At 33.0% G+C, this 115,343-nt stretch carries 101 protein-coding genes and 2 pseudogenes (2 of these 103 running past the window's edge); 68 read left to right on the top strand and 35 right to left on the bottom strand.

Annotation, left to right across the window (positions count from 1 at the left end; genetic code table 11):
* The 10 genes and pseudogenes from AOB58_RS10815 to AOB58_RS10860 all read left to right on the top strand — a co-directional run.
* Nucleotides 1–886, top strand: the final stretch of a protein-coding gene (locus tag AOB58_RS10815; RefSeq protein WP_064783420.1) for a heavy metal translocating P-type ATPase. 1,289 nt of this gene lie to the left of the window's left edge; 886 of the gene's 2,175 nt are visible here — the last part of the coding sequence; its start codon lies off the left edge, out of view; it ends in the stop codon at nt 884–886.
* Nucleotides 887–1,223: 337 nt separating this feature from the next.
* On the top strand, nt 1,224–2,618 hold the full coding sequence (locus tag AOB58_RS10820) for a YfcC family protein (RefSeq protein ID WP_021338619.1): 1,395 nt from the start codon (nt 1,224–1,226) through the stop codon (nt 2,616–2,618).
* A gap of 227 nt (nt 2,619–2,845) precedes the next feature.
* The gene (gene ptsG, locus AOB58_RS10825) at nt 2,846–4,879 is read left to right on the top strand and encodes a glucose-specific PTS transporter subunit IIBC (RefSeq protein WP_064783421.1); all 2,034 of its coding nucleotides are present in this window, start codon (nt 2,846–2,848) and stop codon (nt 4,877–4,879) included.
* 143 nt (nt 4,880–5,022) lie between these two features.
* Entirely contained in the window at nt 5,023–5,571 is a 549-nt protein-coding gene (locus AOB58_RS10830) for a GNAT family N-acetyltransferase (RefSeq protein WP_021338617.1), read from the top strand.
* Nucleotides 5,572–5,612: 41 nt separating this feature from the next.
* A complete protein-coding gene (locus AOB58_RS10835; protein WP_021338616.1) occupies nt 5,613–6,134 on the top strand; it encodes a VOC family protein in 522 nt (173 codons plus the stop codon).
* A gap of 30 nt (nt 6,135–6,164) precedes the next feature.
* Complete coding sequence (locus tag AOB58_RS10840) at nt 6,165–7,148, top strand: D-cysteine desulfhydrase family protein (protein WP_064783422.1); 984 nt, start codon at nt 6,165–6,167, stop codon at nt 7,146–7,148.
* A 164-nt stretch (nt 7,149–7,312) separates the two neighbouring features.
* A complete protein-coding gene (locus AOB58_RS10845) occupies nt 7,313–7,639 on the top strand; it encodes a thioredoxin family protein (protein ID WP_021338614.1) in 327 nt (108 codons plus the stop codon).
* A gap of 91 nt (nt 7,640–7,730) precedes the next feature.
* Nucleotides 7,731–8,026, top strand: a pseudogene (locus tag AOB58_RS13475) (transposase); the annotation flags it as partial.
* Nucleotides 8,027–8,190: 164 nt separating this feature from the next.
* Nucleotides 8,191–8,676 carry a GNAT family N-acetyltransferase gene (locus tag AOB58_RS10855; RefSeq protein WP_021338612.1) on the top strand — a complete coding sequence of 162 codons (486 nt, stop codon included), beginning with the start codon at nt 8,191–8,193 and terminating at the stop codon, nt 8,674–8,676.
* A gap of 180 nt (nt 8,677–8,856) precedes the next feature.
* On the top strand, nt 8,857–9,831 hold the full coding sequence (locus AOB58_RS10860) for an alpha/beta hydrolase fold domain-containing protein (protein ID WP_064783423.1): 975 nt from the start codon (nt 8,857–8,859) through the stop codon (nt 9,829–9,831).
* Between the two features lie 321 nt (nt 9,832–10,152).
* On the opposite strand, the gene AOB58_RS10865 is transcribed toward AOB58_RS10860, so the two are convergent.
* Together AOB58_RS10865 and AOB58_RS10870 are read right to left on the bottom strand one after the other, a co-directional pair.
* Nucleotides 10,153–11,307 carry an ArgE/DapE family deacylase gene (locus AOB58_RS10865; protein WP_021338610.1) on the bottom strand — a complete coding sequence of 385 codons (1,155 nt, stop codon included), beginning with the start codon at nt 11,305–11,307 and terminating at the stop codon, nt 10,153–10,155.
* 167 nt (nt 11,308–11,474) lie between these two features.
* Nucleotides 11,475–11,801: a hypothetical protein gene (locus AOB58_RS10870; protein WP_021338609.1), complete on the bottom strand. Its 327-nt coding sequence runs from the start codon at nt 11,799–11,801 to the stop codon at nt 11,475–11,477.
* A gap of 440 nt (nt 11,802–12,241) precedes the next feature.
* Between AOB58_RS10870 and pgsB the strand changes: the two genes are divergently transcribed.
* From pgsB to AOB58_RS10910, 9 genes are all read left to right on the top strand, one after another.
* Nucleotides 12,242–13,399: a poly-gamma-glutamate synthase PgsB gene (gene pgsB / locus AOB58_RS10875; protein ID WP_002506666.1), complete on the top strand. Its 1,158-nt coding sequence runs from the start codon at nt 12,242–12,244 to the stop codon at nt 13,397–13,399.
* 1 nt (nt 13,400) lies between these two features.
* The gene (gene pgsC / locus AOB58_RS10880; protein WP_002506667.1) at nt 13,401–13,853 is read left to right on the top strand and encodes a poly-gamma-glutamate biosynthesis protein PgsC; all 453 of its coding nucleotides are present in this window, start codon (nt 13,401–13,403) and stop codon (nt 13,851–13,853) included.
* 14 nt (nt 13,854–13,867) lie between these two features.
* Nucleotides 13,868–14,938, top strand: a complete 1,071-nt coding sequence (locus AOB58_RS10885; RefSeq protein ID WP_002506668.1) for a CapA family protein — start codon at nt 13,868–13,870, stop codon at nt 14,936–14,938.
* Complete coding sequence (locus tag AOB58_RS13680; RefSeq protein WP_021338608.1) at nt 14,928–15,086, top strand: hypothetical protein; 159 nt, start codon at nt 14,928–14,930, stop codon at nt 15,084–15,086. Before AOB58_RS10885 ends, AOB58_RS13680 begins: the two co-directional genes overlap by 11 nt.
* 2 nt (nt 15,087–15,088) lie before the next feature.
* A complete protein-coding gene (locus AOB58_RS10890; protein WP_064783424.1) occupies nt 15,089–16,738 on the top strand; it encodes a gamma-glutamyltransferase in 1,650 nt (549 codons plus the stop codon).
* A gap of 405 nt (nt 16,739–17,143) precedes the next feature.
* A complete protein-coding gene (locus tag AOB58_RS10895; RefSeq protein ID WP_064783425.1) occupies nt 17,144–17,860 on the top strand; it encodes a D-ribitol-5-phosphate cytidylyltransferase in 717 nt (238 codons plus the stop codon).
* On the top strand, nt 17,853–18,881 hold the full coding sequence (locus tag AOB58_RS10900; protein WP_064783426.1) for an alcohol dehydrogenase catalytic domain-containing protein: 1,029 nt from the start codon (nt 17,853–17,855) through the stop codon (nt 18,879–18,881). The genes AOB58_RS10895 and AOB58_RS10900 overlap by 8 nt, the downstream gene beginning before the upstream one ends.
* A 122-nt stretch (nt 18,882–19,003) precedes the next feature.
* Nucleotides 19,004–20,692: a teichoic acid ribitol-phosphate polymerase TarL gene (gene tarL, locus AOB58_RS10905; RefSeq protein ID WP_064783427.1), complete on the top strand. Its 1,689-nt coding sequence runs from the start codon at nt 19,004–19,006 to the stop codon at nt 20,690–20,692.
* Between the two features lie 150 nt (nt 20,693–20,842).
* Nucleotides 20,843–22,567: a glycosyltransferase family 2 protein gene (locus tag AOB58_RS10910; RefSeq protein WP_064783428.1), complete on the top strand. Its 1,725-nt coding sequence runs from the start codon at nt 20,843–20,845 to the stop codon at nt 22,565–22,567.
* Between the two features lie 106 nt (nt 22,568–22,673).
* On the opposite strand, the gene AOB58_RS10915 is transcribed toward AOB58_RS10910, so the two are convergent.
* The gene (locus tag AOB58_RS10915) at nt 22,674–24,764 is read right to left on the bottom strand and encodes a helix-turn-helix domain-containing protein (protein WP_064783429.1); all 2,091 of its coding nucleotides are present in this window, start codon (nt 24,762–24,764) and stop codon (nt 22,674–22,676) included.
* Nucleotides 24,765–26,082: 1,318 nt separating this feature from the next.
* Here AOB58_RS10915 and AOB58_RS10920 point away from each other — a divergent pair.
* Entirely contained in the window at nt 26,083–26,757 is a 675-nt protein-coding gene (locus AOB58_RS10920) for a haloacid dehalogenase type II (protein WP_021338602.1), read from the top strand.
* Between the two features lie 223 nt (nt 26,758–26,980).
* Here AOB58_RS10920 and AOB58_RS10925 read toward each other — a convergent pair whose 3' ends face one another.
* On the bottom strand, nt 26,981–27,484 hold the full coding sequence (locus tag AOB58_RS10925) for a GNAT family N-acetyltransferase (RefSeq protein WP_021338601.1): 504 nt from the start codon (nt 27,482–27,484) through the stop codon (nt 26,981–26,983).
* A gap of 236 nt (nt 27,485–27,720) precedes the next feature.
* Here AOB58_RS10925 and srtA point away from each other — a divergent pair, with 236 nt between their 5' ends.
* Nucleotides 27,721–28,320 carry a class A sortase SrtA gene (gene srtA / locus AOB58_RS10930; RefSeq protein WP_021338600.1) on the top strand — a complete coding sequence of 200 codons (600 nt, stop codon included), beginning with the start codon at nt 27,721–27,723 and terminating at the stop codon, nt 28,318–28,320.
* 124 nt (nt 28,321–28,444) lie between these two features.
* On the opposite strand, the gene AOB58_RS10935 is transcribed toward srtA, so the two are convergent.
* Entirely contained in the window at nt 28,445–29,113 is a 669-nt protein-coding gene (locus AOB58_RS10935; protein WP_021338599.1) for an N-acetylmannosamine-6-phosphate 2-epimerase, read from the bottom strand.
* A gap of 165 nt (nt 29,114–29,278) precedes the next feature.
* Here AOB58_RS10935 and AOB58_RS10940 point away from each other — a divergent pair, with 165 nt between their 5' ends.
* Nucleotides 29,279–30,076: a MurR/RpiR family transcriptional regulator gene (locus AOB58_RS10940; RefSeq protein ID WP_002506682.1), complete on the top strand. Its 798-nt coding sequence runs from the start codon at nt 29,279–29,281 to the stop codon at nt 30,074–30,076.
* A gap of 104 nt (nt 30,077–30,180) precedes the next feature.
* On the opposite strand, the gene AOB58_RS10945 is transcribed toward AOB58_RS10940, so the two are convergent.
* Nucleotides 30,181–31,053 carry an ROK family protein gene (locus AOB58_RS10945; RefSeq protein WP_064783430.1) on the bottom strand — a complete coding sequence of 291 codons (873 nt, stop codon included), beginning with the start codon at nt 31,051–31,053 and terminating at the stop codon, nt 30,181–30,183.
* A 262-nt stretch (nt 31,054–31,315) separates the two neighbouring features.
* Here AOB58_RS10945 and AOB58_RS10950 point away from each other — a divergent pair, with 262 nt between their 5' ends.
* From AOB58_RS10950 to AOB58_RS10965, 4 genes are all read left to right on the top strand, one after another.
* Complete coding sequence (locus AOB58_RS10950) at nt 31,316–32,197, top strand: N-acetylneuraminate lyase (RefSeq protein WP_002506684.1); 882 nt, start codon at nt 31,316–31,318, stop codon at nt 32,195–32,197.
* Nucleotides 32,198–32,222: 25 nt separating this feature from the next.
* Nucleotides 32,223–33,761, top strand: a complete 1,539-nt coding sequence (locus AOB58_RS10955) for a sodium:solute symporter family protein (protein ID WP_064783431.1) — start codon at nt 32,223–32,225, stop codon at nt 33,759–33,761.
* Nucleotides 33,762–34,088: 327 nt separating this feature from the next.
* The gene (locus tag AOB58_RS10960; protein ID WP_021338596.1) at nt 34,089–34,895 is read left to right on the top strand and encodes a Cof-type HAD-IIB family hydrolase; all 807 of its coding nucleotides are present in this window, start codon (nt 34,089–34,091) and stop codon (nt 34,893–34,895) included.
* A 281-nt stretch (nt 34,896–35,176) separates the two neighbouring features.
* The gene (locus AOB58_RS10965; protein ID WP_002511530.1) at nt 35,177–35,833 is read left to right on the top strand and encodes an NAD(P)H-dependent oxidoreductase; all 657 of its coding nucleotides are present in this window, start codon (nt 35,177–35,179) and stop codon (nt 35,831–35,833) included.
* Between the two features lie 103 nt (nt 35,834–35,936).
* Here AOB58_RS10965 and AOB58_RS10970 read toward each other — a convergent pair whose 3' ends face one another.
* Nucleotides 35,937–36,749 carry a VOC family protein gene (locus AOB58_RS10970; RefSeq protein WP_021338595.1) on the bottom strand — a complete coding sequence of 271 codons (813 nt, stop codon included), beginning with the start codon at nt 36,747–36,749 and terminating at the stop codon, nt 35,937–35,939.
* A 187-nt stretch (nt 36,750–36,936) separates the two neighbouring features.
* On the opposite strand from AOB58_RS10970, the gene AOB58_RS10975 reads away from it, so the two are divergent.
* The 3 genes from AOB58_RS10975 to AOB58_RS10985 all read left to right on the top strand — a co-directional run bounded on the left by AOB58_RS10975 (nt 36,937) and on the right by AOB58_RS10985 (nt 41,175).
* The gene (locus AOB58_RS10975) at nt 36,937–37,482 is read left to right on the top strand and encodes a tubby C-terminal domain-like protein (RefSeq protein WP_021338594.1); all 546 of its coding nucleotides are present in this window, start codon (nt 36,937–36,939) and stop codon (nt 37,480–37,482) included.
* A 155-nt stretch (nt 37,483–37,637) separates the two neighbouring features.
* The gene (locus tag AOB58_RS10980; RefSeq protein WP_064783432.1) at nt 37,638–39,419 is read left to right on the top strand and encodes an ABC transporter ATP-binding protein; all 1,782 of its coding nucleotides are present in this window, start codon (nt 37,638–37,640) and stop codon (nt 39,417–39,419) included.
* The gene (locus tag AOB58_RS10985; protein WP_064783433.1) at nt 39,412–41,175 is read left to right on the top strand and encodes an ABC transporter ATP-binding protein; all 1,764 of its coding nucleotides are present in this window, start codon (nt 39,412–39,414) and stop codon (nt 41,173–41,175) included. The genes AOB58_RS10980 and AOB58_RS10985 overlap by 8 nt, the downstream gene beginning before the upstream one ends.
* Nucleotides 41,176–41,376: 201 nt before the next feature.
* On the opposite strand, the gene AOB58_RS10990 is transcribed toward AOB58_RS10985, so the two are convergent.
* The gene (locus AOB58_RS10990) at nt 41,377–41,655 is read right to left on the bottom strand and encodes a GNAT family N-acetyltransferase (RefSeq protein ID WP_002506693.1); all 279 of its coding nucleotides are present in this window, start codon (nt 41,653–41,655) and stop codon (nt 41,377–41,379) included.
* A gap of 198 nt (nt 41,656–41,853) precedes the next feature.
* Here AOB58_RS10990 and AOB58_RS10995 point away from each other — a divergent pair, with 198 nt between their 5' ends.
* A complete protein-coding gene (locus AOB58_RS10995; protein ID WP_064783434.1) occupies nt 41,854–42,870 on the top strand; it encodes a metal ABC transporter solute-binding protein, Zn/Mn family in 1,017 nt (338 codons plus the stop codon).
* A 93-nt stretch (nt 42,871–42,963) separates the two neighbouring features.
* On the opposite strand, the gene aldA is transcribed toward AOB58_RS10995, so the two are convergent.
* Nucleotides 42,964–44,388 (bottom strand): aldehyde dehydrogenase, encoded by a 1,425-nt coding sequence (gene aldA, locus AOB58_RS11000; RefSeq protein WP_064783435.1) that lies wholly within the window; start codon nt 44,386–44,388, stop codon nt 42,964–42,966.
* 273 nt (nt 44,389–44,661) lie between these two features.
* Between aldA and AOB58_RS11005 the strand changes: the two genes are divergently transcribed.
* The 4 genes from AOB58_RS11005 to mhqD all read left to right on the top strand — a co-directional run bounded on the left by AOB58_RS11005 (nt 44,662) and on the right by mhqD (nt 47,743).
* Nucleotides 44,662–45,096: a MarR family winged helix-turn-helix transcriptional regulator gene (locus AOB58_RS11005; RefSeq protein ID WP_064783594.1), complete on the top strand. Its 435-nt coding sequence runs from the start codon at nt 44,662–44,664 to the stop codon at nt 45,094–45,096.
* A gap of 68 nt (nt 45,097–45,164) precedes the next feature.
* Complete coding sequence (gene mhqE, locus AOB58_RS11010) at nt 45,165–46,121, top strand: ring-cleaving dioxygenase MhqE (RefSeq protein WP_021338588.1); 957 nt, start codon at nt 45,165–45,167, stop codon at nt 46,119–46,121.
* A 52-nt stretch (nt 46,122–46,173) separates the two neighbouring features.
* Nucleotides 46,174–47,073 (top strand): VOC family protein, encoded by a 900-nt coding sequence (locus AOB58_RS11015; protein WP_064783436.1) that lies wholly within the window; start codon nt 46,174–46,176, stop codon nt 47,071–47,073.
* Between the two features lie 76 nt (nt 47,074–47,149).
* Nucleotides 47,150–47,743, top strand: coding sequence for a methylhydroquinone degradation carboxylesterase MhqD (gene mhqD, locus AOB58_RS11020; protein WP_002506699.1), 594 nt, complete (start codon nt 47,150–47,152; stop codon nt 47,741–47,743).
* Nucleotides 47,744–47,997: 254 nt separating this feature from the next.
* Here mhqD and AOB58_RS11025 read toward each other — a convergent pair whose 3' ends face one another.
* Nucleotides 47,998–49,056, bottom strand: coding sequence for a YkvI family membrane protein (locus tag AOB58_RS11025; protein WP_021338586.1), 1,059 nt, complete (start codon nt 49,054–49,056; stop codon nt 47,998–48,000).
* Between the two features lie 348 nt (nt 49,057–49,404).
* Here AOB58_RS11025 and AOB58_RS11030 point away from each other — a divergent pair, with 348 nt between their 5' ends.
* Nucleotides 49,405–51,180, top strand: a complete 1,776-nt coding sequence (locus AOB58_RS11030; RefSeq protein ID WP_203226410.1) for a cation:proton antiporter — start codon at nt 49,405–49,407, stop codon at nt 51,178–51,180.
* 66 nt (nt 51,181–51,246) lie between these two features.
* Here AOB58_RS11030 and AOB58_RS11035 read toward each other — a convergent pair whose 3' ends face one another.
* On the bottom strand, nt 51,247–53,199 hold the full coding sequence (locus AOB58_RS11035) for a fructose-bisphosphatase class III (protein WP_021338584.1): 1,953 nt from the start codon (nt 53,197–53,199) through the stop codon (nt 51,247–51,249).
* 517 nt (nt 53,200–53,716) lie between these two features.
* Here AOB58_RS11035 and putP point away from each other — a divergent pair.
* The 4 genes and pseudogenes from putP (at nt 53,717) to AOB58_RS11055 (ending at nt 59,171) form a co-directional block, all read left to right on the top strand.
* Nucleotides 53,717–55,267 carry a sodium/proline symporter PutP gene (putP, locus tag AOB58_RS11040; protein ID WP_064783438.1) on the top strand — a complete coding sequence of 517 codons (1,551 nt, stop codon included), beginning with the start codon at nt 53,717–53,719 and terminating at the stop codon, nt 55,265–55,267.
* 302 nt (nt 55,268–55,569) lie between these two features.
* On the top strand, nt 55,570–55,854 hold the full coding sequence (locus tag AOB58_RS11045; RefSeq protein ID WP_021338582.1) for a putative quinol monooxygenase: 285 nt from the start codon (nt 55,570–55,572) through the stop codon (nt 55,852–55,854).
* Between the two features lie 198 nt (nt 55,855–56,052).
* Entirely contained in the window at nt 56,053–56,751 is a 699-nt protein-coding gene (budA, locus tag AOB58_RS11050; RefSeq protein ID WP_021338581.1) for an acetolactate decarboxylase, read from the top strand.
* A 504-nt stretch (nt 56,752–57,255) separates the two neighbouring features.
* Nucleotides 57,256–59,171 (top strand): annotated as a pseudogene (locus AOB58_RS11055) (FUSC family protein).
* Between the two features lie 129 nt (nt 59,172–59,300).
* Here AOB58_RS11055 and AOB58_RS11060 read toward each other — a convergent pair.
* The 3 genes from AOB58_RS11060 to AOB58_RS13850 all read right to left on the bottom strand — a co-directional run bounded on the left by AOB58_RS11060 (nt 59,301) and on the right by AOB58_RS13850 (nt 61,690).
* Entirely contained in the window at nt 59,301–60,530 is a 1,230-nt protein-coding gene (locus tag AOB58_RS11060; RefSeq protein WP_021338579.1) for an MFS transporter, read from the bottom strand.
* Nucleotides 60,520–61,281 (bottom strand): hypothetical protein, encoded by a 762-nt coding sequence (locus AOB58_RS11065; RefSeq protein WP_237283154.1) that lies wholly within the window; start codon nt 61,279–61,281, stop codon nt 60,520–60,522. Before AOB58_RS11065 ends, AOB58_RS11060 begins: the two co-directional genes overlap by 11 nt.
* A gap of 139 nt (nt 61,282–61,420) precedes the next feature.
* Nucleotides 61,421–61,690, bottom strand: coding sequence for a hypothetical protein (locus AOB58_RS13850; protein ID WP_237283155.1), 270 nt, complete (start codon nt 61,688–61,690; stop codon nt 61,421–61,423).
* A 194-nt stretch (nt 61,691–61,884) separates the two neighbouring features.
* On the opposite strand from AOB58_RS13850, the gene AOB58_RS11070 reads away from it, so the two are divergent.
* The 9 genes from AOB58_RS11070 (at nt 61,885) to uidA (ending at nt 74,130) form a co-directional block, all read left to right on the top strand.
* Complete coding sequence (locus tag AOB58_RS11070; RefSeq protein WP_002506709.1) at nt 61,885–62,298, top strand: DUF2188 domain-containing protein; 414 nt, start codon at nt 61,885–61,887, stop codon at nt 62,296–62,298.
* Between the two features lie 253 nt (nt 62,299–62,551).
* Nucleotides 62,552–63,247: a GTP pyrophosphokinase gene (locus AOB58_RS11075; protein ID WP_021338576.1), complete on the top strand. Its 696-nt coding sequence runs from the start codon at nt 62,552–62,554 to the stop codon at nt 63,245–63,247.
* Nucleotides 63,248–63,510: 263 nt separating this feature from the next.
* On the top strand, nt 63,511–64,191 hold the full coding sequence (locus AOB58_RS11080; protein WP_021338575.1) for a GntR family transcriptional regulator: 681 nt from the start codon (nt 63,511–63,513) through the stop codon (nt 64,189–64,191).
* A gap of 36 nt (nt 64,192–64,227) precedes the next feature.
* Nucleotides 64,228–65,778 carry a gluconokinase gene (gene gntK / locus AOB58_RS11085; protein WP_064783439.1) on the top strand — a complete coding sequence of 517 codons (1,551 nt, stop codon included), beginning with the start codon at nt 64,228–64,230 and terminating at the stop codon, nt 65,776–65,778.
* Nucleotides 65,779–65,962: 184 nt separating this feature from the next.
* On the top strand, nt 65,963–67,321 hold the full coding sequence (locus tag AOB58_RS11090) for a gluconate:H+ symporter (RefSeq protein ID WP_002506713.1): 1,359 nt from the start codon (nt 65,963–65,965) through the stop codon (nt 67,319–67,321).
* A 556-nt stretch (nt 67,322–67,877) separates the two neighbouring features.
* The gene (locus tag AOB58_RS11095) at nt 67,878–68,957 is read left to right on the top strand and encodes a YkvI family membrane protein (protein WP_002506714.1); all 1,080 of its coding nucleotides are present in this window, start codon (nt 67,878–67,880) and stop codon (nt 68,955–68,957) included.
* Between the two features lie 188 nt (nt 68,958–69,145).
* Nucleotides 69,146–70,360 carry a helix-turn-helix domain-containing protein gene (locus AOB58_RS11100; RefSeq protein ID WP_064783440.1) on the top strand — a complete coding sequence of 405 codons (1,215 nt, stop codon included), beginning with the start codon at nt 69,146–69,148 and terminating at the stop codon, nt 70,358–70,360.
* 529 nt (nt 70,361–70,889) lie between these two features.
* Entirely contained in the window at nt 70,890–72,293 is a 1,404-nt protein-coding gene (locus AOB58_RS11105) for an MFS transporter (protein WP_021338572.1), read from the top strand.
* Nucleotides 72,294–72,336: 43 nt separating this feature from the next.
* Nucleotides 72,337–74,130 (top strand): beta-glucuronidase, encoded by a 1,794-nt coding sequence (gene uidA, locus AOB58_RS11110; RefSeq protein ID WP_021338571.1) that lies wholly within the window; start codon nt 72,337–72,339, stop codon nt 74,128–74,130.
* Between the two features lie 475 nt (nt 74,131–74,605).
* On the opposite strand, the gene AOB58_RS11115 is transcribed toward uidA, so the two are convergent.
* On the bottom strand, nt 74,606–76,330 hold the full coding sequence (locus AOB58_RS11115; protein ID WP_021338570.1) for a glycoside hydrolase family 3 protein: 1,725 nt from the start codon (nt 76,328–76,330) through the stop codon (nt 74,606–74,608).
* 4 nt (nt 76,331–76,334) lie between these two features.
* Complete coding sequence (locus tag AOB58_RS11120; RefSeq protein ID WP_021338569.1) at nt 76,335–77,180, bottom strand: HAD hydrolase-like protein; 846 nt, start codon at nt 77,178–77,180, stop codon at nt 76,335–76,337.
* Nucleotides 77,181–77,694: 514 nt separating this feature from the next.
* On the opposite strand from AOB58_RS11120, the gene AOB58_RS11125 reads away from it, so the two are divergent.
* Nucleotides 77,695–77,880 (top strand): hypothetical protein, encoded by a 186-nt coding sequence (locus tag AOB58_RS11125; RefSeq protein WP_002506720.1) that lies wholly within the window; start codon nt 77,695–77,697, stop codon nt 77,878–77,880.
* Nucleotides 77,881–78,122: 242 nt separating this feature from the next.
* On the opposite strand, the gene AOB58_RS11130 is transcribed toward AOB58_RS11125, so the two are convergent.
* Entirely contained in the window at nt 78,123–78,392 is a 270-nt protein-coding gene (locus tag AOB58_RS11130; RefSeq protein WP_002506721.1) for a DUF1413 domain-containing protein, read from the bottom strand.
* A gap of 187 nt (nt 78,393–78,579) precedes the next feature.
* On the opposite strand from AOB58_RS11130, the gene AOB58_RS11135 reads away from it, so the two are divergent.
* Nucleotides 78,580–79,284, top strand: coding sequence for an SDR family oxidoreductase (locus AOB58_RS11135; protein WP_064783441.1), 705 nt, complete (start codon nt 78,580–78,582; stop codon nt 79,282–79,284).
* Between the two features lie 86 nt (nt 79,285–79,370).
* A complete protein-coding gene (locus AOB58_RS11140) occupies nt 79,371–79,871 on the top strand; it encodes a GNAT family N-acetyltransferase (protein WP_064783442.1) in 501 nt (166 codons plus the stop codon).
* Nucleotides 79,872–80,191: 320 nt separating this feature from the next.
* On the opposite strand, the gene AOB58_RS11145 is transcribed toward AOB58_RS11140, so the two are convergent.
* Entirely contained in the window at nt 80,192–80,560 is a 369-nt protein-coding gene (locus AOB58_RS11145) for a VOC family protein (RefSeq protein ID WP_021338567.1), read from the bottom strand.
* 198 nt (nt 80,561–80,758) lie between these two features.
* Here AOB58_RS11145 and AOB58_RS11150 point away from each other — a divergent pair, with 198 nt between their 5' ends.
* Entirely contained in the window at nt 80,759–81,655 is an 897-nt protein-coding gene (locus AOB58_RS11150; protein WP_159319060.1) for an ABC transporter substrate-binding protein, read from the top strand.
* 139 nt (nt 81,656–81,794) lie between these two features.
* Here AOB58_RS11150 and hisIE read toward each other — a convergent pair whose 3' ends face one another.
* The 10 genes from hisIE to AOB58_RS11200 form a co-directional block, all read right to left on the bottom strand.
* The gene (gene hisIE / locus AOB58_RS11155) at nt 81,795–82,424 is read right to left on the bottom strand and encodes a bifunctional phosphoribosyl-AMP cyclohydrolase/phosphoribosyl-ATP diphosphatase HisIE (protein ID WP_021338565.1); all 630 of its coding nucleotides are present in this window, start codon (nt 82,422–82,424) and stop codon (nt 81,795–81,797) included.
* Nucleotides 82,421–83,179 carry an imidazole glycerol phosphate synthase subunit HisF gene (hisF, locus tag AOB58_RS11160; protein WP_021338564.1) on the bottom strand — a complete coding sequence of 253 codons (759 nt, stop codon included), beginning with the start codon at nt 83,177–83,179 and terminating at the stop codon, nt 82,421–82,423. Before hisF ends, hisIE begins: the two co-directional genes overlap by 4 nt.
* Entirely contained in the window at nt 83,176–83,880 is a 705-nt protein-coding gene (hisA, locus tag AOB58_RS11165) for a 1-(5-phosphoribosyl)-5-((5-phosphoribosylamino)methylideneamino)imidazole-4-carboxamide isomerase (protein ID WP_002511518.1), read from the bottom strand. The genes hisF and hisA overlap by 4 nt, the downstream gene beginning before the upstream one ends.
* Entirely contained in the window at nt 83,877–84,452 is a 576-nt protein-coding gene (gene hisH / locus AOB58_RS11170) for an imidazole glycerol phosphate synthase subunit HisH (RefSeq protein WP_064783443.1), read from the bottom strand. The genes hisA and hisH overlap by 4 nt, the downstream gene beginning before the upstream one ends.
* Entirely contained in the window at nt 84,449–85,027 is a 579-nt protein-coding gene (hisB, locus tag AOB58_RS11175; protein WP_021338562.1) for an imidazoleglycerol-phosphate dehydratase HisB, read from the bottom strand. The genes hisH and hisB overlap by 4 nt, the downstream gene beginning before the upstream one ends.
* Complete coding sequence (locus AOB58_RS11180) at nt 85,005–86,009, bottom strand: pyridoxal phosphate-dependent aminotransferase (RefSeq protein WP_021338561.1); 1,005 nt, start codon at nt 86,007–86,009, stop codon at nt 85,005–85,007. The genes hisB and AOB58_RS11180 overlap by 23 nt, the downstream gene beginning before the upstream one ends.
* Nucleotides 86,002–87,264, bottom strand: a complete 1,263-nt coding sequence (gene hisD / locus AOB58_RS11185) for a histidinol dehydrogenase (protein ID WP_371988347.1) — start codon at nt 87,262–87,264, stop codon at nt 86,002–86,004. Before hisD ends, AOB58_RS11180 begins: the two co-directional genes overlap by 8 nt.
* Entirely contained in the window at nt 87,254–87,871 is a 618-nt protein-coding gene (gene hisG, locus AOB58_RS11190; RefSeq protein ID WP_002506734.1) for an ATP phosphoribosyltransferase, read from the bottom strand. The genes hisD and hisG overlap by 11 nt, the downstream gene beginning before the upstream one ends.
* 20 nt (nt 87,872–87,891) lie before the next feature.
* Nucleotides 87,892–88,707: an ATP phosphoribosyltransferase regulatory subunit gene (locus tag AOB58_RS11195; protein ID WP_002506735.1), complete on the bottom strand. Its 816-nt coding sequence runs from the start codon at nt 88,705–88,707 to the stop codon at nt 87,892–87,894.
* 272 nt (nt 88,708–88,979) lie between these two features.
* Nucleotides 88,980–90,281, bottom strand: a complete 1,302-nt coding sequence (locus AOB58_RS11200; protein WP_021338559.1) for a D-serine ammonia-lyase — start codon at nt 90,279–90,281, stop codon at nt 88,980–88,982.
* Nucleotides 90,282–90,432: 151 nt separating this feature from the next.
* Here AOB58_RS11200 and AOB58_RS11205 point away from each other — a divergent pair, with 151 nt between their 5' ends.
* Nucleotides 90,433–91,296: a hypothetical protein gene (locus AOB58_RS11205; RefSeq protein ID WP_021338558.1), complete on the top strand. Its 864-nt coding sequence runs from the start codon at nt 90,433–90,435 to the stop codon at nt 91,294–91,296.
* Nucleotides 91,297–91,395: 99 nt separating this feature from the next.
* Here AOB58_RS11205 and AOB58_RS11210 read toward each other — a convergent pair whose 3' ends face one another.
* The 4 genes from AOB58_RS11210 to AOB58_RS11225 form a co-directional block, all read right to left on the bottom strand.
* Nucleotides 91,396–93,561 carry an RNA degradosome polyphosphate kinase gene (locus AOB58_RS11210; RefSeq protein WP_021338557.1) on the bottom strand — a complete coding sequence of 722 codons (2,166 nt, stop codon included), beginning with the start codon at nt 93,559–93,561 and terminating at the stop codon, nt 91,396–91,398.
* A 67-nt stretch (nt 93,562–93,628) separates the two neighbouring features.
* Complete coding sequence (gene ppx, locus AOB58_RS11215) at nt 93,629–95,158, bottom strand: exopolyphosphatase (RefSeq protein WP_064783445.1); 1,530 nt, start codon at nt 95,156–95,158, stop codon at nt 93,629–93,631.
* 219 nt (nt 95,159–95,377) lie between these two features.
* On the bottom strand, nt 95,378–96,916 hold the full coding sequence (locus tag AOB58_RS11220) for an AbgT family transporter (protein ID WP_064783446.1): 1,539 nt from the start codon (nt 96,914–96,916) through the stop codon (nt 95,378–95,380).
* A gap of 285 nt (nt 96,917–97,201) precedes the next feature.
* Complete coding sequence (locus AOB58_RS11225) at nt 97,202–98,278, bottom strand: M42 family metallopeptidase (RefSeq protein ID WP_021338555.1); 1,077 nt, start codon at nt 98,276–98,278, stop codon at nt 97,202–97,204.
* A gap of 208 nt (nt 98,279–98,486) precedes the next feature.
* Between AOB58_RS11225 and AOB58_RS11230 the strand changes: the two genes are divergently transcribed.
* Nucleotides 98,487–99,005: a thioredoxin domain-containing protein gene (locus AOB58_RS11230; protein ID WP_002506743.1), complete on the top strand. Its 519-nt coding sequence runs from the start codon at nt 98,487–98,489 to the stop codon at nt 99,003–99,005.
* Nucleotides 99,006–99,068: 63 nt separating this feature from the next.
* On the opposite strand, the gene AOB58_RS11235 is transcribed toward AOB58_RS11230, so the two are convergent.
* Nucleotides 99,069–100,655, bottom strand: a complete 1,587-nt coding sequence (locus tag AOB58_RS11235; protein ID WP_064783447.1) for an FMN-binding glutamate synthase family protein — start codon at nt 100,653–100,655, stop codon at nt 99,069–99,071.
* 190 nt (nt 100,656–100,845) lie between these two features.
* Here AOB58_RS11235 and AOB58_RS11240 point away from each other — a divergent pair, with 190 nt between their 5' ends.
* The 4 genes from AOB58_RS11240 to AOB58_RS11255 all read left to right on the top strand — a co-directional run bounded on the left by AOB58_RS11240 (nt 100,846) and on the right by AOB58_RS11255 (nt 104,601).
* Entirely contained in the window at nt 100,846–101,628 is a 783-nt protein-coding gene (locus AOB58_RS11240) for a CPBP family intramembrane glutamic endopeptidase (protein WP_021338553.1), read from the top strand.
* A gap of 141 nt (nt 101,629–101,769) precedes the next feature.
* Nucleotides 101,770–102,420, top strand: a complete 651-nt coding sequence (locus AOB58_RS11245; RefSeq protein ID WP_031265854.1) for an ABC transporter ATP-binding protein — start codon at nt 101,770–101,772, stop codon at nt 102,418–102,420.
* On the top strand, nt 102,420–103,193 hold the full coding sequence (locus AOB58_RS11250; RefSeq protein WP_064783448.1) for an ABC transporter permease: 774 nt from the start codon (nt 102,420–102,422) through the stop codon (nt 103,191–103,193). Before AOB58_RS11245 ends, AOB58_RS11250 begins: the two co-directional genes overlap by 1 nt.
* A 235-nt stretch (nt 103,194–103,428) precedes the next feature.
* Nucleotides 103,429–104,601, top strand: coding sequence for an MFS transporter (locus AOB58_RS11255; protein WP_021338552.1), 1,173 nt, complete (start codon nt 103,429–103,431; stop codon nt 104,599–104,601).
* Nucleotides 104,602–104,793: 192 nt separating this feature from the next.
* Here AOB58_RS11255 and AOB58_RS11260 read toward each other — a convergent pair whose 3' ends face one another.
* Nucleotides 104,794–106,167, bottom strand: a complete 1,374-nt coding sequence (locus tag AOB58_RS11260) for an APC family permease (protein WP_064783449.1) — start codon at nt 106,165–106,167, stop codon at nt 104,794–104,796.
* 187 nt (nt 106,168–106,354) lie between these two features.
* Between AOB58_RS11260 and AOB58_RS11265 the strand changes: the two genes are divergently transcribed.
* The 10 genes from AOB58_RS11265 (at nt 106,355) to AOB58_RS11310 (ending at nt 114,864) form a co-directional block, all read left to right on the top strand.
* Nucleotides 106,355–106,954, top strand: coding sequence for a YdeI/OmpD-associated family protein (locus AOB58_RS11265; RefSeq protein ID WP_021338550.1), 600 nt, complete (start codon nt 106,355–106,357; stop codon nt 106,952–106,954).
* A gap of 288 nt (nt 106,955–107,242) precedes the next feature.
* On the top strand, nt 107,243–107,791 hold the full coding sequence (locus AOB58_RS11270) for a TetR/AcrR family transcriptional regulator (RefSeq protein WP_021338549.1): 549 nt from the start codon (nt 107,243–107,245) through the stop codon (nt 107,789–107,791).
* A gap of 192 nt (nt 107,792–107,983) precedes the next feature.
* Nucleotides 107,984–108,874, top strand: coding sequence for a beta-keto acid cleavage family enzyme (locus AOB58_RS11275; protein ID WP_021338548.1), 891 nt, complete (start codon nt 107,984–107,986; stop codon nt 108,872–108,874).
* Nucleotides 108,871–109,836, top strand: a complete 966-nt coding sequence (locus AOB58_RS11280) for a 3-hydroxyacyl-CoA dehydrogenase NAD-binding domain-containing protein (RefSeq protein ID WP_021338547.1) — start codon at nt 108,871–108,873, stop codon at nt 109,834–109,836. Before AOB58_RS11275 ends, AOB58_RS11280 begins: the two co-directional genes overlap by 4 nt.
* A 1-nt stretch (nt 109,837) precedes the next feature.
* Entirely contained in the window at nt 109,838–110,311 is a 474-nt protein-coding gene (locus AOB58_RS11285) for a thioesterase family protein (RefSeq protein WP_064783450.1), read from the top strand.
* A 303-nt stretch (nt 110,312–110,614) separates the two neighbouring features.
* Nucleotides 110,615–111,799, top strand: a complete 1,185-nt coding sequence (locus tag AOB58_RS11290; RefSeq protein WP_021338545.1) for a betaine/proline/choline family ABC transporter ATP-binding protein — start codon at nt 110,615–110,617, stop codon at nt 111,797–111,799.
* The gene (locus tag AOB58_RS11295; RefSeq protein ID WP_064783451.1) at nt 111,799–112,434 is read left to right on the top strand and encodes an ABC transporter permease; all 636 of its coding nucleotides are present in this window, start codon (nt 111,799–111,801) and stop codon (nt 112,432–112,434) included. Before AOB58_RS11290 ends, AOB58_RS11295 begins: the two co-directional genes overlap by 1 nt.
* A gap of 15 nt (nt 112,435–112,449) precedes the next feature.
* Entirely contained in the window at nt 112,450–113,394 is a 945-nt protein-coding gene (locus AOB58_RS11300) for an osmoprotectant ABC transporter substrate-binding protein (RefSeq protein WP_021338544.1), read from the top strand.
* Nucleotides 113,394–114,083, top strand: a complete 690-nt coding sequence (locus AOB58_RS11305) for an ABC transporter permease (protein ID WP_021338543.1) — start codon at nt 113,394–113,396, stop codon at nt 114,081–114,083. The genes AOB58_RS11300 and AOB58_RS11305 overlap by 1 nt, the downstream gene beginning before the upstream one ends.
* A gap of 19 nt (nt 114,084–114,102) precedes the next feature.
* Nucleotides 114,103–114,864 carry an alpha/beta hydrolase gene (locus AOB58_RS11310; RefSeq protein WP_021338542.1) on the top strand — a complete coding sequence of 254 codons (762 nt, stop codon included), beginning with the start codon at nt 114,103–114,105 and terminating at the stop codon, nt 114,862–114,864.
* A gap of 246 nt (nt 114,865–115,110) precedes the next feature.
* On the opposite strand, the gene AOB58_RS11315 is transcribed toward AOB58_RS11310, so the two are convergent.
* On the bottom strand, nt 115,111–115,343 hold the 3' portion of the coding sequence (locus AOB58_RS11315) for an acyl-CoA dehydrogenase family protein (RefSeq protein WP_021338541.1). The gene runs 814 nt beyond the window's last position; the window shows 233 of its 1,047 coding nt (coding positions 815–1,047); the start codon falls outside the window, past its right edge; the stop codon is at nt 115,111–115,113.

Below are 115,343 nucleotides of genomic sequence, written 5' to 3' on the forward strand. Positions count from 1 at the left end.
TCGAGTGGATGAACGTGAAATAATGTCCATTATTACTGCATTAGAATATCGATCCCAACATCCATTGGCTTCTGCAATTATGAGTAAAGCGAATGCTGAACACATATCTTATTCAGATCTTATTGTAGAAGATTTCTCTTCTATTACAGGTAAAGGTATAAAAGGTAGAATAGATGGTCGTATGACTTACGTTGGGAATTCAAAAATGTTTTCAGAGTTATTAACTGCAAATAACTCTGAAAATAAACTTAGAAATTTAATTTCTTCTCTTCAAGAGCAAGGTAAAACAGTGATGCTAGCAGGAACGGATAAAGGTGTTGAAGCCATAATTGCTGTTGCTGATGAAGTGCGAGAAACGAGCCAACAAGCACTGCACAAACTACATCAGGTAAGTATTGAAAACACTGTCATGTTAACAGGTGATAACCAGAATACTGCGGGGGCGATTGGTAATCAAGTTGGTGTTACAGATATAAAAGCAGAACTTCTACCTGAAGATAAACTTAAAGTGATTAAACAATTAAAATCCAAATATAAACGCGTGGCTATGGTTGGAGATGGTGTCAATGATGCGCCAGCTTTAGCAGCTTCGACAGTCGGTGTCGCTATGGGCGGAGCAAGCACGGATGTAGCACTTGAGACGGCAGATGTAGTATTGATGGGAGATGATTTGAATAAGCTGCCATTTACGATTAAACTGAGCCGTAAAACGCTGAATATCATAAAAGCGAATATTACTTTTGCAATAATAATAAAAATTATTGCATTGCTTTTAGTTATTCCAGGATGGTTAACACTTTGGATCGCGATACTTTCAGATATGGGTGCAACGCTACTTGTGGCATTGAATGGTATGAGACTAATGCGAGTTAAAGAAGATGAGTAACATTTAAATAGATAATTTTTTCGTCAAACAATAAAAGCGAGTATTATCGAACAGTTTCGAGAAAGCACAATTCTTGGCTGAAACGTCCTTCTTCCATAATATAAGTTAAAAGTTTAATTTCTCAAAATTGATATTGAGAGATTAAGCTTTTTTGTATACAATTACAGCGTAAAATATGAATAGAAGTGAGTACACTGTTCTCTGTTACTAGTCTATATATTAGGAGCTTTGTATAAAAAATTAACATGAGTGCTTATTTCGCATAAAATAGGCTATATAAGTATATAAATAGCAAATAGCGACGAATGCAAGTTTGAGAGAAGAAAGGAAGAACGTGATGTTTAAATCATTTTTTAAATCAAATCGTTTTAAAACACCACATACATATGCATTATTATTAATAATAATTGCTTTTTCAAGCTTACTTACATACATAATTCCGGCGGGGGAGTTTGCACGTGAGAAAAAAGATGGACAAACTCTAGTTGTTTCAGGATCTTATCAAGAAGTAGAACAGCATGGTGTATCATTTTTCGATATATTTCGTGCGATACCTGAAGGATTAATTAGTGGTGGAGAAATTGTATTTTACATCTTTTTAGTAGGTGGCGCCTTCGGTATCGTACATAAGACGGGTGCATTTGAAAATGGTGTCAATAAAGCGATGCAAGCATTAGGAACGTATAAAGGGCTTATGATTCCTTTAACAATGACTATCTTTTCTATTCTAGGATTTTCTATTGGGCTAGCAGAAGAAACGATTATTTTCGTGCCAATTGGTATCATTATTGCCCGAACATTAGGCTATGATGCGCTTACAGGTGCTGCTATGGTAATACTTGGGGCAGCTAGTGGATTTATAGGTGGTATGCTCAATCCATTTACAGTCGGTGTAGCGCAATCTGTAGCTGAATTACCCATGTTTTCAGGTTGGGGGCTACGGACAATCATCTATCTGTTTATTTTAAGCGCCGCGATAATGACAGTAATGCTTTATGCTCGAAAAGTTAAGAAGGATAAAACTAAAAGTCTTGTTTATGAATTGGAAGAAGCAGAAAGTAATCTAGAAACCCAAATGTCCACACCACGCTTTACAAAAAGACAGGCAATAGGTTTAGGTTTAATCGTTGCAGCGATTGTATTAAACGTATATGGTATTTTTACTTATGGTTGGTCATTTAATGAAATGAGTGCGAACTTTTTACTAGCAGGTTTATTAGCAGGTTTCATTGGTGGTCTAGGGATGAATGGCACTTTCGATGCAATGATTGAAGGTATGAAAGATATACTATTTGGAGCAATGATTGTCGGCTTTGCTAAAGGTATTATTGTGATTTTAGAGAATGGTCAAGTCATCGATACAATTGTATATGGCATGACAACTTTATTAGCAGATATACCTTCTTCAATGGTAATCATAGCAATGTTTATATTACAATTTTGCTTGAATTTCTTTATACCATCAGGTTCAGGCCAAGCATTAACAACAATGCCCTTAATGGTACCTATATCTGACTTATTAAATATTAATAGACAAGTTACTGTGCTTGCCTTCCAATATGGAGATGCGATTAGTAATGTTTTATTCCCAACGTCGGCAATACTCATGGGCGCGTTAGCTGTTGGGAAAATTACTTACACACAATGGCTGAAATTTGCGTGGAAATTAATCGTGATATGGGTAGTGATTTGTAGTATCGGGATGTCTATTGCATTAATAATCGGCTACTGATTGCACATCATAGTGAAAAGAAGTTATAACATTTTGAAAAATAGAATGCGAATGGATATTGTATAAATTTTTGAAATAGTATATACTAAATTAAAACAAATCGTCATATTGCGTGTTACTGGTTAGGCAGGCATGAGCAAACAAAGCGACTATCGGGAATAGTCTGTTTGCTCATGCCTTTTTGTGTGCGTTTTGGCGAAAAAGATAGAGAAGGGATGTTTTTGTGTATGTTTAAAAAGTTTTTTGGACAATTGCAACGTATTGGTAAAGCGTTAATGTTACCAGTCGCAATTTTACCAGCTGCTGGTTTATTACTAGCAATTGGGACAGCAATTCAAGGGGAGTCCTTACAACAATACCTTCCATTTATACAAAATGGAGGAATTCAAAGTATCGGTGAGATGATGGCTGGCGCAGGTGGTATTATATTCGATAACTTGCCAATCATATTTGCGATGGGTGTTGCAATCGGGTTAGCTGGTGGTGACGGCGTTGCAGCTATTGCTGCGTTTGTCGGCTATATCATTATGAATAAAACGATGGGCGCATTTTTACATGTGTCACCAGATAATGTAAATGATGCAGCGAGTGGTTATGCGAGTGTATTAGGTATACCAACATTACAAACAGGGGTGTTTGGCGGTATTATCATTGGGGCGCTTGCTGCTTGGTGTTATAACAAATTCTTTAATATTTCATTACCATCATATTTAGGGTTCTTTGCTGGTAAACGTTTTGTGCCAATTATGATGGCACTGACTTCTTTTGTATTAGCATTCCCGATGGCTTTAATATGGCCAACTATTCAAACAGGATTAAATGGATTTAGTGAAGGGTTACTTGATGCCAATACAGGTTTATCTGTATTCTTATTCGGTTTTATCAAACGTTTATTAATACCGTTTGGTTTACATCACATTTTCCACGCACCGTTTTGGTTTGAATTTGGTTCATGGACAAACGCAGCAGGAGATATTATTCGTGGTGACCAACGTATCTTTATAGAACAAATTCGTGAAGGAAGTCATTTAACAGCTGGTAAATTTATGCAGGGTGAATTCCCGGTAATGATGTTTGGCTTACCTGCAGCAGCTTTGGCTATTTATCATACAGCGAAACCTGGAAGTAAGAAAGTTGTGGCTGGTTTGATGGGTTCTGCAGCTTTAACTTCGTTCTTAACAGGGATTACGGAACCATTAGAATTCTCATTCTTATTCGTAGCGCCATTATTATTCTTTATTCATGCAATACTGGATGGTTTAGCGTTCTTAACTATGTATCTATTAGACGTGCATTTAGGATATACATTCTCAGGTGGTTTTATAGACTTTGTATTATTAGGCGTGTTACCGAACCAAACAAATTGGTGGCTTGTGATTCCAGTAGGACTGGTATACGCAGTAATTTACTACTTTGTATTCCGATTCTTAATCACAAAATTCAATTATAAAACGCCTGGTCGTGAAGACAAGCAAGTTGAAGCTTCTACAGCAACAGCGAGTGAATTACCATTTGAAGTATTAGATGCAATGGGTGGCCAAGAGAATATTAAACATCTTGATGCTTGTATCACACGCCTACGTGTTGAAGTGAAAGAGAAGAGTAAGGTCGATGTTGCTGGATTGAAAGAATTGGGTGCTTCTGGCGTGCTTGAAGTAGGTAATAATATGCAAGCAATATTCGGTCCTAAATCCGATCAAATCAAGCATGATATGGCTATGATTATGAAAGGTGAAATTACAAAACCAACTGAAACAACAGTACCAGTTGAAGACGATAATAAAGTTACACATATGGATGATTTGGATGAAGTGGAAATTTACTCACCAGGTAAAGGTCAAATCATACCTTTATCAGAAGTACCTGACCAAGTGTTCGCTCAAAAAATGATGGGTGATGGTGTAGGATTTGTTCCTGAAGATGGAGAAATTGTGGCACCATTTGACGGTACAGTAAAAACAATATTCCCTACAAAACATGCGATTGGTATAGAGTCAGATGAAGGTATAGAATTACTTATTCATATTGGTATTGATACTGTTAAATTAGATGGTTCTGGCTTTGAAAGAATGGTGAGTACAGGAGACACAATTAAAAAAGGTCAAAAGCTAATGCAAGTTGATTTAGACTATATTAAAGCAAATGCACCTAGTATTGTGACACCATTGATATTAACAAACTTAGAAAATCGTACACTTGAAATAACTGATGTATCAGAAGTGAAATCACAACAATTGATTATGACAGTTAAACAAGACTAAATAATCATATTATATAGCATCTCAAACAGTTCGAATTGATAAGAATTCGAACTGTTTTTTATTTTACAAAATAAAATGTTGAAATATTCTGAAATTATAAATATCATAGGAGTTATGATTATATTAAAAATGAGGGTGAAATTATGAACTATAGACCATCAATGCAAGTGATGCCCAAAGTAACACTTGTGCCACCAGAGTCAAATATGGCTGAAGCATTATATCAAACAATTAAAGAAAATTTTTCACACTTAGAACCATTTCTAGAATTTATTACAGAAGATGTCACAGTACAAGACGAAAGTGCATATTTGACAATGATGATTCAACAACATGCAGACAATACAGGTCGTTTATTTCTTATTTATTATGAAGATGATCTTATAGGTACCATAGATTTACATAAAATAGATACGAAGAATCGCAAAGCAGAAATTGGTTATTGGATTGCTGAAGATTATACAGGTAAGCAAATTACAACGACGTGCGTGAAGTATATGTGCCATTATGCATTTGAAACGTTAAGCTTAAATAAATTGACTATTTTAGCCGATGTTCGAAATATACCAAGCAATAAAGTTGCTGAAAAAGTTGGCTTTTCTTTTGTTGCTACAGATTATCAAGATGTATTCGATGGAGAAATATTTAGAGATATGAACCGTTATATATTATTAAAAGAACAGTTCCACTAGAATAAATTGAACACTTTAACTGCAATTGAAAGGGGATGGATATGGATATCACAAGAGGGATAAACCATATTGGATTGACGGTACCAGATATTGAAGTTGCAACTACATTTTTCAAAGAAGCTTTGGATGGCAAGATAGCCTATGATAGTCAAACCAAAGCTGATGATTCGCGATCAGGTTCATTTGTAGAACATGTCTTAGATATAGAACAAGGAGCAAAAATTATAAAAAAACGCATGATGGTGTTTCATAATGGACCTAATATAGAAATGTTTGAATTCAAAGATGCTACTCAGCAAAGTCCGGCATCATTACAAGATATTGGTTTTACACATATTTCATTTTACGTAGATGATTTTGAAACAACTTTTAATCGAGTGAAACAAGCAGGAGGCGAACCGATTTCGGCACCACACAGTAATACAAAATATGAAGATACAGCAAATAATAAAACCGTATATATACGCACGCCATGGGGGAGTTTAATTGAATTACAGACCATCCCTAATGGTTATTATTATCCAAATGACAGTGAAGCTGAAGTGTTTATACCTAAAAAATAAATATTATACTTTAATTAAGGGGAATCGATGATGCTACAAAGAAAATTAAATATCGCGAATTTAAAGACACCTATTCATAAATTAGAAACACTAAGTCAGTCATTAGGTAAAGACATCTATATTAAAAGAGATGACTATACAGGAACCGAAATTTCAGGCAATAAGGTAAGGAAATTAGAATATACAATACAGTATGTATTAGATAACGGTTATGATACAGTCATTACAACTGGAGCAATCACATCTAATCATGCGCGTGCAACTGCTGCTGTCTGCGCGCAATACAATATAGAATGCCATTTAATATTGAGAGGAACTAAGAAGTACTATGAAGGGAATTTGTTTTTGTCAACGATGTTAGGCGCTCATATACATTTTATAGAACCTAGCGCTTCAAGAGAAGAAACGATGGAAATATGGTATAGAGAATTAGAAGAAGCTGGCAAAACGCCATTTAAAATACCTGCTGGCGCATCTGACTGGATAGGCGCTCATGGTTATATTAATACTTATGAAGAAATATTAAACCAAGAAATCACGATGGGTGTTCAGTTTGATTCTATTAATTTAGCGGTAGGTTCTGGTGGGACATATGCTGGACTTTGGTTTGGCAAAACGAGTAATAATTTAGCGACTCAAATCATTGGATATGCTGTAAACAAAAATGCTGAAACCTTTAAAAATAAAGTGATTGAGATTATTAAAGATTTAGACAAGGACACGCCCTCGTTTGAATCGATTTTAATCAACGACGAATATATTGGTTTAGGATATGGTCAAGCAACGGATGAAGAACTTCAGTTTTATATCGACGTTGCGCAACAAGAGGGAATAATATTAGATCCCACATATACTGGAAAAGCTTTTCGAGGTCTTGTTGAGGAAATAAAACAAGGTCATTATAATGATCAGCAATCCATTTTATTTATTCATACAGGTGGCTTACAAGGTTATACGCAAGAGATAAGAACGCGTATCGAACAATTACTGTTAAAAAACACCAAGTCACTATAATAGTCGTATGCTATATTTTAAAATATAATATGTTCAATTGCTAAAAGGATAGTAGCTATTTTAGAATATTGGGTTATTGTATTTTCGAAGCAAATACGTTGATTATTCATCTGAAAATGTTTCATAATGAGATACAATTTGTGTGACGAGGATGGTGTTTAAAAATGACGCGAACATTGACTACGATAGAATCATTTCACGCGTTTGTTAACAATCATAAATTGGCGGTTATACATGTAATGAGAGACAATTGTAGCGTTTGTCATGCAGTGTTACCACAAATAGAAGGACTTGTAGGTGAATATCCTAATGTGTCACTAGGGGTTATAAACCAAAGTAATTTAGAAGCTATCGCTGGTGAACTATCGATATTTACTGTGCCAGTAGATTTAATATATTTAGATGGAAAAGAAATGCACAGACAAGGTCGCTTTATTGATATGCAACGATTTGAACATCAGTTGAATTTGATGTATCAAAGTATAGATTAATGCATTGTAGCGTACAATTATATAAATTAATACAAAAATAAGAGACCTCGTTTTAAAGTTACTCTAACATAACTTTAAAACGAGGTGTCTTATGTATAAAAATTATAATATGACTCAGTTAACACTACCAATGGAGACTGAAATTTTGATTCCTAACAATGATATCGCACATGCAGTTAATCAAATTGTTGAAACAATCCCAGAAACAGAATTCTACGAATTCAATCACTTAAATAGTGCATCACCTTATCACCCTAAAATGATATTGAAAGTAATTCTTTATGCTATACACAATCTATATTTTCTGGACGAAGAATTGAAGCTACACTTTCAGATAGTATTCGTATGATGTGGTTATCTCAAAATCAAAAGCCATCATATAGAACAAAAACGCATTGATAATGAGTCCATCTTTGTGTTGTTGATACTTGTAATAACACAAAAAAATTAAATTGTTTAAAATAAAAATGTGAGTAATTAGATAAAAAGTTTCATATTTTTTATGAATAATGTATGATAAAGAATATTAATAGTACAATAGGGGGATGTATATGCGAATAGAAAGAATCTGTCCTGATGAAGCAGAGGAACTATATACTTGTATGAAGAAAATCGACCAAGAAACGCAATATATGTTGTATTTGCCAGATGAACGTAGCTTTGATAAAGAAGTATTTATTGATGATATTAAGCGTAATTTTTATATTGGTGTTAAAACAGAGGACAATGAAATCTTAGGATATCTTTCTGTACATATTAGTACATTATTTAAGGTGAAACATATTGGTTATATTATGACAGGACTCGTTAATAATAAGCAACAGCAAGGTTTATCAACAAAAATGTTTGATGAAACAATTAGGTGGGCAAAGCGCAAGGGGTTAAGACGCTTAGAATTAAATGTGATCACATCGAATACACCTGCTATAAATTTTTACGAAAAATTAGGATTTAAAATCGAAGGTATTAAGCGTGAATCAATTTATATGGATGAACATTACTATGATGAACTCTATATGGCAATGATATTGGATTAGGATTTTATTCCTAATGCTACGCGCATGTTGTAGATGTCAGGCGAAAAGACAAGGTAAGGTTGAGAAATCAACGATATATACATAAAATTAAAATATTGAATATAAATAATTGCTTTTACTAAAAATATGAACTTCTTTATTATAAAATATATATCAGACGAATTGAGGAGGTTATATATTTTGTTTAAAAAAATTATAGGATTAACGAGTGTTGGCGTAATAACTTCCTACTTTTATGCTAAGGTAAAAGAAAAACGTAGCTATAAAAGCTTTTTATATGAAGCAACAATAAGAGCTACACAAATGAAAAAGCCATTTGAAAGTGTAGAAAATGCGAGGAAAATGTTGAAAGTTGTGATGAGAGATACAGAAGGGCCACACAAAGGCACGGATTATAGCTTTCGAAACGATGTTCGAACTACAACCATACAAAATGCAACGACGTATATAGTGAATGATAAAGCAGATAGCCAGCAGCGAGTTGTACTGTATTTACATGGAGGTGCGTGGGTCCAAGACCCTATCAAAAAGCACTTTGAGTATATAGATATACTTGCAGATGAATTGGACGCGAAGGTCATTATGCCTGTATATCCCAAAGTACCACATGCAACTTACAAAGAAACGTTTGGATTGCTTACTGAACTCTATATAAATATAATTGCTCAAGTAGAACATCCACAACAAGTGATTATCATGGGTGATTCTGCAGGCGGTCAAATTGCATTATCATTTGCGCAATATATCAAAACATTAGAATTAGAACAGCCAAGTCACATTGTATTGATTTCTCCCGTTTTAGATGTGACCTTATCTAATCCTGAAGCACCTGCGTATGAAAAAATAGATCCTATGTTGGCTATTAAAGGTACACAGTGTTTCATAGAATTGTGGACAGGTGATACACCATTAACAGATTGGCGGGTTTCTCCAATCAATGGTTCATTAGATGGCTTAGGACATATTACGATTTCAATAGGTACAAAAGAAACGTTATATCCAGATGCAGTGAAATTATCGAACTTATTAAATGAAAAAAATATCGAACATGATTTCTTACCAGGTTATAATTTATTCCATATTCATCCAATCTTTCCAATTCCGGAAAGACGACAATTTTTAGAACAACTAAAGCAAATTATCAATAATCATTAAGAATAATTTATCTTTTAATCTAAAAATCTTTATAAATTAATCTATATAAATAAAAGGGCTTTCCATTTTTTGGAAAGCCCTTTTAGAGTGCCATAAAGTTTGGGGTTTTGTTGGCAGTTTTTTGTGTGCACATTCCGCTGTCACAGCATTAGTTCGTAGTCTTCGGCTAGTGCTTTATTAACTAGTCAGGAGTCGGCGCAAAGCACTATAATTAGTAAAAAGAAAAAAATAATCAAACTATTCATTGTTATTGTCTGAATTCATATATAAAATATTGTTTCTTAAGTCATTTTAGGAAATGATACGGATTAGCAGTATCATTTATTTATTTTTTAAATAAGTTGGGAAAAATTCTGTGAATAAATCAATAAATGCTAAATATACATCTTTTTCTACATATTCATCTACTTGATGCGCTTGGCTGACTAAACCAGGGCCATACATAATAAATGAAAAGTCTTTATCTTTATCTACAAGTAGGTCGGAAGCATCGGTTACACCTGGTGAAGCTTCTAAAGGTAAATCAGTATTTAAATATTTTGTACCCATTTCGTGAGCTAATTCTGCTAGTTTATTTTGACCAGTTGTATAAACAGGGGGTCTAGACATGTAAGTGTCGATTTCAATATCTGTTTGATCAGTTTCAACTTGTTTTAAAATCTCATTAAAATAAGAAATGAATTGTTCGTTATCATGTTCTGGAATAGTACGGATATTAAATTCTGACTCAGCGTGTTCTGGAATCGAGTTCACTTGGTTACCGCCATTAAAGATAGTAGCATTCATAATGACATTACCTAAAAGGGTATTGCTTTTGTTGAACTTTTCAAAACCTTCATCTGCTTTATAAACAAATTTCACAAGTGGCGAAATAGCATTAAACCCGAGGTGTGGCATGGAACTATGCGAAGCTTTACCTTTTGAAGTAACACGAATGTCCATTGAACCTTTATGCGCATAAACAATTCTATCTTGAGATGGTTCGGCAATAACGAGCGCTTCTACATCTTTCATATAGCCTTGCTCTTGGAAAGCTTTTGCGCCTTCACCGACGATTTCTTCGCCTGCAGTTGCGAGCAAACGAATTTTACCATGGTCTAATAATTCTTGTTCTTTGATATCAATCAAGCTGATGACCAATGCAGCAAGTCCTGATTTCATATCTGCAGAACCACGTCCATAAAATTTATTATCTACTTCAGTTAATTTGAATGGATCATATGTCCATTTATTTTTATCGCCTTCTGAAACGACATCCATATGCCCAGAAATACCTAGAACTGGTCCATCTTTACCAATCTCTGCTATTAAATTTGCGCGCGTATCGTTGATTTTAATTATTTTGGAGTCGATACCATGTTTAGATAATAAATCTTTAAGATATTCACAAACTTCAACTTCATGATCATTTACAGATTTAATACTTACTAAATCTTCTAGTATTTGAACTTTTTCTGCTTCTGAAAATTTACTCATCTTAATAAAACCCCTTTTCATAAAATAATAACTATCAATTTAATTATATCTGAAGATTCAGACTAATAAAATTTTAAAGTATCGAAATAGGAGATGAATAATAAAGGCGAATTTTATTTGAGTTTTTAGTTATATTTTGAGCACATATCGTATATTTAACAAAAAAATCATACAGGACTCTTAGAAAAAGTGCGATCTAGGGACCCTGTATGAGTATTAACATTGTGTGATAAAGCTTCTGTTTTTAATGGTTTAGTAAGACTAGATTGTAATTCATCAGGTACACTATTACTTTCAGTTGTTGTCTTTTCAGGTGAAGATTCATTATTGTATTCTACATTTTCAATGTTTGTAGGATTGGCAGTATCTAATACTGCACCCTTCATATCATTACCTTGAATACTTCCAACTAAAATCAAAATGAGATAGCTACAAGTGATAAGAAATACAACAACAAGATATATAGAAACTACTAATTTAACAGACTTACTCATAAACTGCCTCCTAGATAGATTTATTGCTCCCTACACATATAAGATAACATTTGAATTTTAATAGCATGTTAAGAAGTAGTAAATATTATATATTTGTTTATGGCAAAAAATCCCCATTACTAAATTAAATTAAATTTTTTCGAAAAAAGTATTTATTTTTTCTAAAAATAAAAATGCCATTATATAAGGGTTTATAAAGATAAAAGATGAATATTACATGTTTTGTAAATTTGAATTTACGAATAATTAATCTATACTTCAAACAATTTATATTAAATCAATAACTACATGGTAGGATAACCGTATTGATAGGTAGGAATTGTTTAAATGTTGTGAATGCTATTTTTAGTTGATACATCTTCACTATGTATTAATAACATGATTAACCTGCTTTGATATTTACATAAAATTAAATACGCTGCTGAAAAGAGGGATAAAATTTGCTACTCATCATCATATGCGTAGGTCTAATTCTTTGGCTAGGTATTGTTGAGAAAAAACAACATTCCTACAGATTAGAAAAAGTACCGATACGCATAAATATAAATGGTATAAGAGGTAAATCTACTATAACTAGATTGATTTACAGTACACTACGTGAGGATGACTACCGAGTTATAGGTAAAACTACAGGAACAGATGCACGTATGTTGTATTGGTTTACACCAAGAGAGTATCCAGTTTATAGGAAGCCTCAAGGAGCAAATATCGGCGAACAACGTGATATTATTCGCAAAGTTGTAAAACAAAAAGCCAACGCCTTAGTAAATGAATGTATGGCAGTTAATCCAGATTATCAAATTACATTCCAAAAAGACTTAGTGAAAGCAAATATTGGTGTGATTGTAAATGTGATGGAAGATCATATGGATGTGTTAGGACCGACGTTAGATGAAGTTGCCGAAGCATTTACAGCGACCATTCCATACAAAGGACATCTTGTAGTAATGAAAGATGACTACACTAAATTTTTTGCTAAAGTTGCTAAAAAACGTAAAACAAAATTAATCGTTGTTGATAAAGAAGAGGTGCCCGAATCCTATCTAAGAAAGTTCGGTTACATTGTATTCCCAGATAATGTTGCAATTGCTATGGGTGTTGCCGAAGCAATGGGTATAGATCGAGATACAGCCTTGCGTGGCATGTTAAATGCACCCCCTGATGTTGGAGCGGTTGAAGTTAAATACTTTAACGCTAACAATTCAACTAACGTTTATGTTAATGCATTTGCTGCAAATGAACCGAAATCTTCAAAAGCAATATTAGACAAAGTTGAAACTTATAATTATCCTTATAAAAAAATTGTACTTATATTAAATTGTCGTTCAGACAGAATCGACAGAACGAGACAATTTTGTGAAGATTTTTTAAAGGATGTCGAATTCGATACATTAATTTGTACAGGTAAAAGTACTCAAATGGTCAACGATGTAATGGAAGGCCAGCCGAATAAGAAGTATTTAAACTTCGAAGGTAAAGATATAAAAGAAGTTGAGCGCGCATTATATAAAGAGTCTCAAAATGCCTTGATTTTCTGTGTTGGTAACATTCACGGACCAGGTAAAGAAATAGCGCAATATATAGAAGGGATCAAATAATATGATAGGTTCAGAGTTATATTTTTCATTATTTGTGGGCATTGTACTAAGTCTAATCTTTGCCGAGAAATTTGGTATTAGTCCAGCTGGATTAGTAGTACCAGGATATTTAGCGCTGATTTTTGATCAGCCGATTATGTTACTATCTGTACTCATTATTAGTTGCATTACATATTTCATTGTTAATCATGGTGTAAGCAAAATCGTAATTTTATATGGTCGTAGAAAATTTGCGGCAATGATACTTACTGGTATGGTATTAAAGTTTGTATTTGACATCATTTATCCCTTAACTCCATTTGAAATGGTAGAAATGTCAGGGATTGGCGTTGTTATTCCAGGTATCATAGCAAATACAATTCAAAAACAAGGTGTCATTATTACTTTATCTACATGTATGTTATTAACATGTATTACTTATGTCATCTTATTCTTTTATAGCTTTATCAATTAGTAAGGAGCATAAATATGAAGCAATCTAAACGATTTACTATAGAGGAACGGGTATTAAAATGGACGAAACGTCACAAAAAACGCAACTCTATATACACCGGCATTATTTTAATAGGGGCAATTGCACTTTTAATATTCACTATGTCATCACAAGAAGTTGAACCAGTTCAAGCTATGAAGAAAGCCAAAGATGATATAAGGATGACTTATTTAGGTAATATAGAAATGAATAAGCACATAAGAAAAAACAATATTAACGACACCTTTAGTCCGATAGAAAGTGTTTTAAATGCAAGTGATTACTCAACAGCAAGCTTAAAACTCACCAATTTTTCAGAAGATAGAAAAGCAAATATTAATAAGAATTTAGAGAATGTCATGTTTTTAAGGGGGTTAAATATTAAAAGTTTAAATATTATTAACCAGGTCACCGATAATATAACAGCGAGAGAGTTTAGTAGAGCGGTAGAAGGGCAGGCTGGTTATAATTACTTAACTGGAAATGGTTCGAATCCTATTAATAGTAAAACAGTACAACAAACAGTTAAAGGTAAAAAAATTGCCAATGTTTCGTTTACAGATGTTGAGTCTGATTACACTGACTCCTTGAAGAATACAACTTCGGTAAGTTTAGAACCGGATATTTATATTCCATTAATCAAAAAGTTAAAAGAGGAAAATGATTACGTTGTAGTCAATGTCGACTGGGGAATAACGGATGAACGTGCCGTTACAACGCGACAAAAGAAATATGCACATTCACTTGTTGATGCTGGTGCAGATGTAATTATTGGTCACAACTCAGTGATTCAACAGATTGAAAAATATAAAGGTACTAGTATTTTTTATAGTCTTGGTAACGTAACGTCTGAGGATTTTTTATCTAAGAATAAACAAGGCTTGGCTGTTCAACAAAATTGGAATGGTAAGGATTCAGAATTTATGGTAACACCAATTAAATCACAGGGCGGAAAAATAACAGAATCCAATCCTAACAAAGTGGAAGAAATTAAATTATTGAACAATATTGAAAGTAAAAGTGTGGATCTAAAAAAAGAGAATGGAGGTTACGTATATGAACATTAAAACACAATGGGTGGGTATTACAGTAGTTTCAATAGTGTTAGTCATCTTTTTATTAATTGTATTTGCTCAAGCGAATGAAGGTTTAGATCAATATGAACAAAATGAACTTAAAACATCGCATCACCAATATTTGTCTAAAGGAGCTTAAGTATGAGTATTTATAATAAAAAAACGCTCATCGCAATCTTACTCCTTACTATAATTATTTCTTTTATCTTTTTTATAGCAACCAAAGAAGATAATTATAATAAAGATGAATTATATGAAAATAAGATTGCAGATCATGATCAGAACCCATCAGATGAAAATTACGGTGTTGCTTCGAATAATCCAATAGCAAGCCGTGTTGGGGAGAAAATTATTAAAGACGGAGGCAATGCTGTTGATGCTTCCATGGGTGTTTCATATGCATTAGCAATAACCGAGCCTCACTCATCTGGTTTAGGTGGCGGAGGCGCGATGTTAGCCTATGATGGCAAACCGAATGTTGCGCCAAAGCAATGGCAATACAAAGATATTTCATCGTTTAAATATGATGAGAAAGACGAAATAGGTACACCAGGATTTGTACGTGGGATACATGATGCACATAAAGAAGCGGGTAAAATGGATGAAGAGAAAATTTTAAACTATGTGATTCCATTAGCAGAAGAAGGTTTTGAAGTTGATTCAGAATTAGAACGCAGTTTAAAATTATACGGTTCTGATGTTGATAGGGACTCACCATTCTTTGAAGGTGATAAAACCAAAAGAGAAGGTGAAGTAGTTAAACAGCCAGAATTAGCTAAAACAATCAAAGGAATTAGAGATCATGGACCAGACTATTTCTATGATAAAGTGGGCGAAAGTGTTTCTGATCAAGTAGATGAAGAAATAACTGAAAAAGATTTTAATAGTTATAAAACCACGAAAAAAGAACCGGTTAGCACAGATTATTTAAATACTAAAGTTTATTCTGCATCTAATCCATTGGGTGGCACACTGATGCTTCAAGGTTTAGAAATAGATGAAGCAACAAACAATCAAGTGCCGCAAAATACCCAGTCTGCGCCAGAAAATGAGCAAATAGACCCAAATAATCAAACTACCCCTAATAACCGTTTAGATTATATTACTGGTATTTTAAAATCGAGAGCACTTATGTATCGAAATAGAGATATAGTCAATGGACAAGATGAAGATTACGATGAATACTTATCTCAAGATTATTTATTAGGCAAACTAAATGAAGTGAACTTTGAAAGTAATTTCAATACAAATAATGTAGATAATACAAGTACAACACACTTTGTTGTAGTTGATAAAGAGGGCAAAGTAACAAGTACTACTAATACATTATCAAGTTTCTTTGGTTCAGGTGATTTTATGAAGGAAGGTTTCTATATGAACAACTCTTTATCAAACTTTTCTTCTGATCCTTTAAGTCCTAACCATGGTGGGAAGCATAAAACACCTAGATCATATACAGCTCCAAGTATAGTCGTGGGTCCTGATTATTATATGGGTATTGGGACGCCAGGCGGTAATAAGATTCCTACCACAACCAATGAAGTGCTGATAGATTACTTAAAAGGTAATGGCACGCTTCAAGAGTCAATAGATAAGCCACGCTTTTACAATGATGGCGGTACAGTGTTTTATGAAAATGCTATGAGTAAGGCAGATGTTTCTATTTTCAAAAGTTTAGGTTTTAAAGTAGAAGAAAAACGAAATGATCCTAACTTTGGTAGTGTTCAAGCAGCACTTTACAATAAAAATGATAAGACTGTAGAAATAGGACACGATGTTGGTAATAGATAAAATAAGGCACAAGCTAAATGAGTTAGTTTAGTGAAAAAAACAAATTTGATGGCAAAAAATGAAAAGGTAGATTTCCTTAAATAGGAAATCTGCTTTTTTGCCATATCATTTTAAATAAGTTTAGGATATTAGTCGGAAATAAATTTTATAAAGTTCTGTAATATTTATTATAAAAGTAAAGATGTGGTTTGAAATTAGAAAAAAACTATATTAACTGGTACGGGGATGGATATAAGTAGAAAAAGACTATAATAGTTGGTAATATAATGTTTATATAATACATTTTATGAGTACAGTGTAAAAATGGACTTATAAAACAGATTTATATAGCTAAGTTATTTAATAATAAAATTTGAAAAATAAAATAAAAACTGAAAAAGCAACAACTACATAGGAGGGAAATATATGATATATGCTGGTATTTTGGCTGGAGGTATTGGATCAAGAATGGGAAATGTTCCATTACCAAAACAATTTTTAGATTTAGATGGGAAACCTATTCTTATTCATACAGTAGAGAAATTCTTATTAACAAGTGAATTCGATAAAATCTATATTGCTACACCTCAAAAATGGATTTCTCATACAAAAGATACTTTACGTAAACATAATATTAATGATGACAGAATTAAAGTTGTGCAAGGCGGCGAGGACCGTAATGAAACGATTATGAGTGTTATAGAAGCAGCAGAAGCTGAAAATGGTATTACTGATGAAGATGTTATTGTTACACATGATGCAGTTAGACCGTTTTTAACACACCGTATTATTAAAGAAAACATAGCAAGTGTTTTGAAATATGGTGCTGTAGATACTGTAATAACAGCTACTGACACAATCATCACATCAGAAGATGGTGAATCCATAAAGTCTATACCAGTTAGAAGTGAAATGTATCAAGGTCAAACGCCTCAATCTTTTAATATTAATTTGTTAAGAAATAGTTATAATGAGCTTTCGAGTGACGATAAGAAAATTATGACAGATGCCTGTAAGATACTAGTTGTAGCAAACAAATCTGTAAGACTAGTTATGGGAGAATTATACAATATAAAAATAACGACACCTTATGATCTTAAAGTTGCTAACTCAATCATAAAAGGTGGGATGTCGAGTGATTAATCAAGTATATCAACTCGTTGCTCCGAGACAATTTGAAGTAACATATAATAATGAAGACATTAAAAGCGATAAAGTTATTATAAGACCACTGTATTTGTCAATTTGTGCAGCAGATCAAAGATATTATACAGGTAGTAGAAATGAAAAAGTGCTGAAAAACAAGCTGCCAATGTCATTGATTCATGAAGGTGTTGGTGAAGTTGTTTACGATAATAAAGGTGTGTTTGAGATTGGTACGAGAGTTATCATGGTGCCTAATACACCAGTAGAAAAAGATAATGTCATAGCTGAAAATTATTTGCCAAGCAGTAAATTTAGATCTAGTGGTTTTGATGGATTTATGCAAGATTATGTATTTATGGATTACGATAGAGTCGTTGAAATAGATGATAGCATCGAAGATTTAAGTACAATTGCTTACTCTGAACTAGTTAGCGTAGCTTGGCACGCAATTCAACGTTTTGAACGTAAATCAATTTCATATAAAAATAGTTTTGGTGTATGGGGAGATGGGAATTTAGGTTATATAACAGCTATTTTACTTCATAAACTATATCCAAACGCTAAAATTTATGTTTTTGGTAAAACGGATTACAAGTTAAGTCATTTTTCATTTGTAGAACATATATATCACATTCATGAAGTTCCGGAAAATGTTTCATTTGACCATGGTTTCGAATGTGTAGGCGGTAAAGGAAGCCAGTCAGCGGTGAATCAGATTATTGATTTGATTTCTCCAGAAGGGACAATTAGTTTGTTAGGCGTAAGTGAATATTCAATAGAAGTAAATACACGTCTTGTATTAGAAAAAGGTATAACGATGTTTGGTAGTAGTAGAAGTGGTGCACAAGATTTCAGAGATGTTGCTCAATTTTATAAAGACAATCCTGATGTCGTTGAAAAATTAGCACTTCTAAAAGGTAATGAATTTGATATTAAAACAATTAATGATGCGGTAAAAGCATTTGAAACAGATTTATCAACATCATGGGGCAAGACTGTGCTTAAATGGACAATGTAAAGAACATGAATATATAAATATAAATAACTGAAAATTCGAATTTATATTTATTTTAAATTAGTTATTAATATCGATTCTATGGTTATAAAACTAATTAATTGAACAAGAGAGGGTTTTTAAAATTGAGCAAATCTAAAATAATAATTGATGACATCTATTGGGAGCGAATTCAATTATTTATTGAAGGTCACGTTAACGATATTGAGCTTAACAAGAAAAATTTTGTTTTGCGAAATTTGACTGAAACTAAAGAATTAGCAGCAAATGATGTGAAAATTGAAGGAAACAAGTTTAAAGCACGCTTTAATGTGGCGATTTTAGATGATGGAAACTATCTTCCATCTGGTGAATATCTCATTGTCTATAAAGACGATTTTGATTATATTGCACATATCAATGAAATATTACTGAATCCTGATAGTTATGAATTAGATGATACACAACTAGAAGAATATGCAGCAGAAGAAACACAAAATGGAAAAAATAATTATCTTTTGACGCATTATGAGTTCGTATTTAAAAAAGGTGGCAATTCTAAGAAAACAGAATATATTGTTCAGCCAATGATTTCAAGCGAAGTAAATGAATTTGTATTAAATATTGATTTTAAAGCGCCTTTACCAAAAGTAAATCCAGTTAAGAAAAAAATAATAGATTTGCGTTTGAAATACAATAGATACTCTTTTAATGTGCGTAATTTTGTATTTCAATCTATATTTAAAGTAACTAAATTTTTCCACTTAAAAAAAGGCAATACAGTATTATTCACTTCTGATTCAAGAGAATATATGTCAGGTAACTTTGAGTATGTATATAATGAAATGTTACGTCAAAATTTAGATGAAAAGTATAAAATTCATGCCTTGTTTAAATCGAATATTTCTGCAAGAAGAAATTTCATAGATAAGTTTAAGTTTCCGTTTTTATTAGGTAAAGCAGATTATATTTTCGTAGATGATTTTCATCCACTATTATATACAGTGAAGTTTAGAAAAAGCCAAGAAATTATACAGGTTTGGCATGCAGTAGGTGCCTTTAAAACAGTTGGATATAGCCGTACTGGTAAAAAAGGTGGGCCGTTCTTTAATTCCGTCAACCATAGAAATTATACAAAAGCCTTTGTCTCATCTGAAACAGATATTCCTTTTTATGGGGAAGCGTTTGGCATTAAAGAACAGAATATTATACCAACAGGCGTGCCTAGAACAGACATTCTTTTCGATGAAAATTATGAAAGAGAAATTGTAGCTGAAATGGAGCAAGATTTACCTATCATTAAAGGTAAAAAAGTTATTCTATTTGCACCAACATTTAGAGGCAGTGGCCACCACACAGCACATTACCCATTCTTTAAAATAGACTTTGCGAGATTTGCGCGTTATTGTCGTGAAAATAATGCAGTTGTGCTGTTCAAAATGCATCCATTTGTGAAAAACAGACTAAATATACCTAGAGAATATGAACAATATTTTGTAGATGTATCAGATTTTAGAGAAGTTAACGACATTCTATTTGTTACAGATATATTGATCAGTGATTATTCTTCTCTTGTATATGAATTTGCAGTATTTAAACGTCCAATGCTCTTTTATGCATTTGACCTTGAAGACTACATTACTTCGCGTGATTTTTATGAACCTTATGAAACTTTTGTTCCAGGTAAAATTATCGAATCATTTGAAGATTTAATTACGGCATTAGATAATAGCGATTACGAAGTAGAAAAAGTATCACCTTTCTTAGACAAACATTTTAAATATCAAGACGGGCGCTCAAGTGAACGTTTAGTAAGAAATGTATTTGGAAGTTAACTTATAGTACAACTAAAATAATAAGATCAATATAGTGAGTTAAGTACAATGATAAATAGACTGATGGTAAGATATAGCGTATATTTTATTTGCTATTAAACTAAGTATATTGCATTGTATCTTAGCTCACTTTTTATGAGGTGAAATAAAGTGAAATTTTCAATTATAGTACCAAGCTATAACTCGGAAAAATATATTGAAGAGTTATTGAACAGTCTAAAAAATCAAAAGTATGATAAAAAGGATTTTGAAGTGATAGTTGTTGACGATTGTTCAACAGATGACACACTAAAAATTGTAGAGCCATATAAAGATAAGATGAATTTAATTGTGAAAAAGCTTGATACTAATTCAGGTGGCCCAGGTAAGCCAAGAAATACAGCACTACAAATTGCTCAAGGAGAATATGTATTTTTTGTAGACTCTGATGATTATATTAATAACGATACGTTAAAAGATGTGTCTAAATTTGTAGATAACAATAATGCAGATGTGGTATTAGTAAGAATGGAAGGTGTAAATGGTCGTGGTGTTCCAAGGTCTATGTTTAAAGAAACAAGTGACTCTGTGACACTGGAAAATTCGAGGATTATATATACACTAGGTCCTACTAAGTTCTATAGAACATCGTTATTACGCAATAATAATATTGATTTTCCAGAAGATTTGCGTAGCGCTGAAGATCAACTATTTACAATGAAAGCTTATCTCAATGCGGATAAAATAGCTGTACTAGCTGATAAACCTTATTACTATGCTGCAAAACGTGAAGGCGAACATATGAGTTCAGCCTATGTTTCACCAGAAGATTTTTACAAGGTCATGTCATTGATAACAGAAGCAATATTAGACAGTCCTTTAGATCATAAACATAAGGTGCTAGGTTATTTTATAGATCGTCATTTCTCCTTCTCAAGAACTAATAATTTTTCTCTGAAAATAGCCGATGATAAAAAAGAAGTATGGATGGATGCATTAGGTGACTTTATTCAAAAAGTACCTTCAGAAGTAGATGAATTAGTAAACGATTCCTTGAAACCATTGTTGTATTACGCACGTCTAAAAGATATGAAACATTACCAAATGGTTGAAGAAAGTTATAAAAATGGTCGCTTTTATAACTATAATGCACACCAAGGAGAACTGGAAATACAATTTGGTGAAAATGAGCCGTTTTTCAAATTCAAACAATTGATTAAACCTGATTTAAGAATGTCACATTTTAAATTTAATGATAAAGGATTTGAAATAGAGCTAGAATTCTTAAAATCAATCATTAATCCTAATCATGTTGCGACAATGATTCAATTAAAGCTTGTTTCTCGAAACAAAAAAGAACTGATTTATGTACCGTTAGCAATTAACGATCAATCTCGCTTTAAATTTAGTGCGTCGATGAATGATATAATCCCATACTTGGTGAAAGAAAAAGTTTGGGATGCCTTTTTAGAGATGAGAGTAGATAATATGATTGTTGAAAAACGTATTGGTAGTAAACGTGCAAAATACCCTTATGAAGTAGAGACAAGTACAATTGCAGAAAGTAATAATAAATATTATCGCTTTACGCCATACTTCACGAAAGATTTTGATAACCTGTCATTCTATGTAACTAATAATAAACTTTATGACATGTTAGAAGTTACTTCTAAAGATAGTAAAACAATACAATTACGTAGCTTAAAATTCAATTACTTATTATCGGAAGGGATGACAGCACTTATGTTGCCTAAACGCTTCACTTATGGTTATTTAAACAGTTTAAACACAAACGATAAGATGACATATGATTTAACTGTGCATGAGAAAGTGAAAGCAAGCGAACTTAAAAAGAACTTTAGAATTGAAACGCCGCATTTAATCTTAAAGTATTAATGATATATTAGTCTATCTTTAAAGACGTTTAAGCTTAAACTCAAAATTTAATAGATGACTGTTAGAATTCTACGGAAATCTAACAGTCATTTTTTTTACAATATAATTATTTTATGGGAATCATGAAATACAAAAGTGAAGAATTAAAAACTGTTAATACCATAGGTTCTTTATGAGCATGCATATTTAATTTTGCTAATGGATAGTTGGTATTATTTATTTGTTTCAGTATTGCAGGATTAATATATTTCTGGTTGAGCTTGTGAGGTAACAATTGTGAAACCATACCATGGTCACGGTTAAGTAGACGTGTAAATACAGGGAAATCGTTGGAGAAATTATGGTTAATATTGACCTCTACGTATTTATGAGTCTGATTGCTTTGATTATTAAACAATAAAAAATGATAATGGTTTTTTGTTTTAGCTATGATTCCATAAGAAAGCAATGCAACTTGATTATTGAGAAAAGGCTTTAATAAACTATAAACATGAACGATAGGCATTACGCTTTGATGGTGATTGATAAGCATAAAGTGCTCTTTATCATCTGTATAATAGGCATAGCCAAAGCCAGCGATGTATTGATTCAGTTCAATCAATAATTCAGACAATAATATATGGGTAGCATCAGTCTCATTATTGAAATAAACTTTTAATGCATTATGGGTTATTTTAGCGAAAATTAATTTTTTTGAATGTTTTATCCCCATTTTATGAAGGAACAGCGCTATATTTTGTTTTAAAGTATTTTCTGATTTAGAATAAGTTGATTTTTTTGAAATTAAGTTTCCAAATGTAATCAAGTCATGGTTAATGTAAAAATAATCTACTTGTAATGCATTAATTTTCTTAATGATGTGAGTGAGGTTATGACCATATTCAATAAAAGGATCTATAACGATTCCTGTTTTTAACAAAGGAAATTGGTGATTTAATCTTTTGATGAGGCATTGCATATCTTTAATAGAACTGGTTTCAAGTTCAAATAATAGAGTTATTTGCTCTAAGCAATTTTTAGTATTAAGCGTTTCTTTCAATACTTTAAGTACATGATAATCAAATGTTTGCATTAAATTTAAAGTTGTAATTTTAAATGTTAAATCATATCCTTGAGTAATTAAATATTTAATTGTTTCAAATAACTGTTGAGTATCTAAATCATTTAAGTACACAAAGTCTGTATTTTTAATTAAAAAGTTTACTTTAGAGAAGTTGGAATAAATATTATTTTGTATAGCATTGTAATTAAATTTTAATAAGTCTTGTAAATTATCTATCCGAATAACCATAAAAGTATCATGGAAGCGTTGATTAAAAGATAGGTCAGCCAGATTTAAAGTATATGGTATTTCTGTTTGATTGCGAGAATAATAATGAATATCCGAAAAATATTTGGATAAATTAGGTTCGTTGATTGCTATTTGATAAGGATCGTTGAAATACCCTTTTCTAAATTGATAAATATACCTTTTAGGAGGTACACCAATATAATGTTTGAAATGTTTTGAATAAGTACTCACATTCATGAACTTATATTTTGTTGCTACATCGTGAATCGCTTTATTATCCTGTATTAAATCAAAGACTGATAAAGCAATTTTCAATGAACTTATATATTGTTTGAAATTCATAGTTAATATTTTTGAGAATAAAATAGAGATATAGGATTGTGAAATGAAAAATGTTTTGGATACTTGCTTAGTAGTTAAAGTGTCATAGATATTTTTATGGATATATTGTGTTAGGCGATAAACTAGTGGGTGCTTTGTGTATAGAGGTGGTAAATAATTATATTGTAATGTCACTTTTGCTTCTTTTAGTAAAAACTCGATTATATTAGAAATATAGTAATTCATTACATTTTTGTCTTGAGCATTATTTTGGAGCTTTTGTAAAATTAAATTTTTGAATTGCTCTACATAACGTATTTGATTAAAGTCAAAAAATGAATGCGATAAACATGCATCTTTTTCAATAAATAAAGGTAATGGGATATCTAGTTCAAGAAGATCTTGAACATCAATCATTTGATATAAATCAGCATTGTTAATTATAACGCCATTTTCTATCGTCATAATTGAGCCATTCAAATTAATTTTACATGGCTTCCCTAACGGAAGAAGTATAATAACCTTATTTATACAGCGTGTTAATTCAGTTGTGTAATGACTTCTAATAGATAAAGAACTTATCACAAATATCACCTTTGCCTAAATATAAACCGATTGCTTTATAGTAATAACGCTATTGTACAACTGTGACATGAAAAAATGTTCGAATATCAAACAAGATTAATAAATGGATATCTTAAAGAAATAATTAGTTGTTCAGATAAATGATTTCTTAATGGAGAATTGGAATTCATTAAATTTATTGGGCTTTGAATTAATAAATAAGATACTTCATTTAGAACGTGAAAATTTGAGGTTAGTTACAAATAAATGGATTTGTATATAATTTTTAAACATAAGCTAAATATATGCAATAAACATAAAAATGATGATACAAATACTTCTGTTTTAAATTAAAGTGAGAGAAAGTAGTAAATAATGAAAAAGAAGGAGTTTGTTGCACTTAAAAATAAGGATGACGTGCTAACCTTATGATTTATTTAAGGATAATAAAAGGAACAGTGAACAATACAAGAAGATCTAAAACCACAGCCTGAAAGTGATTTTAGATCTCTTGCAATGGGCCATATTGAAGTATATGCTCATTTGCTGAGAATCATGTTGATACGCTTTATTAAAACGGGTGCATAAAGTTTAATTCTGGGAATGGAATATAACTATGATAATAAACGGCACGATGATGGGCCTTTATATAAAACGCAAACACATTCTCTATAAATATTATATAACTAACAATGTAGTCTTACAATATAAAATGCATAAATAATAAAAATTTGCACAATGCAAAGTAGGATTGTTAAAATGGCTTAACTTTCTTGAAATTAACATAAGTTAGCACTTAATAATGAGAGAGAAATAATTTTTAGTAGAATCATTTTTGGTTAGCATATAAGTCTATAGATTTGAAAATTAAAATTGAACAGGTAATAAATAAAAACAAAGTAAATAAGCCATTAAATAAAGTATTTCTGAAGATTTGAAAGATGGTTATAGAGCTAAGTTTTTCCAAAAATATGGAGCCAGTTGTTTGGATTTCAAACAAATCAAGGGAGAACAGTATTAACGTGATAAAGACCATGTAGATTAAAGCTATAACAAAAAGATTTAATATATCAGACAAAAGTATTTTTTTCATAGTCACCAAGCTCCTCTCTTATTTCTCTATAACCGATTAAACAAAAAGTAATAGTAATATGTATAAATTTACCAAAACTTTATAAAAGTGATAAGCAGTCAAGTTATAGCGAACAATATAAATGTTGCATAAGAAAAAGCAAGAATTTAATAAATTAAGTTTAAATCTTAGGTCAAAACTGTTTAACATGCCAATATTGTGCTAAAGAGTAAGTAGTTTAGTTTTATCAAGAAGGGGAGGTTCAATATGTATAAAGCTATTATCTTTGATGTGTATGGAACAATCTTTGATATGTCATCCTTAGAAAATGATATGACTCAATTTGATGATGAATTAGCAGCATCAATTTCAAAACTATGGCGAAAAACGCAATTAAACCATATGTTTTTAAGACAAATTATGCAGCGCTATATTCCATTTGATGATTTAACTAAAGATGCTTTACGCTATGTACTGGATGAACATAAAATTCAGTATAATAGGGACGACATAAATCAATTATTTGATGCCTTTTTAGATTTAAATTATTTTAATGAAATTCCACGTGTACTTTCTAGTTTGAATGGAAAAGGTTTCGATATTGGTATACTTTCTAATGGCAATGATAGTATGTTAATGCCGTTAGTCGACAATTCAAAAATCAGTGACTATATAAATACTGTGATTAGTGTAGATGAGATTAAGCAATATAAGCCAAGTCCTGCGAGCTATGCGTTAATATTAGAATATTATAAAATGACTAGAGAAGATATTTTGTTTGTGTCTTCAAACTCTTGGGATGTAACGGGAGCAGCTAATTTTGGTTTTGATACCGTATGGGTAAACCGTAAAGGAGAACAATATGATGATAATGGACAGTCGCCGACCATTACAGTGAATAATTTAAATGAAATGGCAAAGTGGTTAGAAATGAATAAATAAATATAATAAAACAGCCCTAAATTTTAGGGCTGTTCAGAGTGTCGACAAAGTTCACGACTTTGTCGACATATTTTTATGCAGGCAAAAAATGTCTGTAGTCTTTAGCTTATGCCTTTTTAACTAGTCAGGAGTCGGCCTAAATTACTGTAACTTTTCAATCAAAATCGATATGTTAAATTTCGTATATGACGTTGTCGAAGACAAATATTTGAAGTGTATAGTCTTATTTCAATGGTATAGTACTTAAATCTAATTGATAAAAGGCTAAATCAAGCCACTTATCAAATTTATAACCTACCTTATGTATGGTACCTGAATGCGTAAAGTTAAATTTTTTATGTAAATAAATACTATAATCATTTGTAGCATCAATACCAGCAACTAATGTTTTATAGCCATTGCTGTGTGCCTGTTCAATGATTTCTGAGAGTAATTGAGAAGCAATACCTTTACCTCTATGGTGTTTATTAACGTAAATAGAATGTTCAATTGAGTATTGATAGGCAGGCCAATCTCGAAATGAACCATAAGTAGCAAAACCGATTGCTTCTCCTTGCTCTTCATATACGATGATAGGTTCATTATTGTCGGCCTTTTTTTCGAACCAAGCTTCTCGTGATTCTAGGGTTTGGGGATTATATGTATAAACTGCTGTAGTATTGAGTATAGCATCGTTATAGATGTCTAATATATTAGGTAAGTCGGATTGAACTGCGTTACGTATCATAATATATCATCCTTTCAGTGAGTTTTTGTGAAAATAATTCATAAGTGTAGTTAGAAAATCATTTATTTATATTTAACACCTAATATGATGAATACGCAATTTATTGTTATGAAAGTTAACATCTTAGATTATATAATAGACAATACCTTAAGAAAAGAATGTATAGCCTATTATGCGTTGTGCTATACTTATGTAGAATTCTATAATAATTAAAGCTAATAAAGGAGTTATAAAGCATGAAAAAATGGGGGAGCCGACTCATTTCACTTATTGGAGTATTGCTTATATTGGCAGCTATTTATATCTTTGCCAAGCCACATATTGATAATTATTTTACTGAGAAAGAGAACGAGGAAAAAGTTGAAACTTTCGATAAACAACATAACAAGAACCAACAAAAGCATGTTGAAATACCAAATGATAAATCAGAAATGGCAGGCTATATATCCGTGCCAGATGCAGATATAAAAACACCAGTTTATCCTGGACCAGCGACACCAGCTCAACTTGAAAGAGGTGTGAGTTTTGCTGAAGCAGATGAGTCATTAGAAGATCAAAACATTGCAATTGCTGGTCATACGTTCACAGGTTCATCGACCTATCAATTTTCTAACTTGCCAAAAGCAAAAAAAGGAAGCAGTGTCTATTTTAAAACTGGTAATGAGGAAAAAACATATAAAATCACTAAAATATTTGACGTGAAGCCTGAAGATGTTGAAGTTCTAGAAGAACAACAATTAGATAAACAGCAATTAACTTTAATTACTTGTGATAACTATAATGAACAAACAGGTGAGTGGGAAGACCGTAAAATATTTGTAGCTGAAGCGACTTAAATGATATTAGTAATTGAAAAAAGACCGTATCGAGACGATTGTATTAAACTACTGTGATTGAACAAGAGTGTAGTTTAACGGCAAGCATGAGCTTGTAATAATCGCTTGATAACGGTCTTTTATATTATTGATCGATAACGTCGATAAAACGTTTTGTTATTTCTTTTGGACGCGTAATTGCTCCGCCAACGACAGTACAATGCACACCGAGTTCAGTAACTGCTTTGAACATTTCAGGGGTGATGACATTACCTTCAGCAATAACTTTAGCATTAACATTTGCTAAAACATCTTTAAGAAATTGGAAATTATTTTCATATAAAATATGTCCTTTAGTATAAGAGGTATAGCCACGTAATGTAGTGCCTACATAATCGAAACCTAATTCGTCCGCGTATTGCGCTTCTTCAAGCGTTGAAATATCAGCCATAATCTCAACATTTGGTGCTGCTTGTCGTATATATGAAACAAGTTCTTGTAATGATTCTTTAGGACGTTGTTGTTTTGTAGCATCTAAGGCAATTACTTCACATTTACTTTCAATTAATTCATCAATTTCTTGACTTGTTGCTGTAATGAAAACGTCTGAATTATCGTAATCACGTTTAACGATACCAATGATTGGTAGGTTAACTTCTTTTTTGATAGCAATGATATCTTCTTTAGAATTTGCTCTAATGCCAACTGCGCCACCTTCGTATGCAGCTAGAGCCATTTTTGACATGATAAATGATGAGTGTAAAGGCTCATCAGGTAAAGCTTGGCATGAAACAATTAATCCTTGTGGTAACATAATATTACACTCCATAACTTTAGTAGATTTAATATAAAAATTAATTTGTATCGACTTAGTAATTTTAATATAACATCAAGAAAATAACAATCAATAGTTTTCGTTGTTATGAAAAACATTTTCATATATACTTTAATTATTATTTATTTTGAAAGGGTGAATTTTATGAAATTTGAAAATCGTATTCAACGTTATCATCATTTATTTACAAAAACTGATAAACAAATTGTTGATTACATTCAAAATAATGATTTTGATGATACATTTTCCACAATTAATTCGCTAGCGTATGCTATTAAAACATCACCAGCGACCATTACACGCTTTAGTAATAAATTGAATTATGACAACTTTCAAGATTTGAAATTTAATTTACAACAAGAAATGACGGACAGAGTTATTGAGAACAGCCCCCTGATTCAACGTATCCATAAGTATCATCAAGATATTATTCAACAAACAGGAGAGTTTATATCTGATGAAAAAATTCAGAGTTTTGTAAATCAAATTAATCGTAGCCGTCAAATTATTTATGCTGGGCTCGGTAGTTCAGGTTTATCTGCAACTGAATTTTACTATCGCATGATGCGTATGGGACTGAAGGGGAGCGTTTCTACAGATGCGCATCAAATGAAAATATTTGCGTCATTATTAACAGCTTCGGATACTTTTGTAGCTATTTCAAATAGCGGTGAGACTACAGAGTTAATTGCTGCTGCAGAAATTGCACATGAACGAGGTGCTTATGTGGTAGTCATTACAAATTATGAAGGAAGTCTTTTAACGCAATGCGCAGATTTAGTATTAATTACAACGGATCAATCTAGAATTAATGATACACAATTTATTAATACACAAATAGCGACGCTTTTCTTAATAGATATTGTCAGTTATTTATTGTTAGATGATAAATATATGAATAATGTTTATCAACAAACTAAAAAAGTGATTTTAAATGAATGATAACAACAGATAACCTGCGAAATGGAGTGCGTGACTTTTCTCATATTTACTGAATGACATATAGTTGTTCAAATTAAAGAAACGCAGGATTTCACAGGTTATTTTTAAAATTTAGAAATTGCACCAAACAGTGAAGCATGATTTTGTGTACGTGTAGTTTGTATGGCTGCATGACCATATTGTGGAGGTAAGAACCTTTCTATTTTTGGTGTGATATATTTGAGTAATTGCTGATCTTGGGAAGATATACCACCACCGATAAGAATTAAACCAGGATCATAGATGATTTGAATTTGTGCAATACCTTCGGCAACAGCTTGACTCCTTTGATTAAGAATAGATAGTGCCAACGTGTCCCCTTGCTCAGCTAATTCAAATAGTTTAGGTACATCCTCTTCATAGGGAAACGCACGAGATAACATTAAAGATTTTAGTGCTGAAGTTGAGGCGCGTTGTTCAAATGTCTTATTCTCTTCCGCGTTATATAATAAATAACCTATTTCATTTGCTCTATTACGTTCTCCATTGTATAACTGTAACGTATCGTTATAAAAAGCGCCGCCAATCCCAGTACCTAGTGTAAGACAAAATATATTATCCACTTCATATTGGTGAAGACTAAGTTCACCGAGTAAGGCGGCATTCACATCATTAAAGACTTGAACTTGTGCATTCAGTGGTGCTAGTAAATGGTGAAAATTTGTGCCATTATAATTAGGTATTGTTGGTCCAGTGTAGACAACGATGCCATTTTCTTCATCAACAACACCAGCACTAGATATGCCTACTTGTAAGGGATTAAGATTGTATTCTTTTTGAAAACGTTCAACTAATGCGTATACAGTATCAACGATAAGATGATTAATATTGTCCGGTGTAGAAACTTTGTGATAATCTATAAAACTTAAATCTTCGTCTAAAACAGCCGCCTTAATTGCTGTTCCTCCGATATCAATTGCGACTTTATAATTTTCCATATGCCATGCCTCCTGTAACATCTTCTTATTATATGTATCATCTTTGTATTTAAATGTGTAGTTATAACTACATCTGAAAATTATTTTCATAAAATATCATAATAAATGATGAAACTTTTCAAAAAGCTATTGCCACTATTTATGGTAGCGTTTACAATTTGAGATGTAAATAGAAATCTATGGAAGATGATATATAGATCATAAAAGGTTATATACATTTTTTATAATAATAACTTAAGAAAAATAGATGGAGGGTTATCACATGGAAGAGAACTTAAAAGGTTTATATGCAGCGTTGTTAGTACCGTTTGATGAACAAGGTCAAGTGAAAGAAGAAGGATTAAAACAGATTGCTAAAAATGCAATTGAAACAGAAGGTTTAGACGGATTATATGTAAATGGTAGTTCTGGAGAAAACTTTTTAATAAATAAAGAACAGAAAAAACAAATCTTCAAACTTGCTAAAGAAGCAGTAAATGATGACGTGAAGATGATTGCACAAGTCGGTTCTTTAGATTTAAATGAAGCGATTGAATTGGGGAAATATGCTACAGAATTGGGCTATGATGCAATTTCAGCAGTTACGCCATTTTACTATCCTTTCTCATTTGAAGAAATTAAAGATTATTATTTTGAATTAATTGAAGCAACTCAAAACAATCTCATTATATATGCTATTCCTGATTTAACAGGTGTGAATATATCAATAGAGCAATTTGGCGAACTTTTTGAACATGAAAAAGTAATCGGTGTGAAATACACTGCACCAAACTTCTTCTTGCTCGAGCGTATACGTAAAGCATATCCAAACAAATTAATTCTTTCTGGCTTTGATGAAATGTTAGTCCAAGCTGCAATATCTGGGGTAGATGGCGCAATTGGCTCAACTTATAATGTGAATGGTAAGCGCGCTAGACAAATTTTTGAAAAAGCTCAAAATGGTGAAATTGATGAAGCTTATCAAATTCAACACGATACAAATGACATTATTGAAAATGTATTATCCATGGGTATCTATTCAACATTAAAAGAAATTTTAGCAACGCGTGGTATTGATGGTGGCCAACCTAAGCGCCCATTCAAACCATTTGATGAAAGTAATAGAAGTAAATTGGAAACATTAATCAAAAACTATAATTTATAAAACATCACACAAGGGGATGAAGTAAATGCAACAGGTAGGTTTTGGTACATGGAACTGGGTAGCAGTTATCGCTTATTTATTGATTATGTTATTAATTGGTGCATACTTTACCAAACGCGCAAGTCAAAATACAGATAGCTTCTTCACAGCAAGTGGACGTTTGCCGTCTTGGGCAGTAGGTTTTTCTATTTATGCAACCACTTTAAGTGCGATCACGTTTATGTCTACGCCAGAAAAAGCATTTCTAACTGACTGGTCTTATATTGCTGGTAATATTGCAATTGTAGCTATTATTCCACTGTTAATTTATTTTTATGTACCGTTTTTCAAAAAGTTAAATGTTACTTCTGCATACGAGTATTTAGAAGCACGATTTGGGCCGAGTGTCCGTGTCATAGGTTCATTACTGTTTGTGTTATTTCATATAGGTAGAGTTGCAATTGTAATTTATTTACCTACATTGGCAATCACAGCAGTATCTGATATGAATCCTTATGTGGTTGCGAGTCTCGTTGGGATACTTTGTATCTTATATACCTTCTTAGGGGGCTTTGAAGGTGTAGTATGGAGTGACTTTATTCAAGGGGTCATCTTATTAGGCGGTGCCGCAGCAATTATCATACTAGGTGTATCACACTTACAAGATGGTATGGGCACACTTATATCAGATGCAATGGAAAATAAGAAAATTATTAGTGTAGATAACTGGAAATTAAATTCGGCAGCTGCAGCAATTCCTATTATTTTCTTAGGTAATATATTTAATAATTTACATCAATATACTGCGAGTCAAGACGTGGTACAACGTTACCAAGCGTCAGATTCAATGAAAGAAACGAAAAAAGCATTGTGGATGAATGGTGCTTTAGCGTTAATTTCTGCACCATTATTTTATGGTATGGGTACAATGCTTTATTCATTCTATAGCCATGAAAGTACTTTACCAGAAGGCTTTAATACGTCATCAATCGTACCGTATTTTATACTTACTGAAATGCCGCCGTTTGTTGCTGGAATATTAATTGCTGCTATTTTTGCAGCCGCACAGTCAACGATTTCATCAAGCTTAAATTCAATTTCTGCTTGTTTATCTGTTGATATTAAACATAGATTTTTCGGCAAAGGTGAAGAAAAAAGCGAAGTCGCTTTTGCAAGATGGATGATTATTTTAGCTGGTTTATTTGGTTTTGGAATGTCGCTCTATCTTATTGCAGCAGATTCCAATGATTTATGGGATTTATTCTTATTAGTTACAGGCCTTGTAGGCGTACCATTAGCAGGTGTATTTGCAGTTGGTATATTTACAAAACGTACAAATACATTTGGCGTAATTGTAGGACTAATTTTGGGAATCATTATTGCTTATATCTTTAATGGCGTAGGTGGAGGAAACTCACCATTCTTTGTTTCAATTATTTCATTTGTAGTTGCTTTTATCTTCTCTTATATTGTGAGTATTATTGTCCCAGATGAGAAGAAAGATATTAAAGGCTTAACGATTTATGACATTAAAGAAAAATCTAATTATATTTCTAAAGTGCATGTTAAAAAACATAAAAGTTAAGCAGCATCATACAACTACTTAACTTAATTAAAATAACTGTTAAAGACATAATATAGCTTGAAATAAAAGCAAAAATCAGTACGTTGGAAGTATATAGACTGTCGAAAAAGTATTAAATTTTTCGGCAATTTTTGTATTTATTTTCCATTATTTAAGCTATAGGAAAAAATATAAAATTAAATTACTTAAAAATGATTTTTTTAATAAGATAGTGAGCGTTTAATATTAATAATTAAATTACAATATATGATGAATTTACTTTGAATCACACTGTATAGTCGATATAATGTAAAGATATACATAAATAGGAAGATTTGAGGGGATATTATGATAAAAGCAATTGCGGTTGATATGGATGGAACATTTTTAGATTCCAAAAAAGGTTATGATGAAAAAAGATTTGAACAAATTTTTCAACAGCTCAAAGCACATGACATTAAGTTTATTGCAGCAAGTGGTAACCAATATGCTAAATTAAAATCTATTTTCGGACAACGTGATATGTTGTTTGTAGCTGAAAATGGTGCAGTTATATATGAAGGGGATACTTTATATGACTATGAAGCATTTGATAGAAGCTTTTATCAAAAAGTAATTGACTATTTAAACATTGAGCGTGGCATTGATAATCTGATTGTTTGTGGATTACGTAGTGCCTATATACTAAAAGATAATACAGAAGCGTTTAAAAAAGAAGCGCATTTTTATTATCGTCAATTAAAAGAAATTGAGTCATTTCAAGATTTACCAGATGATGAATATGTGAAAATAGCATTGAATATTGATAGAAAATCACACCCAACACTAGATGAAGACTTAAGTGAAAACTTTACTGAAGATTTAAAGCTTGTATCAAGTGGTCGAGACAGTATCGATCTTATTATACCTGGAATGACTAAAGGCCAGGCATTGCATCGTTTATTAAAGAAATGGGAATTAAGTCCTGATAGCTTGATGGCATTTGGTGACGCCAATAATGACTTAGATATGTTAGAGCTTGCAACACATAGTTATGTTATGAAAAATAGTGAAGATAAAACATTATTTGAAGTAGCAAATCACATTGCACCTACGAATGATGAACAAGGCGTGTTAACTGTAATTGAAGAAAAAGTATTAAGCGCACTGAATTAAATATATAGGAAAGCGGGACAGAAATCTTTAACTTTGCTGTATTTATGTGCCTTACGCTTAAACTGTCGACAAAATCGTAACTTTGTTGGCAGTTTTTTGTTTCTTTTTTACAGATATAATTTAGATAGTGCTATATAAACTTCATACTCGCTTGCCTAGGATACAGTCTTAATCGCTTATATTAGCCGTCGCAATTATATAAACATATTATTTCAATAAGAATTAGAAAGTAGCTATACTGATATATATATAATTGATTTGAAAGGTAGGTTACTCAGGTTATGACACAAATGCAACAAACGATCTTAGATGCGTTTAATTTTAGACATGCAACGAAACGTTTTGACGCAAGTAAAAAAATAGAAGACAGTGATTTTAATACTATTTTAGAGGCGGGCAGACTTTCACCAAGCTCACTCGGATTAGAGCCATGGAAATTTGTTGTGATTCAAAATAGTGAGATTAGAAGCAAATTGAAAGAAATCAGTTGGGGTGCAAAAGGCCAGCTAGATACAGCAAGTCATTTTGTCTTAATCTTAGCACGCAAAAATGTTACAGCGAAATCACCATTCGTTCAACATATGATACGTGATATTAAAAAGTATAGTGAAGAAAGTATTCCAGCAACAGAAGAAAAATTCGAAAATTTCCAAACGAGTTTTCATATTAATGACACTGAACAAACATTGTTAGAATGGGCTAAGAAACAAACATATATTGCACTTGGAAATATGATGACGAGTGCAGCATTGTTAAACATTGATTCTTGTCCTATAGAAGGTTTTGATTTGGATGCAGTCACTCAATTCTTAGCTGAAGAAGGTATTGCAGATACAGAACACTTTGCACCTTCCGTAATGGCAGCTTTTGGTTATAGAGAAACAGAATCTAAAGACAAAGTACGCCAGCCTCAAGCAGATGTTGTAGAATGGTTATAATAAATATTTGAATTTGTATAATAAACAAAACCTCCAAACTACCTACTTTTTGTAGAAGCTTTGGAGGTTTCTTTATATACTTTATTCGAAAAGTTACCAGTAGTTATTTATTTTTATCAGCCACAAGTGAAGCGTCGCTGTGTATTGCAATTTCAAAACCTTCTGGTCCGATAAATTGTTCAGAAGTTGCACTAGGTTTGTATATATCAACATGTGATAAACCAAAACTTGTGTCGTTATCTTGACGTACCGTGTTGGATTGCCATACGTTTGCTGCGATATGGTGGTGGTATTGATTGGTAGACATAAATAGCGCTTGTGGGTAATCGGAAATATGTTCTAATCCCAATTGATCAATATAATAATGACGCGCTTGTTCTAAGTCTGCAGTTTTTAAATGTAAATGTCCTATTTTGGCATCGTCAGGCATACCTTGCCAACCTGTTTCTGTACGTTGTGCAACAAGGTCATTAACATCGACTTGCAGTGTATCCATTTTTACTTTATTGCCGTTCCATGACCATTCGTTTTTTGAGCGGTCATCATAGATTTCAATCCCGTTGCCTTCAGGATCTGAAAGGTATAACGCTTCACTGACAAGGTGGTCACCTCCACCAACTTGAACGCCTAAACTTGATGCGTGATATAAGAAGTTAGCTAAATCTATTCTAGATGGTAATAGTAGGGCGATATGGAATAGACCCGCTTCTTTCATAGAAGGGCGACGTCCATCAGTGATTTCGTGTAAAGTTAAAGTGTGACCATGGTTGCCTATATTAAATATGACGTCCTTTTGAGTTTCAGTATTGACGGTTAAACCTAAAATTTGTTTATAAAATTTAATCATTGTTGATAGGTTTTCAACATTTAAAGTGATATTCGTTACTTGGATTGATGTATTATCGTGAAAAGTCATAATAAAGCTCCTTATCATTACTTGTATTTGTTATTGTTACAAGTTTGAGTTTAGAGTATCTTACTTTATAAGTCAACACAATTTGCTCGAATGTACAAATAGAATTTCAAAGCGATTTATAGTTTGAATTTCAGCATGTGGTATATTAAGGTTAAATGAAAAAAGTTAACGGATAGGAGTTTTGAAAATGGCACATTATTATTTTAAAGAAAATTTTTTCAGTTCTTCCAAATCAGCAATTGATGTGTTTAATGATAAGGATGAAGCGGTATTTAAGTTACAATTATTTTATACTTCATCAACACAAGAGGCTTTTGCAATGTTTGGCAATAGCAAACAAAACTTTGAGATCACAGATGGCAAAGATACGTATCGTATTCTTCAGGAAAAAACTATAAGTGGGGCGTTTAAAACACCATTTAAAACAGTATGGCAAGTAGAAAAAAACGACAATCCAATAGGTGTTTTTCGTTCGAAAATAGGCTTTAAACCTACGTTGCTTTTTGAGGGTAATAAAGGTGATACATTAAAATTTCAATCAGGACTTTTTTCTAGAAGTGTAAAAGTGACAGATGGACATAATGAATTAATGCAAACAAAGTCTGAGCGCTTTAAATTAGCGTCACGTCATGACGTATATATTGAAGGTGAAACGTATCACCCAGCAATGTTAATTATGTTGTTCCAAGTGTTTTACGAATTTCAAGAACAACAGCGAAAAAACTCAAACTAAAATGTATTGTATTTATGCCGGCAGTGATTTTCATTGCCGGTATTTTTATATGTCTTTTAGTGACTTGTAGTGTAAAAATATTGATATATTTACCTATGTAAACTTGTGGTAAACTATAGAGAAAGTGTAATTAACATGATTTTGGAGGTGAGGATTTGAAAGTATTTTGGAAATTAGGATGGTTTTTTAAACAACAAAAAAAGAGTTATATTGTTGGTTTATTTACGTTGCTATTAATCGCATTAATTGAAATCGTACCACCTCAAATCATAGGTAAGACAATAGACCAAATGACGACAAATAAGCTAACACCCAAATTATTAACAATCTACCTTATTATCCTAACTATTGTAGCGATATTAACGTATGTTTTAAGATATGTATGGAGATTATCCATTTTTGGAACGAGTCAAAAGCTAGGGCAGACTTTGAGAACCTATTTGTATGAAAAATACACGGCTATGAGCGCGATATTTTTCCAAAACAGACGTACAGGCGATTTAATGGCGCATGCAACTAACGATATAAGAGCAGTACAAAATGCTGCAGGTGCGGGTATTCTAATGATTGCTGATTCGTTAATTAGTGGAGGTACCGTTGTAATTACTATGGCTACGACGGTAAGTTGGAAACTAACATTAATTGCGCTTATTCCCTTACCTTTTATGGTGTTATTAACGAGTTACTATGGATCACTTTTAAGCAAAGGATTTAAAAAAGCACAAGCTGCGTTTAGTAAATTGAATGATAAAACGCAGGAAAGTGTTGCAGGTATTAAAGTGACTAAAACATTTGGTTATGAATCAAGTGACCAAGCAGATTTTAAAGCACTCAGTGATGATGTTGTAGCTAAAAATTTAAAAGTATCGAAAATAGATGCTTTATTTGATCCTACGATAACTTTGGTAATTGGTACTAGCTATTTTTTAGCGATTGCATTTGGTGCACAAATGGTATTTCAAAATGAGATTACGCTAGGACAACTTATTACTTTTACTACATATTTAGGCATGCTCGTATGGCCATTATTAGCGCTAGGTTTATTTTTTAATATTGTGCAGAGAGCCAAAGCGTCTTATGAGCGTATTGATGAAATTGAAAACTTACCGAACGATATAGAAACCACTTATAAAATCGATGGTCCTCCAACGGGTAACATTATATTTAATATAGAACAGTTTAATTTCACGGGTAATGATGAACAAGGACTATATGATATGCATTTTTCAGTTAAGCAAGGATCGACACTTGGAATTGTAGGACGTACAGGTTCTGGGAAAAGTGCATTAATACGTTTGCTATTGAGAGAATTTGATACTAAAAGACCGCAAGATATCACTTACGGTGGCCATCCAATACGTGATTATAATGTGAAGCATTTAAGAGCTCAATTTGGCTATGTGCCACAAGAACATTTTTTATTCTCCACAACGATACGTAATAATATTGCATTTAGTAATGAGGAGATTGATGATGACAGTATTTATGAAGCGAGTCGCTTAAGTCATATTCATGACGATATTATGGCTTTCCCCAATAGTTATCATACTGTAGTTGGTGAACGGGGTGTTTCTTTATCTGGTGGTCAAAAGCAACGTGTGTCAATCGCACGAGCATTGTTGGTAGACCCAGAAGTTCTTATCTTGGATGATTCATTGTCAGCTGTGGATGCGCAAACGGAAGAAGCTATTTTAGCTAATTTAGAAAGTGTGAGAAATGGTAAAACCAATATCATTACTGCACATCGCATGAGCGCTGTAAAACATGCAGACTTCATCATTGTATTGGATGAAGGGACAATCGTTGAAAGTGGTACTCATAACTCACTCATAGAGAAAAAAGGTTGGTATTATGAAACGTATCAAGCCCAAGCTTTACAAGATAAGTTATCACGTAACTTAGATCATCTTACGAAAGGGGGCGATGAAAATGACTGAACGTACTAACTTAACTGCAAAGGACCAAGGAAGTGCATTAATTCGGTTGTTTAAATATACGTCACCCTATAAAGGTACGATTACATTAGCCTTTATCATGCTTATTTTATCCACTGTGGCAAGTATGATGACACCGTATATGGTCAAGATATTTATTGATGATTATTTAACGCCACGCCATTTTCCAAAAGATACGATGATTTGGTTGATTGTTATATTTTTAGGTATACAAATTATAGGTGCTATCACCCTTTATTTTAGTCAGTATATGTTCCAATATTTAGCTTTTAAGGTAATTCAACAATTACGTATTGACGCTTTTAATAAATTAGGTAAATTAGGAATGAAGTATTTCGATAAAGTTCCTGGAGGCAGTATTGTATCAAGATTGACGAATGATACAGAAACAATCGTGGATATGATCATTGGTGTGTTTTCAACTTTTATCATGGCATTTTTTATGATGATTGCAAGTTACATTATGATGTTTATTTTGGACGTAAAATTAGCATTAATTGCACTTGTGTTTTTACCTATTATTTTTATAATATTAGCGACGTATAGAAAATATTCTGCCTTTCTTTTTACTAAAACGAGACAAAGATTATCTGATTTGAATTCTAAATTAGCAGAATCAATTGAAGGTATGAGAATTATTCAAGCGTTTAATCAAGAGCAACGATTAAATAAAGAATTTAACAAGATTAATGATGAACATTATGACTATATGCTGAAAACAGTAAAACTTGATAGTTTATTATTACGTCCTGCTATCAGTTCTATATCTGTTTTTGCAGTGGTCATGATTCTTGGTTATTTTGGTGTTATTAGTTTTACTACTGGCATCACGGCGGGTGTTGTATTTGCGTTTGTACAATATATGGAACGTTTCTTTGAACCTATTAATCAAGTGAGTCAGAATTTAAATATCTTACAACAAGCACTTGTATCAGCTAGCAGAGTATTTGCACTTATTGATGATGACACTTATGAACCACAACAGCATGAAACCAATACACACAAAATTGAGGATGGGAAAATTGCATTTAAACATGTCAGTTTTAGTTATGATGGTGAAACAGATGTACTGAAAGATATCACTTTTACTGCCAATCCTGGTGAGATGGTAGCATTGGTTGGCCATACGGGTTCTGGAAAGAGTTCCATCGTTAACTTGTTTATGCGTTTTTATGAATTTAACCGAGGTGACATTGAAGTCGATGGCAATTCACTTAAGACTATACCTAAAGCTGAATTAAAAGAGAAAATAGGTTTAGTTTTACAAGATGCATTTATATTTTACGGTACAATCGCCTCTAATATTAAGTTATATCATCCTACGATGACGTTTGAACAAGTGAAGGCTGCAGCAGCATTTGTACATGCTAATCATTTTATTGAGAAATTGCCTGAGCAATATAATCATAAAGTAATAGAAAAAGGGAGTGCTTTTTCAAGCGGTGAAAGACAATTAATTGCATTCGCGAGAACAATTGCTACGAATCCCAAAGTATTAATTTTAGATGAAGCAACTGCAAATATAGATTCAGCAACAGAAGAGCAAATACAAAAATCATTAAATGAAATGCGAAAAGGTCGCACAACTTTAGCAATTGCACATAGATTATCCACAATACAAGATGCGGATCAAATCCTTGTATTAAATCGTGGGGAAATAGTAGAAAGAGGGACCCATAATCAATTGATTGCGCAACATGGTATATATCATAATATGTATTTACTACAAAATGGATAAAAGAGGGCGGGCGTATGAAATCAAATTTGATTTCATACGCCCGCCCTACAAGGATGACTGAAAAAAGAATACAAGAACTAAAGCTCTTGCGTAAGAACTAGTCATCTCCATAAATGAGGAAGTAGTTCTTTAAGAACTTGAAACAAATTAAGTTAAATTTCAGCTAGCTATTGTGAAATATCTAATTTAAAATTTTAAAGCTTAACCTACGTAAACATCTTGATAATCTGAATTCTTTTCAATTACTGCTTCAGCAAAAGGACAAGATGCAGTTACTTTTAAATTATTCTCACGTGCATAATCTACAACAGATTTAACTAATTTTGAACCAATACCTTGTCCACCAAATTCTTCTGGAACACCAGTGTGATCGATATCAATTTGATTATCACCTTGTTGTTTAAAAGTAATTTGCGCTTGTGGGTTATTTTCATCATCACCAATGTAAAATTTATTCGTACCTTGTTTAATATCAGCCATTTTATCACTCCTATTATAAATGTATTACTTACTAAATATCACGTTTTGCCAAATGTTAAACAATTTACAGTATGAATTAACATAGAAGTGATAAAGTTAAGTAAGGAAATATATAATGATTAAGCGAAAACCATTGAAAAATATGTGAAATAAGTTTATAGTTTTAACGGAACAATTTCGATTTGGAGGGGCAATTTTTTGAAAAAAAGTATACTGTTGATACTGACATGTGTATGCGCTGTGTTACTCAGTGCATGCGGGGATATTAATAAAGAAGAAAAACAAGACGTCAGTTCTAAAAATAAACTTAAAATATATACGACTGCATTTGCATTCAAAAGTTTTACCGAACAAATCGGTGGTAAATATGTTGAAGCAGAATCTATTTACCCGCCCGGTGCTGATATGCACTCATTTGAGCCTACGCAAAAAGAAATGATTAATATTGCCAAAGGTGATTTATTTGTTTATTCCAGTGAAGCTATGGATCCAGTCGCAAAAACAATTACACGTTCTATCAATAATGATAATTTAAAATTGCCCTTAGCAAAAAATTTGAGTGAAGACGATTTTAAAGCTAATCATAAACATGAGGAAACAGCGCACGAACACGAGGAAGCAGAGCATAGCCATGAACATGAAGAAACAGCGCAAGAACACGAAGAAGCAGAGCATAGCCATGAACATGGCAAGAATGACCCTCATGTGTGGCTTGATCCAGAAATGAACAAAATATTTGCGAAAGAAATCAGAGATGATTTAACGAAAAAAGATCCTAAACACCAAGATTATTATGACAAAAATTATCAAAAATTAGTTAAAGATATTGAAGATATTGATGAGCAAATGAAAGCAATTACTAAAGATACGAAACGTGATAAAGTAGTTATTTCGCATGATTCTATCGGTTATTTAGCTAACAGATATGGTTTTGAACAAGTGGGTGTTAGCGGTATGAATAATGAAGAACCAAGTCAAAGAGATTTGATGGATATTGTTAAAAACATTAAAGCAACAGGACAACCTTACGTTTTATATGAACAAAATATTTCTTCTAAAGTAACGGATGTCATTCAGAAAGAATCTGATACGACACCATTAGGTTTCCATAATATGGCAACCTTGTCCAAATCCGAAGCGGATAAAGAAAACATATCATATCAATCATTGATGAAAGAAAACATAAAATCATTGGATAAAGCTTTGAACGATTAAAAAGCCAAAGTCAAAAAGCCACGAAAGAATGCTGTTTTAGCACATTTCTTCGTGGCTTTTTACTGTTATTATTCAAGTCTGTGACTGATGTGTCTAGTCGTATCTTATATAAGATACAGTGGTATTATAATATTCATCAAGTCCATGAATGCCATCAGCGCCACCTATACCAGATTCTCTCCAACCGGCATGGAAACCATTTACAACTTCTTCAGCTTCACAGTTAGCATAAACTTCGCCAAATTTAAGTCGCTCTGTAGCAGTCATTATTTCTTTTAAATCTTCAGAAAAGATAAATGACGATAATCCGGCATTAGTATCGTTTGCTTGTTCAATAGCATCTTCAAATTCATTATATGTCACAATCGGTATGACAGGACCAAAAATTTCTTCTTTAAATGCACTATCTTGAGGATTAACTTTATCTAAAATAGTTGGTTCATAAAAATAGCCGGCGACATCAACTTTATGTCCGCCTGTAATTAAGTCAGCACCATTTTTCACAGCATCTTGTACTTTGTCATCAATGCTATCAAGCTGTTGTTGATTAATAATAGCACCATAGTCCGTGTCTTTATTGAATGGATCACCAACTTTAAGTTGTTCCATCTTACCTTTTAATTTATTGATAAATGTATCGTGAATCGCTTCGTGTACAAAAATACGTTCTGGACATGTACACACTTGACCAGCATTGTTTACTCTTGCTGTAACGATATAGTCAACAGCTTTATCTAAATTAGCGTTTGAAGTGACGAGCGCAGGTGCATTACCACCAAGCTCTAAATTAACCTTTTTAACTGTACTAGCACTTTCAGCGTATACAGATTTACCTGCACGCATACTACCAGTAAGAGAGATTAATTGAATGTCCGGATGTTGTGCCAATTGAGTGCCAACTGTTTCGCCTTTACCTGGTAGAATTTGTACAAGACCAGCAGGTATTGTAGATTCACGAATAAGTTCTGCAAGTTTAAGTGTAATTAAAGAAGTTGCTTCACTTGGCTTAATCACTACCGAACAGCCAGTAACGATAGCTGGTATGACTTTTCTCATTAATACCATAATTGGCGCGTTCCAAGGAACAATGCCAGCAGTAACACCAACAGGTTTTTTCGTAAGTAAAATAGTTTCGTTTTCACGACTATTTTGTAAAACTTCACCTTTGTTACTCATGCTTAAACTAGTCATATAATCGATGAACTGAATCGCTTTATCAATTTCACCCTTAGCTGAAGCAAGTGTTTTACCTTGTTCTTTAACGTATAGTTCTGCCAATGTATCTTTATTCTGTTCTAATAATGGAATTAATAATTTTACATGATCAGCACGCGTAGGTTCAGGTACTTTTTCCCATTCTAACTGGGCGTGTTTTGATTTTTCTACTGCATCATTAACTTCGGATTCTGTTGCGAATGAAATTGTATCTATTATTTCTTCCGTAGCAGGGTTGATTACGTCTGCTGTGTCAGTTGATTTACTTTCGATAAATTCATTATTAATAAATAATTTGTTCAATTATGACACCTCCATATACTTTCTTCTACCACTTAATATTTTTTGAAAACGAGAATGAGAGAAAAAATATTATTTTGTATAATAATTAATTGGATATTTTAATTTAAATTTGAAGTAAAAATAAGCGATGAAAATGACTTTTAGTCTCAACTAAGACCATAAAATAGATGTTTTATTTATTTTGGTATATTTTTTATACTTATATGTTGACTATGTTATTGAGAGGTGTTATATTTATCTCGAATTCGAAACAAATTGAAAGTTGGTGACGTAATGGACCGTACAAAAGAATCATTAAATACATTCATAGGATTAAACCGAACGGTAGACTATTTGGAACAAATTGTTAGGGCAGACGTTCAACGTTATGGCTTAAATCTTACAGAATTTGAAGTAATGGAATTATTGTATAACAAAGGTGATCAACCGATACAACGTATTGGACAGAGAGTATTAATTGCTAGCAGTAGCATCACATATGTTGTAGATAAATTAGAAGAAAAAGGTTTTGTAATCAGAATACGTAATGAACAAGATAAACGTGTTACCAATGCTTCGATTACCGATCAAGGACATGCATTGATGGATGATATATTTCCAGAACATGCAGCAACGTTAACATCAACATTCTCGGTACTTACCGATGAAGAAATGACCACATTAAAACAAGCTTTGAAAAAAATAAGTGCTCAATCCACAGAAGTGTAGTAGCACTTTTAAAATTTAGTGAAAATTACTTCGAAATCGAGATAAATTATAAAATAAGGAGTTTTATTATGACAAACAATCAATTATTAGGTATCCACCACGTAACTGCGATCACTGACGATGCAGAAAGAAACTATAAATTTTTCACAGAAGTATTAGGTATGAGACTTGTTAAAAAAACAGTAAACCAAGATGACATATATACGTATCACACATTTTTTGCAGATGATGTAGGTTCACCAGGAACAGATATGACATTTTTCGATTTTCCTAATGTGCCAAAAGGTACTGGAGGAACAAATTCAATTTCACGTTCATCGTTTAGAGTTCCAAATGATGCAGCGCTTGAATATTATGAACAACGTTTTAATGACTTTGAAATAAAACATGATGGCATACAAACGTTATTTGGCACAAAAGTTTTACCATTTGAAGAAGTGGATGGTCAAAGATACCAACTTGTATCAGATGAACATAATACAGGTGTTGCACCGGGTACACCATGGAAAAATGGTCCTGTACCAACAGACAAAGCTATTTATGGATTGGGGCCAATTGAAATTACAGTTAGCTATTTTGAAGATTTTATCAAAATATTAGAACAAGTCTTTGGTATGAAAGTGAAACATGAAGAAGAAAATGTTGCTTTATTAGAGGTCGGCGAAGGTGGCAATGGCGGTCAAGTAATTTTAAGAAAAGATGCTGAAGGACCAGCATCGCGTCAAGGCTACGGTGAAGTACATCATGTGTCATTTAGATTAAAAGATCATGAAGCAATTGAGCAATGGATGGAAAAATATAAAGAATTAGGTATAGGTAATTCTGGCTTAGTAGATAGATTTTATTTTGAAGCTTTATATGCACGTATTGGTCATATATTAATTGAAGTATCTACAGATGGCCCAGGTTTTATGGGTGACGAACCATATGAAACACTTGGAGAAAGTCTAGCACTGCCACCATTTTTAGAAGAACAACGTGAATATATTGAATCAGAAGTCAAACCATTTAACACAAAACGATAAAGTACTCGCGTTTAAAAAAAGTGCAAAGGTAAATAATTAGGGGGGAACAATTATGGAAGCAATTCAACACATTCATCATATTTCAGCAATTGTAGGTAATCCAGAAGAAAACATTCAGTTTTATAGAGATATATTAAATTTAAAATTAATTAAAAAAACAGTGAATTTCGATGACCCGTCTACGTATCATTTATATTTCTCGAATGGCAACGTCGATAATGGAACGATATTAACGTTTTTCAATTGGCCAAATGCGCATAAAGGTCGTATTGGTGCAGGCCAAGTTGAAAGAATTGCGTTTAGAATTCCAAAAGATGCTATTGCAGCTTGGGAACAACATTTACTAGAAAATGATATAAATGTAGAAAGAACACAGTTATTCGATAAAGAAACTTTAGAGTTTGATGATATACATGGTTTGCCATTGGCACTTGTTGAAGGAGAAAAAAATGCAGATAATGACAAAGACATTATTGGTTTTCATGGTGTAACGATGTTGTCGATGGATCCAATAGCGACTGCACGTACCTTAACAAATGATATGGCATTGTCGCAAGTAAGTGAAAACGATGATTATATCCATATTGAAACAGCTGGTGATTGGCAACATCACGTCATGGTTCAGAAAGTCGCACCGGAAGAACATGTACGTTGGGGTGTTAGCGTTGTACATCACATTGCTTGGTCTGTACCTACAGATAAAGACCATCGTGGTTGGCAAGTAAAAATGACAGGAAAAGGTTACCACGTAACAGATGTTAAAGACCGTAATTATTTTAATGCAGTTTACATGAAAGAACATGGTGGTATTATTTTTGAATTTGCGACAGAGGGGCCAGGGTTTACCGTTGATGAACGGTTTGAGGAACTTGGTACACATTTGATGTTACCACCTCAATATGAAGAAAAAAGAGAAGAACTTTTACGCCATTTACCACCAATTAAAATATAATGATGTATGATAATAGCAATTTTACACAGTAGCAAGTTTAATGAATATAATACACAATTAAAGGAGATGTCGATATATGGAACACATTTTTAAAGAAGGCGAAGCAAACGCACCTACATTTATTTTATTACATGGTACAGGCGGGGATGAAAACGACTTGTTACCATTAGGTGAAGTATTGAATTCTAAATATAATGTATTAAGCGTTAGAGGAGAGGTTTCTGAAAATGGTATGAACCGTTACTTCAAACGTTTAGGAGAAGGAAAATACGATATCGAAGATTTAGAATATAGAACAGAGCGCTTAATTACATTTTTAAAAGAAGCGGCTGATAAATATAACTTTGATTTAGCACAAGCCATACCGGTAGGATTTTCAAATGGCTCAAATATAGCGATTAGCATGATGTTACATGATGATATTACATTTAAAAAAGCATTGTTATATGCACCACTTTATCCTGTTGATTTAGTGAACAATAAAGATTTAAGTGATGTAGATGTATTACTTTCTATGGGAGAAAACGATCCAATCGTTACTGTAGAAGCTAGTAAGAACGTAATTGATATTTTTGAGAGTCGTGGAGCAAATGTGACGCAAGTTTGGGTGAATAGTCACGAACTGACGCAAGCAGGTATTCAAGCAGGTCAAACAGTATTAAATCAATAATATATAATAATGAAAAATGTGAAACATTAAAACAATAGCAAGAAATAGAAGACATAAACTTCATGTGTGTAATAGAGCGCATGCAGTTTATGTCTTGTTTTTTAATTTATAGATCATAATAACTAGATTTAAAATAGATAAAAAATAAGAGTCACTCTCAAAATAGAGTGACTCAGTGCGGTGGCAAAATATTCAATTTTGTCTGTATCCTATAAAACTGATTTTCTTTCGGAATATAGATAATCAATTATGTGTTATTCGGGTTTGTTTTTAAGTATACCTTTAATAAATATTGGAATTAATAGAATGAAACCGAAAATACCCATGATAGGGAATACTTTGCCTATCAATTCGATAAAACCAATAAAAGTTGTAGCAAAAGTAATAATAGCCATTATGGTAATTAAAATGTAATACGATTTACTATAAGGCTCAGTAAAGCGTGAAGCGAACGCATACATTAATCCTACGACTGTGTTATAAATAACTAAAATCATAACGATAGCCATAAATACACCAATAAAAGGGGAAATATTATTGGCTAGTAATAATGATGGGAGTGCAACGCCTGTAATTTGGGCAAATTCTGTAACCATACCGAGATTGAGCATTAATAATAGGAAGGTAATGATAATACCACCAAAAATACCGCCCCAAATAGTTGATTTCTCAAATTTTAAACGACCTCCCATTACTGAAAGGAAGCTAAAAGCAGCAGCAATTTGTAAACTTCCGTAATTGATGGCATCGAACCACCACCAGTTATCTGTGCGGCCTTCACTATTTGCATAGCTGTTAGCAGCCTCAAAATTAAATTGGCCAGTTGAAAAATAATATATGGCAATAATCGTTACAATTAAGACTAAGAATGGGGTAACCATGCCTAATACAGTAATTAAGCGATCAAATTTTAAAAATAGTGTTAATAAAATAACTAAGATTAATAAAAATGAACTAAGACCATAGGGAATATCAAAACTTTCATTAATTGTAGATACGCCACCTGCAGTCATAATCATTGCTAATGCAAATAAAAATAATGTTAATATGACATCAAATATCGTTGCAATAGTACGAGGTAAGTAAAATTTGATCGGTTCTGTATGGCTATGTGAACGCAGACGATAACCTGTGTTCAGTACAAAAACCCCGCCAACAGTAATAATCAAGCCAGTAATAAAAACGCCATACACACTAAAATTACCGTTACTTGTAAAAAATTGGAAAATTTCTTGCCCTGTAGCAAAGCCAGCACCTACTACAACACCGACAAATGCAAAAGCAACAATAATAATTTCTTTTAATTTATTCATATTGTTTGGAATCCTTTCATGACAATTCATTATCCGAATTAAGTTATGTTATATAAAAAGCATCACAATAGTTAATTCTACCTTAAAAAGGAAGAGAAATAAACACGAAAGTTTATTTGGTGTAGACATATGTATATCAGGAGAGTACTTAATGAGGTATTTCGGAATAACACTACGATTAAAGTGAAATATGTGTGGGTATATAGTGAAGGTCATTTTAGTGCGTTAAACTTAAAATTTTGATAGTATGTTTTTCTGTTAATGAATTTTTGAAAGAAAGTATACAAAAATTGTTTGATATTAAAAATAGAGAGAGGGAGTTATGTGACTTTACTAAACTTACCATTAATGTTGCTCATCGTTATATTTTTAGCGCTCGGCATTTTCAGCCAGTGGTTTGCTACCAGAATTAAATGGCCATCGATTGTAGTCATGGCTATCGTAGGGTTACTCGTAGGGCCTATATTTGGTCTGATTAACCCTCAAGAAAGTTTAGGACAAGAAGTGTTCAGTCCGCTAGTATCATTAGCTGTAGCTATTATCTTATTCGAAGGAAGTAGTAATTTAGACTTTCGTGAATTAAAAGGTATTTCTAAGGCAGTGATGCGTATCATTACTATAGGAGCTACGATTGCTTGGATCTTAGGTTCAATTGCCTTACATTATGTATTAGGATTCTCATGGGCAATTTCACTCGTCTTAGGCGGTTTATTTTTAATAACGGGGCCTACCGTAATTCAACCATTATTAAAACAAGCTAAAGTTCGAAAAAGTGTAGATTCAATATTAAGATGGGAAAGTATCATACTTGATCCTATTGGACCTATGTTAGCGCTCGGTGCTTTTTATGTGTTTCAAATATTTGAGCAGGGCTTTGAATTGCAAATTATATTGAGTTTCGTCTTACGCTTCTTAGTAGCTGTGGTCATCGGTTTTGGTGCATCATACTTATTTATGTGGCTGATTAAACGTGATTTAATCCCTCAAAATCTCATGCCACCGATTCAATTAGTCTTTATTTTATTAATATTTGCTATTTGTGATGAAATTTTACCAGAATCTGGATTACTTGCAGTTACAATTTTCGGTTTAATGATGGCACGTATGAAACGTCACGATTTAATATTCAAAGAATCTGATCATTTTATTGAGAACACGTCATCAATCATGATCTCGACGGTATTTATTTTAATTACATCTTCTTTAACATTAGAAGTGTTAAAAAGTGTCATGTCATGGAAATTATTTATTTTCTGTGCAATCATGATTATTTTAATTAGACCGATTTCAATCATACTGGCTACGATAAATACAGAAATTTCAAAACGTGAACGCGCGATGGTATCTATGATGGCGCCGCGTGGTATTGTCGTACTTACTGTTGCTCAGTTTTTTGGTGGCTTATTTGTAGAGAAAGGTACACCAATGGCTGAATTCATCACGCCAGTTACTTTTGGATTAGTGTTTATTACCGTAGTAATTTATGGTTTTAGTTTCTTACCATTGAGTAAAGTTATGAGGCTTTCAAGTACAGAACCACCAGGTGTAATCATTGTAGGAGAAAGTGAATTTGCTTTTCATCTCGGCACAAAATTGAGAGAACATAATATTCCAGTTATGGCATTTAATTTATTTAAAAATACGTCTCAACGCTCACATGATTTAGATTTTGAAATTTTTGAAGGCAATTTACTGTCTAGTAATGATCGTATTTATGCAGATATGACGCGTTACAACAAATGTTTACTCATGACGCAATCATTTGTATTTAACAGTCTAGCATTTAATGAATTAGTCCCAGAATTTGGTTTGAAAAATGTAGATATGATGCCCGTGTCGTTTAGTGATGAACATGCACGAAGTAATGTGGACGGGCCAATCAAAAATCATATCCTTTTTGATTGGAATTTTACATCACGTTGGTTTAACCGTTTTATTAAAGATCACAATATTATAGAAATACCAGTATCTTGTAAAGGTGAGTTAACTAAAAATGATATGATACTTTATCATATTAGTGATGGTAAAGTCGTAACATTCAAGCGTGGTAATAATAATCCTGTAGAATCAGAAAAAGGGATGATTGGTTATTTGAAAGACGCTTATTTACATCAGAATATATAGAAAAAATCCATTTGCGCAATAATTTATTGTTAGCAAATGGATTTTTTATGCATTTATTGAGTTGTTTTAATTTACGAAGCGGTCATGCATTAATTCTTTTAAGATATCGATTTTTTCTTGGATAGTTTGACCTGAATTCGTATCACGTATTTTTTTACGTTGTAATTCTTTATCTACGACGCGACGAATCGAAAGTTCATCAGCACCGTTAAGCAGAACATGCTCTTTCGAATTAAAATGTTTATGAGCTACAAGCTGCATACCGAATGAGTTATAAAGTAAGGTATAGCCTGCGATACCAGTCGTTGATTGGTAGGCTTTTGAGAAGCCGCCGTCGATTACGATCATTTTACCTTCTGCTTTAATTGGATTCTCGCCATCAATTTCTTTCACAGGGGTATGTCCGTTGATAATATGGCCTTGTTCAGGATCTAAGCCAAAGTCTTTTAGCATTTTTTTACACATATCTACATCTTCACGTAAATAATAATATGGGTTTTTAGCTTCTTTATGTGCTGATTTATCACTAATAAAGTAACGTTCGAAAGTTGTCATTGCTCGTTTACCAAATAGTGAAGAATATTTACCAGTCCATAAATACCACACGAGATCAGTTGCTAAGTCATCTTCAATTTCTTTATTATCGAATGCTTTTCTGACGTGAGTTTCAAAGTAGTCTAATAGATTTCGACCATAGCGTTTTTCACCGTCTATCGTCATAGATTCCATTTCACCGTTTTCATCTACAGGAATGCAACCATGGATAAGTAAATTACCGTTATAAGGCAAATAGAGCTTACCTTTTTGCATTAAGAAAGTCATATGACGTTTTAATTTTTCTGATTGTTGAACAGATAATAATAAATTGTTCATCACTTCTTCTTCTTCTTCAAGTAATTTATTAGGATCTTCAGGATCAATTGTTTGGAAACAAGTGTTTTCTAACGTGTAAGTCTTGCCGTACAATGTTGCTTCATTTTTTGCATAGTCGATATTTTCTAACACTAAACGTTCTTCCATTTCGAATGCTGGACGACGTTTAATAATAGGCGCTTCTAATTTAAACTGTAAGATTGCGACAGCTTGATGTATTTTCGTAATTTGTTCTAATTCTGCTTGGGTTAAATCCTGAGTATTTTTAGGTTGAAATGCCTTATTATTACCATCATAGTATTTCTCAGCAATTGTTAATAATGGACGTAAATTAATACCATAGGCATCTTCAACAATATCTAAATTATTGTAACGTGCACAAATGCGCAGTAAATTGGCTAAACAAACCTTAGAACCAGCATATGCTCCAATCCATAAAACGTCATGATTGCCCCATTGAATATCTACTGAGGGATAATCAATAAGTGTTTCTAAAATTTTATCTGGTTCTGGTCCACGATCATAAATATCACCCACAACATGTAAATGATTAACTACTAAATGTTGGATGGTAAATGATAGACCGATGATTAAATCATCAGATTGTTCAAGCTCTATGATTTGATTGATTAATGTTTCGTAATAGGAATGTTTGTTATTGTATTTATTACTTTTATACAGTAATTCTTCAATAATAAAGACATAGTTTTTAGGCAGCGATTTACGTAATTTTGTTCGTGTATATTTTGATGAGGCATATGTAATCAATTTAATTAAACGATTAATTGTAGTTACATACCACTCATCTAATTCAGCTTTAGAAGTAAAATTATTTTTTATTAATTTTATTTTTTCTTCTGGGTAGTATACGAGTGAGGAAAATTCATTAATTTCTTTACGTGTTAAAGTATCTTGGAAAATGTCATTGATTTTTGACAGTACATTTCCAGAGCCATTACGTAACACGTGTTGGAAAGCATGGAACTCACCGTGTAAATCACTGACGAAGTGTTCTGTGCCTTTTGGAAGTTCTAAAATAGATTCCAAATTAATGATTTCTGTAGCCAATTCTTCTTTTGAGTGGAATTGTTCTGAAAGTAAATCTAAATATCTGTCCTTTACGCTTTTATCCGTTGTTTTACACATGATTTATGTCACTCCAGTTGTATAGTTTTTGTAATGTTTTGTATTACAGCTATGTAAAGCGCTTTCATTATATAGTTTTTATTGTAGCATTAATTTTGATTATTATGTCTATTTCTTATTATATTATTAACTGTAAATAAATTCTAAAAAATGGCTTAATAATGTATAAAAGATAGAAAATGTATACATAAGCTTATAAATAAAAAAGTTCGATTATTACAAAAATTAATGTAAAATAACATGTTACTCAAATACATTAAAAACGATATTTATATAAAAGTTGTGGGAAACATACATTTTTGTGAATTGTAAAAAGAGATTAAAAGCACCAAAAGAGAATTATTACACTTTTAATTTTAAGCGTTAAAAACGCTTATATATCAGTGTTCAAAGTGCCATAAAGCCTTTTTATTAAAAAATATAAGAAAAAACTTTCTGATAAGTGGTTTAAAATCTCTCTGATTTTTGTATAATGAATGCATGTGACAAAATCATAAAATAAAAGGGAGTTTGTTCAATGTTTACATTGGGAGCATCATTACAGAGTCAAGTAGACCCGAACTGGCAAACTTATATTATGCTAATTGTTTATTTCATTGTTTTACTAGGCATAGGTTACTATGGCTTTAAACAATCGACAGGCAATGTCAGTGAATATATGTTGGGCGGCAGAAATATTGGTCCATATGTAACAGCACTATCCGCAGGTGCATCTGACATGAGTGGTTGGATGATTATGGGACTACCTGGGGAAGTTTATACAACTGGGCTATCAGCAGCGTGGTTAGCGATTGGTCTAACTATAGGGGCATACATAAACTATATTGTTGTAGCACCGCGTCTCCGTGTATATACAGAGAAAGCTGGGGATGCCATTACGCTACCAGATTTCTTTAAAAATAGACTAGATGATAAATCTAACTCTATTAAAATAATTGCCGGGGCAATTATTGTTGTATTCTTTACGTTATATACTCATTCTGGAATGGTTTCAGGTGGGGTATTATTTGAAAGTGCATTTGGTGTAAATTATCACTTAGGTATGGTAATCGTAGCAATTATTGTTATTGTATATACATTCTTTGGTGGTTATTTAGCAGTATCATTAACAGACTTTTTCCAAGGGGTCGTTATGATTATCGCTATGGTTATGGTACCGATTGTTGCTATGATGCAGTTAAGTGGACTTGATACAATATCACAAGCAGCAGAAATAAAACCTACGAATTTGGATTTATTTAAAGGTACAACAGCAATAGGTATTATTTCATTCTTTGCTTGGGGCCTAGGTTATTTTGGTCAGCCGCATATCATTGTACGTTTTATGTCTATCAAATCAATTAAACAAATACCAACAGCAAGACGTTTTGGTATCGGTTGGATGGCAGTCAGCTTATTAGGTGCAGTAGGGGTTGGTCTTACAGGTATCACATTTATTAATAGTGGTGGCGCAGACATACAAGATCCAGAAACACTATTTATTTTAATGGGACAAATTTTATTCCATCCGCTTGTTGGTGGGTTCTTACTTGCTGCTATTTTAGCCGCGATTATGAGTACAATTTCTTCACAATTGTTAGTGACATCAAGTTCATTAACAGAAGATTTTTATAAATTATTCCGTGGTGAGAAAGCAGCCAAAGAACATCAAAAAGAATTTGTTTTGGTGGGACGTTTATCAGTAATCGTTGTAGCACTTATATCGCTTTGGATTGCTTGGACACCAAACGACACGATTTTAGGTCTTGTAGGTAATGCATGGGCAGGTTTTGGTGCAGCATTTGGACCACTTGTTCTATTGTCATTATATTGGAAAGGCTTAAGTCGTACTGGTGCAGTAAGTGGTATGTTAGCAGGGGCAATTGTAGTAATTATATGGATTGCATTTGTTAAACCACTTGGTGAAATTAATGATTTCTTTAATTTATATGAAATCATACCAGGCTTCTTAACAAGTTTAATTGTAACGGTTGTAGTAAGTAAATTTACTAAAAAACCTGACATCGATGTTGAAGGGGATTTAGCAGATGTACGTCAAACTGTTAAAAGCGTTGGCAAGAAAAAGTAAAACATAATTTAAATAAGGGGTTTAAATTATGTAGTCAAAATTAAACAAATAAGCTAGATGAAGTTTTATATTAAACTATAAAGTCACTCATTTAGTTTAAAACGGGAGAAATTATATATAATAAAAGACTAACTTCAAAGGGGAGTTAGTCTTTTTTTGATATATTTGGTTTCAAAATTTGGAGTATTTCGATTTATTACTGAATGATACTTTTTTTAACAATTGATATTAAGCATGCAATGTTTGCGATATTTAGTTTGCGGTAATTTATAAAGATAATGATTTCCTAGGAGGAGAAAAAGATGATTACTGTAAATGCGATAATGAAAATTGATCCGTCAAAGCGTGATCAGTATTTAGCGTTAGTAGAACCGCTTGTATTAGCAGCTAACAAAGAAGATGGCGCATTGTATTATGCACATTTTGAACGAACGGATGAGCCAAATACATTTGCTTTTATCGAACAATATGAAAATGAAGAAGCTTTAGAAGTACACAATGGCACAGAACACTTTCAACACTTCTTCAAAGAAGTTACGCAATATTTGATTGCAAAACCAGATATTAAGGTTTCTCAAACTAAATAAAATACCATTTCAAAAATAAGAGTCTAAACTTACACAATCTCGTGAGTTTAGACTTTTTATGCCTTTTAATATGGTCGATTAAGACACTAAGCTGTTGCAGTGTAATATAATGGTGTATAATTTCATGTTGGAAGCAATTATAAAAATACCCCTATTTTAAAAAGTAAGTAATACGTTTTAGTAAGGAGAGAAGAAATAATGTTATATCAACACGGAACTTTAGGTACGTTGATGGCAGGTTTATTAGAAGGCACTGCTACGATTAACGAAATTTTAGAACATGGTGATTTAGGTATAGGAACGTTAACTGGTTCTGATGGTGAAGTTATTATATTAGATGGTAACGCATATCATGCCAATGAATATGGTGAGTTCAAACAATTAGAAGGTAATGAAATGACACCATTTTCTACAGTTACCCCTTTCAAAGTAGATAAGCAATTTGATGTTCGCTATATCACGGACTCTGAAGCTTTGTTAAATGAAATACAACGTCAAGCAGCGAGTAATAATATATTTATAGCTGTCAAAATCACCGGTAAATTTGAAATGATTCATGTCAGAATGATGCCGAAACAAGAGAGACCTTATACTAAATTAATAGAATCGGCTAAAAAACAACCTGAATATACGCAAGAACAAGTGCATGGTACGATTGTAGGATTTTATTCTCCACAATTATTTCATGGCGTAGCTGCAGGAGGATTTCATTTACATTTTGTTGATAAAAATAAAACGTTTGGTGGCCATGTCTTAGACTTTGAATTTAATAGTGGCTCAGTAGAAATTAGTAATATAGAAACACTTGAACAACACTTTCCTGTGAATAATGATGAATTTTTAGAAACAGATATCGATTATTCAAGCGTTCATGAAGATATTAAAGAAGCAGAATAAATCATTTGGGCGATATAAAAAGATTTTTTACATCATACTAACAATGAAATGATTTATAATAAATTGTCTATGATATTATCCAATCAAATACGACAAAATATTTTTCAAAAAGTGTTAAAATAGTAAAGTGATGTTTTAAGTTGGACATATGTAATTTTTACGATAATAAACAATATTGTATTAAATATTGAATTGTTAGTAAGCTGAGATAAATAGACTACATGTGTTTACGACCTAATAAGACTGGGATATAAATACAACATACTATGTCGTAAATGTAAATTTGAGATTACACAGTAGCTGTCTGATATCTAATTGTACTTATATCAAACTTTTAAGATATTTAGTCAGCCTTGTGGGGGTTGGAATACGAAATCAAATTTCACATTTTTGATTTCTCTCCTTCTCCCATTTTTATTTGTGCTTTTTAAAGACTTTAATTTGTAGAGCACACACGTATTAAACTAATGAAAAATAAAATATTAAAGGAGATGAACACCAACATTGGTTAAATATTTAAAGTCACTTGTTCGATTTAATTCCATGAAAATCGATGTTGCTAAAGGTTTAAGACAAGCTATATTAATGTTTATCCCACTCATTATTGGTTATTTAATGGGTCATCTTTCTACAGGATTATTAATATCTACTGGTACTTTAGCACATATATATGTATTTGGTGGGTCATCTAAATCAAAACTGCGTATCGTATTTTTCTCATCGATAGGGTTATCTATTGCAATGATATTAGGTACGCTCACAGTAAGCCAACCACTTATCTTTGGTGTATTGCTACTTATTGTTACGGTCATTCCGTATTATATATTTAGTTCATTGAATATACCTGGACCTTCATCGACGTTCTTTATTGTTGCTTTCAGTTTACCTTTCAACTTACCTGTAGCTCCAGAAGAAGCTTTATATAGAGGGCTCGCTATGTTTGTTGGGGATTATTAGCAACATTAATTGTTACTATACTTATAGTTATTTCTAAAGAATCTGCAGAGTCAAAAGCCATCAAAAATGACTATAATATCATTAAACAACTTATTTATAATTTTGATGATCCGAAGGCATTTGCTAAAGCATCACAATTCGCAGTGACTGCTTTTCGAAATTCAGATACTCAACTGATTACTTCTAGTACTGCGAAATCTAAAGAATCGCCCGAATTTCAGCGTTTGCTATTACTTCATAATACAGCGCAAGGTATTCATTCAGAATTATTAGAGCTGAATGAAAAGAACATGCGTCCTTTACCTAAAGAAATCAAAGAAATGGCAGATTTTGTAATAAAACTTGTATACTCTGAAGGTAATTTTAAAAAACAATGGACAAAAGCAGTGGAAATTGATGACCAATATCAAAATCTAGTTGATAATATATTCAAAGTAGATGCAATCATGAATGCAGGTAATGAACGTGTAGAACATGAAATTGATATTCGTGTTCCTATTTATGGACACCGTATGTTAACAAATTTAACTTTGGATTCCTTTGTGTTTAGAAATACATTACGCTATACAGTTATTATGGCTATTTCAATTTTTATTGCACTTATGTTTGGCTTTGAAAAAGCATATTGGATCCCTTTAAGTACACATACAGTACTATTAGGTTCAACAACGTTACATAGTTTTGAACGTGCTGGATCTAGGGGCGTTGGTACAATTATAGGTGTGCTTGTATTATCTCTAATTTTATTATCGACGCCACCGTTACCAATTGCGATTATCTTGTTAGCTGCAGCAGCAGGTGTGACAGAGGTATTTGTGGGTGCTAACTATTCATTCGCTGTTATTTTTATAACGATTCAAGTGATCTTGTTGAATGGTATAGCAGCGAATCACTTAACAATTTTAATTGCATTACCACGTGTGATTGATGTAATTGTGGGTATCGCAATTGCTGTTATTTGTTTATTGGTAATAGGCAGAAAGACAGCGTCATCCATGTTACCAGCAACACTAGCGGACGTAGCAAGAGACGAGGCAGTATTATTCCATTACTTGTTTGCAAGTAGTAAATATTCATCACGAGAACAAGACAAACAAGAAATGCTTCAGTTAAGCGTGAAACTTAATAACATGAAGCAAGTATATAACAGCGCAAATGGTGAACTGTTTAGTAATAAGATGGTCATACAGTATTATTATCCGAGTATTTATGCTCTAGAAGAAATTAGCTTTATGCTTACAAGAGCTTTGAGTAATGAAGAAAGGTATCATATAGATGATGAAACAATGGGTGAATACTTACTTATTTTTGAAAATATAGCAAAACATTTTGAAAGAGGTTCGCATATTAAAGTTCAAGAAATACCCGAACTACCTCAGTATATGCACATTAAAACATCATTGATGAGCATTCAAAATAATTGTATGAACGCAAGACAAAAAGTAAATTTAGCACAAGTTTAAAAAGCAAGCCAACCTTTATGATGAATGAAATCACTGGTTGGCTTGCTTTGTTTTTTATTTGTTTTAAGGTGTCAAACAAGTTTTCAAGTATGAAAGGAAGTCTGAGGTTTGTCTGAGGTAAGACTGTCCCTAGTGATCTTGTTTATTTTTAGCTTCTTGTTCTGCTTTCTTTTCTTCTTCCTGTTTCTTCTCTTCAATATCTTTCTTAGCTTCAGTTCTTTTCTGTTCTTGTTGTTTTTCTTGGTCTTCCATTTTTTTATAACGTTCTTTTTGTCTAAAACCATAAGTACTTTCTAATATGAGTTCTTCATTGTTTAAACCAGCACCAATTGCACCGGCAACTGTTGATATAGAAGTAGCAAACCAAGCAAGATTTATATAAGTGATTAAATTTGCGGAGCCACCCATTTGTAAAGTTTGACCTAAATAGCCTGAAGGCAAGACTACAAGAGTAGCAATTAAGAATAAAAAGAACAATATTATATAATAAATGATAAGTGAAACAGTTAACGTTAGCACTGTCGTCAAATTATATAACATCGTAACTCTTTTATTTCTACTTTCTTTTTTCGATTCCCATAAATGGTGCGCTACAATAATCCAAAACATCATGCCCAAAATGGCGACTACCATCATGAGTAACATGCGCCAAGATGAATAAACATAACTTAAATTCCACATCGTAGTAAAAACGATACCAAAAGCACCAGTAGTGAATGCGATGGCTACGACATTACTCAAGCTACTGAGCATGTTTAATGGGTTGTTTGCAAATGTCATACCACTGATTAAACGAAAAGAACCTTTTGTATTAGATGAAACAAAATAGTGTGTATGTTTGGAATTTGTGTCTTCTAAATATGCTGTGCGTGATTTTAAAGTTGAAAGTGGAAATTGTGATTTTAATTTCTCTTGACTTCCTTTATCGTTGTAATCATTTTTTTGTAAATCCTGTGAATGATCCATATTCACAGTTTCAATAATTCCAACTATAGATTTTTGTATACGTTTTTGAACTGGTCGCCATCCATAGGAAGGTACGGAAATTAAACTGGCACCATTACTTTTATTAATATCAAAAGCGATAACATTATTATCTTTAATAATAGGGAGGTCAGTCAGTCCTATAGTGTATTGCCAATTATTATTATTTTGGTAGTTAGCAATTTTTTCGAATATTTCTTTGGAAGTTTCTGCAGAACCGGTAAGGGGATCAACAACTGTATTGATTTTCCATTCAATACCTTTAGCGAAATAATTCGCTAATATGTCTGGCAAGTTATTTTCAAGATTGTGAGCGATTTTTTCCGTTATACCTGGTGCCGCTACTAATCCGATTTCAATCGTCCTATTTGTCATTGGAATCCTCCTCACTGTGTGATAGTTTTTTGCCATTATTGTAATCTGACGCTTGATTAGTACTATTAGTGTTATCGTCGTCTTGTTCTAGTTCTTTATATCTATAATATTGTCTGAATGAATATGTTACACGTTTGATTTTTTCAGCATTTTCAACTGTTGAACCCATGGCACCAGCTAAAATACCCAACGAAGTGATAAACCAAATAAGGTTAATATAGTTGACAAAAGTTGGTTGTTTTTCATTCAAAGAAGTCCAGCTAGAAAAGATCTCTGGTGGTACAAATAATAATGTACTTATTGTGAGTAATATAAATAATGCAGCAAAATTAAAAATGGTGATAGCGAATAATGTAGTCAATGTCGTGAAATTGTAAATGAAACGATAGGATTGTTGTGTTTTTGGATTTGGGCGTTCCCATAAATTATATGAATATATTAACCATCCGACCATGCCGCTTATAGATAATAACATGAGTAGAATAAAGCGCCAGTATTCATAATCTAAGCTCAAATCCCATGGTGTTGAGAAGATTGCGATATATGTTCCAGTTGCAAAGGATACTGAAATAATTTTTTTGAAATCTAAAATAGCAGACCAAGGTTCATTAGAAAAAGTCATGCCTAAGATTAAATGAAACCAACCTAAAAATGATGTTTTAGAAACAATACGCTTTCTATTATCTTGTGTGTTATCTTCATTTGGTATAACTTCATTGAATTTTGTTAATTTAAAATACTTTGATTTCAAAAGGCTTTTATCTGAACCTGAAGTAAAAAATATTTAACAATAAATGTAATAAAATGACGTAGCTTGTGTTTTAAATTCACAGCACCTAATGCTGGCACAGATATTAATGCTGTTTTGTCATCTAGATTTATATCACAAATCACAGTTTTATTATTAGATAGGCTTGGTAAATCAGTGATACAAATTGTGTAGTCCCAATTCTTTTGTTTTTTATATTTGATGCGATATCTAGTGCTTTATCCATATGTTCAGCTGTCCCAACCATGGAAGCGACATGTGTTTCAAAATCCCAATTTGTTTTATCATCTACATGGTTATGGATATCATCGGCTAGATAATCGGAAATTTTATTAATAAGTTTGTGTGGCATGTCAGGTGAAGGAATTAAACCTATCGCTATATTTGTCATTATATCCCTCCTTTTTAAATAGTGTGTGAAATGATTAGATTCATACTTTAATTCCCGTTCATTAAGAAAATTAATCATTGCTATCTATTTTGAGTTTTTAATTGAAAGTGTATATTGCTTTGTTTGTAACTTTTCAGCAGTGGTAAACAACAATTAAGACGAAGAATAAATTATAACGTAGGAGGTTAAAGTTAATGCCTTGGACAATGGATGATTACCCACAAAGTTGGAAAAACATGGAAAAATTAGAACTTAAAAAAGCAATAGATATTGGAAATGCGATGCTTAAAGATGGTTATAAGGAAGATAGAGCAATACCTATTGCAACTAAACAAGCTGAATCTTGGTATAAAGACGCTTCTAAAAAAGAATTAGACGAATTGAAAAACAAGAAAATAACTAAACATGAAAAAGATGATTCAGCGAACCCTGAATTAAATAATAAAGATGTTCACGTTTATTATGAAGATAATAAATGGAAGATTAAAACAGACGGTGCTAAGCAAGCTTCTGATAGTTTTGATAAGAAAGAGGATGCGATGAAACGTGCACGTAATATTGCTGATAACAGATCGACAGAAGTGAGAGAACATAAGAAAGATGAATAGCAATCAAATATTCAATTGTCCCATGAAATAATAGAACATAGAGTATGAGATTTCGGGACATAGATACTAATCGCCGAAGTACTATTCCGTTAACTTGATGGACTAGTACTTTTTTTATAAACATATTTTAGTTTGAAAAAACAACGATTTTTTAAAAGTGTACTTTATCATATTTGAAGTATCTTTTTATTTAGATAATAAATAAAAATCAGCTATAATGTAGTCTAAGTAGATTTCTTGGGAGGAAAGAAATATGTACATTGAACGTAAACTATCACTAAATATAGACGATTTGAAGGAAGAATTTGAAGAGAGTATAAAGCATATCAATAATCAAGAAGATGCATTTGATATGGTAATAGGGTTCGTTGCTTTGGAACAATTATATTCTTCAGCACTTAAAGAAATTAGTACAAAATTAGATATTTTAGATGATAATTTTCAACAAATGTATAAACATAATCCAATCCATCATATGGAGCGTCGTGTTAAAGAAATGCGAAGTTTAATTAAAAAGTTAAATCGTAAAGGATTAGAGATAAGCACAGAGTCAGCTAGAGAAAATATATTAGACATTGCAGGTATTAGAGTGATTTGTAACTATATAGATGATATTTATGTGATAGAAGAGTTATTACTTAAACAAGAAGATGTGAAGCTCTTGAAACGTAAAGACTATATTGGAAATCCTAAAGATAATGGATATCGTAGCTTACATATCGTTGTGGCAATTCCAGTATTTTTAGCTAATACAGTAGAAACTGTGCCTGTAGAAATTCAAATCAGAACAATTGGTATGGATATGTGGGCAAGCTTAGAGCATAAAATACGTTATAAAAACACGGAAAATACTGAGAACTATAGAAATGCATTAAAGCAATGTGCAAACGAAATCACAATGGTTGAAAGTAAAATGCAAAATATACATTCTGAAGTATTCGATAATTAAGTAAAACTACATTAAAGTTGAAGCTCTAATTTGTTGTTGCTGAGGAATGGATGTCGTGAGCTTCAACCGTCATAATGCTTCAAATTTTTATGAAAGTAAAATAAATATAATAACCGATATGATAGGTTCAAGACCTGTCATGTCGGTTTTTTTAGTTGAAAATAGATAAAAACACCCTTTGCAAGCGTTTGCAAATAGTGAAGTTGTGTATTACTATACTTGTATACAAGTATATCGTATTGATAAAAAGAGGTGATATCATCATGAATTATAAGTATCCAGAACAATGGCTAGAGGGTGTCTCGAAAGGTGAAATGATTGCTGCAGAGATTCGTTTAAGAATTGTTGAGGGCACAATAACGCCAGATACGTTATTGACGGAGAATCAAATTGCTAAAGAATTTAATGTTAGTCGATCACCAGTCAGGGATGCATTTAAATTATTAAAGCAAGATCAATTGATACATTTAGAAAGAATGGGCGCAGAAGTATTGCCTTTTGATGATACAGAGAAAAAAGAACTTTATGATTTAAGAATAATGTTGGAATCATTTGCGTTTAGTAGAATCAAAACTTTGAATAATGAACAGATTGTTAAAGAATTACGTAAACAATTAGAAATGATGAAAGTGGCAGTTAAATTTGAAGATGCAGAAGCATTTACTGAACATGATATGAAATTTCATGAAGTTACGATACTCGCTTCAAAGCACCAATACTTAAAAACTTTTTGGAATAACTTAAGACCGGTAATGGAAGCACTGATATTATTGTCAATGCGTAAACGCATGAGCGAGAATCCAGAAGATTTTGAGCGTATTCATCGTAATCATGAAGTGTTTATAGAAGCGATTGCGAAGCAAGATGCTGCAAAACTTAGAGAAGCATTCCATCTCAACTTTGATGATGTTGGCGAGGATGTTGACAGTTTCTGGTTAAATTAGTGTTTTAACCCGGTAAAAGAAGTAGGAGGAAAAATCATGAAATACATGATAGGTGTCGATATAGGCACAACGAGTACGAAGTCAGTACTCTACGACGAAAAAGGTCAATTTATAATGAAACACAATATCGGTTATCCATTGCATACACCGAATGTGGAAACTTCTGAAGAAAACCCAGATGAGTTATTTGATGCAGTGTTAATGACAGTTAAATATGTAATGAGAGAAGCTAATATTGCTAAAGAAGATCTTAAATTAATCTCATTTAGTGCTCAGATGCACAGTTTAATAGCAATGGATGCGAGTAACCAACGACTAACTGAAAATTTAACCTGGGCAGATAATCGCGCAAGCCAATACGCTGAACAGATTAAAAATGAACATAATGGTAATGAAATATATCAAAGAACCGGCACACCAATCCATCCTATGTCCCCGTTGGCTAAAATATTTTGGATGAAGCATGAACAACAAGAAATATACAACCAAACTGCTACATTTGCTGATATTAAGACATATATTTTCTATCAATTATTTGAGCAATTTGTTATAGATCAATCTATGGCATCATCTACTGGGATGCTTAACTTAGAAACATTAGCTTGGGACAAAGAAGCGCTAGAACTGCTAGGTATTGAAGAGACACAATTACCAGAGGTTGTACCAACAACACATATTTTAAAAGGTATAAAACGTCGCTATGCAACATTGATGGGCATAGATGAAAATACACCAATTGTGGTTGGTGCAAGTGATGGTGTACTTTCCAATTTAGGTGTGAATGCATTTAAAAAAGGTGAAGTTGCGGTGACGATAGGAACATCGGGAGCAATTAGAACGGTGATAGATAAACCACGTACAGATTATAAAGGGCGTATTTTCTGCTATGTGTTAACTGAAGATCATTATGTTATAGGTGGTCCTGTAAACAATGGTGGTGTCGTATTACGTTGGCTTCGTGATGAATTATTAGCCAGCGAAGTAGAGACTGCAAAACGTTTAGGCGTCGATCCATATGACGTGTTAACTAAAATTGCTAATCGAGTTAAACCAGGTGCAGAAGGATTGATTTTCCATCCATATCTCGCTGGTGAACGTGCCCCATTATGGAACGCAGATGCCAGAGGTTCATTCTTTGGATTAACACTAACGCATAAAAAAGAACATATGATTCGTGCTGCTTTAGAGGGTGTTCTTTACAATCTTTACACCGTATATCTTGCGCTAATCGAAGTAATGGATGAAACACCTTCGACAATTAAAGCAACAGGTGGTTTTGCGAAAAGTGAAGTGTGGCGCCAAATGATGGCAGATATTTTTGATACGAATTTAATTGTACCTGAAAGTTATGAAAGCTCTTGCTTAGGTGCATGTGTATTAGGAATGAAAGCACTTGGCGAAATTGATGATTTTTCTATTATCGAAGAGATGGTCGGTACTACAAACGAACATAAGCCGAACCAAGATAATGTGAAGGTGTATCAACAACTCATTTCTATATTTATCAACTTAAGTCGTTCATTAGAGGATCGCTACACAGAAATTGCAACATTCCAACGTGAACATATGACGGATGACAAACCATAGTAAGGCGATATAGAAAGAGCCTTTAAAGAGAAAAGTGACAAGTAAACAAGCGACACTCACGTTACGAAGAACTTGTCACATACTCTTTAAAATTTTAATTATGAAAGAAAGCGTTACCACGATTGATTAGATACATGTCTGTAAAGTTCTAATTCAATCTTTAATTTGAAAGGGGAGAACGATGATGTTTGAAACAATTTGGCCATTGATTACGGTGGTAATAGGAATTATCGTATTATTATCACTTATTATTTTCTTAAAGTTAAACACATTTATTTCATTAATTATCACATCAATTGTGACTGCAATTTTACTAGGTATGCCTTTAGATAAAATCATTGAAACAGTAGAAAATGGTATGGGAAGTACACTAGGACATATTGCATTGATCTTCGGATTAGGTGCTATATTAGGGAAACTACTCTCTGATGGTGGGGGTGCGACACGTATTGCCGACACGCTTATCGATAAGTTCGGACCCAAACATGTACAATGGGCAATGCTTGTAGCTGCGTTTATTGTAGGTATTGCCTTATTCTTTGAAGTAGGTTTAGTATTATTGATTCCTTTAGTATTTACGATTGCTAAACGTGCAAATGTTTCACAGTTAAAATTAGGTTTTCCAATGGTTGTGGCTTTATCTGTAACGCACGGATTTTTACCGCCACATCCAGGACCAGTAGTTATAGCTAAAGAATTAGACGCAAACTTAGGCCACGTATTACTTTACGGTATGATTATTGCAATTCCAGTTACAATTATAGCTGGACCATTGTTTAATAAAATTGCACAAAAAATTGCACCAACGGCTTATACACGTGAGGGCGATATATCAGCCTTAGGTGCACAAAAAGAATTTTCAGAAGAAGAAATGCCGGGATTCGGAGTCAGTTTATTAACTGCGATTTCTCCTGTTATTTTGATGTTGCTATCAACAATTGTACAATTGATTACAGGCCATGAAGAAGCTACAAATGGCTTTGAATCATTTATTTACTTTATTGGTACTGCAGCTACGGCAATGCTTATAGCTGTACTGTTTGCAATCTTTACTATGGGTATTAAACAAGGACGTAAAAACTCAGAAATTATGGATTCAGTATCTAATGCGATTTATCCAATTGGGATGATGATCTTAATTATTGGTGGTGGCGGTACTTTCAAAGAAGTATTAATTGAAGGTGGCGTTGGAGATACTATTGCTACATTGTTTGAAGGTACAGAAATGTCTCCGATATTCTTAGCATGGCTTGTTGCTGCAGTACTTCGTATTGCTTTAGGGTCATCAACAGTTGCAGCAATCTCATCTACAGGTATCGTCTTACCATTGTTACAAGTATCAGATGTTAACGTTGCACTCGTTGTGCTTGCAATAGGTGCGGGTAGTGTTATTTTATCTCACGTTAATGATGCAGGATTCTGGATGTTCAAAGAATATTTCGGTTTGACTGTTAAAGAGACTTTCTTAACGTGGTCATTACTTGAAACTGTGATTTCAGTATCTGGTTTAATCTTCATACTTATACTTAATATGTTTGTCTAAAATAGAAAGCCAATCTGCCAACAAAGTTTAACGACTTTGTTGGCATTTTTTTGTGCACGTTTTCCGCGGGCACAGTCTCTAATCTTCGGTTAGTACTTTCTTAACGAGTCAGGAGTCGGCCCAAATAATTGCTACTTTAAACTAAAATAATCTTATGATTGAACTCATATAATAGCAAAAACATATAAAAATATAACTGAAAAAGCGAAAAAAGATTAACTTAATTTCTATTAGAATTAAATAATGAAATTGATGAACAAAGATAATCTCAATAAAGGACTCTTTAATAGCTAAGAGGATTTTTATTTAATTTATTATGAATTTTTAAATTTTTGTTGTGATTTTACGTTACTTAAATATAGATGTCGTTGAGAAGAACAACATCCAATTGCTTTAAAATGATAAAATAGAATCAATATCAAATTTCTAGCGGTATCAAAACGTCTATTTCAACCTTTTTGAGTGATTGAAATGTGAGTGGTTGATGTTACACAAATATACGAGTATTGAAATTATACACAACTCATTTATAGTAAGTAAAATAGGGGGCTTAATTATGAAAAGAATATTACTGATCGCAAGCGCATTTATTGGAGTCATTGTAGGAGCTGGATTTGCATCAGGGCAAGAAGTACTTCAATACTTTACGAGCTTTGGCATTATGGGGACATTTGGCGCTATCATTACTACAGCATTATTTGCTTATGTGGGTATGATGCTTGTTTGGTTAGGAAGTAAATCTAAGACAGATTCTCATAAAGAAGTTATACATAATATCACAGGAAAATCTATATTCGGTAAAATTTTAGGATGGATTATTGATTTAGTCATTATCTTTACACTCTTTGGTGTAGGTGTCGTTATGATTGCAGGAGCTGGATCAAACCTTAATCAACAATTCGGATTGCCTTCAATTGTAGGTACGATTCTTATGACAATACTTATTTTACTTGCGGGTATGATGAAAGTAGAGGGCGTTGTTAAAGTAATTGGGAATATAACTCCATTTTTAATTATATTCATTATAATAATTTCAGTTTATAGTTTTATGACAACAGATGTACCATTCTCACAACTTAATACAATTTCAGATGCGAAACCATCAACATTACCGAACTGGTTTATAGCAGGTGTAAACTATGCATCATTTAATACAGCAGTTGGTGCTTCTATGGCAATTGTTATGGGTGGTTCTGAGAAAAATACAAAAGTTGCAGCATTAGGTGGTTTATTCGGTGGACTTGCATTAGGCGTTATGATTGTACTAAGTCATTTAGCTATCTTTACACAAATCGATATTGTTGGCGAAATGGAGATGCCAATGTTAGGTATCGTGAATCATATTTCACCTATACTTGGTGTCGTTATGGCTTTTGTCATTTTCGGTATGATTTTCAATACTGGTTTAGGTATGTTCTATGCATTTGCAACACGCTTTACGGTGGTAGATACGAAACGTTTTAAACTTTTCTTTACAGTTACAGTCATCATTGGTTTGTGTTTGAGTTTCGTAGGTTTTACAGATTTAGTAGCAATTTTCTATCCATTAATAGGTTATTTAGGACTTGTACTTATATTTGTATTATTCTATGCACCATTTAAACTCAAATTTGGTAAGAAAAATTCAAATGAGTAAACGTGTGAAGATACCGTAAATAGCTGTTTATCCAATTTGAATTAATATTTTGAATTAATTTTTTTGATAATAAAAAACGAACTGGTTATAGAATTGTTTGATAAGTTCAAAGAAATTTAATATAAATTTCACACCCCATTCCTTATATTTTTAGATATAATAAAAATATAAGGAATGGGGTGTTTTTTATGAATGAGGAAACGCTAGAGATTTTACAGATGCATGCGCTACAATTATTGGGAATTCGGCTAGAAGGATATGATATGAGTGATATGAATGGGGTGATTAATCATATCAAGACGCCGTTTACAAATACTGCACGCAAGCAGTTCAATAATGAGTTGAAACATTTTATCGTACAAATGCATAGCAATAAAATTTATCATTATACGAATCGTTTTGGTGTAAACTTTTTAATTTTCAAATTTAAAAAGTATAAGCAAATTTATATTATTGGTCCATATATGGAGAAGCGACCAAATGAACGTCGTTGTAATGAGTTACTCCAAAGCTTAGATATTAAAATATCGAAACTTTCTATATTGAAGCAATATTTACTGACGATACCATTGTGTCACCAAGTTAAAGCACAAAAAATGTGTCGCTTGGCAATTCGTTTTTTGAAAAAAAGAAATAGCATTTATGAAACTGTGAAAATTGATTTTAGTTTTCATTCGAATACAGAAGAGTTAGCAGAATCCAAAGCGCAAATGGATTATACATTAAAAGAAATAGAGTATCGTTATAATATGGAGACTCAGCTACTTACTGCAGTTGAAAATGGCAATGCTAATGAAGCTTTATCAATTCTAAATGCAATGAATTTATCAGTTGCAGGCTTACGACGTGTAAGGGATGATATTTCAAATGAACAATACAAAGCATATTTGATAAATACGTTATGCCGTAAAGCCGGAGAAAAAGCGGGTGTAAGTTTGATTCATATTGACGAAATATCTGCAAAGTATGCGGCATTAATAGATCAAACAATGGACATAGAAACTTTAGATGAAATCACCCATTCAATTGTTAAAGCATATACAGATAGTGCGATGAAAGTAAAAGCGAATGCCTATAGTCCAAAAGTAAGTAAGGTAATTCAATACATTGAAAGAAACTTAGATAGTGCATTGTCATTAAATGAGCTCGCCTCATATGTTGGTTTGGCACCAAGTTACTTGTCCAAAATATTTAATAAGGAAATTCATAAATCTATCTCACAATACATCATTGAATCAAGAGTGAAAAAGGGACGTGACCTTATTGCGAGAACTAAAATGACCGTCGCTGAAGTGGCAAATTATGTTGGATTTAAAGAGCAAAGTTACTTTACACAGTGTTTTAAAAAACAATACGGAACAACACCATTAAGTTATCGAACAAAACATAAAGAGTTTTATTAGGATAATGAAGTATAGAAAATTAGAAAAAGGCATTAATTGTTTCATTTTTAGTGAATATATTATTAAAAATATTAATAAAATGATAATTATGATGTAAAACCATTGTTTAACATACAAGTTTACACACTTATATTTAAAAAATGAATTGTAGGCAAACCAAAAGAAATAGCTGAGTTCGTATGTCAATAAAAGCTGTAGTTATAGAGTTTGTGAATCACCTACGCTTACGATGTATTAATTAAGTGAAATTAATTTTATAACAACGTTGTTATTTTAATGTTGACTGTTCTGTAATTAAAAATATAATAAAGTTAAGATTCCTATAAATAAGGGTGAGCGATATGTCATTAACGATTTCAAAAGTAATTTAATTTATGGGAATAAAAAATTTTAACGATATAAGAAAACGCTTACATAATTATGTGTCTTATTATCGATTGATTGTAACAATCACTAATACATACTAAGAAACGATTAAAACAGCAAAGCGCAGTCAGGAACGTTTCTATAGTGGAAAGAGGTTATCAGCATGGTTACAGCAAAATTAAAACCGGCAAATAGTAAGTTAAAGAGTTTTAAAGAAATTCAATCACCAAGATTAAAATTCAAAGAAAAACTTGCATATGGATTTGGAGATTTAGGTAATGGCTTAATGTTTGATATGGGACAAATTTACTTACTGTTATTCTATACAGATATTTTGGGCATACCGTCAGTAGTTGGGGGAGCTGTGTTTCTTGTTGCGAAATTCTTTGATGCCTTTGTAGATACTGGAGTGGGGACTTTAGTAGATAATCAAAGGAACTTTGCTAAACGTGGCAAGTTTAAGCCTTTTATTTTGTACGGTACGATACCGCTCGCCTTACTTACAGTTTTAACCTTTATGTCACCAGATATTAGTCAAACGGGGAAAATAATATGGGCATTTGGAACTTACTTATTATTTAACGCAGCATATTCATTTGTGAATATCCCATATGGCTCATTATCAGCATCTATGACAATTAATGCAGATGATCGTACGCAACTATCAGTGTTTCGTAACTTAGGTTCACAGGGGGCTATGTTTATTTCTGGGATTGTAGTTATCCCATTAGTTAGTCTATTCCCTAGTCATGCATTGGGTTATCCAGTTGTAGTAGGTATACTTGCTGTCGCTGGTGTGACATTCCATCTATTGTGTTACAAAGGTGTTAAAGAACGCCATACAGTAGAAAGACCGAAAGAAAAAGGTATTGGTCGTAAAGCGTTTTTAAATTTATTTAAAAATAGACCATTTATCATTTTAGCATTATATACTTTATTAACGATTACAGCATTATTCTTACAACAGTCCTCGCAACTATATTACTTCCAATATGTGCTGGGTGAAGCTAATTTAGTGGGCGTTGTGAGTACATTAAACGTTATTATATTAGTACCCGCATTGTTCTTAACTACATTTTTAAGTAAAAGAGTAGGTAAGAAAATGACAGCAGTTATCGGTGTATCTGGTTTCGTTGTATTCCAATTTATTAACTTCATGTTCTTCTCCGATAACGTGTTATTATTCTTAATCGTTAATACGATTGCACAATTATTCTTAGTTATTCCTAATACTGTGACTTGGGCATTTATTGCAGACGTTGTAGAATATGGCCAATGGCAATCAGGTATTAGATCAGAAGGTATTATTTATTCAAGTTACAGTTTCACTAGAAAAATATCACAAGGTTTAGCTGGTTTCCTACCAGGTTTAGCTTTAACGCTCATTGGTTATGTACCACAAGCAGCTCAATCAGCTGAAACAATAGCAGGATTAAAAGTATTGTTCTTTATTGTACCTGCTTCACTTTGTTTAATCGCAGTGATATTGTTCTTCTTTGCATATCCATTAACTGACCATAGACATAAACAAATTGTTAAAGAATTAGCACTTAGAGAAGAATTATAATTCATTTTTAGATAATTGAACTGTTTTAGAGGGGGGTTAAATCATGTTGTATCCAGTGATAAATAAATATAGAAGTATCATTGATTTAAATGGCATCTGGGACTTTAAGATAGAGGGCGTAGATGATCAAATTGATGTGACACGACCATTAGATACGGATTTAGTTATGGCAGTGCCAGGATCATATAACGACCAAGGTGTTACTTCTGATATTCGTAATCACGTTGGTAATGTATGGTATGAAAGAACGTTTACAATACCTAACGTGTTAAGAAACGAGCGTGTTGTATTAAGATTTGGTTCTGCAACACATAAAGCAACAGTATATATCGATGGTAAAGAAGTAACATCACATCAAGGTGGCTTCTTACCATTTGAAGTTGACTTCGATTCGGAATTTGGTTCTGGTCAGCATCGTTTAACAGTTTGTGTGAATAATATTTTAGATGAAACCACTTTGCCAGTTGGTGAGTACAGTGAAACGATTAATAATGATGGTAAAATAATTAAGAAAAATTCACCAAACTTCGACTTCTTTAATTATGCAGGTTTACATAGACCTGTGAAAATATATACGACACCTAAAGTATTTATAGAAGATATTGAAATTGTGCCAGAAGTATTAGAAAACAGTGCTAAGGTACAATATAAAGTCACTACGAATGAAGCAGTGCCTACAATAGTTGTTAAGCTACGAGATGAAAAGGATAATATCGTAGCTGAAACATCAGGCGCAGAAGGTATCATAGAAGTAGATAATCCTCATCTATGGCAACCATTAAATGCCTATTTATATCATTTAGAAGTCACACTGTTAGATAATGACCAAGTTATTGATACGTATGCAGAGCGTTTCGGTATTCGTTCTGTAGAAGTCAGAGAAGGACAATTTTTAATTAATGGAGAACCATTTTACTTTAAAGGCTTTGGTAAACATGAGGATGCTTATTATAGTGGACGTGGTATGAATGAAGTTACAAACGTATTAGACTTTAATCTGATGAAATGGATTGGTGCTAATTCATTTAGAACATCACATTATCCATATTCAGAAGAAATGATGCGCTTAGCAGATGAACAAGGTATCGTCATCATAGACGAAACGACTGCGGTAGGTGTGCACCTAAACTTTAGCGCTATTTTATCTGGTACTACGACACGAGATACGTTTAAGGAAATAGGTACTAAAGAAGCGCATGAAGCGGTAATTAAAGATCTGATTGAGCGTGATAAGAACTATGCATGTGTAGTGATGTGGTCTGTCGCCAACGAACCGGCTTCTACTGAAAAAGGCGCTAAAGCGTACTTTGAACCTTTAGTAAACTTAGCTAGAGCATGTGATCCACAACAACGTCCGGTAACGATTGTGACAATTCTCACTTCACAACCAGATACATGTGAGGTACAAGATTTAGTAGATGTGCTGTGCTTAAATCGATATTACGGTTGGTATACACAGTCCGGCGATTTAGAAGCAGCAAAAGAAGCATTGAGAACAGAGTTAGATGGTTGGAGCGAGAAACAACCAGGCAAGCCAATTATGTTTACAGAATACGGTGCAGATACAATAGCGGGGATGCACGCAATTAATGACGAATTATTTACGGAAGAATATCAAATTCGTTATTATGAAGCCAATCATGAAGTTATAGATAACTATCCTCAATTTATAGGTGAACAAACATGGAACTTTGCTGACTTCGAAACATCTAGTGGAATTATTAGAGTCCAAGGAAATAAAAAGGGTATCTTCACTCGTGAGAGAAGACCGAAAGCAGTCGCACATTATTTTAAAAAACGTTGGGATAATATTCCTGATTTTGGATATAAACAATAACACACATGATTTATAATAAAGTTTAAACATTGAACCCTCTACGATGGATGATGGCATTTGTAGGGGGTTATTTTGTATACATTTATAAATATCATGAAACTTTTTGCTAACTAATTTATGTAATAAGTGATTATTGTAAAAGCATTCCAATATGAAAACTACTTCATTTGATATCTTTTAACTATTAATATAATTAATATTATAAACACTATCACTTTTTAAGTTATATCCTATGTTGTTTGAAAAGTGGTAGTAGTTTAGGGCGACTCCTGACGAGTTAATAAAACACTAGCCGAGGACTACTAGTTGAGGCTGGTTCGTTGTAAAACATGATTGAAAATGCAAATAAAGGTAACGACTGTAACGACAAATATAAAAAGGGTTTTCCATAAGTGGAAAATCCCTTTTAGTCGTTGATAAGTATTTATGTTCTTAAAAATGTTTCAACAATCTAATATAGAAAACTTACTTAATATTATAATTTTGCTTGCCATTTATCTGTCCAAACTAAGTCGTTATGAGTACCTTTGAATTCACTTTCACCCATGATTTTATCTACTGTTTGTTTGATTGTTTCTGGGTTTGAATGGTAGGCATTGATATAAGCTTTGACCATTGTCGCATCGTGCAAATGAGTTGTGAAGTTTAAAGAAACGAATACTGTTGGGACTTCATGCACATACCAAGGAATTTCATTACTCATGGCAGTACCCCATTTAATACGGTAATTATTTTCAGCTGCGTAACCAATAATATTAGCAAAGACAAGTGCTGCATCTACTTTTTCACGATACTCTAACGTTTTACCTTTAACTCGTGTAGAACCATCATTCAATGTCACATGGAAACCACGTGATTCTAATTCTTGAATAATATCTTCTTCTACATTGTTTGCAGATTTATAGATCCCATCTTTTTCACCTTCTATAATATATAACTGAATATTCTTATGCGTTTCAGGTCGAATCGGTAATTGATCTAAAGTGTTTTTAACTAAAGTGATACCTAAGTCAGCAGCTTCAGTACGCATTGCTAAATGCTCATCACAACCAATAATAGCTAAATCTTCTTGTGGGCGGATTAGTGTACCCTCTGCTTGTTGTTTATGCAAATTCATTTGAGCTTTAAGTCCTAAAATACGACGTACAGCATCATTTAAACGCTCCTCAGTGATAACACCATTTCTATAACCATTTAACATAAATTGATAATCTTCTTCTAAATCATTGAAGAATAAGAACATATCACAGCCGGCAGCTATAGATTGTGGCACATAGTCTTCACGACGCATTGCAGCGGTCATACCTAACATATGGCTGGCATCAGTAACAACTAATCCATTAAAGTTTAAGTCTTCTTTTAATAAGCCTGTAATTAATTCGGGTGCAAGTGTAGCAGGTAAGATATCTTTATCTTCAAGCGCTGGATTTAATTTTTTAGAATAAGCGGGTTGTGCAATATGACCTGCCATAATCATTTGAACACCACGATCGATATGATGCTGATAAACTTTTCCGAAACTATCATCCCATTCTTGTGTTGAGAGTTCATTTACACCAAGTACGAGATGTTGGTCACGTTCTTCAGTACCATCTCCTGGGAAGTGTTTGATACAAGTAATCATGTCACGTTCAGAGTTAAATCCATCTATAAAAGCGCTAGAATATTTTATAACTGTTTCTGCATTTGTACCATAAGCACGTGTGTTCACTATTGTATTTCGCCAATTTTGCAAAATGTCTACACATGGATCGAAATTAATATGTACGCCTAAAGCAGAAGATTCACGTGCTGATACGAGGCCAGCATTATAAGCTACTTTTGTGTCTTGTGCTGCTTCACATTGAGCAGCACTTGCGATGTAGGTACCATCTTTACAAGCGCCGTTACCACCTGAATCACAGTTTGCGGCTACTAAGACTGGAACTTTTGCGTGTTTTTGTAAATCATTGAGTAAATTTTGTACATCTTCTTTATTCCCGCCCTCATAACGTGCGCCACCAATGTGGAAACGTTCTAAGACTTCTTTATTTGTTAAGTCAGCATCATGAAACTTCTTACCGCCTTCTAAAGAAAATAAATTAAAAAAGAGTTGTCCAATTTTTTCTTCGTCTGTCAAACTGCCAAGTGTACGCTCTACCCATAAAATTTGTTCGTCATCTAAATTATAAGGTGTTGCTTTTAAATTTACTTTTGCCATAAATTTAGTTCTCTCCTTCGAAATTATTATAAAATATAGTAGTTAAGGATGATTGAATGTCTTGATTGAATCGACCTTCTTTAAATAATTTTAAATATTTATTATCAAAATCTAACCATGATTGATTTTCATGTCCTGCTAAAATAGGATAAAAATAAATATCATGCGATTTTGCAGCATCCATGTCACCCATAGCATCACCTAACATGATGATGTCTTCGGTATTGTAATATTGTTTCAATTGTTCTAAACAGTATTCTTTAGTACCAGCTTCTTGAGCAAACATGCCATTCAAATAGGGTGTAAGGTGATATGTTTCCCATTCATAAGCAACTGCGGATAAATTTGCGGAAGATACGATTGCAATATCTGCAAACGTTGAGGCATTTTTCAACGTACGTTGGACATGGTCGAAAGGACCAATACTAGGTAAATTCTTGATGTGGTCATTTACACTGTGCGACCATGCCAGTGCTTTTTGTAAGCCTAACTTTTCAGGAGAGGCTTGTATTGCTTGTTCTAGAGCCGGATTGGAAAAAGATGCAGTGGTTTGAACCCAATGCTTTATATCTTCATAACCTTCAATGTTTAATCCCTTTGCTACAAGTTCGCTTAACATTTTTTCGAGGCCTTTAAAACGATTGATCCCTCTTGTTATTTCATACAAATTAAAAGCATTCCAACGCTGTAACACAGCTTCTTTGATATCATCAAGTTGCCATTCATTTACAAGCGCAGGGCCAAAAGCGCGTTCGTGTTTAATTGTCATTGAATCAATGGCACAACCATCTGAATCAACACAAATCAATTTTTTAAATTTAGGTTGATATTGTGATAAAGTTTCGATCATATTAAATGCTCCTTTCAAAAATAATTTTTATTTATAGCTATCTAAACATTATGAATAAATAGTTAAAGTATTGTTAGTCTAAGCGTAGAGAATTTTATGAAGCGCTTACATTACACTATTAAAATTATCACGCTCAAAGCAAAAATACCACATTATTTCACGGAATAATGTGATAACTTTCACAAAATGTTTAGTTTAAGGAGGAATTTTAACAAAAAGGTTATTCTTTTAATAAAAAATATGTTTGTGAAAGAACGTAATGAGGAACTCATAGCTTATGTATTTCTATAAAAATAATAATATAAGAATACTTTCAACAACATAAAAATAAAGAAATCACTTCAATTAATTTGAGAAGTCAATTAATAAACGATTTTAATAAATAGAAAAAGCTTAAAGGTGATGATTTTGTGAAAATAATCACAAAATGCTTTCAAATCAAGTTACTATCTATTATGATGAAAGTGTAGAAGATAGAAAAGCTTAGCGAAAGTAAAAATACGGAGTGATTATAATGAGAAAAGTAATTGAGGAAGTTATTTTTTCAAATGAAAGTAGTTATGATATTTACACTCATACCGGTGTAAACCAAGGTATTATCAATGATATTAAAGATGGATACAGAAGTATTGATTATATAGCTTACGTTGATGCAGAGAAATTATACAATTATGGACTTGCAAAAAAAGTAGCTAGCTAATGATTTATACACTGTGTGCATCGAGTGATTATGGCGTTGAGTAATACCTCTCGTTATAACTGTGCAATAATGAAAGGTATTAGCCAGCTTCTAACATGGTTTTCTCCACAGTATCAACTTTCATGATTTACCGTTCGTCCGTTAGAAGCTTAAAAAAGCCTATACTTACTGTTCATCCAGTAGTATAGGCTTTTGTATTGTATATAAAATGCATACTCAAACGTTATCTTAGTATGAAGGAATCAAATATAGGACTTAAAATTATGTTTAATTTCATTGTAATCATAAACTAAATTATACAAGCGCATACGAATATGGTCTTCGGTAGTGTAAGGTATACGTAAATGGTCGTTTTGTTCTATAAATTTATGAAATTCACGTTCTAATTGTTTACGCTGTGGTATGTTCATATTAATCCATTCTTCTTTATCAAATAATGATTCAAATCGAAAATCAAAGCTTGTTTTACCAATCGTTTCACGTAACTTAGCTAAGCGTTCTTCAAAATTCATGAGCCATCCTCCTTTAAGCATCGAACATATTGCTACTTATATTTATTATATACACCTACTTTATAATGAAATATGTATTCTGACAAGATAACCCAAATTCAATTATTTATTTATCCTTATAACTGCATGATACAATGTGAAAATATAAGGAAAGATTTACCTACATTATAAAGAGAGGAAGTTATAAATGGTTGAATTAAAAAATAAAGTTGCAATTGTTACAGGAGCAAGTAGTGGGATTGGTGCAAGTATTGCGCAAGTACTTTCAAGTCATGGAGTGAAAGTGGTATTGTCAGGGCGTAATGAATCACGTTTAAATGATACTGCCCAACGTATTCAAAAAGCAGGCAATGCTGACGTTGAGACATTAGCAGTGCATATTACAGACAAACAAGATGTTGAGCGCTTAGTCCAAACGGCGAAAGACAAATATGGTCGTGTAGATATATTAATCAATAGTGCTGGTCAAATGCTGTCTTCAGCAATTACAGATGGTGATGTAGAAGCGTGGGATGCAATGATTGATGTGAATGTTAAAGGAACACTTTATGGCATAAATGCAGTGCTACCAACATTTTTAAATCAATCAAGTGGTCATATTATAAATATAGCTTCTATCTCTGGATTTGAAGTAACGAAAAAAAGTACATTATATAGTGCGTCAAAAGCAGCTGTACATGCGATAACACAAGGCTTAGAAAAAGAATTGGCTAAGACAGGCGTTAGGGCAACGAGTATTTCACCAGGAATGGTTGATACGCCTTTAAGTGGAGCAACGGATTGGGGAGAACGTAAAAAATTAGACCCTGAAGATATTGCAGAAGCAGCTATATATGCATTACAACAACCAAGTCATGTCAATGTGAACGAAGTAACTGTACGACCAGTTTAGAAGAATATAAGTGTAGACCCCTAAATTCAAGCAGAGATAGGGGTCTATAATGATAGTTATAGCGATAGACTGAAAGGCGTGATTAAATGGACTTTAGATATTTAAGTGAAGCTGATGTATCACAGTATCGATTACTAAGACTCAGTTCACTCCAGACAGATCCTAATGGCTTTGCTTCTACATATGATAGAGAGATTGAATTTTCGATTGAGAAATTCAAAGTGAGGTTAGAAAATAGTGCTACTCATTTTACTGTAGGGGCTTTTGATGAAGCAACACTGGTTTGTATTGCGACGTTTTATAGTGAGACTTTAGAAAAAATAAAGCATAAAGGTAATTTAGTTTCGGTATATTGTCACCCACGATATAGACGACAAGGTATAGCTGAGCAACTAATCCAACAAATCGTTGATTATGTGGTTGAACAAAATACAATAAAAACAATCAATTTATGCGTGCTTAGTGAAAATAAACGTGCAATTAGTTTATATGAAAAGTTAGGATTTAAACGTTATGGAACTGAACCGAAAGCACTATACGATGGAACTGTTTACTATGATGAGGACTTAATGTGTTTAGAACTTTAAGCTGATTATAAACATTGTGATTAGTAAGTCAGCATTGGGAGAAAATAATAATGGAACAGTATACCAAAACAGAATTACATCTATGTAGGGCACAAATACGCTCGCTTTTAACAAAATGTTAAAAATCGCTGACGCAATTAGAACAAAAAGGAAATCCAAATAGTCGAACGACATTATTAAAAAATAGAATTCAAGCAATAGAAATTGCGTTAATATTGATAGATGAACAATTATAATTGCAAAAATTAGCTAATAAACGCCTCGTACATAAATGATTATGTGCAAGGCGTATTTTTAAGGACTTTAATAAACACACTAAATTATAACCATTCAATAATTTCAATTCGGTTGCCGAATGGATCATAAATATAAAAACGATCTGCACCTTCGAGTTCATCCCCATATATAATTTCAATTGCTTTAAATTCAAGTAATTTTCTTACGTCAGTAGCGTTATGAACGAGAAAAGCAGGATGTGCTTTTTTAGCCGGTGAAAAGTCATCTTCAACACCAACATGTAGTTGTTGGTGACCGACTTGAAACCACACGCCACCATTTAAGGCTAAGTTAGCAGGTTTGGTAATTTCTTTGAATCCAAGTGTTTCTGAATAAAATTCACGAGCTTCTGATTCACGATTGGCCGGGGCAGCAACTTGTACATGATCAATTCCTAAAAAGTAATTTTCCATTTCAGTCATCTCCCTAATATAATTTTATAATATCAAAAGATAATTAAAAGAGCAGTAATTTTATTTATCTTATTAAATAAAGTATATATTTATTTCTTGTAAAAGTATAATTAAATTGCAATTGATAATCAATTTCAATTATAATGAAGGTATTATACAATGGGAGAGGTTATTAATTTGAAAAAAATACTATGTTTAATGTTATGTTTTATAATATTTTTAGCGGCATGTAGTAGTGGCAATGAATCTAATAAATCAGATGCAAAAGATGATAAGGATACGAAATCTTATACTACTGAGGATGGTAGTAAAGTTAAAATACCTAAAAATCCGAAGAGAGTCTTAGTTTTAACAGCAAATTACGGGAACTTAAAAAAACTAGGTGTTAAACCTGTTGGTATTACGAATGTATATCCAGACTCTAAGTATTTAGACATGGGGGAAGTTAAGAAAATTAATCCAGAAAATGTAGAAGCTGTTGCTAAGTTGAAACCAGATTTGATTATTACATATAAAGAAAATAAAAATAATAAAAAATTATCTAAAATAGCGCCAACAGTACCTATAAAAGTACAAAATATGGACTATAAAGATACTCATATTGAAATTGGTAAGTTAGTAAACAAAGAAAGCAAAGCTAAGAAACAAGCTGATGAACTATCTAAAAAGTTAGCAAAAGATGGTGAAGAAATTAAAAAAGCCATTGGGGAAGATAAAACTTTTTCAATTATGGATATTCAAGCAAAAGATATTTATCAATTTGGACCTAGATTTGGACGAGGCAGTGAAGCAATTTACGAAGGGTTTAAACTAAAAGAAGATCCCGAAGCTAAGGAAGCAATGCCAAAAGAAAAATTCATGAAAGTACCTAAAGAAAAATTCAATGACTATTCAGGTGATTACTTACTCTTACCAACAAAAGATGGTGGGAAAGTGAACAATGAATTTGTTAAATCGAACATATGGCATAATAATGAAGCTGTACAAAATGGCAATGTGATCTATTATTCAATGGATGAAGCCATTTATGCTGATTTGATCTCAGTAGAAAAACAAGCAGAATTTTTCAAAAAAGAACTTTTGAAAAACAGATAAAATATAAAGTAAAAGAGAGCGGAAATCAAATTTTGATTTTCGCTCTCTTTTTTATGATTTAAAATCGACTGATAGCAATCATCTTGCTATGTTAGCAAAATTAAAAAGGATTCACATCGTAGTAAAGCAATTGTTAATTTTACCAATTGTCTATATCATTACGTTCGCCTTTGAAGTTATTTGAGGTCTGATGACGTTGTGCTAATACAGCTTCGATGTCTTCAAATTTAATATCTAAAGCATGTAATAATACGAATAGATGATACATTAAATCTGCAGTTTCATTTGTCACTTCATTACGGTCAGACTTCATCGCGCCAATAACAACTTCAAACGATTCTTCTCCAAATTTTTTGGTGATTTTTTCAAGACCTTCATTTAACAAATATTGTGTATATGAGTTCTCTTTATTAGATTGTGCACTTGAAGTTACAGTTTGTTCTAATTGTTGGATATTAAAAGGAACGTCGGTATTAAAGCAACTTTGGCTCCCAGTATGACAAGTTGGACCATTTGGCACAACATCGATGAGTAGTGTATCTTGATCGCAGTCTAAATGAATGTTTTTAACTACTTGCGTGTGGCCAGAAGACTCGCCTTTGGTCCACAAACGTTCTTTAGAGCGAGAATAGAAACAAACAATGCCATCTGCTAATGTTTTGTTATATGCTGCTTCGTTCATATAGCCAAGCATGAGCACTTGTTTTGTATCAACATCTTGCAAAATTGCTGGTAAGAGTCCTTTACTAAAATCAGGTTTTTGTGTCATCTAATGGGAATACCTCCTTGTGCCATTGTTTGTTTTATTTCATCTACAGTGGTTTCTTTATCGTGTAATATACTTGCTGCGAGGCCTGCAGAGACATCTGTTTGTTTAAATAAATCAACAAAGTGATCTGGTTTTCCGCCACCACCTGAAGCGATGACAGGAATATTTACAAGTTGTTCAATATCATGTAAATGTTTCACATCAAAGCCTTGTTTCATACCATCGTGAGTCATGCTTGTGATGAGTAGTTCACCTGCGCCTAATGCTTCTACTTCTTGGACCCAATCATATACACGTTTATCAGTACGTTGTTTACCACCGTGAGTATAGCAATAGTAGTCTTTCAGTTCGTCATCATAATTGCTATCAATAGCGATACAAATGCACTGACTTCCAAATTTTTCACTTGCTTGTTGAATGAACTCTGGATTTTTAAGTGCGCTTGAATTCAGTGAAACTTTGTCTGCACCATGGTTAAGTAGTTGCGATATATCATCTAAAGTAGCAATACCGCCGCCAACCGTAAGTGGAATAAATAATTTTCCGGCAGTTTCCTCAATGACATCAAGTACGAGATCGTGACCAGCTTCAGTTCGAGAAATATCTAAAAAGACGAGTTCATCTGCACCTTGGTCATTGTAATAAAGCGCATAGTCTACTGGATTACCAATATCGCGTAACCCTTTAAATTGAATCCCTTTAACTACGCGACCATCTTTTACATCTAAACAGGGGATAATTCTCTTTTTAATCATGATAATCCCTCCCAAAAATCAGCATTGTGCGCTGCTTTACCGACGATTGCAGCATAGACGCCTAGTGATTCTAACTGTGTTAAGTCTTGTTGGTTTCGTATACCACCTGAAGCGATAATTTGTTTATCAGACGCTGCTACTAATTGTCCTGTTATTTCAAAGTTAGGTCCTTCCAATCGACCATCTTTAGAAATATCTGTATAAATAATACCACCAAGTGGGAAGCGTTCAATTTCGTTAACTAAATCAAATAAATCTAGTTGAGCGTCTTGTTCCCAACCATTGATTTTTACATCACGACGATAAGCATCAACAGAAATGTATATACGATTTGGATACTGATTTGCCATTTGCTCTAACCATGCTAAATCCTGAATACCTTTGGTACCTACAATACAATAATCAATACCGTCATTGAAATAGGCTTCTATTGTGTCGATACTTCTAATACCGCCACCAACTTCCATTGATTTGTCAGTAAGTTGTCGTAACTCTTTTATATAATTTCTTTCAATAGATGATTGTTGTTTTGCGCCGATTAAATCGACAATGTGAATACGATCAACACACTTAAACTGGTTATAAAATTTGATGCTTTCTTCAGCGCTACGTGGCATTTTTTCTTCTGAATCATATTTACCTTCAGTTAGTCGTACACTTGTAGCATTGATTAAATCAATTGCTGGCCAGAGTTTAATCATAATAAGAAACCGCCTTTCAATGCTTGGTTGAGTATTGTTAATCCATCGGCTCCACTTTTTTCTGGGTGAAATTGAATGCCGATGTAGTGTTTATATTGAACAATTGCTGGAATTGGATCACCGTATTCAGCGAAAGCAACGACATGTTCAGACATTTCAGCTTGATATGAATGTACGAAATATACATCTTGTGCCAATTGAGGGTGGTTGCTAATTAAATTATTCCAGCCTAAATGAGGTACAGGATAGTGTGTTTCGATTGGAACAATATTTCCCGGGAAAAGTTTTAAACCTTCGACATTTCCTTCTGCACTCCAATCGTATAAGAGTTGCATACCAAGACAGATACCTATAATCGGTTTATCTGTAATTGACTGTAGCACTGATGCTAAGTCACGTGTTTGTATCGCTTGCATTGCGTCTTTAAAATGACCCACACCAGGTAATATGATGATATCTGCAGCTTCTATTTCACTTTGCTTATCTGTTAGTATCGTTTTATAGCCTAAATGTTCGACTGCACGTTGTACATTTTTAATATTTCCTAGACCGTAGTCTATGATAGCAATCATTCAATCACACCCTTAGAAGAGGGAATGCCTTCTGAATCGTTACTTGCTAAAGCTTCTTTTAGTGCACGTGCAAATGATTTGAATATGCCTTCAATCTCATGGTGCGTATTACCGCCACGTAATAAATCGATATGTGTTGTTAATCGTGCATTAATCACTAATGCACGAAAGAATTCATCTACAAGTTCCGTATCAAAAGTACCTACTTTTTCTTTACTAAAGTCTGCATTAAATGATAAATACGGACGGCCGCTGATATCTACAACTGAGCGTGCAAGTGTTTCATCCATAGGAATATAACTTACGCCATAGCGTTGAAAGCTTTTGCGTTCTTTAACTAATTCTAATAATAATTGACCAAGTACGATACCAATATCTTCAGTCACATGGTGATCATCGACTTCCGTATCACCATTCGCTTCTACTGTAATTGACAATTTGCTGTGAAAAGTAAAGAGGGTAAGCATATGATCTAGAAAACCCACACCCGTATCAATTTTGCTTGTACGTTGATCATCTGCAAGTGAAATACTTAATTGTGTTTCGGCAGTGTTACGTGTTTTTTGATAAATCATATTGAGACCTCCAATTTTTAATGATTGCTGCTAATTCATCTAACTGTTCATCTGTAGCTATAGAATAACGAACATAATCAGCCATTTCGTTTTCGTCATAGACTCTAGGTAGGAAACCGTGCGCTTTAATAAATGCGCCCAAACTTTGTGCTGCAGTTCCTTTTGTTAAAACAAAGTTCGTCGAGGAAGGAAATACGACCATGATATCTGATACTAAGTCATCAAACATATTGCGTAATTTTATAGTAAGTTGTCTTTGATGATTTATAAAATTGTTCAGCATTTCTGTATGTTCAAACATATATAAAGCAATATGCAATGTAATTGTGTTTAATGGGTAAGGGTGTTCAATCCTTTTAATTTCTTGTATTGTTTCGGGCGTACTAATAAGCATGCCTAATCTTAAGCCAGCGATGCCAAATGCTTTTGAAAGTGTACGCATTTGTAAAATGTGGGGCTGCATTTCTATTTGATAAGTATTACCAAAATCTAAATAAGCCTCATCTATGATGAAATAACCACCTAATGTTTTCATTTTATCTCCAATTGCTTTTAAGAACGTCAGGCTATATTGCTTGCCTGACGGATTGTGCGGATTACTCATGATAAAGAACGCTGGCTGAACTTCATCTATACGTTGCAAAATGCGTTCCAAATCGAATGATAAATCTGGTTCAGCATTTACAAATTCAATTGGGCGATCAACTTGATAAGCATAGGCTTGATACATGAAAAAATCTGGGTTCAATGTAAGTGCTGGGCCTTCTGGCATAATCAGCATTAATTTTTGAATTAATTCATCAGAACCATTACCTGCAATAATTTGCTCAGCTGAAAGATTATAATAATTTGCGTAAGCTGCTTTAAAACGTTCATACTCGTCATCTGGATAGAAATTAAATGTTGCTTCTTGAATAATTGTTGCCAATTGTGAATCAGATAATGGACGAAGTGGACTTTCATTTTTGTTGATTCTAATCATTACGTGGCTCCTTTGGTGATCTGATTTCTATAGATTGTTCATGGTTAAAAAGTTGTTCTGTATGAGCGAGCTTACGTGCAGAACCCTCAATTTTTTCAAATGTAGCTTCAGATAAATCAATCACAGAATGACGTGTTAAAAAGTCATTAACGGATAGACCATTGGTAAATCTCGCAGTTTGATTGGTCGGTAAGACATGACTCGGTCCCGCTACATAATCACCGATAACTTCTGGAGAATAATGTCCTAAGAATAGTGCGCCCACATAACGCACATGATTTAGATAATCACGTGGTGAAGCTGTTTGAATTGATGCGTGTTCTGGGGCGATTTGATTCATTAAATCACATGCTTCATTAAAATTATCTACTGAAATTAAAAAATGATTGTTTGTTAAGCTTGCTTCAACGATAGGTTGACGTTCTATTTGGCTTAAAGTTTGTTGGATGCGTTGTTCGAGTTGTTGTAATAACGCTTTATTTTCACTAATCACAAACGTTCTCGCAAGTTCATCATGTTCTGCTTGAGCAAATACATCGTAAGTTACAGCATCTAAATCAGCCGTCTCATCTATGATTAAGGCGATTTCACTTGGACCAGCAATTTGATCAATACCTACTTGACCGAAGAGGTATTTTTTTGCGTAAGCAACATACTGATTGCCGGGACCTACAATTTTATCTACTTTTGGAATTGTTTCTGTACCATAAGCAAGCGCTGCGATACTTTGTGCGCCTCCAACCTGGAATACTCTATCGACCCCTGCAATATAGCAAGCTGCTAAAACAATATCAGGTAATCCTCGGGCTTGCGGTGGTGTGACAACAAAAATATTTTTAACACCAGCTACCTTAGCTAATGTGACAGTCATTAACACAGTTGAAGGATAGCTTGCTTTACCGCCCGGTACATATACACCGACCTGTTCTAATGGATGATACATTTCATAACATTCATTTGTACCTTGTTGTGCTGTAGATTTAATAGAAGTTTGATAAGCTTTAATACGTGAGTGACTTTGCTGAAGTGCATCACGTAATGTATCGTCAATGCGATTATAAGCCGTTTCTAAAACTTCATAAGGAATTTCAAGTTCTGATGTCTCTACATGATCAAGTTGTTGGTTATAAGCTTTTAAAGCTTGGTCACCTTGAAGCTTTACATTGTCACAAATATCCTTAACTAGAGGATATAACCCTTCATTTAATGCGGATTGATTTAAATAGTTCTTTAAAAATGAAGCTTTATTTATAATCAATGAGAGACACCTCCAATGTTTGTATAAAATCATCTATTTCGGCTGATTTTTTAAAATAAGATTGTTTATTTGTAATTAATTTGGCATTAATGTTTTTAATTGTATCTTTTTCAACTAGGCCATTCGATTTTAAAGTGGTGCCTGTTTGGACGATATCTACAATACCATCGACCATATCGACTAAACATGCCAATTCGATAGAACCAGATAGTTTTACTAATTCTACGTCTAATCCTTGAGCTTCAAAATATTTTCTAGCTGTTTTAGTATAAGAGGTAGCTACCTTCGTAAAAGTTGTTGTATCTGGTTTAGCTGCTAATGCAAAGTGACAAGCACCAAAAGGCAAATCAAGTAAATTATTGATTGTGTAATTACCTTCTTCTAAAATGTCACTACCTACGATGCCTACATCTGCAACACCTTGTTCGACATAAATAGGTACATCGCTCCCTTTAACTAAAACAAATTGGATTTCTCCTACAGAGATGAGTAACTGACGCTCTCTCTGTTCCAATGCGCGTACAAGTTCTTGTTCATTTACTTCATTCAAATAAGCAATGAAGCTTTTTAGTAATCTTCCTTTCGCTAAAGCTACAGTAAGCATGATGTTCTCTCCCTTTTTGATTAAAGTATAAAACCAAGTCCAAAGCCTTCTAATTCACCTTTGTAAAAACCACCTGTAAGTTGTTGTGATTTATTATTTTTAAGATGACATCTCATAAAAGCACCTTTGTAATAAGAACGTGGTGGTTGTGGCGTGATATCTAAGTGAATATTAGTAATATCTTGAGATTTAAACCATTGTTCCCATCGGCGTAATGCCTGTATTGTTCGATGATCATGTGGAAATAGCTGACTTAATAAATCAAGTTGTTCTGTGGTCTTGGTAGTGAGTAGTTGAACAACGGGATGCGCTATACCTAATTGAGATGTAAGTTCTGAAATATTACGTTCCTGTATGAGTTTCAATACATCTTCAGTTTGTTCTTTAGGCGATAAAAGTAAATCTATCAGTTGATAATGACCTAAAATCACAAAATCAATATCATCATTTAATGTTGTTTTGATGTAGTCATAAAAGGTGATGAAGTCGTTTTGCATGTCTGTAATTGTTGGATTGTAATGTTCGATGCCTAGTTGAGTATAAACTTCATTATCACGAACAATAGGGCCAGTGTAGGCAACACTTTGATATTGTGGTGGATAATTACTGTAATAACGTAATAATTGATCGGTAAAATCATTGCGTAATGCAAAGATATGATGGTCATGTTGCCAGAAACTGCGCTCAGTCATTTGCTGCAAATCGTCTGTTGTAAGGGTTTGCCATGACAGTGATTCGATAAAACTGAAATCTACGAGTTTGAATTCAGCTTGCTGAAAATGTTTTAAAAAGGCTAATTCAAATTCTTTGTTGTTAATAAGTGTCGTTGTATTCATAATATGACCATCCTTTGTCTTTTTTACTTTGTTACTCTACCGAACTAAAGTGGATTGATAAAGAATACTTTAACATAGTTATTTTTTAAATTCAATAAATATTCTGAAAATAGATATTAGATTTAACTTAGATAACTAAAAGTTTCTTATTAAAGAAGTGGAAGAAAATGATTAAAAAAGAGCGAGACAGAAATCAAAAATTGAAATTAGATTTCTGTCTCACTCCCAGATAGGCTGACTAAAGATGAGCCAACTACTGACAATTCAACATACTAAGTTAAACTGTGACCGTAAGTCACATATTTCATCATTTCGTCTTTTGGCACCATATTTCCACCAGTAGCCCACACGATATGGTTGGCATTTTCTATATGAATTCCTTTATTTTTAGCGTGTTTTGTAGCTTCAGTAAGGCCAGCAAAACCTGAAGCGGCAGATGGTTCGATAAAGATATCTTCTTTCTCACTTAACATATATAAGTAGCGATACATTTGTTTATCATCAACTGTAAATGCGCCATATAAAAGTGTGTTCATTATTTGACCGACTAAACGGGAAGGGCGTGATACAGCAAGCCCATCTGCATCAGTACGTCCGTCTAATCCAATATCAGTCACTGAAATCTCATCGTGCAATTGCGTCATCATTCCTAGTAACATACAAGGTGCATGTGTCGGTTCGGCAAAAATACAATAAACGTGTTCACCAAAGACTTTTTTCAATCCAAAAGCAACACCACCAGGGCCACCACCAACGCCACATGGTAAATAGACGAAAAGTGGGTGGTCAGCATCTACTTGAATATTTTGACTATCTAATTGTGTTCTTAGGCGTAATGCAGCTACAGTATAACCTAAGAATAAATCAGCAGAACCTTCATCATCAACAAAGTGACAAGATGCATCATGTTCTGCACTTTTTCTACCCTCAGCAACAGCAAATTGGTAGTCAGATTGATGTTCTACAACCTCTACACCACGAGCACGTAATAAATCTTTTTTCCATTGACGAGCATCACTAGACATATGTACAGTAACGCTGAAACCAAGTTTGGCACTCATGATACCTATGCTTAAACCTAAGTTGCCAGTTGAGCCAACTGAAACATTATATTTACTGAATAATTCTTTATAATGTGGTTCATCTAGAATACGATAATCATCTGTCCATTCGAGACCACCATGTTTCATTGCTATCGTTTCAGCCAGCTTAAGAACTTCATAAATACCACCTCGAGCTTTGATAGAACCTGAGATAGCAAGATGGCTATCGCATTTCAACCATAACTTCCCGTTAGCTCCATGTTGTTCTGTTTGAGAAAGGTGGTTGTGCATAAAGGGGATGGGCTTCAATGGTGATTCAATTAATCCGTGATCTTTCTCTGTTTCAGGAAATACTTTGCGTATATAACTACTAAATCGTTCGAGACGTAATGCTGCGTCTTCCATATCTTCTATTGAAAAAGGGAGCGCTTCAACTTGATGAAACTTGGGGTTTTCCCAAAAGATAGGTTTATATTGTTGCATATCATTAATTAAAGGGAAATTTTGTTTTAATTTTTCTAATTCAAGCATAAAAATCCTCCTATAATACGAAATCTTTCATTTATTAATTATAGCAAAAATAGTGTGTTAAAATGCGAATGATACGAATGATATCATTTGATGGGTCGTTTAAAAAATATCAAATCAATTATCAACTAGAGTGTCAATAGGAGCGATAATAATGAAAGTGTTTATATTTGGTGCGAATTGTTATTTAGGTAAACAATTAATTAAGAAATTACAAAAGCATCATGAAGTTTATACAAATAATAATATTGTACATTTGAAGAGTGTTTTTGTGGCAACAAATGTATTCCAAACTTATGAATTGCAACGTGCTTTAAAACAAATGCATCATATTATATATATAACGAATAAAGCAGCACTTCCCAATGGATATTTACAAGGACATTCGCATAGTATGCATATGTGGGCTATTGAAAATATATTACACGCCTTACCTTCATGTAGTGACAAGAAGCTCCACATATTGAACGTGGAAAAAAAGTATAACAATCATTTTAAAAATATATTTAATTCGCAAAACGTCAAAGTAATTGATATGTCAGTTTCTAAAGTTATAAATAGAATAGGTAAATGTTCGAGACAAATGCAAGATAAATATAAAAAAGTCTATTCATTTCAACATATGTTACTTACAAAAGAAATCAATGCCATACAACTTGTTGACATGTATGAACAATATTTAAAAGAATGTAGTTTAGGATGGATTAGAATTAAGCAAACAGAGAAACGCTTTGAAATTAGCTTGAAGTTTTTACCATATCCATTAATAAAAATGGAAAAAGCATACAGCTCACCAACCAATTTTATTTTAAAAGTAACAGGCGGTTTACTAGTAAGTAGCAATGGAGGAAAAGATGGAATGCTCGAATTTAGAACATCAGCATCGAGTTATAGATGCGTGATTGGTTTAAATCATTATGAACCCGCATTACCTTGGCTAGTATATTTAGTTTCACAAGCTCCGATACACAAGTGGGTGATGTCTAAACTTTATAATTATGTATGGAAGCATTATTAATATATAATGGCAAGAGCTATTGTATAACAAAAACATAATAAATAGCGCTGGATGCTCACTTTTAAACGGAGCATTCAGCGCTATATTTAATGTAATGGATTATTTTTTGAAAGTGCGACGTATTTTAGAGAACCAACCTTGAGGTGAATTGGCTGATACAACATGAGGTTGTGGTTGCGATACTTCATCTTGAAGTTGTTGACCATAATTCACTGCTTCCTTCATTAAATAAGCTTGAGAGTTTAATGGTGACAAGTTATTTTCAATGTAATGATAACGTCCATGTGAATCTTGAAAACGTCCTTTTTGATTATCAGATAACTGAAGGTTCATATAATCTAATAAACGTTTGGCAATAGCTTTGTCTTCAACAGGAAATAAGATTTCTACACGCTTAATCATGTTACGTGTCATGGCATCTGCAGAAGATAAGTAGATTTTTTCATCTCCATTATTGTGGAAATAGTAAATACGTGAATGTTCTAAAAAGCGCCCCACGATACTTACGACTTCTATATTTTCACTAATACCCGGGATACCTGGTTTCAGACAGCAAATACCACGAATAATAAGTTGAACTTTAACACCAGCACAAGAGGCTTCAAATAATTTAAGAATAATATCTTTATCTGTTAAAGAGTTCATCTTCATTATAATCTTGCCGTTACCATGTTCATGATGTGTTTGAATTTCATTGTCTATACGAGCTAAGAAGACATCTCTAATATCAAATGGTGCAACAATAAGTTTATTATAAACAGGTTTGACTGAATAACCACTAAGATAATTGAAAAAGTTTAGTGCGTCTTCAGCAATTGCATCGTTTGTAGTAATTAGCCCCATGTCCGTATATAATTTAGCGGTTTTATCATTATAGTTTCCAGTGCCTAGATGAATAAAGGAAGTGAGTTTATTATTGATACGTTTGACTACAAGCGCAATTTTACTATGCGTTTTTAAATGGGTCATACCATATATAACATGACAGCCAGCGTCTTCCAACATTCTTGCCCAATGCACATTATTTTCTTCATCAAAACGTGCTTTTAACTCAACAAGTACAGTAACTTGTTTCCCATTCTCAGCAGCGGTTTTCAAGCTATTAATAATAGGGGAATCTTTACTGACACGATAAAGCGTTTGTTTAATAGCAATTGTATCTGGATCTTCAGCGGCTTCACGTATGAAGTCGACAATGGGCTCAAACGATTCGAAAGGGTGATGGAAGAATATATCTTTTTTCAACGATAAATCAAACACATTATGGTTACCTAAAGACTGTGGTGTCTGTGGCACATACTTTTTGTATTTTAAGTGCTTCAATTTATTAGATAAGTGATCAACTAAGTTAGACAGCATCGTTAAATCTAACGGACCGTCTACAAAATAAACCTCATCATCATGTACTTCTACTTGGTTCATAATCCACACAATGTCTTCATGCGTGGCGAATCGTCCATCCACTTCTAAGCGTACAGCAGTACCACGTTTACGTTCCTTTAAAAACCTTTCAATTTCAATGAGAAGGTCTTCCGCACCGTCTTCATGTATAGTTAAATCAGCATTTCTAGTAATTCTAAACGTAAAAGTGTTTAGTACTTCATATCCGCTAAATAATTCATTAATAAAATGCGTAATGATGTCCTCTACCATAATAATGAATTGCGTATCGCCTTTATTTAATGAATAAAACCTAGGTATTAAAGAAGGTATTTGGACAATTGCAGAATTAATCGCATCTTCAGTATCTATATCAACAAAGATATTCAGGCTTTTATTATTTAATTTTGGGAAAGGGTGATAAGCATCTATCCCTAATGGAGTTAATGTTGGTAAGATACCAGTTTTGAATTCTGTTTCTAATTGAGATAATAACGATTCAGGTAATTCATCCGGTTGAACAATTTCAACTTTATGTTGACGTAAATCTTCTACCAATTCATTATAACGCTTATATTGTAAGTCGACATTTTGTTTATTTTTGATATTGATTTGATTAAGTTGTTGTTTTGGTGTTAATTGGGCTTTATTTTCGGGTTTGTCATAACCCATTTTGACTTGGTCTTGTAAACCAGCTACGCGGACCATAAAGAACTCATCTAAATTCGAACTAAATATCGAAACAAAATTAAGTTGCTCAAGCAATGGATTGTTTTTATCATTGGCTTCTTGTAATACGCGATAGTTAAAATCTAACCAACTGAGTTCTCTATTATTGTAGTATTGTGGTAAGTTCAAATCTTTTGCTCCCAAATTTCTATGCATAACTCTAATTACACCTCGTTGTAGTCTGAATATTGTATTTTGCTACGTATAACTTATCATATAAATTTTAAGATTTTGTAAAGATGATAGATAGGTCATCTTTTAAGATTTTTTCAATATGCTTTTTCTGCCTCAAGGATTGATATTCTTCAGCGATAGGCTCACCGTTGTAGTATACAAATAAAGTGTAACCATCATCATTTTGTTGTAATTCTACTTGCTCTACAGAACTCGTATGAGACACATTAAGTGCATTGACAAATTTGATAATGCCCCCTAGAGATTGGATGTTATCCAATTCTTTGCCACGCAACCATTTGGTTTCATGACTAAAGAATTTTAATAATGACTTATTTTTAAAACTAGCAAGTAAAGCGAGCTTCACTCTATTTTCATGGGGAAAACCATCAATCATTGAATTCGCGATAATATAATAGGTGTGCGGTGAGCTTGAATCAGCATCAATAAATCTTCCTAAGTAGTACAAATAAGACCCTTCAGCAAATAGTTCGTATTCTTTTTGAGTTACTTCTAATTTTTTAAAGCCTATTAATTGTTCTAATAATGTTTGTGCTAGCTTCACACGTTGTTTAGCACTTGTTTCCTCAATGCGATATTCGTTAGCTAAATGGTATAGAGCATCTTTACGAATATTCTCTTTTTTAAATTCTTCAGGGTGACGTTCAGAAATTAATTTCATCGCATAACCTTCACGTAGCCCTTTGCGAGAAAATGTGAATTGATTCGCATTAATTCTATTAAATAATGACTTGAAGACAGCTACAGCGGGCAGGATAATGTCTACACGATCTCTACTTAGACCATCTATATCTTTTAAATCGTCATATGAACTTTTTTTAATGATTGAGTACACTTCATCAATATTTTCTTCAGTCATTGCATAGTTGTGAACGCCACCAATAGGGTATGAGTGCTCAGATTGATGAATGCGTGCGACATTACGTGCGGAACCCCCGATACCAACTAAGGTGATTTCTTGATTTTTTAACCAAGAAAGTTGCTCAAATTGTTTAGTTAAAAACTTTTCCATGTTTTTGACTGCTGATTTATCATTATGGTTTTTGCCCTCAAAGAAGCGATGGGATAATGTAACAACACCAAATGGAAAACTATGTGATTCTATTAGTTTTTTATCTTTAAAGAGTGTGACTTCTGTAGAACCACCACCAATATCTACAGACACGCCGTCATTAACATCAGTAGTATGTGTGATAGCATAAAAACCATAAAATGCTTCTTCTTGCTCTGAAATAATTTTAATATTGATTTTAAGTGCTTCTTTGATATGTTTAATAATCTGCTCTTGGTTGGTAGATTGTCTAATGGCTGCGGTTGCTACCGGATGCAATTCATCTATATTAAACTTGTCAGCAACCTTTTTAAAACTGCGCAATGCTTTAGTTAATACTTCAATACCGTCATCCGTCATAGCCAAATCTTCAGTTAAATATTGGCTTAATCTTGCAGGTGTTTTGATATTTAATATTTCATTTAATCCTGTTTTATGATCAAATTCAAAAATAACGAGTCGAATGGTATTTGAACCAATATCTATTAATCCTATACGTTCCATAATTTCCTCCTAAGTAAATGAGGTTATTTTACTTTACTTGTACTTTATTTACCCTTTTCTTACTTTTATATTACAACAATTAGAAAAAAATGTGTTCTAAAATATTTAATATTACTTAATAAAAGTATAACTACACGATGATTATTTCAGAGGTTAATATAATTGAAAGTAAAGAGACAGACACGGAAATATTTCCTTCTTGTCTGTCTCTTTTTTAATAATTTATTTTACATGTAAGGGGCTACCTGGACCAAGCGGCCAACCTAATAGATACCAAGCAATCATGAATAATGGCCACACGATACTTAATATAATTGTATAGGGCATTAGACTAGATAATAATGAACCTAATTTCATATCATTATCATATTTTTGTGCATAAGATAATAGCAATGGTAAGTAGGGCATCATAGGCGTTATTGGATTACTAATAGAATCACCAATTCTATACAACATTTGAGTCAATGCTGGATGGAAACCTACAATGATAAGCATTGGGATAAAAATAGGTGCTAAAATACCCCATTTGGCAGATGCACTACCAATTAATAAATTAATCAGTGCACTTAATAAGATAATACCTAGGATAAGTACAACGCCATTCTGACCTTGAAGTATTGAAGCGCCTTTAACAGCAACGATAATGCCCAGGTTACTCCATTCTAAAAAGGCAAGTAACTGCGCTGCAAAAAACACAATGACGATAAATGAACCCATAGATGACATTGAATCAGCTAACATTTTTCCTAGGTCTTTAGAATTTTTAAATTCTTTTACCATAATGCCATACACTAAACCAGGAACTAAAAATAATACTAAAATAATTAGACCGACACCGTTAATGATAGGTGCATCATTCAATAAACTACCTGTGTTGGCATTCCTCAGAAAACTGTGTTGCGGTATAGCTAAAATGATAAGCAATACAATTAATACAAAAAAACTGATATTTGCCCAAAACACGGCACGGTTTTCTTGAAGTGTGAGCTTTGAATTAGAATCATCTGCTTGAATAGCTGAATTAGAATCATCATATTTACCTAATCTAGGAATGACAAAACGCATAGTAACCCAATATACGGAAGGCAATAAGACGAGCACACTTGCTGCAATAAAGTACCAGTTCATTGCTACGTTGACATGCACACTATCAGAAACAATGCTTGTAGCTGGTTTTGTAAATGCATAAAGTAATGCGTCTGACATACCAATCATGACATTTGCAGAGAATCCTCCAAGTGCAGACGCGTAAGCCATTGCTAAACCCGCAATAGGGTGGTAGCCCAATTTAATAAAGACCATCGCTGCTAATGGTGGTAACACAATCGGCGCTGCATCACCCGCAGCATTGCCTATAATACCTATAATAATAATGACTGGCACAATGAAATTCTTTGGTGCTTTATGTACAACTTGAATCATTAATTTATCGAAGTAACCTGTTTTTTCTGCTACCCCAATACCAAGCATGACTGCAAGAACAAGACCTAATGCTGGAAATTCTGAAAAGTTTTTTATGGCGTCATTCAGAATCATCGACAGTCCATCTTTACTTAAAATACTTTTGATTGCAATCGTATCGCCTGTGCCCGGATGTTTTACGGAAATCTGAAATAATGATACAACCCAAGTAAGTATTGCGAGTCCTACACACATTAAGAAAAATAAAATGCTAGGATCGGGTAATCTGTTTCCAACTTTTTCTACAATATTCAAAAATCTATTTATTAGCGTTGGCTTACCTTTAGTATTCGAAATCATCATAACGACCTCCCTAATAAGTTATCGGTAGTATAACAAATTAAGAATAAAAATAGAATAAATATTCTGAAAACTTTATAATTTTCAAAGTTTAAATATATATAACATATATGAACGTTCGTGTGTTTGTTTAAAAATTCGTTTAAAAAGTATAAAAAAGGAGGGGATAGAAAATCAAATTTGATTTCTGTCCCGCTCCCTTATCCGTATAGCTAGTATATTTGAATCCGTACTATGTTTGTTTTAACTTTACATTTGAATACTGTATCTCAGTTAACTCCTAGATTACCAAATGATTTGGTCAACCACATCGTCATTAAGAGATTTAATAATTTCTGTAACTAAGGCTACTGAATTTTTGTAATCATCTGTGTGTAACACAGAAACATTGGAATGCATGTAACGTAATGCGACCCCAATAGCAACAGTTGGTGTCCCTTCATTCGCTACATGAATACTTCCGGCATCAGTGCCACCGCCAGCAGTAGTGTCTAATTGAATCGTAATATTATGTTTTTTAGCCACTGCTTTAATATGCTTCATAAATCCAACATGACCGATATTAGATCCATCCATTAAAATAACGACAGGACCATTACCAATTGCTGTATCACTTACTTGACCAGACATTCCTGGTGTATCATATGCGACAGCAACGTCTACAGCTATAGCTAAGTCAGGTTTGATTTTGTTAGCTGCTACTTTAGCTCCGCGAAGACCAACTTCTTCTTGAACATTGGCACCTGAGACAAGATTGATGTCAATAGTCTCATTCTTAAGGTTTTGTAATACATCCACTGCAAGGGCACAACCATAACGGTTATCAAAAGCTTTTGCAGTTAAATATTTGTTATTCGCTAATGCTTCGAATTCACTATATGGTGTTATCATATTGCCTAATTCGATACCGAATTGTTGTGCTTCTTTTTTGCTTTTAACGCCAATATCAATAAACATTTCTTTCATATCAACATTTTTTTTACGTTCTTCCGGTGACAATACATGTGGCGGTTTAGAACCGATAATACCTCTGATTTTTTTACCATCATCTGTAGTTACTGTTACTTTTTGAGAGAGCATGACTTGATTCCACCAGCCACCAATAGGGGTGAATTTTAGGAAGCCGTCTTTATCTATTTTAGTCACCATAAAGCCGATTTCATCTAAGTGACCAGCAACCATTAATGTTTTATTACTTGTAGTAGCAGTCTTTTTACCAAAAACCCCGCCTAGATTATCTTCTATGATTTCATCGCTTACTTGTGTTAAATATTCGTGCATTAAAGATTTAACTGCCATTTCGTGGCCTGCAATACCATCAACATCTGTTAGTGATTTTAATAACTTCACTGAATTGTTCATATAATGCCTCCCATTAAAATTGATAACTTTATTTTAACATGAAGTATGCAATTACATAGCATTTTGACTATGAGGGAGAATAAGTAGTGAGGAACGTCGCTAATTGGTTTGAAAAATAAAATTCCTATTAAATTACTCAGACTAAAAGTGTGCATAAAAAGAATAAGCATGTTTCAATATAAATATAGACAAAGTGGAGGGATTTTATATGACAGAAGTTAAACATCTTACATTAGGGTCACCAAATGCGCCTGTTAAAGTGGAATCATTTATAAATTTGGCTTGTCCATATTGTAAAAATTATTTTAAAGCCGCAGATCAATCATTAAAACCACTGATAGATCAAGGTAAAGTACAACATGTAATTAAGCACTTTGATAAAACGAAGAATGGATTATTAAAAGGTACGGTTGCAAATATTCATTTAGATTATCAAAATACTGACGAAACACTAGAAATTATACGTAAATTGTATGATACTCAAAAAGAATGGACAGTTGATTTTGCTACTATAGAAGAGAAAATGCAGAAACAGTTTAACTTATCACCTCAGAAAGAAGCTGATGAACGCTCTATAGCGATTACTGAAGAAGCGGTTAGTCGAGGAATTAAAGGCATACCAACAGTATTTATAAATGATAAGAAATTTGAGTTCAATCCATTAGAAGATGAGCAAAGCACTATAGAAACAAAACTAACGCAACAAATAAATGAAGCAAATAAATAATAAAAAGCTCTATTACTTTGAAAAGCAGTTTAATTACTTTTAAGTAATAGAGCTCTATTTATGTCATCGATGTTGATCAATTAATTTCAGTTTATAATCGCGTATTGATTGAACACCGCCATCTTTATTTTTAATAATGAGGTGGTCTTTAGATATTTTTGTAGGTGACTCCACACCGACTGCAGCAGCTATATTAAATAATCCTTCGTGTAAACTTGTTACAAAATTAGTGACACGATATTTTTTCTCATCGACAATTAGTCCTCTTTCGAGTTTAGGATCCGTAGTAGCTACGCCTACTGGACAAGTATTCATGTGACATTGTTGACTCATGATACAGCCGACACTAATCATCATGCCACGTGCCACGTTCACTAAGTCTGCGCCAAGTGCTAAAGCAATTGCGATTTTATCTGGCGTGATAAGCTTTCCAGATGCGAAGATTTTAACACGGTCACGTATGCCATGCTTTTCAAGCATTGAAGTTACAATAGGCAAAGCCGTAAATAAAGGTAAACCAACACCATCTTGCAATTCTTGGAAGGTTGCACCAGTACCGCCCTCACCCCCATCAACGGTGATGAAGCTAGGATATTGATTTGTCTCAACCATAGTTTGTACAAGTTTTTCTACTTCTGAAACTTTGCTTACAACAATTTTAAAGCCAACCGGTTTTTGAGCTTGTTGCTTGAGCTGAGTTACCCAATTAAGTAAAGATTCTGGACTGTTAATGCTATCAAAGCGGTTAGGCGAATTAATTGTTTTCCATGGTTCAACCTTACGTATATTTGCAATTTCTTCAGTTACTTTATTACCTTGCATATGCCCACCACGTGTTTTGGCACCTTGTGCGAGTTTTATTTCAAAGGCTCTAATCTTATCTCTATGTGCTAACTCGAGAAAAGCATCTATATCAAATACGCCTGCTTTATCACGTACTCCGAATAATCCCGGTCCAATTTGAAAGATGAGATCCACATCTCCAGAAAGATGGTGTTCTGATAATCCACCTTCGCCCGTATTCATCCAAGTAGCTGCTTGACCAAGTCCTTGAGACAATGCATTGATTGCATTACTACCTAATGCACCATAGCTCATACCAGATTGACCAACTAAGCGCTTAGGTTTGAATGGGTGCTTAAGTTCTGCACCTAAAGTGACACGATTTTCTTCTGATATATAGTAAGGATTAAGTTCAGTTTGAATTTTATGTTCATCACGATTGAACAGACGTTCATTATCAATTTCATAGATAAAAGAAGAAATCATAGGTGACTGATCAATGTGTAATTCTGATGTTTGTAAAGGAAACATTGTATTTTGTATATAAAAGCCATCTTTATAATCTTCTTGTGTACCAAAACTCGTCATTCTAGAATTATATTTTCCAGCTAATACGATGTTAGTAAAATCATTTCTGGAAAATGGTTTACCTTTCGTATCCGCTAAAAATAAATATTGACGGAGTTCAGGACCAATTTTTTCTCCAAAATAGCGAACACGTGCAAGTAATGGGTAATTACGTAATACACTATGTTGCTTTTGATGCTTATCTTTAAATAGTAAAAATCCCCCAATAATTAATACACTTAATAAAATTAGCACTATGATGATATTTACGATGAATTGTAATATTGTCAAAATTGCCATGTAACATCCCTCCCCATTTACATATATACTACAACAAAATGCGCATTTTACAATATGATACCTACTATAAAGTAGGGCTGACCAATATACTAGAGCTGGGAATAGCTGACGAATAAATATATTATAAAATGTATATAAGTAATTTAAATCATGGTATATTCATTGTATACAACGATAAGGAAGGTGTCATATGGCTAAACAGTCAACTCATGAGATAAAAAAAGAACACAATGAAAAAAACATATGGAACAATGACAAGATTGTAAAAAGAGATTTTTGGCTATTCCCTCTATATATTGTTGCTAATAATATAGTTCCTATTATTTTCTTTGTTTTAATATATGGAATATATTCTATTATTGATATAAAAAATGAATCGTTTGTTACTGATGAAAATATATTAATCATGAGCGCAGTCATTGCAGAAATAATCATTCTATATAGCTTTTATGCAATGCATAAAAAAGATAAAATGCTATCGATTGCAATGGATAGGTTTAAAAAAGTACCTCGATATCTATTGATGATTATGGCTGCATATCTATTAATTTTAATTTTAAATTCAACATACGCTTGGTTAATGGAATTTTTGCCTAAGTCATTACAATATAATGAAACACAAAATCAAATATTCTTAGAGGAAATGTTCGCTGATAACAGGATGTTACCATTTTTATTTATTGATATTGTGATTTTAACGCCTATTATTGAAGAACTATTATTTAGGCATTTAATCATCCATGAACTAGGTAAAAAAATTACATATGGTTTTGCTACAGTCCTTTCAATTGTATTGTTTGCAGGTGTTCATGTGATTGGTGCCACATCTCCATTTGAGATAGGCTCCTATATTATTATTGCCCTGGCGATTGCTTTTGTTTATTTAAAGAGTGGTATGAATTTAGCGCTGGCTATAACGTTGCATGCTGTAAATAATTTAATTTCATTCATAGCTATTGTTTTTATGAAATAAAAATAAGTAAATGAAATTTGTTGAATGACATATTAATTATTAGGTGAACGTCTGATCCCAACGCATTGCATGAAAAGGCTATTAAAATAATTGATTTAGGGAATAAATAAGATGAAATGATTTATAATTTAAGGAGGGCAGATGATGTTAGAAGTTAAAAATGTTTCTTACAAAATAGGCAATAGATACATCATCGATAATATCAATTTGAAAATAGAAAAGGGAGATACAATTGCTATTATAGGACCTTCTGGAAGCGGTAAAAGTACATTGTTGCGGTTGCTTAATAATTTAATTAGTCCAACGCAGGGTGACATATATTTTAATGGCAAAGCTTATGAACAAATTAAACCTGAATCATTACGTATGGACATTAGTTATTTATTACAAGAAAGTGATTTGTTTGATCTTACAATAGGCGATAATATGGCATTTCCTGCTGTAGTTCGAGAGGACAAATTTGATCGTAAAAGAGCTAAGAAGTTATTAAAAGCTGTTGGTTTAGGTCACTATAATTTTAATACAAGTGTAGAGCATCTATCAGGTGGAGAAAGACAACGTATTACAATTGCTAGACAATTAATGTATAAACCTCAAATACTATTATTAGATGAAGCAACAAGTGCATTGGATACGCAAAATAGTGAGAAAGTAGAAGACCTCATTTTCAAGCTTGCTGATGAAGGTGTTGCAATTTTATGGATTACACATAGTACGAATCAGAGTATTAGACATTTTCAAAAAAGAATTCGAATTGTTGATGGCAAAATAGACAAACAGGAGGATTTATAATGAGTACAACAGCTTTAGTGTTAACAGGGTTACTCCTAATCTTTCCCATGATTGTCTCTTATAAAGAAAAATTACATATTATTAAAGATTTACTCGTGGCAACAACACGAGCTGTCGTTCAACTTGTTATTTTAGGGTATCTTTTGCACTTTATATTTGATGTTAACCAAAAATGGTTACTCTTACTATTTGTATTTATTATCATTATTAATGCTTCCTGGAATACAATCAGTAGAGCATCACCAGTGATGCATCATGTGTTTTGGATATCTTTTGCAGCAATATTTATTGGTGTTGCATTACCATTAGCAGGCGTCATCATAACAGGTGCTATTCAATTCAAGCCTAATGAAGTCATTCCGATTGCAGGTATGCTTGGAAGTAATGGACTAATTGCTATTAATTTGGCTTATCAGAATTTAGATAGAGAATTTGTTAAAGAGATGAGTAGAATTGAAGCTAAATTAGCGCTAGGTGCTACACCGAAACTTTCTTCAAAAACGACAATACGAGAAAGTGTAAAGACAGCAATCGTCCCAACAATAGATTCTGTTAAAACATATGGTATTGTATCTATACCTGGTATGGTGACAGGGTTAATTATTGGTGGTGTTGACCCATTAGAAGCTGTGAAATTTCAATTGATGGTTGTATTTATTCATACAACAGCAACAATCATGTCAGCACTAATTGCTACATACTTAAGCTACAAACAATTTTTTAATCATCGCAATCAATTGATAGGACGTCACTTGCATGTTGAACAACGCTAATTTTTATAGAAGAAACTCAGTCAGGGAGCATCTAAAATAAGATGTTCCCTTTATTCATTGTTGTTTTTAACTTTATGAGCTAATTAATGAATATTGCGGTACTTTGTGAATTGTTAAATGTTATTAATACGTTAGAGGTGGCACCAAGTAAATATATTCAAACCTGTTGACGAATGGTTTATAATATAGTGGTTATGTAAAAATTGCAACGAAATAAAAGAAAGGAGTGAAACGTATGTCAGCTATGCGAATTGCAACATTTATTTTGAGCATATTTATTGTAGGTATGGTTGAAATGATGGTTGCTGGGATTATGAATTTAATGAGTAATGATTTAGGTGTTTCTGAAGCAATTATTGGTCAGTTAGTAACTTTATATGCAATTACCTTTGCTATTGCAGGACCGATTTTGGTTAAAGTTACAAATCGTTTTTCACCAAGACCAGTTTTATTATGGGCATTAGTAATGTTTATGTTAGGGAACGTAATTATTGCAGTTGCCCCTGATTTTACTATTTTAGTATTTGGACGCATTTTATCTTCAGCAGCTGCAGCTTTAATTGTAGTGAAGATACTAGCATTAACAGCTTTATTAACGGCGCCTCAACATCGTGGGAAAATGATAGGTATCGTTTATTCAGGTTTTAGTGGTGCTAACGTATTCGGTGTGCCTATTGGAACAATTATTGGTGACTTAGTTGGTTGGAGATTTACGTTTCTATTTATAGTAGTTGTAAGTATACTTGTTGGTATTCTTATGTACTTTTATGTACCTGATCCAGAGTTTAAAGCATCTACAACAAGCACAAGTAGTCAAAAACGTGGCAGTAGTTATTCTAAAATCTTAAGACCTGCAGAAATCACAAAATATTTAGGGATTACATTCCTATTATTAGTAGCGAATTCCGTTACATTTATCTACATTAATCCGTTAATGTTGTCCAGTGGTCATGATTTATCATTTGTCTCTATAGCTTTATTAATCAATGGTATTGCAGGTGTAATAGGAACTTCGATGGGTGGAGTACTATCAGATAAATTAACAAGTAAGCGCTGGTTAACGATTGCAACTTCAATATTTATTCTTATGATGTTAGTATTGAATGTTTTCTTACCAGGTACTGGCTTGCTATTAATGGTTATCTTTATTTGGAACATTATGCAATGGAGTACAAATCCGGCAGTTCAGAGTGGTATCATTGAACACGTTGACGGGGATACAAGTCAAGTGATGAGTTGGAATATGTCGAGCTTAAATGCCGGTATTGGCATCGGTGGTATCATAGGTGGTTTAGTTGTTTCGAAAATAGATGTTTTAGCTGTAACTTACTTTAGTGCTACCATTGCTCTAGTGGCACTTATATTGGTTATAAGTTTAAAAAAAGTAGCAAAATATAATAAAGCGTAAGTAACTTTAATTCAGAGTATCAAAAATAGCTGATTGGCTCACAAAAATTAGTGATAAATAAGCTTTTGTTATATGTAAATTAATATTTTATTTTAAGCAGAAAACAGAGTTTTGGGAAGTCAAACAGTAATGAGGACGGACACATGTCGATTGAAAAATTGATGTCATGTGCCCGTCCTCATTTTTATTAAATTATAGATTATTAGAAAAGTTGATTTGTTTTTCGGGGATTTGCTTAGAATTTAGTTGTATTTCACTAATGTTTAAATGCGCTTTTTTATTTGAGAAATGAGCAATAAATGCTGAGATAATAATATATATAAAGGTGCCTATGATATAACCTAATTTTAAATCTGAAATTAGCAAATAAGATTGGCATAGCAAGACTATAATTGCACTTATAGCAATTGTCACTAGGATAGGATAAGGCACTTTAAATGGGGAGTGTTTATATGCTTCAGGATATTTTTTTGGCAATTGTGTCACAGCTAAGGCTGGAAATGCAAATACAATTAGAGAAATGCCTGTACCAAGTTGTGCAACAACATCTAAAGACATACCTGTAATAATAGGCAATGCACCAATAATGTAAAAGATAAGTAATAGCCAATGAGGTGTACCAAACCGTTTGTTTACGCTACCTAAATATTTAGGTAAATAACCATCGTGAATTGCCACTAATAAACTTTTTGTTACCCAAGTAAAAGTCGAATTAAGTGTTGTTGCTAAAGCAAACATCGCGCCACCAACCATAAAGAAGATAAATACCGGGGTTGGTAATACTTCTTTTGCGACACTCGTTAAAGGTCTACCTGCTACTTCTGGAATAGGTAATACACCTACTGCAATTGAGGCAATAAATGCGTATAATAATCCGACAAATATAGTAGCAACAATAATAACAATGGGAATGTCCCTTTTAGGGTTTTTCATTTCTCCACCAAGTTCAGCAACTACTTGAGCACCACCAGTCGCAAAAGAAACAAGGCCTACAGCAGTAAAGAAGCCGGTGAAACCATCTGGGAGCATAGATTTCGTATTAAATACACCAAAGTTAACATGTGGAACACCAAATATGATAAAGCAAGACAAAGCCACTATTAAAGTGACTACCATAATATTTCCAATAATAGAGGCAGATTTAATACCAACGATATTTACGATAAATAAAATAGTTAATAATGAGAAGGCGACAGTCCTAACCGGTACTCCAGGGAAAAGACCTTCTAAATATTGTGCGAATGATAATGCATATAATGACAACGTGATCTGTAAAAAGATAAATAATAATAACCAAAAAATGCCTGTCTTTGGAGACAATAAACGACTAGTGTATTGATACATTCCGCCAGTAGTAGGTAATGTCGAACCTAATATTGCGATAGGGAGCATCGTAAGTAAGGTGATGATGGCAGATAAAATAAATGCAGGTGTTATGCCACTACCAGTCATCTGTATACCAATTCCAGTAAGTGACATGACCCCAGCACCTATGATTTGCCCGATAGCTATACCCAAGACGTCAGTTAAACCTAGTACTTTTTTTAAATTTGTTGCTTGTTGCATTAAAATCACCTCATATTCTATGTAATAGTCTAAATAATAAAAAAATCATACCATAACAACCATTCAATTCATATTATATCAATCGGAAAACTTAACATAAATATTAAAAAGATTAAATCTAGATAAAATTAATCATTTCATAGTAGAATAAATATAAATAAATTAATTATAAAGAGGTGTAATTTTTATGACTAATGAACACGATGATCATATTAAAGTAAATGCATTTATTGATAGATTAAAACAATGGCAAGATGAATTTAAAATAATGCGTGAAATTATTCGAGAAACTGAATTAGTGGAAGATTATAAATGGATGCACCCTTGTTACACGTTAGAGAATAAAAATGTTGTGATTATTCAAGATTTTAAACATTATTGTGCTTTGCTTTTTGAAAAAGGATCTATCATGGAAGACCCATATCAATCACTTATTCAACAAACGAAAAATGTTCAAGCTGCAAGACAGTTGCGCTTTGAAAGCCTAGAAGAAGTTGAAAACCGAAGAGATGAAATTAAATGGTATGTTGAAGAAGCAATAAGAATTGAAAAATCAGGCAAGCAAGTGCCAATGAAAAAAACAGCAGACTATGAAATGCCAGAAGAACTACAAATAAAATTAAATGACAGCCCTCAACTTGAAGAAGCATTTTATAATTTAACACCCGGTAGACAGAGACAGTACATGTTCCATATCGGACAAGCTAAAAGAGCGACAACACGTGAAAAACGTGTTGAAAAATATGTGGATCATATTTTAGAAGGTAAGGGTATAGATGATAAATAATATAGACTTGAAGTTGATATTAAAATAACAGAATAAGTCTAGAAAAATAGCAACATAATTTAAGTAAGTTGAAAAAAGTGTAGAATGATTTTTAAGAGTTATTCATATTTAATATAAATAAAATAAAACGTGTATTTAGTTCATATCGCTTGTTTAACGGTCATTATTTTAATTAATAATAAAAAGATACAGTTGCAACTTTAACAATTATCGTTTATAGTTTGCTCGAATATAAAAAGTGTTATGAGATATCAACTCGTAACGTACTTTTAGAGAGAAGGTGTATTAATGCCAAGAGTTTCTAAACGGATACAATTACTAGAGGCAGCTGCATCTATCGTTAATGAACAAGGCAGTGAATATTTAACTTTGGATGCTGTTGCTAAGAAAGCAGGCGTAAGTAAAGGTGGCTTGTTGTATCATTTCAAAAACAAATTTGCATTAATTCAAGGACTTGTCGATCATGCAGACGAAATTTATCGAATTAACGTTGATAAACATGTGCAAAGTGATGACCAACAACAAGGTAAATGGATACGCGCATTTATAGATGCTACACGCGAATACAGTTCGGAAAATGCATCTATCACTTCAGGAATGTTAGCTGCACAAGGTATAAATAGTAATTTATTATTACCTTTACAAGACACATATAAAGAATGGCAATTTAATATTGAAAATGATGGATTAGACAAAGTTGATGCGACAATTATTCGAATGGCAGTCGATGGGCTATGGCTGTCTGAAATATTTGGTTTAGATGCCATAGATGATTCGATGCGAGCTGAAGTTTTAGAAAGACTAACAACTTATACTAAAAATGAAAAAATCGATTAAAAAGGGTCGATAAAAATAGAAATTATAAAAAAATAATTAAATGAAAATTTCATGTAAAGCACTGATAATATAGGGATAATCAATGATTAAAAATTGATTAGTCCCTTTTTTTATATTTTATAAGGTTGAAACTAAACCGTCTGGTTGGTACACTAATCGATGTATTAAAAACTCTGTTGGAGGTTTATATTAATGAAGAAAGTTATGCTAACAGCAGCTATAACAGGTGCTGGAGATACTACAGAAAAAAATAAAAATGTTCCTGTAACACCACAAGAGATTGCTGATTCAGCGATAAAATGTGCAAAAGCAGGAGCGACTGTGGCACATATACATGCTAGAGACCCAGAAACAGGTGGCATTAGTCATAACGTTGAATTTTTTAAAGAAGCTGTGAGATTAATTAGAGAAGCAGACGAAGATATTGTTATAAATATTACTTCTGGTGGAGGAGGAGACTTCATCCCGAATCTAGAAGATCCATATACTGGTGCAAAAGGAACAGACATGCAAACACCAAAAGAAAGACACGAACCTGTAGGCGCATTATTACCAGAAATGTGTACCCTAGACTGTGGTAGTGTCAATATGGGTGACACGCTTTATTTAAGTCCAGCAGGTTGGTTAAGAGAACAAGCACAACTTGTTAAAGAAGCTGGGGTGAAACCTGAGTTAGAGTGTTTTGACAGTGGTCATATATCATTTGCTAAGCAACTTATAAATGAAGGTTTAATCGAAGGAGAACCAATGTTCCAATTCTGTCTTGGCATTCCTTGGGGAGCAGAAAATGACGCCGAAACAATAGAATACTTTAAGACACGTATACCTGAAAATGCACACTGGTCAGCATTTGGCATTGGCAGAATGCAATTTCCAACAGTAGAAGAAGCGGCTAAACGTGGAGGCAATGTACGTGTGGGATTAGAAGATAATTTATATTTGGAAAAAGGTGTCAAAGCCACTAATGAACAACTCGTTGAAAAGGCTGTAGAAATATTAAAAGGTTTAGATATAGAACCAATGACGCCAGCTGAAGCGCGTGAAAAATATCAACTTAGAGATCCACAAGGAGGGGCAAAATGAAATTCGCAGTTGTAGGTACAGGCGTTATTGGTAGTGGATGGATTACAAGAATGTTAGCACATGGTCATGAAGTAATCGCTACTGATCCAAGTGAAGGCGCATATGAAAGAATGTTGAAACAAGTAAAACAAAATTGGCCATTTGCCCAAGAACTTGGCTTAGCAGAAGGTGCTTCATTAGAAAATCTTACATTTACACCTTATTTAGAAGAAGCTGTTAAAGAAGCAGATCATATACAAGAAAATGTGCCTGAAATTGAATCATTAAAAGAGCAAGTACTGACTGAAATAGACTTTTATGCACGACCTGATGCAACAATAGGTTCAAGCACTTCAGGTATTAAACCTTCAGAGTTACAGCGAAACTTACAACATCCAGAGCGTTTAGTTGTAGCTCATCCATTCCATCCGGTATATATTTTACCACTTGTAGAAATTGTTCCAGGACAATTAACTGCGGAAGCAACGACAGTAAAAGCTGAACAAGCTTATGAAGGTATCGGCATGGACGTACTGCATGTAAGACATGAAATAGAAGGTCATATTGCTGATAGATTAATGGAAGCACTTTGGAGAGAAGCATTGCATATTGTAAATGATGGCATAGCTACTACAGAAGAAGTAGATAAAGCATTCACGCATGCAGCAGGATTGCGTTACGCACAATACGGACCGTTCATGACTTTCCATTTGGCAGGTGGAGAAGGTGGGATGCGCCACATGTTAAAACAATTTGGCCCAGCTTTGAAAAAACCATGGACTAAATTAGTAGCACCAGAATTAACGAAAGATTTATATGAAGAAGTCGTTAATGGATGTGAAGCATCATCACAAGGCCAAACAATGTCAGAGCTTGATCAGAAACGCAACGAATTCTTAATCAAAGTAAAAAAATTAGCAGAAGAATATTGGCCAGAAGATACACCATCAATGAAAAAAGCCACAAGCCCTTCGGTGTATTAATATGATACATTCACAGTTTGAATATACGACTAAAGTGAAAGATATTTGGGTAGACCACAATGGTCATATGAATGATGCTGAATATAATCGTGTTTTTAGTGATGCGACAGATGCTTGGCTTGCCTATCTAGGACTAGATAAAGAGACGATAGCACAAAGCCAATACACAGTGTTTACTTTAGAAAATCATGTAATGTATTTAAAAGAAATTAAAGTAGATGAGTTAATCTCGGTTAATGTTGAGCTATATGATTATGATGCGAAACGTTTACATGTGTTTATGATGTTAAGAGATGCAAATCAATCTCGTTGTGCAACTTATGAAGTAATGCTCATGGGAATGAATACAGCTATAGATAAGCCCGAAGTATTTCCAGAAATGATAAAAAAAGCGATTGAAGATTTAGCTACTATAAATACGATTGAAAATAAGCCTCAAGAGCTTGGTCATCTTATTGGCATTAAGCATAAATAGTATAATTGAAATCAATTTGAAACGATTGATTAACAATGTTTATTGAATGTTTAAAGTAACAAAACTCATAAGTATAAATTGTTTATTTTTATTAATTAAGGTATCTTATTGTATAGGGTAACAAAATCAAATTTTAATTTATTATATAATTGATTTGTTTTTTAACAACCAAAACGAATAAATTAGGGCTATTTGTAGCTATGTTGTTACTTATTTTAGAATTTGTATAACATCCACAGATAGTCCTAAATTTATTATGAAATATTTTTAATTTAAAATATGTACATAGAAAGGAATTGAACCATGTTAAGTATTAAAAACTTATCAAAAGTCTACGGCGGTGGGAAGAAAGCTGTAGATAATATATCATTAGATATTGAATCTGGTGAATTTATTGCGTTTATAGGAACAAGTGGTAGTGGTAAAACTACTGCTTTAAGAATGATCAACAGAATGATAGAAGCTACTGAGGGACAAATAACAATTAATGGCAAAGATGTCCGCAAAATGAATCCAGTAGAATTACGTAGAAAAATTGGTTATGTAATTCAACAAATAGGACTCATGCCTCATATGACAATCAGAGAAAATATCGTTTTAGTACCGAAATTATTAAAATGGTCTCAAGAAAAGAAAGAACGTAAAGCGAAAGAATTAATTAAACTCGTAGATTTACCAGAAGAGTTTTTAGATAGATATCCATCTCAATTATCTGGGGGACAGCAACAACGTATTGGGGTAGTGCGTGCATTAGCTGCTGAACAAGATGTCATCTTAATGGATGAACCATTTGGTGCATTAGACCCGATTACAAGAGATACATTACAAGATTTAGTGAAAGAATTACAACAAAAATTAGGTAAAACATTTGTTTTTGTTACGCATGATATGGATGAAGCGATTAAGCTAGCAGACAAAATTTGTATTATGTCTGAAGGACAAGTTATACAATTTGATACACCAGATAATATTTTACGTCATCCTGCAAACGATTTCGTACGTGATTTTATTGGCCAAAATAGATTAATTCAAGATCGTCCAAATATGCGTACAGTTAAAGATGCAATGATTAAACCAGTAACTGTACACGCAGATCGTTCACTGAACGAAGTAGTTAAAGTCATGAGAGAACGTCGTGTAGATACTATTTTTGTGGTAGGTAATAACAATAGATTACTAGGTTACTTAGATATTGAAGACATTAACCAAGGATTACGTTCAAACAAAGAGCTTATCGATACGATGCAACGTGATATTTATAGAGTAAGAATAGACAGTAAATTGCAAGATTCAGTACGTACAATTTTAAAACGAAATGTAAGAAACGTTCCGGTAGTGGATAAAGATGGTGAAACATTAATTGGATTAGTTACGAGAGCAAACCTAGTGGATATTGTTTATGACAGTATTTGGGGCGAAATAGACGAAGATGAAAATGCGGATCAAAATGCAATAGTAGAGCCCGAAAATGTAGGAGCTGATAAATAATGAAAGTTTTCATAGAGCAATATGGTGGGCAACTGATATCAAAAACAGCTGAACACTTTTATATCTCAATGATCGCATTGTTAATCGCTATCGTAGTGGCTGTTCCATTAGGTATTATCTTATCCAAAATGAAAAGAACTTCAAATATCGTACTCTCAATTGCTGGTGTACTTCAAACAATACCAACACTTGCGGTATTAGCTATCATGATACCAATATTTGGCGTGGGGAAATTACCTGCAATTGTAGCATTATTTATCTATGTACTTTTACCAATATTGAATAATACTGTGTTAGGCGTCAAAAACATCGACACTAATATTAAAGAAGCTGGCACAAGTATGGGAATGACCAAGTTACAACTTATGAAAGATATTGAATTACCGTTAGCTTTACCACTTATATTAGGTGGTATTCGATTATCATCTGTATATGTAATCAGTTGGGCGACGCTAGCAAGTTATGTTGGTGCAGGCGGCTTAGGTGACTTTGTATTTAACGGTTTAAATTTATATGATCCATTGATGATTGTAAGTGCAGCTATACTTGTAACAATTTTAGCTTTAGTTGTAGATGTATTACTTTCATTAGTCGAAAAATGGGCTGTTCCAAAAGGCTTAAAAGTATCCAGATAATAAAAGGAGGACATTATGAAGAAGTTTAAACAGTATAGTATCGTGCTTGTACTGTGTCTGACGGTGTTATCTGGATGTAGTTTACCTGGTTTAAGTGGTAGCAGCTCAGATAATGAAGTTAAAATTACAGCACTTGCAACGAGTGAATCACAAATTATGTCTCATATGTTGAGACTTTTAATAGAACATGCTACAGATGGTCAGATTAAACCATCATTAATTAACAATTTAGGTTCAAGTACCATTCAACATAATGCTTTAGTGAATGGTGATGCAAATATGTCAGGGGCAAGATATAATGGCACAGATTTAACAGGTGCTTTAAAAGAAGATCCAATAAAAGATCCTGAAAAAGCGATGGAAGCGACTCAAGATGGGTTCCAAAAGAAATTTGATCAAACATTCTTTGATTCATATGGTTTTGCGAACACATACGCATTTATGGTTACTAAAGAAACAGCTGAGAAATATAATTTAGAAACTGTTTCAGATTTAGAAAAACATAGTGATGAGTTAAGACTTGGCGTGGACAGTTCGTGGTTACATCGTGAAGGTGACGGTTATCCAGGATTTACGAAAGAATATGGGTTTGACTTTGATACAGTACGTCCAATGCAAATCGGACTTGTATATGATGCCTTAAATTCAAAAAACTTAGAAGTAGCAGTTGGTTATTCAACGGATGGACGTATTGAGGGGTACGATTTAAAAGTACTTGAAGACGATAGACGCTTTTTCCCACCATACGATTCGAGTGCAGTAGCAACGAATAGTTTATTAGAAAAACATCCAAAATTAAAACCAATTATTAATAAGTTGAAGGGCAAAATATCAACAGAAGAAATGCAAAAGCTTAATTATCAAGCAGATGGTGAAGGTCAAGAACCAGCTGTTGTAGCTGAAAAATTCTTGAAAGCACACAACTATTTTGAAGACGATAAGAAAGGTGGTCAAAACTAATGGAAGGTAATTTATTACAGCAATTAGTCGAATATTATTCAGTCAACTTTGGCTACCTATGGGATTTATTCATTAAGCATTTATTAATGTCAGTATATGGCGTTTTATTTGCAGCAATTGTAGGTATTCCATTGGGGATTATCATTGCTAGATATAAAAAATTATCATGGACGATTATTACAATTGCCAATATTATACAGACTGTACCAGTTATTGCGATGTTAGCAATTTTAATGTTAGTGATGGGCTTAGGTCCAAATACAGTTGTTTTAACAGTGTTCTTATACGCATTATTACCTATAATTAAAAATACTTTTACAGGTATTATTGGCGTTGATGCAAACATTAAAGATGCTGGTAAAGGTATGGGTATGACACGAAACCAAGTGTTACGTTTAATTGAGTTACCGTTGTCTTTATCTGTAATTTTAGGTGGTTTAAGAATCGCACTTGTTGTAGCAATTGGTGTTGTAGCAGTTGGGTCATTTATTGGAGCACCAACTTTAGGTGACATTATTATTCGTGGTACAAACGCAACAGATGGCACAACGTTTATTCTTGCAGGTGCAATTCCAATTGCATTAATCGCAATTCTAATTGACGTTGGATTGAGATTTTTAGAAAAACGTTTAGATCCTTCTAACAAAACACAGAAAAAAGAAAAGCATAAGCCACAAAGTGTTAATTAATAAAGGGTAGTGATTAAAGTTGGCAATTTTATCAATTAATTATAATTCTAAAACAATAGGTATGCATCATCATTTTATGGTGATTTTACCGGAAGATAAAAGTTATTTTAATAAAGCAGCACAACCGAAACCATTGAAAACTTTATTATTACTACATGGTCTTTCAAGTGATGAAACTTCTTATATGCGTTACACAAGTATTGAACGTTATGCTAATACGCATCAATTAGCTGTCATTATGCCAAATGCGGACCATAGTGGATATAGTAACATGGTTTATGGCCATAACTATTTTGATTATGTATTAGAAGTGTTAGATTATGCGCATCAAATTTTACCATTATCTGATAAAAGAGAAGATAATTTTATTGCTGGGCATTCTATGGGTGGCTATGGCACCATTAAATATGCTTTATCACAAGGACATCGTTTTGCTAAAGCTTGTCCGTTATCAGCAGTGTTTAATGGTCAACATCTTATGGATTTTGATTGGTATGATTTCTCAGGTGAAGCTATAGCAGGAACAAGTAAAAGAGTTAAAGGTACTGACTTAGATCCATATCATTTAGTCGATCAAGCAGTAGACCAAAATAAAGCTATTCCGGAGTTACTCATCATGTGTGGCACAGAAGATGAATTGCATGAAGATAATCAACAATTTATCAAGTACTTAGATGAAAAAGCAGTTCCATATCAATTTGAGGATGGACCTGGCGAACATGATTATGCTTATTGGGATCAAAGTATTAAACGTGCAATCGAATGGTTTGTTAAAGCATAGTAACAGAAAAATAGCGAACAACTGTATTTACACAGTTGTTCGCTATTTTAGTATGTAGACAAAGTCTCAGACTTTGTCTAATTTTTTGTGCACGTTTTTCGCGGGTACACCTCATCCTGTAGTTTCCAGCTAATGCTTTATTAACTAGTCAGAAGTCGCCCCAATAACTGCTATTACTTAAAAATAAAAATATCAACAAGTAATTTCCTATTATATAACAGTTATTACTGTTTTTGAATTGAACTATTAAACTGAAGCATTGCTGCTTTTGAATTCTTCTTGTAGTTTACCTAAATGTCTTAATGTTGGCGTTAGCGCTGCAAAGAAAAAGCCTTCTTTTAATTTACGTGCTTGAGGTGCACGAGGTGAATATGCTCTAGAACCCCCGTTAACCATAGATGCTTGATTGACTTCAAGTAGTAAATAACCGGCTTCTTTTTTCAAATCAATCAAGTCACCAAATTGATTGTGTAAATCAT

This window comes from Staphylococcus sp. AntiMn-1 (assembly GCF_001663395.1).
GTDB lineage: Bacteria > Bacillota > Bacilli > Staphylococcales > Staphylococcaceae > Staphylococcus > Staphylococcus equorum.

Coding starts and splice junctions, on each gene's coding strand:
- AOB58_RS10820 (WP_021338619.1), top strand. CDS start 1,224: ATGTTTAAATCATTTTTTAAATCAAATCGTTTTAAAACACCACATACA.
- ptsG (WP_064783421.1), top strand. CDS start 2,846: ATGTTTAAAAAGTTTTTTGGACAATTGCAACGTATTGGTAAAGCGTTA.
- AOB58_RS10830 (WP_021338617.1), top strand. CDS start 5,023: ATGAACTATAGACCATCAATGCAAGTGATGCCCAAAGTAACACTTGTG.
- AOB58_RS10835 (WP_021338616.1), top strand. CDS start 5,613: ATGGATATCACAAGAGGGATAAACCATATTGGATTGACGGTACCAGAT.
- AOB58_RS10840 (WP_064783422.1), top strand. CDS start 6,165: ATGCTACAAAGAAAATTAAATATCGCGAATTTAAAGACACCTATTCAT.
- AOB58_RS10845 (WP_021338614.1), top strand. CDS start 7,313: ATGACGCGAACATTGACTACGATAGAATCATTTCACGCGTTTGTTAAC.
- AOB58_RS10855 (WP_021338612.1), top strand. CDS start 8,191: ATGCGAATAGAAAGAATCTGTCCTGATGAAGCAGAGGAACTATATACT.
- AOB58_RS10865 (WP_021338610.1), bottom strand. CDS start 11,307: ATGAGTAAATTTTCAGAAGCAGAAAAAGTTCAAATACTAGAAGATTTA.
- AOB58_RS10870 (WP_021338609.1), bottom strand. CDS start 11,801: ATGAGTAAGTCTGTTAAATTAGTAGTTTCTATATATCTTGTTGTTGTA.
- pgsC (WP_002506667.1), top strand. CDS start 13,401: ATGATAGGTTCAGAGTTATATTTTTCATTATTTGTGGGCATTGTACTA.
- AOB58_RS10885 (WP_002506668.1), top strand. CDS start 13,868: ATGAAGCAATCTAAACGATTTACTATAGAGGAACGGGTATTAAAATGG.
- AOB58_RS13680 (WP_021338608.1), top strand. CDS start 14,928: ATGAACATTAAAACACAATGGGTGGGTATTACAGTAGTTTCAATAGTG.
- AOB58_RS10890 (WP_064783424.1), top strand. CDS start 15,089: ATGAGTATTTATAATAAAAAAACGCTCATCGCAATCTTACTCCTTACT.
- AOB58_RS10895 (WP_064783425.1), top strand. CDS start 17,144: ATGATATATGCTGGTATTTTGGCTGGAGGTATTGGATCAAGAATGGGA.
- AOB58_RS10920 (WP_021338602.1), top strand. CDS start 26,083: ATGTATAAAGCTATTATCTTTGATGTGTATGGAACAATCTTTGATATG.
- AOB58_RS10925 (WP_021338601.1), bottom strand. CDS start 27,484: ATGATACGTAACGCAGTTCAATCCGACTTACCTAATATATTAGACATC.
- srtA (WP_021338600.1), top strand. CDS start 27,721: ATGAAAAAATGGGGGAGCCGACTCATTTCACTTATTGGAGTATTGCTT.
- AOB58_RS10935 (WP_021338599.1), bottom strand. CDS start 29,113: ATGTTACCACAAGGATTAATTGTTTCATGCCAAGCTTTACCTGATGAG.
- AOB58_RS10940 (WP_002506682.1), top strand. CDS start 29,279: ATGAAATTTGAAAATCGTATTCAACGTTATCATCATTTATTTACAAAA.
- AOB58_RS10945 (WP_064783430.1), bottom strand. CDS start 31,053: ATGGAAAATTATAAAGTCGCAATTGATATCGGAGGAACAGCAATTAAG.
- AOB58_RS10950 (WP_002506684.1), top strand. CDS start 31,316: ATGGAAGAGAACTTAAAAGGTTTATATGCAGCGTTGTTAGTACCGTTT.
- AOB58_RS10955 (WP_064783431.1), top strand. CDS start 32,223: ATGCAACAGGTAGGTTTTGGTACATGGAACTGGGTAGCAGTTATCGCT.
- AOB58_RS10960 (WP_021338596.1), top strand. CDS start 34,089: ATGATAAAAGCAATTGCGGTTGATATGGATGGAACATTTTTAGATTCC.
- AOB58_RS10965 (WP_002511530.1), top strand. CDS start 35,177: ATGACACAAATGCAACAAACGATCTTAGATGCGTTTAATTTTAGACAT.
- AOB58_RS10970 (WP_021338595.1), bottom strand. CDS start 36,749: ATGACTTTTCACGATAATACATCAATCCAAGTAACGAATATCACTTTA.
- AOB58_RS10975 (WP_021338594.1), top strand. CDS start 36,937: ATGGCACATTATTATTTTAAAGAAAATTTTTTCAGTTCTTCCAAATCA.
- AOB58_RS10985 (WP_064783433.1), top strand. CDS start 39,412: ATGACTGAACGTACTAACTTAACTGCAAAGGACCAAGGAAGTGCATTA.
- AOB58_RS10990 (WP_002506693.1), bottom strand. CDS start 41,655: ATGGCTGATATTAAACAAGGTACGAATAAATTTTACATTGGTGATGAT.
- AOB58_RS11005 (WP_064783594.1), top strand. CDS start 44,662: ATGGACCGTACAAAAGAATCATTAAATACATTCATAGGATTAAACCGA.
- mhqE (WP_021338588.1), top strand. CDS start 45,165: ATGACAAACAATCAATTATTAGGTATCCACCACGTAACTGCGATCACT.
- AOB58_RS11015 (WP_064783436.1), top strand. CDS start 46,174: ATGGAAGCAATTCAACACATTCATCATATTTCAGCAATTGTAGGTAAT.
- mhqD (WP_002506699.1), top strand. CDS start 47,150: ATGGAACACATTTTTAAAGAAGGCGAAGCAAACGCACCTACATTTATT.
- AOB58_RS11025 (WP_021338586.1), bottom strand. CDS start 49,056: ATGAATAAATTAAAAGAAATTATTATTGTTGCTTTTGCATTTGTCGGT.
- AOB58_RS11030 (WP_203226410.1), top strand. CDS start 49,405: ATGTTGCTCATCGTTATATTTTTAGCGCTCGGCATTTTCAGCCAGTGG.
- AOB58_RS11035 (WP_021338584.1), bottom strand. CDS start 53,199: ATGTGTAAAACAACGGATAAAAGCGTAAAGGACAGATATTTAGATTTA.
- putP (WP_064783438.1), top strand. CDS start 53,717: ATGTTTACATTGGGAGCATCATTACAGAGTCAAGTAGACCCGAACTGG.
- AOB58_RS11045 (WP_021338582.1), top strand. CDS start 55,570: ATGATTACTGTAAATGCGATAATGAAAATTGATCCGTCAAAGCGTGAT.
- budA (WP_021338581.1), top strand. CDS start 56,053: ATGTTATATCAACACGGAACTTTAGGTACGTTGATGGCAGGTTTATTA.
- AOB58_RS11060 (WP_021338579.1), bottom strand. CDS start 60,530: ATGACAAATAGGACGATTGAAATCGGATTAGTAGCGGCACCAGGTATA.
- AOB58_RS13850 (WP_237283155.1), bottom strand. CDS start 61,690: ATGACAAATATAGCGATAGGTTTAATTCCTTCACCTGACATGCCACAC.
- AOB58_RS11070 (WP_002506709.1), top strand. CDS start 61,885: ATGCCTTGGACAATGGATGATTACCCACAAAGTTGGAAAAACATGGAA.
- AOB58_RS11075 (WP_021338576.1), top strand. CDS start 62,552: ATGTACATTGAACGTAAACTATCACTAAATATAGACGATTTGAAGGAA.
- AOB58_RS11080 (WP_021338575.1), top strand. CDS start 63,511: ATGAATTATAAGTATCCAGAACAATGGCTAGAGGGTGTCTCGAAAGGT.
- gntK (WP_064783439.1), top strand. CDS start 64,228: ATGAAATACATGATAGGTGTCGATATAGGCACAACGAGTACGAAGTCA.
- AOB58_RS11090 (WP_002506713.1), top strand. CDS start 65,963: ATGTTTGAAACAATTTGGCCATTGATTACGGTGGTAATAGGAATTATC.
- AOB58_RS11095 (WP_002506714.1), top strand. CDS start 67,878: ATGAAAAGAATATTACTGATCGCAAGCGCATTTATTGGAGTCATTGTA.
- AOB58_RS11100 (WP_064783440.1), top strand. CDS start 69,146: ATGAATGAGGAAACGCTAGAGATTTTACAGATGCATGCGCTACAATTA.
- AOB58_RS11105 (WP_021338572.1), top strand. CDS start 70,890: ATGGTTACAGCAAAATTAAAACCGGCAAATAGTAAGTTAAAGAGTTTT.
- uidA (WP_021338571.1), top strand. CDS start 72,337: ATGTTGTATCCAGTGATAAATAAATATAGAAGTATCATTGATTTAAAT.
- AOB58_RS11115 (WP_021338570.1), bottom strand. CDS start 76,330: ATGGCAAAAGTAAATTTAAAAGCAACACCTTATAATTTAGATGACGAA.
- AOB58_RS11120 (WP_021338569.1), bottom strand. CDS start 77,180: ATGATCGAAACTTTATCACAATATCAACCTAAATTTAAAAAATTGATT.
- AOB58_RS11125 (WP_002506720.1), top strand. CDS start 77,695: ATGAGAAAAGTAATTGAGGAAGTTATTTTTTCAAATGAAAGTAGTTAT.
- AOB58_RS11130 (WP_002506721.1), bottom strand. CDS start 78,392: ATGAATTTTGAAGAACGCTTAGCTAAGTTACGTGAAACGATTGGTAAA.
- AOB58_RS11135 (WP_064783441.1), top strand. CDS start 78,580: ATGGTTGAATTAAAAAATAAAGTTGCAATTGTTACAGGAGCAAGTAGT.
- AOB58_RS11140 (WP_064783442.1), top strand. CDS start 79,371: ATGGACTTTAGATATTTAAGTGAAGCTGATGTATCACAGTATCGATTA.
- AOB58_RS11145 (WP_021338567.1), bottom strand. CDS start 80,560: ATGGAAAATTACTTTTTAGGAATTGATCATGTACAAGTTGCTGCCCCG.
- AOB58_RS11150 (WP_159319060.1), top strand. CDS start 80,759: ATGTTATGTTTTATAATATTTTTAGCGGCATGTAGTAGTGGCAATGAA.
- hisIE (WP_021338565.1), bottom strand. CDS start 82,424: ATGACACAAAAACCTGATTTTAGTAAAGGACTCTTACCAGCAATTTTG.
- hisF (WP_021338564.1), bottom strand. CDS start 83,179: ATGATTAAAAAGAGAATTATCCCCTGTTTAGATGTAAAAGATGGTCGC.
- hisA (WP_002511518.1), bottom strand. CDS start 83,880: ATGATTAAACTCTGGCCAGCAATTGATTTAATCAATGCTACAAGTGTA.
- hisH (WP_064783443.1), bottom strand. CDS start 84,452: ATGATTGCTATCATAGACTACGGTCTAGGAAATATTAAAAATGTACAA.
- hisB (WP_021338562.1), bottom strand. CDS start 85,027: ATGATTTATCAAAAAACACGTAACACTGCCGAAACACAATTAAGTATT.
- AOB58_RS11180 (WP_021338561.1), bottom strand. CDS start 86,009: ATGATTAGAATCAACAAAAATGAAAGTCCACTTCGTCCATTATCTGAT.
- hisG (WP_002506734.1), bottom strand. CDS start 87,871: ATGCTTACTGTAGCTTTAGCGAAAGGAAGATTACTAAAAAGCTTCATT.
- AOB58_RS11195 (WP_002506735.1), bottom strand. CDS start 88,707: ATGAATACAACGACACTTATTAACAACAAAGAATTTGAATTAGCCTTT.
- AOB58_RS11200 (WP_021338559.1), bottom strand. CDS start 90,281: ATGCTTGAATTAGAAAAATTAAAACAAAATTTCCCTTTAATTAATGAT.
- AOB58_RS11205 (WP_021338558.1), top strand. CDS start 90,433: ATGAAAGTGTTTATATTTGGTGCGAATTGTTATTTAGGTAAACAATTA.
- AOB58_RS11210 (WP_021338557.1), bottom strand. CDS start 93,561: ATGCATAGAAATTTGGGAGCAAAAGATTTGAACTTACCACAATACTAC.
- AOB58_RS11220 (WP_064783446.1), bottom strand. CDS start 96,916: ATGATTTCGAATACTAAAGGTAAGCCAACGCTAATAAATAGATTTTTG.
- AOB58_RS11225 (WP_021338555.1), bottom strand. CDS start 98,278: ATGAACAATTCAGTGAAGTTATTAAAATCACTAACAGATGTTGATGGT.
- AOB58_RS11230 (WP_002506743.1), top strand. CDS start 98,487: ATGACAGAAGTTAAACATCTTACATTAGGGTCACCAAATGCGCCTGTT.
- AOB58_RS11235 (WP_064783447.1), bottom strand. CDS start 100,655: ATGGCAATTTTGACAATATTACAATTCATCGTAAATATCATCATAGTG.
- AOB58_RS11240 (WP_021338553.1), top strand. CDS start 100,846: ATGGCTAAACAGTCAACTCATGAGATAAAAAAAGAACACAATGAAAAA.
- AOB58_RS11245 (WP_031265854.1), top strand. CDS start 101,770: ATGATGTTAGAAGTTAAAAATGTTTCTTACAAAATAGGCAATAGATAC.
- AOB58_RS11250 (WP_064783448.1), top strand. CDS start 102,420: ATGAGTACAACAGCTTTAGTGTTAACAGGGTTACTCCTAATCTTTCCC.
- AOB58_RS11255 (WP_021338552.1), top strand. CDS start 103,429: ATGTCAGCTATGCGAATTGCAACATTTATTTTGAGCATATTTATTGTA.
- AOB58_RS11260 (WP_064783449.1), bottom strand. CDS start 106,167: ATGCAACAAGCAACAAATTTAAAAAAAGTACTAGGTTTAACTGACGTC.
- AOB58_RS11265 (WP_021338550.1), top strand. CDS start 106,355: ATGACTAATGAACACGATGATCATATTAAAGTAAATGCATTTATTGAT.
- AOB58_RS11270 (WP_021338549.1), top strand. CDS start 107,243: ATGCCAAGAGTTTCTAAACGGATACAATTACTAGAGGCAGCTGCATCT.
- AOB58_RS11275 (WP_021338548.1), top strand. CDS start 107,984: ATGAAGAAAGTTATGCTAACAGCAGCTATAACAGGTGCTGGAGATACT.
- AOB58_RS11280 (WP_021338547.1), top strand. CDS start 108,871: ATGAAATTCGCAGTTGTAGGTACAGGCGTTATTGGTAGTGGATGGATT.
- AOB58_RS11285 (WP_064783450.1), top strand. CDS start 109,838: ATGATACATTCACAGTTTGAATATACGACTAAAGTGAAAGATATTTGG.
- AOB58_RS11290 (WP_021338545.1), top strand. CDS start 110,615: ATGTTAAGTATTAAAAACTTATCAAAAGTCTACGGCGGTGGGAAGAAA.
- AOB58_RS11295 (WP_064783451.1), top strand. CDS start 111,799: ATGAAAGTTTTCATAGAGCAATATGGTGGGCAACTGATATCAAAAACA.
- AOB58_RS11300 (WP_021338544.1), top strand. CDS start 112,450: ATGAAGAAGTTTAAACAGTATAGTATCGTGCTTGTACTGTGTCTGACG.
- AOB58_RS11305 (WP_021338543.1), top strand. CDS start 113,394: ATGGAAGGTAATTTATTACAGCAATTAGTCGAATATTATTCAGTCAAC.